The sequence below is a fragment of the Ferrimonas sediminum genome (assembly GCF_900100175.1).
GTDB lineage: Bacteria > Pseudomonadota > Gammaproteobacteria > Enterobacterales > Shewanellaceae > Ferrimonas > Ferrimonas sediminum.
On the sequence record NZ_FNEM01000008.1, the window covers coordinates 1 to 115,343 of the forward strand.

Below are 115,343 nucleotides of genomic sequence, written 5' to 3' on the forward strand. Positions count from 1 at the left end.
CTGCTGCAACGCAAGCGGTCAAAACCTACCATTCCGCCGCGTTCAAATGCCGGATACTGGGAAGATGGTCATCCCCGAAATGACGCTGTTCAAGCGCTGAAATATGGCGAGTTGAGCCAGTGGAAAAAGGACAACAACTATCACCAGCGTTCGTTGTCTGAGACGGCGATGTATCGTTACAAGCAACTCATTAGCCCTAAGCTCAGCCTGCGTGATTACGATGCTCAGGTTGGTGAAGCGTTGGCTGGCGTCAAAGCGATGAACAAAGTCATAAGACTAGGTATGCCTGTTCGTCAGGTGGTCAACTAAGTCCAGGAAAGCCCTTGGGAGCGGTCTTTCCAGAGAGTGAATTGATCAACAACGCCAGTGTGGCGGCGTTAAGAAACAACTTTGATTGATGACTCCAATCGCCACGAACCGGTGATCGGTAACGCCGCCTTGCGGAGGTCCAAGCCGCGCAGTGGCCGAGTGTGATGCGCATTGTTAGGCCGGGAACTATGATTTAACGCCAGATATCTCATATATCATGCCTCCATAGCGGGTATTAAATGTTGTATTAGAAAATAGGCTCTCGACTGCCTCCCAGGGTGAAACTTGAAAGTACTCCTCGGTATAGCCGTACTGCTTACCTATGGCCAATATGAATTTAAATATGATACCGGGCAAATTTTCTGGCTTTTTACCATCCAGAATAGCAATGTGGCCGCCAGATGATAGTGCGTCATAGGCATTTTCTATAACTCGCTCATATTCCGGTATATATCCAAAAACACCTGTGGATAATACCGCATCTACGCCTTCCGGAAACTTGAGCAGCGCCAAATCAGATTCAATAAGCTCAACATTATTCCAGTTATTCATGATGGCTTTACTTCGAGCAACATCAAGCATACCTTTGGCGATATCTACGCCGATGATCTTTCCTTGGGGGCCTACCTTTTCAAGAATGAGTGGAAAATTCAAACCTGTACCACACCCAAGCTCTAACACGGTATTTCCAGAACGCAAATCAAGGCAATCAATCACCTCAGATCGATATTTCTGCATTCTTAGTCCGGCCAGCCTGAATAGAATTGTTGTAAGGTCGTAGCTTCGAGCACCCTCGTCGTACAGGCGCTTAACTCTTTCCCTAGGTATAGCCATAGGCTCCCCTTGAATAGCCTCCACTCTCTTAGACACTCAATGACCGCTACTGGTGCCGCAGTAAGCATGGGGTGAAGTCGACGTTAGCGAGAGACGTTAGCAACCAGGTTTGCGGGCAGCGAACGCCACATAGCGGTCATTGAAGCTTTCAATTACTCTGAATTCTTAAACCTTACCGACGAAGCACCGCGATCCATCGTCCCAAGTTTAACAAACTGGTCAGTGAGGCAGCGACATAGGTCAGTGCCGCCGCCTTGAGAATTTTCTCCGCATGCTTCAGGTCACCGTCGTGCAGGTACTCGCCTTTCTTCAGGAGCGGCAGCGCCTTGCCATAACTGGCATCGAACTCAACTGGAAGGGTAATCAGGTGCACCAAGGTACTTAGTGCCATCGAAACAATGCCAATCGCTATCGTTAATGCTCCCGCTTGCGGAAGGCGGGTTAGTAGTAGGATAAGCGGAGCCGCCACTAGCATAATGCCAGCAAGGCGCTCGCCGACCATTGCAGCCTTAACGAGGTTCTGCCGCGCCAGGAACAACGACTCGCCCCGTGAATCCTGAATAGCATGCCCCACCTCATGGGCGGCAACAGTCACTGCGGTCAAGGAGTATCCTGAGTAGTTTTTCGGCGTCAGACGCACAGCCTTAGCGGCCGGATCATAATGATCACCGTCAGAGGTCTCCTCTACCTGGACGTCGTCTAGGCCGTAACTGTCGAGCAGGTGGCGCGCGAGTTCACCACCGCTTCCCTGCTTGCGGTAACGATCTGCCGGCTGTTCGTACTTTTCCATCACATGTTTGACCCACATACCCGGCAAGAAGACGCATAATGTGATGATGAGTAAGATGATTATCCAGACCATTTAAATCGCCATGTAATGAGTATTTGTGCGGCTACCGATTATTATACGCATAGAAATGAGCAGCAGATACTTGCCGACGACTGTCTGCTTCAGAATTTGGCGCAAATAGGAAACGACTTTAGCAGAGCCTAACTGGACACCCTCCTTTGCATCCGTGGGGTATCCATCTCGAGAAGCCCCAGCACTGTCCAACTGCTTGCTATCCGTCCCAGCTTTGCGGGGACGTCACAAGCAATGAGAACCAAAGCTCTTAGGGTGGGTGTCCAGTTAGCTCTGAGCCTCTTCTCGACATACTGGCTCTGGCAACAGAGTAATTGGGAGACCAATTGTAGCGGTCAAGTAAAACTGGCCACGGTTTTATGAGCAAACCAGAACTGTCGCTCTGATTCATTCGGAGTCAGCCCACCGTTGTATTGGTGGGGTCAGAGTGAATTGGAATAGCATTCAGGACAACGGTCGTTCCGCAGATTCAACCTCTCTATCCTCTTGAAGCTATCAATGACCGCTACTGGCGCCCTTCAGAGCGTTCGCGGGAGTTCGATACCAGTAAACGGCATCATCACCAGGTTACGGGCAGCGAGCGCCACGAAGCGACCATTCAGGCGGCTAACGGACTGTCTATGAAAGTGCGGTCTATTCATCGCCTTAAGTTGTGACCGAAAATAACTGACAACCTTGCAGTTTCAATTTCGCTTACATCTTGGCGTTGAACAAATGATTTTCACTGACTTTACTTAAATGCCGCACACTAGCGAGGATCCAAATCAGAAGGAGTTTGTTATGTCTGATAAGAGTGACATCCCGACACCCGTTAGTATTGAACTGCTTAATGACCTATTAGAAGCTGGTAATGAGGCTTTTAATGAGACCTTCTGCTCTGATGACGAGTCAGAAAATGACTTCGATGGATGGCTTGGATCAGACGATTAAGTTTCACATGCCTCTTCACTCAAGGCAGGATTCATCCTGCCTTTTCTATTTTCATGCTACTTCATTTACAAGCAGTTAATCAGTATGTATTCACGAGTAAATTAAAGCCATTGAATAGCCTCCACTCTCGTAGACACTCAATGACCGCTATTGGCGCCATTGCGGCCATGCTCCACAAGCTGCAGCATGACTCTTTATTACCCTCCTACAGGGGCCACCGAGGTCCTCATCTTAACGCCTCTCTGCCGACAGGTCGCCTGACCACTTAAATACAAGATCTACGCTCTACTGATAATCATCAGCCAATTGCTGGCAGTTCCGAGAAGAACCTTTTAAGACCCATTTCCTCGGGTTTCACTGAGATCTCCTCAACTCTCTGCATCAGATGCGATGACGCAGTGAACCACTCAGCTCCACGACTTCCGGGTTTAAACCGCTGGATGTCTCCAAACTCCAGATGCAGTTCCCGTTCAAAAATCTCTGCATCTCTGGTTGGGTATTCGCCTTCATTGAAGTAGCGCAGACCAATAAGCTCAATGCGTTCATGATTGGATGACTGTATCTGAGACAGCCGGCGCTGAACCACAGTTTGGAGTGAGTTTGTATGGGTTTGTGCAGCCATCCCAATCTTAATAGCAATGGCCGGGGAGCCGGCGGCAACAAAATAGACAATACCGGGACAACGCCACCATCTGCGGGTACTTTCTGTGGCAGCCTCCGGGGCCTTGGGTGGTTTCACGTAATTCCCCTTAACTTAGGGTCAACTTCTGACGGTTATGGATCTTTTACTTTGACAGCCACTCAGTGATCTCAAAGAACTCGGGTTTCACATTATGCTTTGGCCGATGCGCCTGAATCAGAAGGATCTCAAGCAAGAGACGTTGTGACTCCTGGCTTTGCTGAACGAACTTAAGCTCTGTCCATTCTGGCCACCATTCCTTTTTCTTGTGAGGGGAGGTTTGATCATGCTGACGGGCTTTAACCGTGCGGCCCGTCTGACCCACGTACAGACACAACCCCTGACTGTTGAAGTAAGCGTATACGGCACCAGTACCATCATCTTTCAGGCCACCTTTTTTCGCAAAGTCGTCCCGGGTCGCAGACGATGCGGCCTGCTCAAACCAGGCCCTGGTCTGCTCCACGGTGATCTGCGCTGACTGTTGAAGTGCTTCTAATTGTTCGGGCATAGCCAGGTTCCTCTTCATGTCACCGTTGGTGGCAACAGGTTTCAATCCATACTGGCATTAACTCATGGTTTAAACCATTAATACAGTGAGTTAGATCCCGATGTTTCGGCCGTATGCCTGTGCTACCTTGTTGAGAAACGAGCTGCAGCGATAGATGGAGAGATAAGCATGAGCCAGAAGCTGGTTATTACGCTGGATGAAAAATCCACTGAGGAGTATCTGCGCCAGGCATCAGTTTTGACCAAGGCCGAAGTGGACAATGATATCGAACCCTCCGGGATGTTGCTGACGGTAGAAGTTGCTCCCGCTCACTATGACTCTGTGGCATACATGAATGGCAAGGAGCTTGGGGAAGTCTCAGTGACGCTGGTCGCGGATTAAGATACTTAGCCTGGCCAGTAGTGTTGTCTGTGTCCACGGCTCCTGCAGGGAGGGCAGTATTCAGCCCTCCCTCCGCTGTAGTGGCCAGATTTACTATGCCACAACATGCCAGATTAACCGGTTGGGGTTACTGTCCGCTGAAATGCTCAAAGCCGGAGCTGTAGACTCGGCTGCCATCCTCATCCAGTACCCAGACGCCCTCCAGGTAGCTGAGCTTCTCGGCCAGGGCTTTTGCCCGATCCAGTGGCATCAGGAACAGGGTGGTGGAGAGCACATCGGCGTAGATGTGGTTGTTTGAGAGCACCACAGACGTGGCCACGCCGCCCTGCTTGGGGTAGAGGGTGGTGGGGTCGATGATGTGGTGGTACTCCTTGCCGCCCACTTCGAAGTACTTCAGATAGTTGCCGCTGGTGACCACGGTGAGGTTCTCGCCGCGCACCACTTCGGTGTAGCGCCGGTCTATCTGGTCACAGCCTGGTAGCTGGAAGTCATGTTTGCGGCACACCGGGTCCTCGATGGCGGTCGCGAACGGGCGGCCTTCGGGGTGACGGCCGTAGTGGCGGATGTTGCCGCCGGCGTTGATCACCACCGAGCGCATGCCACTTGCTTTGAGGTGGTCCAGCACCTTTTCCACCATCCATCCCTTGGCGATACCGCCAAGATCCAGACTCATTCCCTCGGCCATGGTGATGCTGTGGTTGGTGGCATCCAACTGAATATTGTTGATGCGGGTGTGTTCGGCGGCGGCGTGCAGTTCGGCATCGGTGGGCAGGCTGCACTCCCTCTCGTTGCTGGCACCTTTAGTGCAGCGAAAGCGGTGCTGGCGCCACAGCTGCACCACGGGGCCGATGGCGATGTTGAAGTAGCCTTCGGAGAGGCGGTGCCACTCCACTCCGGTCTGGATCAGCTCGAACAGTTCGGGGTCGATGCTGTGGCTGGCGGTGGGAGCCAGGTTGATGGATTTGACGTTCACCAATCCGGGATAGGTGTCGTAGTCCGAGGCCAGCTGGTGGTAGTGCTCGATCAGTTTGAGCGACTCGCACAGGGCCGTTTCGGCATCTTCGCCGCCGTCATCCAGTACCTCGACGCTGATGGAGGTGCCGAAGTAGTCCAGGGTATAGAGCACGCTGCGGCTCGGTTCTGACTGAATCAGTCCGTGCTGCTGGCAAAAACCGTTGCCGGGGGCGGCATCCGGTACATTGGCCCAGATGAAAGGCGCCAACAGCAGGTGGGCAAAGATAAACAGCTGGGCGAGGCGGTCGATAGGCGAATACATGGTGAGCCTCTCTGCAGAAAGAACAGCCGAAGCCCGGGAAGGGCTTCGGCCAGGGGGTTAGTTGTGGGTGCGCACCACCTGGTCAGCACGCATCTCCTTGTAGAGGAGGTCGGCCTGCTTCAGGTAGGTGTCCCAGGAAGCGGAACGCTTGGTGAAGCCGGTCTGGGCGTAGCTGCCGGTGTCGCCGGTGGCGGGCAGGTCGTTGATGTCGAAGATGGAGCCGCCGTTTTTCACATGCTCATCCAGGGCATCGAACATCACGTTGAAGCCGATGCGGGCGGGCTCGACGTAGTAAACCGAGTCGTACTTGGACTGGCGGTAGTGCTTCTTCAGCGAGGCGTCGCGGATCTCCTGCTTGGAGTCGGCGAAGATCTCGTCGTAGTAGACGTCGACAATCTCTTTGCTGTCGGTGTCCACCACGAAGCGCAGCAGGGAGGTGACGCCGGTCCAGCGGCCCTTGGCGTCGGTCAGGCGTTCGGCGTTCTGGTACATCTTCAGCTGGGTGCCTTCGCCCTGGATGCGGTCATGGATCTTGGCGGTCAGGGGCACCATCGACTGCTGAATGGAGTTGGAGGCGCCGGCTACGATGTCCAGCCCCTGGTACTTGAGGCGGTTGGGCTGCTTTAGTTTGTTGGCCAGCTTGGGATCGTAGTCCGGGTTGGCTTCGAAGGTCAGTTGGTCCTTCTCCACCATCAGTTTTTCCATGGTCAGGGCGGACTGTACCCAGGCGGTACCCTTCTTCTTGCCCATGGAGAAGTTGTACTCGGACATCCGCTTGGGCACGTCCTGGTAGATGCGGGTGTAGTAGTTGGGACGGCCACTCTCGTTGAACTCCGCCAGGATGACGTCGCTGTTGTTATTGCTGTCCAGCACGATGATCATGCTGCCCATGTGGCCCTGACGGAAGCGGGCTTCCTCGTAGTAGTAATCCCCCTTAAGCAGCCCCTGCTTGGGCTGAATCGACCACTTCAGCTTGAACTCTTCCCCTTTGCCCTCGGAGGAGCCTACGGGCTGGTATTCAGGCGTGGAGCCATCGGTGCGGGGCAGGGTGTTGATCGCCTGAAGAATGCCGTTGGAGGAGAAGGTGGAGCCGGAAACCGCATCGATGCCTTCGTGGCCATTGTTGCTGACAATCTTGGGGAACAACCGCTCGGCGTTGAGGTAGAGGGACTCGGTTTCTTTGTGGGACTGGGTGGTGATCTGCTGGATCTTGCCCTGATCAACCTGCACCTGCAGGGTGATGTTGCTCTTCTTGCCCTTACCGGAAACCTCATGGGTGCCGTCTACGTATTTGCCCTGTGGGCCCTGGCTGGCGCAGCCAGAAATGGCCAGGGCAACCAGGGTTGCGGCGGGAAGTGCGTAGCGGCGTGTCTTGTTATGTGCTGCCATCGATGGCTCCTAACTCGTTTGTAACTCGTTGACCGGGTCGGAGTTGACCTTTGACTAGCAGACTAATTAATTGCTTCTGGGGGCAATATAGTGGTTTTCCGTAGCGTCAGGAGAAGGGTGACCGGCTTCACATTGGAGTTGTAGCCGCTTCGTTTTCGTCTGCAGCCTGGCTTCGGGAAGTGCCCGGAGTCACTGGCACCGCAGGTGCGGCAGGGGTTGCCATTGCGGCGCCCGTGCAAGGGGGTTTTGCCCCAGAAACTGGCCTAATAGGTGGTAGAGCGGCGGGTAAGCCAGGTTCAGGGCGATGGGGTCGGTAAAAAACGCTTCTACGCAGACGGCGAAGAACTCCGCTTGGTTTTCGGCGCCGTAGGGGTCTATCCAGAGTCGGTCCCAGGCCAGGTTCGCCTCCGCCGAGCCCTCGGGTAGAGATAGGGCCAACTCAGCCTGACGACAATGATTAGCAAAGGCTTTAGGGAACACCTGAAGCCAGTCGGATTGCAAAGGTACGGGAAGGGCTGGCAGGCCATCGGCAATGCCGCCGTTGGCCATATCCAGTTTGTGGGCCAACTCGTGAATCACCAGGTTGTAACCATTCCAGTGGCGGCTGTCGGCCAGTTTTGACTGGGACAGCAACACCGGTCCTTGCTCCCAGGCTTCACCGGAGAGTTCTTCCCTGCTTTGATGCTCCACGCCATTGGCGTCCACAAACTGGAGGTCGGTGACGAACTCTTCCGGATAGATAAGCAGCTCGTAAAATACGCCATAGGCGTCCAGGCCCAGGTTCAGCACCGGCAGCGCGGCCATCAGGGCGATGTCGATGCAGTGATCATCGGTCAGTTCGGCGTCCATCACAGGGGTGAAGCGCTTACCGTGGAGAAAACACCAGCCCAGCTCCAGCAGCCTGATCTGTTCCTGTTGGCTGAGGCCATCGAGAATCGGCAAGGCATCCAGGTTTTGTTGCCAGCGAGCCCGGCGCTCGCTGTCGAAGCGGGTTAACAGTCGTTGCCGTCGCCAATTGGAGAAAAAGGTAAACATGACGCTAGCTTAGCGCGGTGGCCGGTAAATGGAAATGCGCTAGCCGCCCTGTTGCCGCTTAAGGCGGTGGGATGGCTGCGTGCTGGGGAAACTCCGGCGGGGAGGAGGCGATACTCGCGCTATCGAGGTAACGCGATGAAAAAAGGGCGGCCAATTGGCCGCCCTGTGAGGTTATTGCTGCTGTTTCCAGTACAGGCTTTCTGCCCAGGCGAGGAAGGGTCGTGACCAGGTCGGCTGGCCGTACTGACGAAGTACGTGGGTATTGATCTCCACCACCCGCGAGTCGAACTGCTGTAAATCAGACCAGTCGTAACCGGTGGCGACTTGATCCCAGCGGCTGCTGATGCCGTTGCCCTCGACGTCGTAGTGCAGCATGGCGGGTGCCATGAAGACCTTATCGGTCAGGGTTTTGGTCAGACATTGCACTTCGCTGTCGTTGCTGGTGTAACCCTCGTTGTGGGCGGTGACCACAAAGCCCACGTCCAGGTGACCGTGGTTAACGTCTTCCAGCTTGTTGTTGCCACTGGTGTTGTAGGCGTAGTCCCAGCTGCAGGTGCCGTCGTTGTTGTAGCGCAGGTTGTCGGTGAAGAAGCCCAGAATGTCGGTGACTTTCTGCGCCATGGCCGCATCGCCGCCCTGGGTCCATTTGTTCACGTAGATCATGGCGATGCCCATGGTCATATTGTGGTTGTAGGGCAGGGGGTTGGAGTACAGGCCCGAGTCGCCGAATTCGCTGTTACTGACATTGACGTAGAAGTAGGAGCCTTGAATGGCACCGTTCTTGGTCTGGCTGTAAGAGGATTCGTGGGTGGCAATAATCGTTCTCGCCAGAGCCAGGTATTGATCCGCTTTGGCCATGTAGGCGGTCTTGTTGGCAGACTTGATGTAATCCACGGTGCGCATGATGGCGTTGAGGATCTGGCCATCGGACAGCACCTCGATGCGCCAACCATCAAAGGGACGACGCCAGCCTTCAGCGGCCATGGAACGGTCGTTGAGGTACGCCTTGGGGGCCATGCTGTAAGGCTGGCTGCCCAGGTTCATCTCACCACGCTCAACCCGCTTGTCATCGGTGTAGTTGATCATGTGGTCAATCAATTCGATGGCGTAGTCGAGGTACTTATCGTCGTTATAGGTTTTGGCCATGGTGACGTAGGCCCGCAACCAGTAGTGACCTTCCCAGGCCAACTGGCTCTGGTCGTTGCCGTTGGTGGAGTCCAGCAACGGGTGAGCATTGCCGTAGCTGCCTTCGAAGGCGGCGTCCCACTCGGCTTGAGAGGCGATCAGCGCCTTGGGGGTAACCACGTTGGTGTCGATGGTCAGCCAGTCACTGCTGCCGACATTGTAGAGCTGGTTGTTGTCGCTGGGCTGAGCACCAGACTCGATGATCTGTTGCTGATCATTAAAGGTGTAGCCGCGAACCTGACTGTCGTTACCCAAATCGATCAGTGCCAGTGCCTGCAGGGTGGCGGCACTGAAGTCATTGCCGAAGCGCAGGGCCTGATCATAGCTGATGGCCGTGATGGCGCCATTGCTGATGCTGGCGCTGTTCTGACCATCGGAGGCGGTCAGGCGACCATTGGTGATGCTCACCTCGACGTAACCGGTCTGGTCGAACGCAAAGCGGTTTTCCAGACGTACTTCACTGCCATTAAAGCGGGCAATAACGGAACGGTGTGAGACGGCGATAAAGCTGCTCTGATTGCCGGTACTGGCCACATAGGTCAGTGCATCCGGGTTGCTGTCCAGAGATGAGAACCAGCCAATGATGCGATGCTCCGACTGCGCCTTCCAGGGGGAAAACGTCAGGTAAGCATTGCTGCCATTAAAGCGAACGGCACGGGCGTCATTGCCCAGCAACGGGCCTCCCTGTGGAGGGTCCACTGGATCAACCGGGTCGACAGGATCAACGGGGTCAACCGGATCGACGGGGTCAACCGGGTCGACAGGATCAACGGGGTCAACCGGATCGACGGGGTCAACCGGGTCGACAGGATCAACGGGGTCGACAGGGTCAACCGGATCAGAGCCAGAGCCGTAGACGGCCTCCCACAGCTCCTGAGGAAAATGCTCAGGATTCGGGTTGGTGATGGTGTGATTGGCTTGAACCCAATCGCCATCATCAATCTGGTGCAGTTGGTTGTAGCCGCTGTTTCCGCCCACTTCGACGATACCGAGCTGGGGATCAAAGGCGTAAGAGCGCGAGTTATTCGGGTTGCTGTAATCGATCAGGGTCAGTGCCTGCAAGGCGCCCTTGGAGTAGCCGCTGCCGCGGCGGTACAACCAGTCAAAGGTAATCAGTGTCGGGTCAATGCTGACACTGTTAACCGAGCTAGAGTTGGTGCCGTCGGAGGCGGTCAGTTTTCCGTTTTCAACGGTGACTTCCAGGTAATGGCTGGCCGCAAAATTAAACTTGCCCCAGATGCCGGGGTACTCACTGCCCCACTTTCCCTGCACGTTGTTGTGGGTAAAGCCGATGAAGTCTGAGGTTTGCGACGAGCTCATTAAGGTGGTTCGGTTACCGGCGTCCGCATCGACTTCGGCCAGCCAGGCGATGACTTTGAATTTCCCTTGTGGTTTCCACGGGGCAATCTGCGCGTAGCTGCCGTTGCCGTCAAAGCGCACGGCGGAGTTGTTGACCGGGTCGACGGGATCAACCGGATCAACCGGATCAACAGGATCAACCGGGTCGACAGGGTCAACTGGATCAACGGGGTCAACCGGATCGACAGGGTCAACTGGATCAACGGGGTCTACCGGATCGACGGGATCTACCGGGGCATCAGTACCAAAAACGGCATTCCAGTCTTCGTCGCTGAAGACGCTGTTATCCGGGTTGTCGATTACGTGGACACCCTGGCCATAATCGCCGCTGTCGATGCCGGTGAGCTTGGTTGGGCCACTGCTGTTGCCGACTTCCACCAGACCCAGAGTCGGGTTGGCGCCATAGGCGCGGGAGTTGCTGCTATTGGCCAGGTCCATCAGTACCAGGCCTTGCAGGCCGGCCTGAGAGAAATCGCTGCTGCCTCGGCGGAACAGCAGATCATAACGCACCGAGCCGGGATTAATGGCGCTGTTGTAGACCACCTGGGTAGTGCGCCCGTCACTGATGGTCATGCTGCCATAGTCAACGGTGATATCGACCAGACCACTGGCGTTGAAGTCGAACTTACCCCAAACCCCGGGGTACTGGTCGGCCCAATGGCCCTGCACCGCAGAATGGGTGAAGGAGAGAAACTCGGTGGTGTCAGACGCACTCATCAGGATGTTGCGTTGATCCGGGGTCGCGTCCATACCGGTCAGATAGGCGAGCACACGGAATTTTCCCTGTGGTTGCCAAGGTGTAATTTCGGCGTAGCTGTTGCTGCCGTTAAAATTGATGGCGTAGCTTTGTGCCGGGTCCACAGGGTCCACAGGGTCCACAGGGTCCACAGGGTCCACAGGGTCCACAGGATCTACCGGGTCGACAGGGTCTACGGGATCAACTGGGTCGACGGGATCAACAGGGTCAACCGGGTCTACGGGATCAACCGGGTCGACAGGATCCACCGGAGCATTGCCAAAGGCGGCATTCCACTGAGCGTCATCGAAGTGGTCAGGAGCCGGGTTTTCAATGGCGTGTGAACCGGTAAACCAGGCATTCTTTGACAGTTTTCGCAGAGGTGTATAGGAGGCGCTGCCGCCGACTTCGACCATACCCAGACTGCTGTCGAAGGCGTAAGCGCGCGAGTTTCCGGCGTTGCCGAGATCAATCAGGGCCAGGCCCTGAATGCCGCCTTCTGAGTAATCGGTTTTACCGCGACGAAACAGCCATTGGTAGCTCACTGATGTCGGATCGATAGCCCCGTTGGTTACTGAGCCGGTGACCAGACCATCGGTGGCGGTCAGTTGGCCCGGCTGGACTTCGATTTCGATATAGCGGGTGTCATTGAACTGAAACTGCCCCCAGATGCCTGGGTACTGAGACCCCCATTTACCCTGTACATTACGGTGGGTAAAAGAGAGAAAGTCTGTAGATTGGGGTGAACTCAGGAGAATTGTTCTGTTTTCCGAGTTGGTATCAATCTGCCCTAACCAGGCAATGACCTTGAAGTGTCCGCTGGGTTGCCAGGACTGTATTTCGGCGTAAGCATTTTTCCCGTTGAACGCAACGGCATTCGATGCATGGCCGCCAAAGCTGAATGAAATTAGAATAACTGATAGAAAGAGTCGGAATAATGATCGTCGTTCCTGTCTTCTACAAATCGATCCCAAAAAGTGATGCCGATGGTTCATGAAAAGCCTCATCAATCGGCAGACAATCTCGGTCCTGCTGTGGCGCTGTTTTATGGTGCACTATTAAACTCCCAATTATTTCAGAGAGTTAGTGCGAACAGTTCACCACCGACATGAGGTAATCCCGCTATCATTGGCCAAAGCCTTTAGACCGGAGATATTGCGTCCTTAACTTTCGTTAAGTTTGCCTTTGTCTGCTGCCGTAGTTCAAATTACATTGGTTAACACAACATTAACCATAGTGAGTTATGCTTAGCCCTGAATAAGCCGAGCCCGCGGCAAGAATGCCCAAGCATTGATCATAAAACAACCGGTCTTTTGTATATTCAGCGTACATTCGTCATTATCTCGATATTATGTGCTGCTAAAACAGCAACATCCTCAAAGGTTATTTTTTTGATGTTTTCTACGCAATTTGCGGGTTCTGTGAGCCATGTTCAATTGCGGTTGTTCGTTATTTAACCGATGACAATTTCTCTTAAAAAGCACTGTTATTTTTCTGTGGATCGTGTCAGGTCGCCTGTTCACCGCTCCCACGTGGCTAAGGAAAGCATGCCCCTCTACACTTACCTTTATTCAGGAGGTCGTAATCGGCCCGCAACTCATTGGATTGCAGGAACGAACCAGAATGGCGACGGACGGTACGAACAATAAGGTGCTGGGCTTGGATGAGTTCCGGGAAAAAAAGCGCAGCGGCGAGAGTTTTCACCATAGCCCGGAGCTGGCCTTGCAAAGGCTGGCTAAGCTTCCGGATTCAACGCCCTTGCTGGTGGATGTCGATGACACACTGTGGCTGCGCAACAGTACGGAAATGTTTCTGGCCTCGGTGGCGCCTAAACTGCTGATCTCGATTGTGTTGCAACTGCTGGATCTGCTTCGGCCCTGGCGCTGGATAGGGGGCAAGGATCACCGCCATTACCGCGATTTGATTCGCATCAGGGTGGTGTTGTTTTTGGCGCCCTGGGCCAAAATTCAGTGGCAGAAGCAGGCCGTCGAGCTTGGTGGTCGTTATCTCAATAGAGAGCTATACGATCTGCTGCTGAGTCGCGATAACCCTATCTATCTGGTGAGCTACGGATTCGATTTTATTCTGACTCCCTTGTTGGAAGCCATGGGCTGCGAGTGGCCTCTGGTGGTGTCGTCCGAGGTGGGGGCGGCAATTGAGTTACGCATCAAAGGAAAGGGGGCGATGACCGTTGAAGCCCTAGGTCGGGAAACTGTGCGGCGTAGTGTGTGTGTCACAGACAGTTTGCTGGATCGCGATTTGCTGGAGAGGTGTTCGATCGGCATCCTGGTGCAGTGGCCGGAATCGATTGCCCAGCGAGCGGGACTGGATCCTATGTTGCCTTTCGTCTACCTGAAAAAGGTGAAACGGCCAACAGAAAGTTATTTCACCCGGGCGATTCTGGGGCACGATTATCTTACTTTGTTGCTGGTGTTCGCCATCGCCAATCCCTACCCCTGGCAGGCAGCGGTGTCTCTTCTGGGGTTCGTTCTGGCCTATTTCAGTGCCTATGAAGTGGGGTATTTTGAGAATGATCGCCTGGGGCTGCAATACGAGGACAAGCCAAAGGTCAGTGACAGCTATCGTTTGCTGGCAGGCGGTTTTCGGCCTTGGTTCGCCTGGATGTGGGCACTGATACTGGCGCTGCTTCCCGCCTGGCTGGCGGCTCAGGGGAGCAGTTGGTTACCCGGGGCGTTTGCGGTGCAAGGAGTGCAGGCAACCCTGTTGGTGTGGGGCGTGTTTGTGAGCTTCCTGGTGGTGGTTCGATGCGTGTTTGCCTGGTTTAACCGCATCAAAGAGACGGGTAGGGTGGTGCCGATGCTGGTACTGCAGTTGGCTCGCACGGCAGGTTACCTGTTGCTGTTTTCCACCTCCATCGTCGGGGTGCTGTTCTGTGTGTCCCACGGGCTGTCGAAGTGGTTCCCCTACGTGGTGTACCGGTTTGGCGGATCCCGTAAGGGGATGCCCAATCACCTGTTTAACTTGTTGATTCTGATCCTGTTGCTGGGGGCCGTGGCGATCAGTGGCGGCCTGGGCTGGCAGCAGTTAACCCAGTGGCATGCGCTGGTGATTCTGACCTACGCCGGCTTGCGTGGCGCCAAGGATCTGGTTGGGTTCCGGGTTCATTTGAGTCGTCTTGGCTCCGGCGGCTGATACTGAGCCGGCTGGGAATCCGCGGCTTCGTTTGGGCGTGGTGTGAGTAACCGGAAGGTTTGGTTGTAGGCATCGATGTATTTTCCCCGCGAGAAGCGGGATTCGATGTGTCGGTGGTTGGCGATAAGCCATTGGCGAAAGCCGTGCTGGTTGCTGAGCAGCGAGTCCAGGGCGTGCCGAATCTCTTCTACGTCGAGCGGATCGGCCATCACCCTGGCGGGGATGTCATCGAGGAAACCATCGATACCGGTATTGGTGGAGTGCAGGATGGGAACACCACTGAGCAGCGCTTCGACATACACCATACCGAAGGTTTCATTCACGCTGGGCATCACCATACCGGCGTATTGGGGCAGTTGGCTCAGCAGGTCCGCATTGGACAGGCCGCCGACCAGAGTGACCCGAGACTGCAACTGCTGCTGCGCTATCAGCGCCTCTGCCGCGCGATGGGATTTGTCGGTGCCGGTACCGATAACGTCGAGTTTGAGGCCGGGGTAGTTGTCCTGCAACGATTTGATGGCCTGCAGCAGTTTATCCAGCCCCTTTTTCTGGTAAACGTTTAAATCGATGATGGTAACCAGATGATCTTCTTTAAAGTCCAGGCTGGTCTGCCACTGCTTTTTGGCAACAAAGTTCGGCAGCAGGGATTGTTTGGATGGATCCAATTGAAATCGACTGTTCAGCAAAGGCTTGAACCAGGCCGACACGTAGTAGATGTGGGCCGCATCCTGCAACTGACGCCGAAAGAAGGCGTCATAGTGGGGTTTAAATCGCAAAATTTTGGCCTCGGCTTCTCCCCGCACCGATAACGCCAGCGGACATTGTCGCCACCTGGCCAGCCACCAGCCAGCAATTCCTTCAAAACTGAATTTGTGGGCGTGGACCAGATCGATCTCAAGGTTCTCTTTGGCCAGCAAACGGCGAATGCGCCAGGCTACAAGCGTCATGCTGGCGAACAGACCGATTCCCATAGGCAGTCCCCAATAGCGCATGGAAGTGACTTTTTCATCTCCTTCGCCATCACCGGCCAGAGCATTGCATTTGAACGGGTTAGCGGTTCTGCGCAGGGCGATGACCCGGTAATCCACCCGAGGGTTGGCCTGAATGAAATGGCGTACCGCCGGAGTGTTGTCAGGCCGGTTGCGGGATGGGTACTCCACAGCCAAATGCAAAACACAGCGCTTGGATACGGGTTGAAGCCGTTGTTGATTCAGTTGCAACGGAACTTGGGTCACGATTGATCCCCCAGGGCGTTATACAGGAAGGTCAGATTGCCAAGTAGGTAGCGTTTCCACATTCGCCTCGGCTCATGCATAAGCCGGTAGAGCCACTCGCTGCGCAGTGCCCGAACCCAGTCAGGGGCTCGGGTGACCTTGCCGGCAGTGAAGTCAAACAGTGCGCCGACGCCAATGCCGATGCTGGCTCCGCACTGTGGTAGGTATTGATGCAACCAGCGCTCCTGAAGAGGGTTGCCCATGGCGACAATCACCACGTTGGCACCGCTGCGTTTAATCTGCTCGCATACTTGTGGATGATCCGTGTCCGAAAGAAAGCCATGGTGAAAGCCAACCCACTGATGTTGGGGAAAGCGTTGTTGCCATAGCTCGAAACAGCGGCTGACGCTGTCATCGGTGGCACCGAGCAGGAAGATCTTAAGCCTGTGGCGGCTGTCGGTGAAAAAGCGGGGCGTAAAGTCGGTGCCGTTGAGGTTTTCGGTAAACCCCCGACCATATTTAAGCTTACTGGCCAGATCCACGCCCAGTCCATCATTGACCACCAGGCATTGGTTGAGGATGTCGCGGTAGCCGTCATCTTTGTTCGCCAGATTGATGGTGTGGGCGTTGGCGTAGGCCATGGTCAGCCGCTGGTCGTCGTCAATGGCCTGATCCAGCTGCTGAACGATGGCATCGCCGCTACGACTGTCCATTTTAACTCCCTGAATGATCCGGTGATCCCCTCCAAGAATGCGGTTATAGGCGTCGATAAACTGAGCGGCGACCTGCGGCCACGCGTAGCGGCTGGCAGCGGTCATGGCCTGTTCTCTCAGATCGTCGTAACGGGCGGTGTTCCGGTTGAGAAACTCAAAGATTCGCTGTGCGGCCTCGCCGGGCGCGTCAAAGTTAACCAGCAGTCCCAATTGGGCCCGCTCCACGATTCGCTGGAAGCTGGGAATGGGGGAGGCGATGGGGATCAGGCCTGCCGCCATCCCCTCTATCAGGGTCATACCAAAGCCTTCGTAGTTTGAGGCACTGACGATGTAGCTGTGGCGATTGATCTGCTGCTTAATCTGGTGATTACTCAAGTTAGTGAGTATCTGAACGGAATCAGTCAGAGTCAGGTGTTCGATCTGTTGCCTGAGAATCGCTTCGTTGTCATCCCAGTCTTTACCGATAATGGTCAATCTGCTCTGTGGTTGCAGCCGTCGTAACTCAGCCTGGGTCTGCAGCAGCTTGTCTAGTTGCTTGTTGTCTGAAAACCTTCCGATAAACAGCAAGGCTGGGTGTGGCTGCTTGCAGCCGGCATCGGCAAACTTGGCGATGTCTACGCCATTTTCTATCAGGGTTAGATGGCGGGCACACAGTGGGCGGAACAGCTCAAAGTCGTGGTTGCTGCAGGCAAAAACTTGTTTGTAGCCTTTGACGGCCAAGCGGCTGACTGTGGCGAAATAGAGGCGTTTCAGCCTGGCGGCGAAGTCGGTGTGGAAGAAGCCGCCATGGGTGGACATGACCAGGGGTTTACGGTGTATCCAGCGGGTAAAGGAGAGAAAATCTGCAAAGAAATCGACACCGTGGACATGAACAAGGTCGTAGGAGGACAGGTACTTCAGTACCGAGGGGGCAACGGGGTATTTGTAGCTGCCAACATAGCCAATGCGATGCACCGGAATGCCGTCGACAGTCTCAGTGTCAGCCAGGCGAGGCTGGTGACTGTGAAACAGGCGATTTAACGTTAGCACTCTGGCATCGACTCCTTGGCGTCGCTGCTCTTTAACCAGTGACTGAACAAAATTTTCCAGACCGCCTACGGCGGGGTGAAACTGCCGGACAATGTGCAGCACTCTCATCGCGTCGGCTCCCTTATTTGTACAACTCCACAGGCGGAGTATTGAGGAAAAATCGGACTTTGCCCCAGTTGGACATCATTTTCATGACATAGCGAAAACTGTGCTTTTTGCCCATGGGTCTCAGCACTACGGCTCCGAGCGCCGCTATCAGCGTCTGGGCGCATGCCTTTAAGAGTTGTAATGACTTGCCGGTGGGAGACAGCGGCGTAAAAAAAATGCTGGCATAGGTTTCTCCAATACGGGTTGCCTTTTGAAGCAGGTACCGGCGATTGAGCCGCTGGGGCTCCACCAGTTCACTGACTACGGCTTCGCGGCAGGAGACGATGACGCCGCCTTGAGTGTGAATGTCATGGAACAGGGTGGTGTCCTCGCCGCCCTGGGTGCCACGATTAACATCAAATGGCGTCTTCGGGTGCGGTAATACCGACCGCTTTACCAGAGCATTGCAGGTTGAGCCTACGTCCAGTTTAGAACCGGTCGGGGGCAGCGATTTACTGAAATAGTTGCCGGCGGAAATCCACTCGGGCGTCTGCGCCGGGTAGCGGGTGTGCACCTGGCCCATGACCGCATCGGCATCGAATTGGCGGGCGCAGGCCAGCAGGGTTGCCAGCCAGGTCGGACTGGCTTTCTCGTCGTCGTCGATGAACGCCAGCCACTGGCTGTGGGCGTTGGCCACCGAGGTATTTCTGGCCATGGAGATGTTCTTTTGTGGCTGAACCGCATAGGACACTTCTAGGTTGGTGTGTTGCTTAAACTCCTCCACCAGGTCTCTGCCGGACTCCAGCAGGTCGTTGTCGGCGACGGAGATGGACAGGCGGACATCGTCCGGCAGTTGCTGTTGCTCAAGGCTTTTCAGGGTTTCGGCAAGGTGAGGGCGGCGATAAGTGCACAGGCAGACGGTGACTGAGGTGGTCATTGCAACCTCCGGTCGGCGCAGATGCGGGCCACCGAGGTGAGCACCAACAGTTGAATGATCCACATGGAGTGGCTGCCTCTCATTAAGCTGCTTTCGGTAATATTATGGAACAAGGTGATGACCAGCAGGATCCAAAACAGGAAAAAAAGCAGCGGGTGAGTGGATTGTATCTGCCCGGACTGGCGGGCAAACTGCACCAGCACCAACAGATAGATGGCCATTCCTATGACCCCCAGCTTGGCCAGCAGGTCCAGATAGCCATTGTGGCCCTGGTTCAGCAGGGTCAGATAACTTCTGCCGTACACCACATTGGGGGACTGCTGACCAATGCCCCAAAATGATCCATAGCCGTGGCCCAACAACCAGCGGGTATCGATGCGGTCAAGCATAAAGGCCCAGATGTAGTCTCGGCCGGTGAGCCCGGGGTCGGACATGAACTGGGCGAAAAACTCTTTGATGTGCCAGTTATAGAGGCTCAGAACAATAAAGATAGCCAGGGTCATCAGGGTGAAGGCCAATAGCATCAGTATGCCCACATTAAGCCGGGTGTTGGTGGCAACCACCTGCACACCAAATACCAGTGCCGGCACGACAAACAGCAGGGCAATGGAGGTTTTAGAGACCGAAATGACCAGAACCAGAAGCCACAGCATCAGGTAGGCACCGTTATAGAGGCGATTGATTTGGGTGGTGAACAGCTTGCGGGAGGCAATGCCAAACAGTATGGCCAGCAGGGCGATGGCCCCGAGCACATTTTTATTGCCATGAATGCCGTAGAAGAAACCGTCTTTGTCGAAGTTTCCCAGGGCCAGGGCCATCAGGTTGAAGGCCAGCGCCAGGGTGCAGATTCGATACAGAATCAGCAGTAACTGTTCCGGTCGGCGCAGGTAGCTGACGCCGGCAAACACCGAACCGATCACAAACACCAGCATCACCGAACGCCGAAAGGCGATGTTGGGAGCCAGTGCCCAGGTGACGCTGGCAAACGCCAGCAGGCAGATGACCACCAGTGGCCACTGTGCCACAACGATGCGTTTTGCCCGCTGGGGATCCCTGAGAATCGTGTAGCCAGCCAGGCCGATCATCGCCACCCAGAACAGTTGGTTGATCAGGTTGCCGGATGAGGTGCTGGCGGCGTGATCTTTCACCTCCATGTCCACCAGGTGAGTGGCCGCCTCCATATTGGGAGACAACACATCGAAACTGGAAGCGCACACCAGGGTGATGATGGCGATGGCCACCAGGTTATTGATGGTGTATTGCCCGGTGTCGTCCGCCACGAACCAGTTTAATAGCCGCCGTACCATCCTCATCGCTCCGGCAACCATCTGGGTTGAAGTTGTGGCGCAAACAGCACCAAAATGTAGCTAAAGGCGACAAGCTCGCCGAAGATGACCGTAAATATAACCCAGCTAGAGGCCTGGGCTAGCGCCAGGGCGGTCAGAATTCCCAGCGACAGTGATGCTCCCCAAATGGTCGCCATGGCCAACGGTTTGAAACGGTTTTGTGCCTGAATGGCGGCGCTGTAGGTGGATCGAAGGTGGAACAGCAAGGTGGCGATGGCCCATTGTGCGACCACAAAGCCGATGCCGGGATACTGGTCACCGAACAGTTGCGGTTGCAACCAGGGCCACAGCAGCCACAACAGCACGCCAAACACCAGATTGAACAGAAGAAATCCCAAGGCACCCTGATTGGTGAGAGTCTGGAACTGCTGTTTTTCTCCCTGGGCGTGCAGTTTGGCCAGGGTCGGTTTGGCAATGCGGGTCCAGGCCGAAGTGATGATGTTCAGTGGCCCGAAAAAGACCCGACCGGCCTGAATGAAGCCGACCACCGTAGGCCCAAAGGCCATGCCGACGATAAAGATGTAGCCACGGTTTTGCAGCTCGGTGGTGATAACCCCCACCAGTGACCAGCGGGATTGATCCCAGATAGGCGCATAGTGTCCGGGCAGCTTCGACCAGCGGGTCAGGGCGAACAGAGGAAACTCCTTTTTGAGCAGATAGACCATCCCCAGAAGCTGACTCAGGCTCAGAAACCACAACAGGTGTTCCAGAGAGAACTGACTCAATGGGTGTTGATATTGCCAGATCCCCACCAACGTCATGAAAACGATTACGAACAGCAGATCGGCGATCAGCACCGGCAGCAGTATCAGTTCGGAGGACCAGCGGCATCGCAGAAATTCGCGCAGCAACCGGGTGGCGAAAAAAGCGGTAATGGCGAGATTGCCGGAGTAGTCCTGGTGCAAAAACGGCAGCTGTAGCAGGCCGTAGCAAATCAGGGTCAGAGTGACGACAAACAGGCCGTTACCCAGGGACAGGGTGCTGCGCAGGTGATTGGGATTGTCGGAGGCCGGCACCAGCACCGAGTAGGGGGTGTTGATAAGGGCATTTTGCAGGCTGATGAGCACAAAGCTGAGCATAAAGATAATGGAGTAGACCCCGAACTCGGCCGGTTGCCACAGTTTTATCAGCGCCAGATTTAGGGCAAAGTTAAAGGCACTGAGTAACCCTTGATCAACAGTGGAAACGATCACCTGTGTTTTCAACTGCCGCCCCTCAACAACCCTTGTCAGGGTGATGCAACCCTGTGCAAACTCAAATGCCTGATTTTTTAGCTTAGACCCTGATGCTCTATCTTGCTCCGTAAAATGCCAAAGAGGCCTTCGAGTTTGCTATGTGCTGCTATTCTTTAGGTTTTGGATTGTTCAGGGCCGGGTGAAAGCCGAGCCCTGCAGGGCGGAATTTACTATGGTCAGTATTGTCCCGGTCATTCTTGCAGGCGGCTCAGGCACTCGCCTATGGCCTCTCTCCAGAACATTGTTCCCTAAGCAGTTTTTGCCTCTCGCCGGTGAGGACTCCATGTTGCAGGACACGGTAAATCGCCTGAGCGGCATCGACACCGCAGGGCCGATCGTGATCTGCAATGAAGACCACCGTTTTATTGTGGCCGAGCAGATGCGGGCCTTGCAGGTAGACGCACGGATTGTGTTGGAGCCGGTGGGGCGTAATACCGCTCCGGCCGCGGCGCTGGCGGCTTTACTCTGCCAGAGTGCCGATGACCCGCTGCTGCTGCTGCTGGCCGCCGACCATGTTATCGAAGACCCGGAGTCCTTTGTGAATGTGTTATCGGAGGCTGTGCCCCTGGCGGAATCGGGGAAACTGGTGACCTTCGGTGTGGTGCCCCACTGCCCCCATACCGGTTATGGCTACATTCGCCGGGGGGCGACCAGTGGCGCCGGCTTTGAGGTCAGTGAGTTTGTGGAAAAACCCAATGCCGATGCCGCGCAAAGGTACCTGGATTCAGGCCAATTCTACTGGAATAGCGGCATGTTTCTGTTTCGGGCCAGCCGATACCTGCAGGAGCTGGAGTGCCACCGGCCTGAGATGGTCAGGGCCTGCCGTCAGGCGGTGTCGGACGTCCATGAGGATCTGGATTTTATTCGGGTGGATGAACAGGCGTTTACCGCCTGTCCGGAGGAGTCCATTGACTATGCGGTGATGGAGCACACCGACGATGCGGTGGTAATGGCCCTGGATGCCGGCTGGGATGACATTGGCTCCTGGTCGGCGCTGTGGCAGGTGGGGGACAAGGACCACAACGGCAACGCGATTCGAGCCGATGCCGTGACTCATGATACCCACAACTGCTTGATTCAGGGTGAAGACAGGCTAATTGCCACCGTGGGCCTGGACGATATGGTGATCGTGGATACCCAGGACGTGGTGCTGGTCGCCGAGCGAGGCCGGGCTCAGGAGGTCAAGCACATTGTCGAGAAACTGAAAGGGGATGAGCGTTCTGAGATTCAGGTGCACCGTAAGGTGTATCGCCCCTGGGGCTATTACGATTCCATCGACTTCGGTCAGCGCTATCAGGTCAAACACATTACGGTTAAGCCTGGTGCCAAGCTCAGTGTCCAGATGCATCATCACCGCGCCGAGCATTGGGTAGTGGTGTCGGGAACTGCCAGGGTGACGAATGGGGAACGCACGTTTTTCGTTACCGAAAACGAGTCCACCTATATTCCTATTGGGGTGGTTCATGCCCTGGAAAACCCCGGAATGGTGCCGCTGGAGCTGATTGAAGTGCAGTCGGGTACCTACCTGGAGGAGGACGATATCGTTCGCTTCGATGATAAGTATGGACGGGCTTGATGATGGAAAGATTAACCTGTTTTAAATCTTACGACATTCGCGGCCAGTTGGGCACCGAACTCAATGAAGCGGTGGCCTATCGCATTGGTCGTGCTTATGCCGAGTTTTTGAAGCCGACCTGTGTGGTGGTGGGCGCCGACGTTCGGCCCACATCAGAGGGGCTGAAGCAGGCGCTCGCCAGAGGGTTGATGGACAGCGGTGTCGATGTGGTCGATATCGGCATGGTGGGTACCGAGGAGATCTATTTTGCCACCCGCTACCTGCAGGTCGATGGGGGTATCGAAGTGACCGCCTCTCATAACCCCATCGATTTTAACGGCATGAAATTGGTGAGGGAGGAGAGCAAGCCGATCTCCGGTGACTCAGGCCTCAACGCCATCCGTGAGTTGGCGGAGTGCAACCAGTTTGCGCCACCCTCGGCGGAGACCCAGGGCGAGTATCATTATCGGAACCTGTTGCCGGAGTATGTCCAGCACCTGATGACCTATATCAATCCGGCTAACCTGCCGCCACTGAAGTTGGTGGTAAACGCCGGCAACGGCGCTGCCGGCCATGTGATCGATGCCATCGAACAGGTGTTGGGCAGGCAGGGGGTTCCGGTGGAGTTTATTAAGATCCACCACCAGCCCGATGGCAGCTTTCCCCACGGCATTCCCAATCCGTTGCTGCCCGAGTGCCGGGCCGATACCCGTCAGGCCGTGATTGAGCACCAGGCCGACATGGGTATCGCCTGGGATGGCGATTTTGACCGCTGTTTCCTGTTCGATGAGCGTGGGGAGTTTATCGAAGGCTATTACATCGTTGGCCTGCTGGCCCAGGCGTTTCTGGATAAGCATCCCGGGGCCAAGGTTATCCATGACCCCCGGCTTATCTGGAATACCCTGCAGATTGTCCAGGGGGCGCAGGGGCAGCCTGTGATGTCAAAGACCGGTCATGCGTTCATTAAAGAGCGGATGCGCAAAGAGGATGCCATCTATGGTGGCGAGATGAGTGCCCATCACTATTTTCGCGATTTTGGTTACTGTGACAGCGGCATGATCCCCTGGTTGCTGGTGGCCGAGTTGATGGGGATGGCGCGTCAGCCATTGTCGCAGATGGTGGCGGAGCGCATCGCGGCGTTTCCCTCCTCCGGCGAGATCAACTTCCGTTTGTCGTCTCCAGGAGAGGCCATTGAGCGGGTTGTCACCGAACTGACCCCCTTTGCCAGCAAGGTGGATCATACCGATGGCATCAGCATGGACTTCAGTGATGGTGACGGTGAGTGGCGATTCAACCTGCGCTCCTCCAACACCGAGCCGGTGGTGCGTCTGAATGTGGAAGCCCGGGGAGACCAGGCGTTGATGCGGCGTCAGACCCAGGTATTGGTGCGGCTGTTGCAGGTGTCGTGACCCAATAAAGTGGGCAGTGGCATCAACCTCACCCCAGTGATGTTTGGGAGAGATAACCCAGAAAATTGGAATTTAATGGTTGGAGCTGTCGAAATTTAAGGGGGAGACCTTTTCAATGTCGCTGTTTCATATCCGTTATTTGTTGACTTGATTTTCGAATCTTGAACTACGCTTTAGAAAACCGAAGCGTACGAATTAGGGACAGCAATCATAACAGGTCGGTACTGAGGCAGGGATGAGCCTCAAAGCTGGGCGATGAGCGATCAGCGAAAGAGGCGTTATGTCGCGGACATCACAGGAGCAGCAAGGATTCATCCATTCCCGCTTCCACGGTTTTGCCGTGTTGTTTCGGCTGGCGGATATCGCCATTGTCCAGGTCTCCATGCAGGTGGCGCTGTGGTTCAGTGGTAAGGATCTGGGCAGTAACGAGATGTTGGTCGCGATCCTGGCAACCCTCGGCTTTATGTTTTTTGCCGAGTCCATGGCCCTGTATCGCTCCTGGCGGTCGACCCGACTGGCGGAGTTGTTGTTGACCAACTGGCTCAGTTGGGTTCTGGCTTCGATGTTTTTGCTGATCTGTGCCTACTTTATGCCCAACAAAGTGGTCATTGATCGGCAGACCATGTTGATTTGGGGCGTGCTGGGCATTGTGATGTTTGGCCTGTTCCGGCTGGTATGCCGCCATCTGATCTTTTCGTTACGGCGGCGTGGGTTTAACACCCAGACCGCCGCGATTCTGGGGATCACCGAGTCTGGAATGGCGCTGGCCCGCAACCTGGAAGAGAACCCCCAACTGGGGATCCGGTTGATTGGTTTTTTTGATGACCGGGCGCCGGAACGGATTGAGATGGAAGAGGATCACGGGCCGGCGCTGCTGGGGTGTGTCGACCAGGCCATTAAACTGGCGCGCAGCAACGCGGTCGACATTTTGTACATCGCCATGCCGATGCGGGCCGAAGAGCGTATTACCGAGATTCTGATGTTGTGCGCAGACAGTACGGCGGCGGTGCACATCATTCCTGATTTCTTTGTATATAACCTGCTGCATGCCCGTTGGCATGAGGTGGGTGACATCCAGTCCTTGAGTGTGTATGACTCGCCGTTGGACGGCTTGGCAAGCTGGGTTAAACGGGTGGAAGACATTGTGTTGTCCTGCGTGATTTTGGCTCTGGTGTCTATTCCTATGCTGTTGATATCAATGGTTATTAAATTGACCTCTGCCGGGCCTGTGCTGTTCAAACAACACCGTTATGGCCTGGATGGCCGCAAGATTATGGTGTGGAAATTTCGCACCATGAGCACCATGGAAAATGGCGGTAAGGTGGTTCAGGTTACAAAGAATGACCCTAGGGTAACCTGGTTTGGCGGCTTTTTAAGGCGCACCTCTCTGGATGAGTTGCCCCAGTTTTTCAATGTGTTGCAGGGACAGATGTCGGTGGTGGGGCCCCGGCCCCATGCGGTGGCTCATAACGAACAATACCGGTCTTTGATTAGCGGTTACATGTTGCGGCACCACATGAAGCCAGGAATTACTGGCTGGGCCCAAATCAATGGCTGGCGCGGTGAAACCGATACGCTTGAAAAGATGGAAAAGCGATTGGAGTTTGATCTTGCTTACATTCGCAATTGGTCTGTGTGGTTTGACATAAAAATTGTCTTCAAGACTGTTTTTCAGGGCTTTACTGGTTCGAACGCTTACTAGGGCTTTACTGGTTCGAACGATTACTAAGGAAGGGGAAGGGAATGAAAACGCTACTGTCCATGTTGATCGCGGGCGCTTCCTGCGTGTCGCTGTCTGCCGCCGCCAATGACTACCAACCCGCCAATGTAGAGCTGGGCAAAGGCTGGAAGTTTACACCTCAGCTCAGTGCCGGTGTGGGTTACGACGATAACACCGCCTACTCATCGGACGACGGCATCGATAGCTGGTTCTGGGAGCTGACGCCGGAGTTTCTGGTGCATGCGGGCGACGAGGTCAGTGGCTATAAGATTGGTTACCTTCTGACCGATGGCAACTACTTCTCCAGCGCTGAAGACGACTATACTGACCATCGCTTTAAGGTGGATGTGAACCATCAGTTTACCCGCCGCCATCGCATCGATTTCAATTACACCTATTTCCGCACTCATGAAGCCCGGGGCACCGGTATTACCGAGGGACGTGGTGAAAGCGTCGATTCGGTGGCCAAATTCAACCTCCATGACGCCTCAATCATCTATGGCTTCGGCGTACCCAGTGCCACCATCAATGCTGATTTTGAGCTGGGCATCTACGACAAGGATTACACCAACCTGGAGACCATCTCCCAGTTCAGAGACTACGATTCCATCCGGGCCAGAACCACCCTGTTCTGGCGCCTGGGGACCCGATCCTCGCTGCTTCTGGAGTGGAATGGCGAAGACAAGAGTTACGATCGTAACGCTGTCGGAGAAACTTCCAGGGACAGCACCGATCAGCAGTTGTTGGCGGGCTTTAAGTGGGACGCCACCAGTAAAACCTCGGGGGAGGTGAAGATCGGTTATGAAGATCGTGACTTTGAAGATGGCAGCCGGGAGGATTTCAGCGGAATGGCCTGGCAGGTAGCCATTGACTGGCTGCCCAGAACCTATTCCAAATTCACTTTAGAAAGCGGTGCCCGGGCCAAAGATCCGGATACCTTCGGTGATTATGTGGAGGAACAAACCTACGGGATTAATTGGCAGCATCAGTGGCGCCAGCGTTTCTCTACCAGCGCCCGCATTCGTTATGTAGATGAAAGCTATACTGGAATTGACCGCGATGATGAGTTACTGGAAGCGTCTGTAGGGGCAACGCAGGTGTGGCGGCGGTGGCTGTCAACGGAAATTGAGTACCGTTATGCAGAGCGGGACTCTAACATTCAACTGGTGACCTATGACAAAAACGTGTTCCTGGTATCGATGCGCGTCTCTTTGTAGAGGCTTGTTGCTGGCCATCGGCCTGGTGTGGGCTACGCAGGCGTTGGCCGCCAGTACCGATTACCGGCTCAGTTCCGGAGATATGATCTCCATCCACGTTTATGGAGAGGAAGATCTGACACTGGAGACCCGCCTGGGGGAGTCCGGGGTGATCAACTATCCCTACCTGGGCATGATTCGGGTCAAGGGGCTGAGTGTGGCTGAGCTGGAGCGCAAGCTGGTTACCGGTTTAAAGGGCGACTATCTCATCAACCCCAGTGTACATGTCAGCATCCTTGAGTACCGGCCTTTTTATATCTATGGCGAGGTCAACAAGCCGGGGGGATACCCCTACCAGCCGGGACTGACGGTCGAGCGGGCCGTGGCCCTGGCCGGCGGCCTGACGGAGCGGGCCTCCAAGAGTGGTATGACCATCAATCGAAATGAATCGACGCTAAAGGTAACCATGTCCACAACGGTCTACCCGGACGACTCGATCCTGATTAAAGACAGCTTCTTTTGAGTGGTGACCGAATGTCCAACATGGCGATTCAGATGGAAAAGAACGCTTTTTCTCAAGAGAAGGATATTGATCTGGCCCAGTACGTTCATGTGCTGTGGCGATACAAATGGCGAATCTTGCTGTTCTCGGGGTTTGTGACCTCGGTGGTGGTGGCCATTTTGTTGAATGTGTCACCGTCCTACCTGGCGGGAGCCAGGTTGTTGATTGAATCCGAGCAGGCCAAAGCGGTTTCCATCGAGGACGTCTATGGGTTGGATTCCTCCAAGGATGAGTACCTCCAGACCCAATTTGAGATCATTAAATCCCGTAAACTGGCGGAGCGGGCGATAGAGCGGATGGATCTGGTTCGTCACCCTGAATTTGTGGTGCATGAGCGTCCCCCCTGGCTGCAGAAACTGCTCTCCTATGTACCCACGGCGCCGGCCCAGGATCCCATGGAGGTAGTCACAGACTGGCTCCACTGGCTGCCGGTGGATCTCAGCCCGAAGCCGGTGGATGAAGCTCAACAACTGGCCACGCAACGGATACTGCTGCTCAATGAGTTTCGTAAGCGGCTGGTCGTGGCGCCGGTAGCCAATACACAGCTGGTGGACATCGGTTTCTATGCCCATGACCCCAACCTGGCGGCCCAGGTGGCCAACACCATGGGCGAGATCTACATCGAAAACCACCTGGACGCCAAGCTGGCCGTGACCCGAAAGGCGTCGGAGTGGCTCAGTGCCCGGCTCGATGAACTGTTGGTGGGGTTGCGGCTGTCCGAGGAGCGATTGCAGAGCTTTAGGGAGCGGGAGGGGTTGCTCGACATCGATGGCACCGTCGGCCTGGTCAGTAAAGAGATGACGGAGTTGTCGGAGCAGCTGTCGCTGGCCCGTCAGCGCCGGGATGAGGCCAAATCGTTGCTGGATCTGGTGCGTCGTAAGGGCAGCAGCAACTTCGACAGCTTAGATGGTTTGGCGGAGATCAGTGGTCATCGCATGATACAGGAGGTGCGTAAGTCGGAGGTGGTTGCCGCGGCCAACGTGGCCGAGTTGTCCAAGCGCTATGGCCCCAAGCACAGCAAGATGATTGCCGCCAAAGCCCAGCTGGCAGACGTTCGCGCCAGCATGCGCGGACAGGTAAAGAAGCTGGTGAATGGTATTGAACAGGAGTATCAGACCGTTGCTGCCAATGCTGAGGCGTTGGAAAAACAGATGGCAGCGGTCAAGGACAAGTATCAGGAGCAGAGCCGGGTTGAGGTGGAGTATCGGGAGATGCAACGGGAGGTGGAATCCAACCGTCGTATCTACGAAACCTTCCTTAACCGAATGAAGGAAACCGGAGCGGTGGCGGACTTTAATGCCGCCCACGCCCGCTTTACCGACTACGCCACCCCGCCCCTTTATCCTTCCAAACCCAATAAGAAAGCGATTGCCGTAGGGGCACTGGTGATGTCGCTGATCATCGCCTGCCTGGTGTCGCTGGTTCATAACGTCATCACCGATACCATTACGGCGGGTGACCAGGTTGAAAGCAAACTGTCCAGCAAACTGCTTGGGGTGATTCCGTTGCAAAAGCACCGTGGCCGTCTGGATCCGGAGCACTTCTTTACCAAGGAGGCCAGCAGCTTTGCCGAAGCCTGGCGCACGGTCCGAACGGGGTATCTGTTGTCCCATCTGGAAGATGGAGCCCATACCCTGTGCATCACCTCGACGGTACCGGGGGAGGGGAAAACCACCTCGTCATACAACTTTTCTTTGGCTTTGTCCCAGTTGGAAAAGGTGCTGTTGATCGAGGCGGATCTGCGTAAGCCGGTGATGGGCGGCATGCTTAACCTGCCCAACTACCAACCGGGGTTGTCGAATCTGATCACCGGTACCCATAAGTTGTCGGATTGTCTGTTCCAGGTACCGGATACCCAGCTGTACGTGATGGTGGCCGGTACTCCGGTCTCCAATCCGCTGGAGCTGATTGCATCGCAGGCGTTCAAGCAGATGCTGGAGAAACTCAAGCCTCAATTTGACCGTATCATCGTCGATACCGCGCCGGTGGATGTGGTCAGTGATGCCCTGGTGATTTCACGCCGGGTCGACTCCACCCTGTACGTGGTGAAGTGCGGTAAGGCTCGACGCGATCTGATTAATCGTTCACTGGCCCGGTTGTTTACCGCCCAGGCCAGGGTCGACGGGGTGGTTCTCAATGCGGTGCCCAAAGACCTGGCCACCTATAAACGCTATCAAAGCTATTACGGCACCGGGAGTGATAACGGATGATTGATCTTCACTGCCACATGTTGCCAGGTGTGGATGACGGTGCCCGGGATATGGATGAGGCACTGAAGATGGCGCAAATGGCCTGGGAGGAGGGCATTACCCATGTGGTGATGACGCCCCACATTCATCTGCGTCGCTACCCGAACAGTCTGGACAGTCTGAAAGAGCCGTTTCAGGCTTTGCAGCTGGCGTTGCGGGCCAACGACTGCCCGCTGCAAATCGCCCTGGCGTCCGAGGTGAGAATGGCGCCGGAGTTGTTGCTCAACGACGCCTGGAAATCTCTGCCCAGCCTGGGAACCTGTTCCCGCGGGCGTCGTGTGTTGCTGTTGGAGATGCCTTACAGTCACGTGCCGGCCGGCACCGAACAGCTGCTGCGGTGGCTGCTGGGGCAGGGGGTGCTGCCGGTGATTGCCCATCCGGAGCGCAATCGGGAGATCATGGCCCATCCTCCGCTGGCCCTGAGCCTGAAAGCGACCGGGGCCTATTTGCAGGGGACGGTCGGCGCCTTTGTGGGGGAGTTTGGGGATACCGTGAAGCGGGTCGCCTGGGAGGTGTTGGATAAGGGCGGCTATTGGTATCTGGCCACTGACAGTCATCGCATCGATAAACGGCCGCCAAGAGTGACTGAAGCCCTGGAGCGCCTGCGACAAAACTGCGGTGAGGCGCTGGTGACCGAGATGACCCATACCCGGCCCTGGAGCCTGGTCCAGAACCGGTTCAGTCAGTAACCGGTCATCTCGATAAACCCCACTCCCTGCAGACTGCCGTCGGCCTGTACCGGGCCTTCCCAATAGGGAATGCTCAGTCGGTTGCGCTGGTCTGCCAACCGGGTTTCAATGCGGCCGCTGAGTTGGTGTTCTGGCAGGCTTAGCTGCCAGCCCACCGGGTAGCGAACGCCGTCCAGTGTCGACCAGGTATCGGCTTTCCAGCGAATCTGCTCCCCTTTTAACGGCGTCACCGCCCCCTGGGCATCGATTAGGCTGCCGGAAAAGTAATCCCCCAACTGCGGACTTCTCATGCGAAACACCATCAGGGCCCGGCCATCCTCCAGATGCAGTGACAGCCAGTCCCAACCCTGATAGTCACTGGCCATCAATTGACTGGACCACTCCCTGTCCATCCAGGCCTGGCCACTGAGCGTCAGTGCCGATGTCTGGCCTTCGGGCACAAATTGTCCCCGGGCAGACAGGTGCGGCAGGCTGTAGTAGTGAGAGGCGTGGTCGGGGTTGGGGGTTTTCTGGCTGAAGCCGTCACGGCCATGCAGCACCAGTGGGCTGTCAGACAGGGTCAGGGTCAGTTCACCCAGGGTGCTGTCGGCGGTTAGCTGCAACGGCAGAAAATCGGTGCCGGTTGAGGCCAGTTGCCAGTGATCCAGCCAGGCAGAGAAGGGCGTGGCCCGGACTCCGGCCTGGCCACTGCCGCCTCTGGCCCAGCGCTCGATGGCCTGGTGGCGGCCCTGATACTCGATAGCCAGGTGGCTGAACCACAGCTGGCCGTCATTCCAGTCGGTGTCGGTGGCTGTTGAGACCTTACTGCGGAACAGGGTCCACTGCAGCCCCAAAGGTTGCCCCTGAGCGTCCTGTAGATTGGCGGTCAGGTACCACCACTCCAGACCGTATTCGGGGTGGGCGCCGTGATCCTTCGGAAAGGTCAGTCGGTAATTCGGTTTCACTTGCTGCAGTTGTGGGTGCAGCGACTGGTGCCAGGTAAGGCCCTGACTTGGCGGCGGGGCGTCGGGCTGGCACGCGGTCAGCATCAGGGCCAGCATTGTCAGTAGGTAGCGTGTCATCAGGTGACCCCCCTCAGCAGCTTGGAGATTGGGCTGTTGGACAGACGCCATAGTGGCCACAGGGCGGCCAAGATCAGCGCCAGCAACAGGCTGGCCAGCAGCCCGGGCCAATCACCCATCAGCCAGTGGACCGGCATGGTCCAGCCAAAGGCCACCCGATTAACCAGTTGCAGCAGCAGGTAACCAAGGCCAACGCCCAGGGGCAGGGCAACCACCAGAGCAAATACGGCGATCAGCAGCAACTGGGCAAGTTGTGCCAGCAGTAACTGGCTGCGGCCGACACCCAATGCCATCAGGGTAGCCAGTTGGTTGAGGCGATGGTGTTCTACCGATGACAGCGACGCAAATAACCCCACTGCGGCCACCATCAGGGTCAGTACGTTCAGTGCCGTGGTCACGGCAAAGGTCTGGTGGAACATGGTGGTGGCGATGGCGCGAATGTTCTTGCGCTGAATCACCTGTGACGGCGACAGCCAATGTAACAATCGCTGGTACACCGCATCGGTCTGTCCCGGCTGCACGATCAGGCTGTAGCCAGCAAAGGGGACGTCGCCGAGTTGGCGTTGCATCATGGTTGGACTGATGAAGCTCTGCGCATTGAGGTTGCCATAGTCGTAGAACACTCCGACCACCCGGCACTCGAACGCAGGGTGGCCGCTGTCGTCTATGGTGATGGCCTGGCCCAGCGTCAGCCCGGCCATCAGTTCGCTGCGCTCATTGATCAGGCAACCTTCCTGAAACAACTGAGCCTGCCATTGAGGCAGCGCCGCTTTTAGCGGCAGGTGACCGTAGTGATCGCCGCTGCCGCCCAGGCTGGCAATGCTGCCGGGCACGCTGGCAATGCGCGCCCGCTGGTGCTGAAACGGCGTAATTCGGGTGATCTCCGGCATCTGATTCAGGCGCTGCAGCCACAGCGGATGCTGGCCTGGTGGTGGCCGGATATAGAGGTCGGCGCTGAGCCTCTGGTTCAGATAGCCGGTCAGTGCCAGTTCAAAGCTACCGACTACCATGCGCATCCCCACGGCGGCCGCAAGCGCCAGCATGATGGCTATCATGGCCACCCGGGTGGTGCGCTGCTGCTCATCAAGGTCGGCCATGATCCAGCGACCCATGACTCCGGGCAGTGGCACGGAGGCGACGGCGCGACAGCAATTCTGCAACCAGTACGGGGTAATGGCGGCTCCGGCGAACAGCAACACTCCGCACAAGGACAGGGCGGTGGCGGTGGTGGTGACCCGGGGAGCCAGTACCAGCAGGGCCAGCAGCAGCGCCAGCCCCAGTCCCAGCAGCCATCGGCCCTGCTGCTGTTGACGGAGTTGACGGCTTCGTATGCCGAGACTCAGCGCAACTTTGGGATCGAAATAGAGCGATACCAGCACCAGGGTTACGGCGCCGAAGGTCACTAATGCAGACAGCTGCATTGGCAGCCACAAGCTTTGGACGCTGAGCTGGTCCTCAAAGCCGTACAGGGAAGCCAGAGTCATCTGCACCTGAGGGATCCAGGCGCTGGCGAAATAACTGCCCAATACGGCACTGATGGGTACCGCCAGCACACCGACCAGCATCAGCTCAATGATCACGGCGGTCATGATGGCTCGTTGACTCACCCCCAGGCTTCTAAGCTGGGCGATGAGTGGCGCCCGTTGACTCAAGCTGAAGCGCAGGGCGTTGAACGCGAGAAACAGGGACACCGCCAGGGCCATCAGTGCCAAAGCGGTCAGGTTCAGGTGAAACGACTGAGACAGCTGGCCAAATTGGGTGGCTTCGCCTTGTGCCTTTAGAACCGCATTGGCCGGTAACTGCTGGCTAAGCGTGGTTCGGGTCGTGGCCGTCAGGGTCGGCAGAGTCAGGTAGCTGACGCGATCCCGGCTGCCGGTCAGGCTGGCGACGTCGGCGATGTCCATCAGTATCCAGGGGCCGAGATCGGCAATCAGGGCGATGGGGCCGATCTTGTCACCGCTGTCGAGAAGAATGTGTGCCCCCGGCTTCCAGCCCCTGCTGCTGGCAAACTGGCGGTCAATCCAGGCCCGAGGTTGTGCCTTTTTCGGAGCGTCGGTGGCTTCCAGCCTGGCCAGAAACGCCAGTGGGTCGACGCCGCGAATCAGCAGCGGTCGCTGTTGCTCATCGATGAGTTTGGCGTTCAGAATCGGATTGGCGTCGATGCCCTGTCGTCGCAGTGATACCCACAGGGACTGTGGTAAGTAGCCTTCCCGCTGTCTCGGTTCAATTTGCCAGCCGGCGCCGGCCCGGGCCTGTTGCTCGCTGAGGGCGTAACGGGCTTTGGCCTCCTGGTTAATGGTTTCCACCCCGACCATCAGGCTGGCACCCAACACCAGGCCCAGCAGCAGAAACACCAACTGCCAGGGGTGGCGGCGATAGTGGCAGCTCAGGGTGATCTGGGCCCAGCGCCATTCAATCATGCAACCGGCCTTCGCGCAGGTGCAGGGTTCGCTCCAGAGTTGCCGCAACCCGGCGTGAGTGGGTGACCATCACCAGCGTTAGTCCCAGTTGGCGGGTTAACTGGGCAAACAGCGCCATGACCTCGTCGCCGGTATGCTCATCGAGATTGCCGGTGGGCTCGTCCGCCAGAATCAGTTTAGGGTGATGGGCCAGGGCGCGGGCGATGGCGACCCGTTGCTGTTCACCGCCGGATAACTGGTCTGGATACAGCTCCCATAGGGGTATCAGCCCCAGAGGCCCGGCTATGGTGTCGATTACGCCCTGTTCGTCATTGAGGTGATTGAGGCGGTGCTGAAACAGCACGTTGTCGGCGACGGTCAGTGTGGGTAACAGGTTGAACTGCTGGAATACCAGCCCGATGCGCTTGCGGTATTGGCACAGCTGGGCGGCCGTGCGGCCCTCCAGGGTGTCTCCGTTTACTTCTATGTGACCGCTGTCCGGACGCTCCAGTCCGGCGATAAGGTGCAGTAGGGTCGACTTTCCTGCACCACTCTCACCCATGATGGCCACCCGTTCGCCACGGCTCACCTTCAGGTCGCAGTGATCTAAAATCTGCCGCTGGCTGCGCCCCTGGGTACGAAACAGGTTGACCTGGTGTACCTTGATCATTGCGAACCTCCTTGGCCTAGGTTACCCATAATATAGATAAAAAAACTGTTTAATTCATGAAGTTAATACGTATCCCCCTGGAATTGGATTGTTCGGATATAACGTTTTTCAAAAGGCCATTCCTCGGTTTTACGGCCGGTATGGGCGGGTGGGGCAGGTTAAAGTTTGACCAGTGGCAGGGAGGCAAGCCAGTCGTAGTGGGGGATTAGCCCATTTCAACAGATGATGCCAACCGATTCGAGTCACCCGTGAGTGCGTTAAGAGTTGCTGGAATTATTGCGGACGCTTTAACACAATGTAACCGGTTTTAATGGACGATGGACGTCGAACCCGGAGTAAAGGTCGAATGAATCCACACAGTATTAAGATGGGTATCACGCCGGGGACGGGAGTGCACAGAGAGCGTGCCTTGGAGGCGAGGGATGAGTGAGTTTAATAATACTTACAATCGGGCAGTCTGGTTTGATATACCGGTGGCCGATCTGGATAGGGCGGCGGCGTTTTATTCGCGGGTAATGAACGTCGGCGTCAGCTTTGAGGAGCAGGACGGGTTTCGGTTTGCGGTGCTGGCCCATGAGTTCGGTAACGGCGGTTGCCTGGTGGTGGACGAGGTTCGCATCAGCAGCCAACAGGGGCCGTTGGTGTATCTTAATGTGGATGGCCGCCTCGGTGAGGCACTGGATGAGGTGACGGCCATGGGGGGAACCGTACTGGAGGGCGCCCATCAGATCGGGCCCCACGGGTACCGGGCCTTGATTCTGGACAGTGAGGGCAACCGGCTGGCACTGCACTCGGGACGTACGGATATGTAGAGGCGTTGGTGCAGTGGTGTTGTATAGGGCAATAATTGTATACAATTATTGCCCTTTCTGTTTTGGAGTCATGGATGATGCACGATACCGCTGTTGCTGGCCTGATAACCCGAGAGCACCGCTTTCAATTGCCAGTGGATTATGACCAGCCCCAGGACGAGACCCTGGAGGTGTTTGCGCGGGAACTGTGTGATCCCGTGCGGGTAAATGACGAACTGCCTTATTTGGTATTTTTCCAGGGCGGCCCCGGCTTTGGCGCGATGCGACCGCTTGCCCGGGGCGGCTGGATCGATCGGGCGCTGCAGGAGTACCGGGTGCTGCTGCTGGATCAGCGCGGCACCGGTCTGTCTACGCCCATCCATGCCGGGTCCCTGGCGACCATGAGCCTGTCTCAGCAGGTGGCCTACCTCAGTCAGCACCGGGCCGACAACATTGTCCGGGATGCAGAAGCGATTCGGTGCCATCTGATTGGCGATGCCCCCTGGACGATTCTGGGGCAGAGTTTCGGTGGTTTCTGTGTACTGCGTTACCTCTCCTATGCGCCGCAGTCCCTCACCGAGGCCTACATTACCGGTGGCATTCCGTCGTTACAGCGTAGTGCCGATGAGGTATATCAGGCCACGTTTCAGCGGGTGGCGGATAAAAACCGGGCGTTCTTCCTTCGTTTCCCCAAGGCCCGGGGGATGGCGGATCGCATAGCCGCTTACCTCGATCAGCACCGGGTCTGCCTGCCCGACGGCGAGCGGTTAACGGTGGAGCGGTTTCAGTTGCTGGGGCTTCACCTCGGAGTGGAGGAGGGACCTGAGACGCTGTATTACCTGCTAGAGCAGGCACTGCTGCCTTCGGCGGCTGGCGAGGTCATCAATCCGGTATTCCTGCACGGCGTGATGCAGATGTTGGATTACGATACCAACCCGCTGTTTTCGTTGCTGCATGAACCTATCTATAACCAGCAGCAAGCCTCGGACTGGGCCGCGCACCGGGTTCGGCAGGGGTTACCGCAATTTTGCTATCAACCCGGGCAGCCGCTGTGCTTTACCGGTGAGATGATCTTTCCCTGGATGTTTGAACAGTTTGCCCAGTTGCGCCCTCTGCAGTCCCTGGCCCATGCCCTGGCCTGTAAGGCCGATTGGCCGTCGTTGTACGATCCCGGTGTGCTGGCGGTGAATCCGGTACCCGTGGCGGCGGCGGTCTACACCGACGACATGTTTGTGGAATACGCCTACAGTGAAGAGACGCTGGCCCAGGTTGCCAATCTGAAAGCCTGGCGTACGTCGGAGTATGAGCACAATGGGATTCGCATGGACGGCTATCGAATCCTGGATCGGTTGATCAAGCTGAACCGGGGACAGCGTTTACGATAGCGCAAGCGTGCTCGACGGACCGTTTCTGCTGGTAGCGGGTGGCGATGAGCTTTGTCAGTGCTACCGGTGGATTAAAATAGTACCCCTGAAATGAGTGGCAGCCTCGCTGGGCCAGGTAGTTAAGCTGCTCCTGGGTTTCCACCCCTTCTGCGGTGACCGGAATGCCGTAGATTTCCGCCACTCTCAGGATCACATCCACCAGGGAGCGGGTGTGGGCCTGGCCACTGATGCTCAGTTCATTGACGAAGCTGCGGTCAATCTTGAGACGATCGATGGGGTAGTGCTGCAGCTGGTTAAAGGCGGTGTAGCCGGTGCCAAAGTCGTCCAAAATAATGCGAATGCCGTGTTGCCGCAGTTCGGTTAACATCTTTAACCCGCTGGGCTTGTGGCTGACCAGTCCGGTTTCGGTCAGTTCCAGATCCAGGGTGTTGAGATCGATGTCATGGCGGTTGGCCAGCATGATGATCTGGGCGGGCAGTTTCGGGTTGTTCAGTTCCAGCGAGGAGATGTTGATGGCCACTCGCAGGTCCCGAATGTCTTCGCGAAACTCCTGCTTCAATGCGCCGATCTCTCGAAAGCAGAACTCGATCACCCACAGGTCGAGTTCGTAGATCATGCCGTATTTTTCCGCCACCGGTATGAACAGATCCGGCCCGACGCCTTCCAGATCGGGGTGGGTGCATCGAATCAGGGCTTCGGCACTGGTGCACCAGGGTTTATCTCTCTGGTGGATAGGCATGAACTTGAGCTCGAATGCCCCTTCGTCCATTGCCTTGCGGAGCCCTTGCTGAATGTGGGCTTCACGCTTCATCTCGATGGCCATCTCTTCGCTGAAACAGTAGGTATGGCCGGGCAACGCTCGTTTGCCCAGGGTGATCGCGGTGGAGGCCTGCACCAGCTTTTCCGAGGCGGACTCGTTGCCGCGGCGGGAGTACCCCAGGGTCACCGAGATGGCCAGGGAGTGTTCCTGAATGTGGTAGATGCCGACCACTTGTTGGCGAATCACATCGGCGAGAGTGTCGTTGCGGACCTTGGGAGCCAGATACAGGCCGATGACAAATTCGTCGCCGGCGCTGCGGGAGATGAGGCTGGGGCCGTCACCAATGTAGCCCTCCTGTCTGAGTATCGAGGGCAGTCGCTTAAGTCGCCTGGCCATCTCGGTCAGGGCGTGATCGGCGAGGGTGCGCCCGTAGCGTTGGTTGATGCCTTTGAATTGGTCGATGTTCAGTTGCAGCACACACAGCAGCGGTGCCGAGGGAGGTTGTTTCTGTAACCACTGCTCCATGGCCCGGCGGTTATCCAGCCCGGTCAGGGGGTCGGTAAGGTGAGAGCGCTGCAGGTTGTGGTAACTCAGGATCTGGCTATGGACGAAAAACCAGATGAAACTGTAGGTGAAGACCACCGAGATACTGAATCTGATCAGCGATTCGACGTCAACGCTGTGAGTCGCGGCCAAAAAGCAGACGAAGGAGTACAGAACCCCCAAGGCTCCGGCTATCTTGAACGGCATGATGCAGAACAGGCCGGCGGCCACCGGGAACACAAAGAACAGCCCACGCAGGCCGTGGGCGTAGGTGAACGTGGAGATGGCCACCATCATTAACACTGAGTACCCCACCAGTAGGATCCGGGACTCCTTGCCGCGCCGGTAACATTGCCACAACGAGGTGGCGATCAGGGGGGCGGCCATCAGTTCAACAACCCCGATAGCGGGTAGGCTGCTATTGACCAGATGGTGAATGGCAAAACCGACGGTAGAGATTAGGGTCAGCCAGTGCAGACCAATGATGGCTGGCAGAGGCATGTGGCGGGATGAGAGCATCGTTTTGATTTCTGGAGCTTATTTTTGTTCAACATGGTAACAGCCCAACAAACAGATGTCAGGCTGGTTAACCTTTGTTTGGAGTAAAAGTTCAGACAAAAAAAGGCCGCCGGGGCGGCCTTGTTGCTGTGCTTGGGTTTAGCTGTGTTGATCCTGGTAAGGACGACCGTAGTAGCTGTCCAGCAGCAGCTGTTTGAGTTCCTTAATCAATGGGTAGCGCGGGTTGGCGCCGGTACACTGATCGTCGAAGGCCTCTTCGGCTACCTCATCCAGCTTAGCCAGGAACGCCGCTTCGTTGACGCCCGCAGCCTGAATGGAAGCGGGGATCTCCAGCACGCGTTTCAGCTCGTCAACCTTGGCGATCAGACGCTCCAGTTTCTCCTCGTCGCTCTTGCCACCCAGACGCAGGTGATCGGCTATGGCGGCGTAGCGGCACAGCGCCTGAGGACGATCATACTGGCTGAATGCGGTTTGCTTGGTGGGCAGGTCGGTACCGTTGAAGCGCATCACGTTGGTGATCAGCAGGGCGTTGGCCAGGCCGTGAGGCAGGTGGAACTCGGCGCCGATCTTGTGGGCCATGGAGTGACAGATCCCCAGGAAGGCGTTGGCAAAGGCGATGCCGGCAATGGTTGCCGCATTGTGAACCTTCTCTTTCGCCTTGGGGGCTTCGGCACCGCCCAGGTAGCTGTCCGGCAGGTGTTTGAACAACAGATCCAGTGCCTGCAGCGCCTGACCGTCGGAGTACTCGTTGGCCATCACAGACACAAAGGCTTCCAGGGCGTGCGTGACCGCGTCGATGCCACCAAAGGCGGTCAGCGACTTAGGCATGTTCATCACCAGGTTGGCGTCGACGATGGCCATATTGGGGGTCAGCTCGTAGTCGGCAATGGGGTACTTGGTGCCGGTTTTCTCATCGGTCACTACCGCGAACGGGGTCACTTCGGAGCCGGTACCCGAGGTGGTAGGAATGGCAATCAACTCCGCCTTGGTGCCCATTTTCGGGAACCGATAGATGCGTTTGCGGATGTCCATAAATCGCAGGGCCAGATCGGCAAAGTCCACCTCGGGGTGCTCGTACATCACCCACATGATCTTGGCGGCGTCCATGGGCGAACCGCCCCCCAGAGCCAGAATGACGTCCGGTTTAAAGCTCTGCAGCATCTGTGCGCCACGCTTGACCACGTCCAGCGTCGGATCCGCTTCCACCTCGTAGAACACCTCGACTTCCAGGCCCTGGGCCTTGAGGATACGAATGGTTTCGTCACAATAGCCGTTATTAAACAGGAACTTGTCGGTCACGATGCAGGCACGTTTGCGATCGGACAGCTCTTCCAGTGCCACCGACAGGGCGCCGCGGCGGAAATAGATCGATTTAGGCAGTTTGTGCCACAACATATTTTCGGCTCGCTTGGCTACGGTTTTCTTGTTGATCAGGTGCTGAGGACCGACGTTCTCCGAGATGGAGTTGCCGCCCCAGGAGCCACAGCCCAGGGTCAGTGACGGCGCCAGCTTAAAGTTGTACAGATCGCCAATGCCCCCCTGTGAAGCCGGAGTGTTGATCAGAATGCGGGCGGTTTTCATGCGTTGGCCAAACAGGCGGATGCGGTCGGTCTGTAGATCCTGGTCGGTATAGAGAGCGGAGGTATGGCCGATGCCTCCCAGGGCCACCAGTGCTTCCGCTTTCTGTACGGCATCTTCAAAATTTTCGGCCCGGTACATCGCCAGGGTCGGCGACAGCTTCTCATGGGCAAAGGCCTCGTCAACCGTGGTTTTGCTGACTTCGCCAATTAGCACCTTGGTCCATGAAGGCACCTTGATGCCAGCCATCTCGGCAATTTTGGCCGCAGGCTGCCCTACGATGTCGGCGTTGAGGTTGCCGTTGACCAGCAGTACTTTACGAACTTTGCCGGTCTCGGTTTTATTCAGCAGGTAGCCGCCGTGGCTGGCGAAGCGCTCGCGCATCTCTTCGTAGATACTGTCGACCACGATGACCGATTGCTCCGATGCGCACACCACGCCGTTATCGAAGGTTTTCGATAGCAGGATGGAGCTGACGGCCCGTTTGATGTCGGCGGTTTCGTCCACCACCACCGGGGTGTTGCCGGCGCCGACGCCGATGGCGGGCTTACCGGAGCTATAGGCGGCTTTGACCATACCGGGACCACCGGTGGCCAGAATGAGGTTGATGTCGTTGTGGGTCATCAGGTGGTTAGACAGCGCTACCGATGGAGTGTCGATCCAACCGATGATCTCCTTGGGGGCGCCCGCTGCGACGGCAGCATCCAATACCAGCTTGGCGGCGGCATTGGTGGCGGTTTTAGCCCGAGGGTGGGGCGAAAAGATGATGCCGTTTCGGGTCTTGAGGCTGATCAGCGCCTTAAAAATGGCGGTCGAGGTCGGGTTGGTGGTGGGGACAATGCCGCAGATGATGCCCACAGGCTCGGCAATGGTGATGGTGCCACCGGTTTCATCCTCTTCGAGAATGCCGCAGGTCAGTTCATCCTTGTACTTGTTGTAGATGTACTCGGAAGCGAAGTGGTTTTTGATTACTTTGTCTTCCAGCACCCCCATGCCGGTCTCTTCAACCGCCTGACGGGCCAAAGGGATGCGGGCATTGGCTGCCGCCAGTGCCGCAGCCCGGAATATGGTGTCAACCTGTTCCTGACTAAAGCTGGCAAATTCTTGCTGCGCCTTTTTTACTCGAGCCACCAGGGCATCGAGTTCGGCAATATGCTTATCAGCCATCTAAACTATCCTCAAATTTTAAAAACACTTTCCTCTGAATGCGGTTTCAGTATAGGAGTCAAAGCCGGAGTCAGGAAAAGTGTTCTCTGCATGTGTAATAAAATTACATTTTACGCCGTCACATACTGTTAACTGCCTCACGTTTGAGGTAAGAGAAACGTAGTTTAATGACAGGTCGGATTAGCAAAACTAATTGAAACATCGATACCAGAGTGGAAAATTTCACTTTTCCGAGAGGGCCAATTTCACTACAGTATGCACCTAAATAATTACCCTCCTGTTAGAGGCTTAGGACCAGAGTGGATTTCTACTTACTGCTGCAATTTTTTCTGGGGTTGGTGGCCATCATTAACCCCATTGGCCTGTTGCCCGTATTCGTATCTTTGACCAGTCATCAAAGCGAACAGGAGCGCCTGGCGACCGCTAAGGTGGCCAATCTGTCGGTGGTGATCATTCTGCTTATTACCCTGGTGGCCGGGCAGCTGATTCTGAATCTGTTCAGTATCTCTATTCCGGCTTTTAGAATTGCCGGCGGGGTTTTGATCACCTTTATTGCCATGTCGATGCTGCAGGGTAAGCTGGGTGAGGTCAAACACAACAAAGAGGAAGACCGGGAAGCGGCCGCCAAAGAGTCGGTTGCCGTGGTGCCACTGGCATTGCCATTGATGGCTGGGCCCGGTGCCATCAGCTCGGTGATTGTGTTTGCTTCACAACACCGGGATATGCAGTCGATGATAGGCATGGCGGTGTGCATCCTGGCGTTTGGCGTTCTCAGCTGGCTGGTGTTCAGGACGGCGCCGGTGATATTCCGGGTACTGGGTAAAACCGGCATTAACGTGATTACCCGTATTATGGGTCTGTTGATGATGTCCATTGGCATCGAGGTGATCGCGGCGGGAATGAAGACGTTGTTTCCGGCACTGAATTAACAAAGGGGTGGCCATGATTGTCATTACAGGCGCCAGCAGCGGACTGGGTGCCGCACTGGCGCAACACTACTCGGCAGCCGGCGACGAGGTGTGTCTGGTGGGACGCGATTCACAGCGATTGACGCAGTTGAGCGAGTCCTTGCCCGGCAAGGCGCAGTGGCACAGTGTGGATCTGACCTGCGAGTCGCAGGTGGCCGCCCTGTTTGATTCATTGCCCACGACACCGACTACCCTGTTGCATTGTGCCGGCAGCGGCCTGTTTGGTGCCTTTGAGCAGCATAGCGAAGCGCAGATTCGCCAGTTGCTGGACAACAATGTGCTGACGGCGGCGCTGCTGCTGAAGCAGGTGGTGAGCCGCTACCGTGATACGTCGATGCAGGTGGGGGTGGTGATGTCGACCGCGGCCCTGAAAGCCAAGGCCAATGAAGTGGCCTACTGCGGTGCCAAGTGGGCAGTTCGTGGCATGGTTGAATCGCTACGGGCCGAGTTGAAAGCCAGCCCGCTGCGACTGGTGGGCATCTATCCCGGTGGCATGGATACCGGCTTCTGGCAACACGACGACAGTCGTGACTACCTGGATGCCAGTGTGTTTATGTCTGCCGACGACGCCGCCGCCATGGTGGTTCAGGGGTTGGCAGCCTGCGACAGGGGCTTTATTTCTGACATTACCATCAGTCGCGGTTAGCCCGACAGCAATGCCTGTCTGGCTAACGGGGCCAGCAACATGATCAGCAGGATTGCCACGGTTGAGAACTGCAGCCAGTGATCCTGAAGATTTTCCAGTTCACTGATCCGTTGCCGGCCGTCGATGTTTTTATTGTGCTGGGTCTGGTAGTACCGAAAAGCCCAGTAGCCATTGCCAATCATCAGCACCGCCAAGGCGGTCAATACACGCCACTCCATTTGCGCCTCCTGCCAGCTTAAGCCTCAGAGTCAGTTATACCCGATTTCATCAGTAAAGGAAGTAGCTCATCCCCTGATGAGATGTTATCAATTGTGATTGCATGTTACGCATTATGATCGATCCCCCTGATTGTTCTAGGGGTATTTGCATGGATTTTGTTCATCAATGATCAAAACAGTGAATCTGATCACGTCTGATCTGAGAGTGATGGTCTATTTTTCCACCATTGAGAATGACCACCCGATTCCGCTGCTGAGATAAGGAGATCTGGCCGGACCCAGAAGCGAGGTTCAGATGCGACAGACAGAAATGGCACAATTTGGCTTATTTGCCCGCCAGTTGATCAAGCAGGCCGCCGCGGTAGTCATGACACTGCCGAAAGACAATCACCCCCTGAAGCGGCACTCTCAATTGCAGGCGTGTCTGGATGAATGTGAAAACCGAGCCATGGAATTGGTGATGACGAAAAGCACCAGCCAGCTGAACCAGCTGAGCAGTGCCATCAGCGGCAGCGTGGAGTTAATCGGTAACTGCTGTGACCATCCTGGCTTGTCCGATGCCGACCAACACGGCTTGGACATGGCCCTGGCCAACATCGCCCTGATTCATACTCGCTGTAAAAGGCTGATTCAACAAGCGGACAACGTGGTGCCTTTCCCGCGGGCAGTCAACGCCTAGACGACAGCCCGACGATAACCAAAAAGGCCCGGCATTGCCGGGCCTTTTTTCTAGCTCATCGCCGCTGCGGCTACAGCCAGGGGCGGTGATCGCCCCGTACCTGATTCAGCCCCTGCTGCATGATGGCTTCCGCTTGCTGTTGATCCAGACAGGGCAGTAGGTGGCGGCCACTGGCCAGGGACAGCCTCAGGGTCATCAACTGCCTCGACTTCATGGCCGGGGTCTGTACGCTGGCAATGCTTTGCCATTTTGACCAGGGCAGCAGCGTCAGGCTGTGGCCAAACAGCCCTTGACGAATCCACAATCCGCAGGCGTCGGCGGCAAAGCCCCACTGGCGCCAGCGAAGCCACCAAGCCACGACGAATACGGGCCAGATTACCAGCAGCAATGCGGCGCTGTGCAGGCCATTGAGTTCGGTGACGGTGGCAACCACAGCGGTGGACGTCAGCACTGCCAGGCTGCTCCAGCCGATGCGTCGCCACAGCCAGAAGCGGTGGATGGTCGTCCAGCGGGTTGGCAGTCGAAAGCGGGGATCGATGCGATCCAGGTTAGTCTGAGTCTCAGTCCCGCTGAGGGCCGGCAGGTGCATGGCGTTGCCCTGGTTGGCATCGTGGCCGGATCCCTGCACCTGTTTGAGGGTCAGCAGCCACAACCCGGCCATCCTGGCCAGGGCTGACTGGCGCAGTTGCAGAGATTGAATGCGGTGGGTTTGCATCAGATCCTGCTGTTTGGTGATCACGCCACCGGTGCGCTGCAGGCGGGCGTTGCCGAAACTGAGCCGATAGGGGTGGTACTTGAGCAGGCAGGCAAGTCCGGAGGTCAGCGACAGCAACAGATAGCACAGCAATAATAACAGCGTCACCACCAGCACCATGGCATGGGGTGTGTCCGGCATCAGGGCCGAGGCTCCGGTGGCCAGGTGCGGGTGCTGTGCCAGCCACTGTTCATCAACAAACCAATCTGACTGGCTCAGCAGCGGGCCAAGCACCACCGCCAGCCAGGTCAGGTTATTGAAACAGATGCCGTGAACAAACAGCTGGGCCGGGGTACGCCTCAGACTGTCGGAAGCCGGCGCCGGGCCACTGGCCGATGGCGGAACCGTCGCGGGTACCAGTTGCTGCTTGAGTTGTTGGGCCTCGGGCACAGCGATTGCGAACAGGGTGGCTTCGCTGCCACGACTGCCGGCGGTCTCGATGATCAGGTTAACCTTGCCGATGGCCCGCATCGGCAACGGCTGGTCGATTCGAACATTTTGAATTCGGTCTAAGGGAATCCGCTGCTCGGTTTTAAACAATGCACCGGTGCGCAGCTCAAACTGCTGCTGAGATTGGTCCAGGGCATAGTGAAAGCGCCACCACCGCAGCCAGGATAGGAGAGCGGTGTGTGCCAGCAGCAGGGCCAGTGCCGCCAGCCACCACCCCGGGGGAAGGTCATCCATGGCGCCGGTAAAGGCTACCGGTATCACGTAGATGCCGAATTTCAGCTTGTCGACGAGTCCAGCCGTCGCGAATAGGGCGATGGCCCAGGGGGAGAGGCGCTGCCAGTACAGGGAATCAGTGTTCATTATTTCGTGCGCCCGCCTGATCCATCAGTTGCTGCCGAAGTTGTTCGGCCTGCGCCTGCTCCAATCCTGGTAATACAATCTCGGCTTGCGGCGAACCGGCGCTGTAGCCGCTCAGGGTGGCCAGTTTCAGCCGTCGTTCCAGAGGCCCCTGGGTGACGCTGACATGCTGTAGGCGACTGAGCGGCAGGCTGATGCGTTGTTGCCAGATGAGGCCACTTTGCACCACCACATCGTCAGGTCTCAGGGCATAGCCGAGGCGCCGGGCTTTGAGGCGGCCGATCACCACCATGGTCAGCATCACGGCCATAGACAGCACTCCGGCAGCGCCTACCCAGAGCAGTGTTGCCTGCTGCCGGATGATCAGCATCGCCAGCAATGCCGCACTGGGCAGTAAAATGCTGGCCACTGCCACCAGGGTGACCTGGGTGAGGTAGGCCGGAGAGACCGGCTGATAGTCAATCTGTCGCAGGGGGCGCCACGCTGGTGGGGGGATGGGGGTATCGGCTTCCATGCGTTTCCTTGATCGGGATCTTAGCCAGAGACGTTAAGCCAATGTGCTCCCGGGTACAAGGGGAAACCATCACCCATGGGGTCAGGAAGTGGTTGTTTTGTTCTGATATTTTCACTGCTACCTGCTTTTTTGGATATTGATGAATTTTATGCACGCTCTGTCCGTTTTTTATACTGGTTAAAGAAATCGGCTAAATGACTTTCTGCTCAATTGCTTAGGTTAGAACCCTCTGCTAGCTTCAATAGGGCTGGACGAAAAGTGACCAGATGGTGCCGCCATACTGAACAGGGATCCGTTGCCAATGCAAACAATGAACTTTATGGACTCGATGTTCTTTTTCATCGAGTCTGCGCAAACCCCCATGCACGTAACTCCGTTACTGGTGTTGAAGCCGGATCCTGAGCATCGGGAGGGGTTTGGGGTCAGCCTGTACCGTAAGCTACAAAGCAAAACCACTGTGGTGGCCCCCTTTAACTGGCGGCCCCGTTTCAGCCTCACCGGTAAGCATCGCTGGCAGGAGGTGGCGGTGGATCTGGGCTATCACCTCCGATTTGCGGCGGTGCCTGCTCCCGGGCGTCAGGCGCAGCTCAACGAGCTGATCTGTCGCATTCAGTCCCAGCCACTGGATCGTACCCGACCGCTGTGGGAGCTGTATGTCATCGACGGCATGAGTGATGGCACCGTGGTGCTGTACATGAAGCTGCATCATGCCCTGTTCGACGGTACCCGCATTAATGGCTACGCCCGCAAGATGCTGACGCAATCACCGGTTCACAACGATTGGGTGCCGATCTGGCAGCATGAGGTGTATGCGCCACAACCGGAAGCGCCGTCAAGCGGTCGCCTAAGAACCTCACTGGAAGCGCTGGGCAACACTCTGACCCAGGCGCGGATGCTGCCCCAGGCGATGCGACTCGGAGCCAGGGTGTTTGGCGGTGCCCTGGGGATGCTCCCTAAACGCAGCAAGACGCCGCTGACGGCGCCCAGAAGTGTGCTGAACACCACGCCGGCCCGGGGCCGCAGTTTTGCTTCGCAGCAGTGGTCACTGGAACGGGTCAGGGCCATCGGCAAGCTGACCGGCGCCAGTTTCAATGACATTATTCTCACCTGTGGTGACATGGCGCTGCAGCGTTACCTGAGCCGCAACCACAGGCTGCCGGACAAGCCCTTGGTGGTGCTGATGCCAATGAACGTCCGTCAGCCCGGCGACATGACCAGCAACAACCAGTTTGTACCCGGCCTGGTGGAGCTGCAGCCACCGGAGTTGTTACCGCTGCCGCGCCTGAAGCGGATACAGGCGGCCGCCACCGACACCAAAAATGAGATTCGCGAATTTTCGCCGGCGCTGTACGAAAAGTACGGCGTACTGATGCAGGCGGTGTCGATGATTGCCGGTAAATACGGTCTGGAGTCGAAACTGCCGGCATCCTCCAACCTGGTGATCTCCACCGTTCCCGGCCTGGCGGAAGTCCGTTACCTGATGGGAGCCGAGGTGGTTCAGGTTGCACCGATGTCGGCTCTGCCGCCGGGCCAGTGCCTTAACATCTCCGCTTACACCTACAACGGTAAGGTGTGCCTGGGGTTTCTTGGCTGTCGTAAAGTGTTGCCGGACATCGGACTGCTGGCCAATGACATGGATCGCGCCCTGGATGAGCTGGAGTTGGCGGCCCTGACTCAGCCTAAGACCAGCTTGTTCGACAGATACTTACCCCACCTTGCAAACAAAAGAGTCAGTTTACACTCGAATCCAGAAGGCGTTATTCTGAAGCAAAGGCAATCCACCGGAGTACGTTAATGAGTCAGGATGATTTCGCCCACAGTGTGGTTAATGCCCAGCCAAGCTGGCAAAGCCGGGTGTTTAACCGGGTGCTAAAACATGGGTTTAAACGTCGCATGCAGGGCGATGTCGATGTGTACCGAATCCGCGAGGTTGCCGCCGGTTTTGACAATATCGGCCTCATGGCGCCGATGCCGTCCGGGATAAAGCAGCAGGCCTACCTGGTGAAGGGCCTCAGCTGCAATTGGCTTACTCCAGAAGGGGCACGGGAAGACCGGGCCATCCTCTATTTTCATGGCGGCGGATTTTGCATCAAGACACCGAACATGCACACCGCCATGTTGGCGAAACTGTGCAAACAGGCCAAGGTCCGCGGCGTGATGGTGGATTACCGCCTGGCACCGGAACACCCGCTGCCAACCGCCCACGACGACTGCTTTGCCGCCTATGAACGGGTGTTGGACTCGGGCATTGATGCCGACAAGGTAGTGATTGCCGGTGATTCCGCCGGCGGCAACCTGGCGCTGTCGACCCTGATGCGCATTCGTGACAGTGAGTTGCCCAACCCCGCCGGTGGCATTCTGTTCTCGCCAAGCACCAACCTGGCGTTGTCAGCGGAAGCGGTACTGGCGAACCTGGACAGGGATCCGATGTTGTCGGCCACGTTTTTAATGGTGATGAAGGAGTGCGCCCTGACGCGGCCTGAGCTGGCCCTTGATCCGTTAACGTCGCCCTACCATGGTGATCATCATGATCTGCCGCCGATGATGGTGGTGGTGGGAACCGAAGAGGTGCTGCTGGAGGATGCCCGCCAGATCACCGCCAAGATGCAGGCGGCGGGGGTTCGGGTGAACTTCGATATCTGGCGGGGCATGCCCCATGTCTTTCCGTTACTGCATCGGTTGCCGGAAGGGGAGCAGGCGCTGGCCCAGAGCGCGCGCTTTATTCGCCAGTGTCTGGATTGAACCACTGCTGCACAAAATCCAGAAACAGCCTCAGTTTGTGGGTCATTAGCTGGCGGTCGGTATAGACGCCGTAGAGATCCATAGAGCCAAAGTCATGGTCGTCCATTACTCGAACCAGGGTGCCGGCGGCCAGATCCTCGCGTACGTCCACCTCGGCAACCCGGGCGATCCCCAGTCCCTCCAGAATAAACTGCCTTCGAGCCAGAGAGTTATCGGTGATTACGTCGCCATCCACGGTCACTTCGACCAGTTTGCCGTCGATGCCGACGTTGATGCGATTGGGGTGGCGGGCCAGTTGATGGATGATCCAGTTGTGCTGCGACAGCTCCTCGATGGTGACTGGCGGCCGGTGGCGCTCGAAATACTCCGGGCTGGCGCACAACAGGTAGGGGCAGTGAAGCACCCGGCGTGCCACCAGTTGGCTGGCGGGCAGCGGCCCCAGGCGGAAGGCGACATCGATGTTTTCGGCCACCAGCTCGTGCATCTGATCGTTCATCATCACTTCGATGCCAATGCTGGGGTAGCGCCGCTTAAAGGCGATGATTGCCGGCACGATGTGACGACTGCCGAAGTTGGCGGAGCAGGTGACCTTGAGGGTGCCGGTGGCCTGTCCCTGTAACTCGGCCAGGCGCTCTTCGGCAGCCTGAATCTCTGCCTGAACCCGAATGCAGCTGTGAAAGTAGTCCTGCCCGGCCTCGGTGAGGCTCAGCTTTCGGGTGCTGCGATTCATCAGCTTGACCCCCAGCCGCGATTCCAGCTGCTTGAGCTGCTGGCTGACGGCGGCTTTGGATAACTTCAGCTTTTTGGCGGCGGCGGTGAAGCTGCCTTCGGTAACCACGGTGGCGAAGATGCGCATGTTGTCCGAGGTGGTTTTCATCATTCCTAGCATTGTTCAGTTTTGCTTTACAGTGTTATAGCAAAAACGATGATTTACACACAATAGGCAGAGGCTACAATGCCTGTGTTCTCTGATCATCCCGGTGACAAAAACAAGGAGTCTGCCGTGAACAATTTTGATTATCACAACCCCACCCGCATCCTGTTCGGTGAAGGCGAAATCGCCAACATCGGCAACTACATTCCAGCCGGAAGTAAGGTGATGGTGCTGTACGGCGGGGGCAGCATCAAGGCCAATGGTGTCTACCAGCAGGTCAGCGATGCTCTGGCAGAGTTTGACTGGGTTGAGCATGGCGGTATCTCCCCCAACCCCAAGTACGATGAGCTGATGGCAGCAGTGAAGACGGTGAAAGAGCAGCAGGTGGACTTTTTGCTGGCGGTGGGCGGCGGCTCGGTGGCCGATGGCACCAAGTTTGTGGCTGCGGCCGCACACTTCGAGGGCCAGGACCCCTGGGACATCCTGGCCAAGCAGGTGCCGGTAACCCGGGCGTTGCCATTGGCCACCATTTTGACTCTGCCCGCCACCGGTTCGGAAGCCAACGGCAACTCGGTGGTGACCCGGGGCGAAGACAAGCTGGCGTTCAACTCACCGCTGGTGTTCCCGCAGTTCTCGGTACTGGATCCTACCACCACCTATACCCTGCCGGCCCGACAGGTGGCCAACGGGGTGGTGGATGCCTTTGTGCACACCATCGAGCAGTATCTGACCTACCCGGTCAATTCGCCGATTCAGGATCGCTTTGCCGAATCCCTGTTGCTGACCCTGATTGAAGAGGGCCCCAAGGCGATGGCGGACGTGGGTAAACCGGCAGAGCAGCAAAATTACGACGTGCGGGCCAACATCATGTGGGCGGCGACCCTGGCCCTCAACACCCTGATTGGCAAAGGCGTGCCCCAGGATTGGGCCACCCATATGATTGGTCATGAACTGACTGCGGTGCTGGGGCTGGATCATGCCCAGACCCTGGCGGTGGTGCTGCCGAATCTGATGCAGGCCCAGCGCCAGCCCAAGCGCGAGAAACTGCTGCAGTACGCCGAGCGGATCTGGGGCCTGAACGAGGGGGACGAAGAGACCCGCATCGACGTGGCCATTGCCAACACCCGCGCCTTCTTTGAAACCATGAAGGTGAAGACCCGCATCAGTGAATATGGTCATGGCGCCGAAGTGGTCGACACCCTGATGGCGCAGCTGGAGCGCCACGGCATGGTCAAGCTGGGTGAACGTGGCGACATCGATCTGGGTCGCAGCCGCGAGATCCTTGAGGCGGCATTGTAGTGTGAATGGTAGGCGCCTCTATTGGGATTAGGGGCGCCATCCCTTTGTATCGCTTAATCGAGCAGTGAGCGTTTCAACAGTTCGATGTTGTGAGCCGCCAGCCTCTGCAAAAACTCTGGTGTCATCTCAAAGTTATTGAACGTCATCATTCCCTCCGATGCCAGAAAGGGGAAGTACATCAGGCTGAAAAAGCTCAGCCGGAGTAAGTCGGTATCCATCGACGGGCGATCGGTATTGATGTTATTGAAAAACAGTGAACTTCCTGAAACATAGACGGCGTCGATGATCTTCTCGGAGCGCAGCTTTTGGGTCACCGAATCGCTGCCGGTGAGTACCCGGTAAAGGAGCCTGGCATAGTCCGGATGTTGAATCATGGTCTGATAAAACGTCCTCAACACGCTTGCCAGAGAATCAAAATCCTCTTTGTTTCTTGCCGTTCGCATCTTCAATGATATTGGCTGAAATGTTTCTACTATCATTGTCTCAAACAGACCAAACTTGTTATCGAAGTAGTACTTGATCAGTGCTGAGCTAACGCCACTCCTGTCCGCGATGAGACGAATGGAGACTTTTTCATAAGGCATTCTAGAGAAGAGGTCCCTGGCGGCCAAAATAAGAGATTCTCTGGCCTGGATTCTATTTGAGGGGCGACCGACTTTATTATTCATTTATTTGAAGTGAATTTTAAACAAGCTGTTGGAGAGGATGGGTAAGATATTAACAGTAGATGAGGCTAGCATTGTTTATTCATTAATACAAGGCCAACTCTCAATGAAAGTTGGCCTTGTGATACGTTTCTAACTTAATTTACTTACTGTTATCAAGAAAGCGTTGATACCTTTCTTGTCCCTTCAATAATTTATTTCGTTCAATATCATCAAATTTCCCTGGTGCAGGAAACTCATCTTTGTGGCAAGAGGAGCAGGCATTAGGCATGACATCAAAATCGGTACACTCCTTGGTGTTTGGCGGATACTTCCAACTGTCATAGCAGGTGCCTTTATTAATCACTTTTTCCCATGATTGGGTGAGCTTGTTTTCTGGGTCAGCATCATCTTTGGTGAACTGATTGATGTAGTCATACTGGGCCAGTGATTGCTGAGGTTGAATTACCTCGAAGTGGTGCGCCCGAATGTCGTAGCGTCTTGAGCGGTCGCGACTGCGATGACTCCACGTCATATGGCAGTCAACGCAGTTGGCGCCCACTACATCATGGATCATCATCTTATGGTTCGCGCTGGCCTTATCGCTGTGACAAGCGGTGCACTGGGCGTCACCCTTATGTTTCAGTTTCTGGCTGTGAGCGTCGTGACATGAGGTGCAGGTCATGCCGCTCTGTCCATGCTTGGAGCCGGCCAGTTCCATCGGGTGGGTTTTTGACTGCTTGAAGTAATCGGTTCCCGGCCATTTGTCCCTGATGTTGAACTCATAGAAGTCGAACAGGTTGTCCCCGACGTTGAAGTGCTGGCCCTTGGAGAGCGAATCCTCTGCATTGAACTTGTAGGGAATTTCTGCAAATAGCTTGTTTTCATAGCCCGCAGGGTGGCCGGACTGGTGACAGTGGGAGCATTCAGTGCCCTTGTTGTCGCCTTCAAGGTCTTTGGGGTTGACGATATCCTCTTTGCTCATCGACTGGGTATGGCTGGCTCCAGGCCCATGGCAGTTTTCACAGCCGGTGGCGAACTCGGTTTCCCAGATGTTGGATTTGTCGACGACCATGCCGGCAAATTCGTTTTCCTTAAAGGACTCGATCTCAAAGCCGGTGAGGTGGCATTCGGCGCAAACATTCTCGTAAGATCCGAATTCGATGTGTGCGTTCAACTCATCTTCAGGAAACAGGTTACCTTCGTCGTCATACCAGAGCCATTCGACCCAGTTGGTCCACTGCTCGTAATCTTCGTCGGTCCAATAGACGAAGGGAAGCAGTATCAGCGAGTTGCTCTCTTGGTCATAGGTGAAGAAGTTGGTTTGGGTGCGGTAGCCAACCACATCCACCCGAGTGGTGATGTCCTTGCTGCTGTCTTTGGGGTCGTGGATGGTGACCCAGTACTCCTCCCCCTTCATAAAGGAGGTGTATTTATGGCCATTGGCATAGAAGACCTTGGGTTCGGTTTCGGTGCCCCAGGGAGCGTCTATGCCGTGGTTATCTTCGGTGTAGAGCTTGCGCATTACGGTGGCGTGGCGAGTATCCTTCCACTCGTCGTAGATGCCCCGGTGACAGGTTGAGCAGGCCTCGGAGCCGGCGTAATCACCGCGGTTGGAGGGGAGGTTACCGGAGTCGGGTTTGGAGGTGAGGGTAATGGTTACGCTGGAGCTTGCGTCCAGTTTGCCATCGGAGATGGTGTAGACCAGGATCTTCTCCCCCGGAAGCTGGTCGCTGCCGGCTTGATAGATAAGCTGATCGCCATCAATGGTGAAGCCATCGGCTTTGGTGATGGAGAGGTCATCACCGTCCGGGTCTGAGTCATTATTCAGCACATCAATACGGACCTCTTCGCCGATATTAACCGAGGCGGTATCCGGGACGGCTATCGGAGCCCGGTTTTCCGGTTTGATTACTGTGTTGTTGTCATCACTATTACAGCCAAGCAATGTGGTGACGACGATGGATATTATCGCTGTTCGTTTCATCATAAAACACTCTGTTCTTATCTAAAACAATATGTGTGTAGCCATAACGGCATCATTAATACTGTGAAGTTATTTTGTTTAGATCAATTGCATTTTTTCTCTATAGTGTAAATCGTGACCTTGGGATTTAAAAAATTAACTTTCACTGAAGGGAGGGGTAATCTATTTTTCAAGTCAAGGTAGTAAATTTATCAAAAACAAATAACTGATAAATATATGTGTGATTTATAATGGTAACTCTTGAGTCAAAATAAGTGTCATCGCAAATTTTTTTTGCTAAAAACGCATTGCTTAACGCTATATAGCGGTAGTGTTCAGGTATCCAACATAGGGGTTTTGGAGGCCTGAAATGTCGTAGTTGTCGGGCGCATATCGTCCGTGGTCGAGGTGTCAGTTGAGGAGCTGAGGAGCTGAGGAGACTGAGGGCCGGCATATTCGTTGCTGTATTCGAAAGGGAGTTATGGTTTCATCAGCACAGTCAGGGGGCGAAGTCAGCCCGATCTCTTGGGCAGTTTTTAGGGCGCAGGGCTACGGGTGCCCGCATCGGTATTAGAGAGGTAAGGTCGCTTGATATCTGGAAATACCTCGAACAGACCCAGAATGTTTCTAATAGCGATATCTTAGGAGATAGCCTAGAGCAAATGAGCCAGTTGCCGCTGTGGGGAAAAAAAGCGCTTCCTAAAGGAAGCGCTTTTTCGTTAGGTCATAGGGGTCAGCTTTCCGCTTGCTGCAGTTCGGCGGCGACCTCGGGCTCGCTGCCCTCCAGCATCTTCTTAATCAGCTGGGAGGCGCTGAAGGCCACGGCCACCAGCACTACCGCCATGATGGTCAGCATGCCGAAGTAGTCGCCGTACACGGTCTGAGCAATCTCCTGGGTGATCGCCTGGCCCTTCTCCAGGGCGATGGAGGTGGAGAACACCGCGCCGACGATGCCGGAGAGGGCGATGGCCACCGAGAACAGGCTGACTGAGAACGCCTCAATATGCTTGGGTGCCACCGATAGAATGAAGGCCACCACCATCGAGCCGACGATCACTTCGGCCAGGGCCTGGAAGAAGTGAATGGCCAGGAACACCTCGGGGCGGATGATCACGTTCTCGCCGATGGTCATCACCGCCAGGGTCAGAATGCCGAAGGCGATGGCGGTCAGGATGAAGGCAAAGCCTACCTTGGTGGCGGTGGTGAAGTGGATGTCGCGCTTCTCCAGGCTGGAAAATACCAGGGCCACCAGGGGGCCGCCGACCATACACCACAAGGGGTTCATCGCCATGGCGGCTTCGGGGGCCAACGGAATAAAGCCGAACAGATCACCGCGCATGGTATTGATGGTCACCAGGGTCATGGAGGTCATCATCTGGCCGTAGTAGACGAAGAAGGCAATAGCCAGTACCACCATGATCAGGATGGTGCCCATCTTCAGCGAATCGCGCTTGTCCGCTTTGATCATCAGCGAGATGAAGTAGCCGATGGCACCCAGGCCGATGGCGTAAACGATGTTCTGGCCAATCTCCATGTTGTTAAACATAAAGAACACCAGTCCGATCATCGCGACAGAGATTACGGTAAACAGGGCCCAGTTGCGGGCGCTGACCGGCCGGTTGTCGATCTCGGGGCTCACTTTCAGTAGCGGCTTACGGGTGACCACCAGCAGTACCATGGCCAGTATTGCCATGGAAGCGGAGAGCATGAAGCTGCCGTTGAAGCCAATCACCAGTACGATCAGCGGAAACAGGTATTGACCGATAAAGGCACCGACGTTGTTGACGGAGTAGTTGACCGCATAGCCACTCTCAAACTCCTCCTCGGAGGCGAAGGTGCGCTTAAACATCGGCGGATAGGAGGGGGACATCAACCCGCGGGCGTAGCTGGCCAGGGCAATGCCGGCCAGGCTCATCGGCACATTGGTCATGGAGGCGCCCAGCACCAGCATGCCGTAGCCGGCGCCAAAACAGCTGAAGGCCAGCGTCAGCGAGCGATAGGCGCCGAGGAATTTGTCGGTAATAAAACCGCCGGCGATGGCGAACAGGGGGCCGATGGCGGAAAAGGCGCCGACCACCATCATGGTATCGGCTTCGGAGTAACCCAGATCCTCGAGGAAGAACCGGGTCAGGACAATCATCACGCCATAAAAGGACAGGCCAAACACCATTTGGCAGACCATCATCGACTTATTCAGTCTGTTCCACATAACTACTTCTCTTTGTTGGAACTTTTCCGCCCTCGGCGAAAAAAGAAACAATATTAATGTTTACAATAAGTTACGGATAATACCACGGCTTGGCTAAAGGGTTGTAACATCGGTGTCGCAAACCGATAAATTCTCAAGCGCACCGAAGCGCCGATACTGGCAACTTTGCTTTACGGAATGGCGCCGCTGGGGGGAGGGAGTCGGGGGTTGCGTCGTGCTGGCGGTTGCTGATGGCGTTAGCAACGGTTGGTCGATGGCGACTTTTTGCGGCAGCCTTAGCATTCCTGTGGTCGCAACATTGAATCAACACCCTCTTGTGATAATGTCCTGACTCTTTGATTTATCTGCATTTATTTTTCTGTAGAACGGGCGGTGGTAGCGGCCGCGACAGAGGAGGGTCTGTAATGAGATGGGCGATATTGATGGTTCTGTTGCTCGCTAGCACCGCGCAGGCGGCGGAACGACTGCTGCTGAATTGCCACCATTGCCAGATCGAACAGATTAAAAATCTGGTGCGTCCCTTGTGTCCCGAGCCACCGACCCAGTTTGCGGTACTGGATGCCGCCGGGGCAAACCTGATTTTACTGGACTGCCAGGCCGGTGAGCCGGCCGAGGTGACGGTGCTGGAGTCCGCGGTCTCGCAGCAGCAGAGTTTTGAGGATTATGTGTCCCTGTCCCGGCAGGTTGCCTGGAGGTTAGGGGACAGTTTTACCGTAGACGCCGATTTTGCCTATCGCGGCCTGGAGGAGATTGAGCGGTTTCCAGACTCTTTTGAGTCCAACCTGACCAATTCGCTGATGCGTCACTCGCAGATTGGTGCCCTGATGGCCGAGTTGGCGGACCAGGCCCAGCTGGTGTGTGATGATTTCGAGCTTGCGCCCCTGACCCGAAGGTTGTCGGTGGTGCCGGCATGGGAGCTGCAGGTGCGGCTGCCCAGTCGCAGTTCGGTGATCATGCGGGTGGAGGTGGTGACTTACGGGCGCTTCAGTATGATAGAAGCCCAACTGACCGGCGAGGCCTACGGCCCTGTGCCAGGCGGGGTCGGTTTTGCCACCCGGCGTTTGCACCTGTCCCGGACCAAGTCGTAAGACCGTCGCGGAAACCGGTGCAGTGCCGGTGAGCGGTTAAGGCAGGTATTTCAGCAAATGTGCCTTTACTTCATCGCTGGCAAAGGCGTTGTCGACGCTGACCCGATAGATCTCGAAGTACTCATCTTCGCTCAGGTTAAACTCCTCCATCACTTTGCGTACTTCATCGGTCATGGTGGTATCGGACACCGTACGGTTGTCGGTATTGATGGTGATCAGCACGCCGTCTTTGTGGAAGGCTTTGACCGGATGGCTGGCCAGATCGTCGACGGCCTTGGTTTGAATGTTACTGCTGGGGCAGGTTTCCAGTGCCACCGACTGCGCTTTCACCAACTGATACGCCTGAGGGTGGCCTTTGATGTGAATGCCGTGGCCGATGCGTTCGGCACCCAGCAGGCTGACCGCATCAAACACGTTTTGGCCGCTGCCCTGTTCACCGGCGTGAATGGTGACCCGGTAGCCCAGCTGACGGGCGTAGTCGGCATAGGCGATAAACTCCTGGCTGAAGCCCGGCAGTTCGCTGCCGGCCAGATCAAAGGCGACCACGCCCTGATTCAGGTAGCGGGCACCGGCATCGATGACCTCATCGATGCGGTCCTTCGGCATGGTACGCAGAATCGACAGGATGTAGTTGCCACGAATGTCGTACTGTTGCTCCGCCTCTTTCATGCCGGCGACGGCACTGCCAATGACCTGATCCAGGGTCAGGCCCTGTTGCAGGTGGAGCAGGGGACCGAAGCGCACCTCGAGGTATTTGACGTTTTCCAGGGCGGCGTCTTCAAACAGCTCAAAGGAGATGCGTTTAATGGCGGCCTCGGTCTGCATCACCGACAACGGCAGCTCAAACCGCTTCAGGTATTCATCCAGGTTGGGACAGGTCGGCGGGGCGACCATCAAGGCGCGAATGTCGTCGACATTATCACTGGGCAGTGACACTTCCTGCTGGTGGGCAAGCTCGATAATGGTGCGGGGACGAACGCTGCCGTCCAGGTGGCAATGAAGATCGATCTTGGGCAGGTTAAAATGATTCATGAGTCTCTACCTTTACTATTACGCACATAAAGCTACAGACTTCATAATCAAGAATATTAAGGCTCTTGGTAGAAACTCCCAAACCGTATCATTGGGATTATATGAAGCAATTTTCGGCAGAGTCTAACATAAGCGTAACCTGGGGTGCAAAGCTGAAATTCACCATCGATTCTGACAGTGTGAGCCGCCACAAACTTCCTTGAATCCGCCAAATCAGAAAGAAAAGCCCGCCAATTGTGACGTTTAGTTTCGTCATTCCGGCGCCGTGAGCCGGTTGCAGACGGGGAGAACCGGGTTATAAAACCGGCGAAGATGTAACGCGCAGGCAACGATGCTGTCATCCAGGTTCTCTGTGAATGTAAAAATAGGGTAGACTCACCGGCACAAGCGGCAGAGTGCCAGTCGCCGGGCTTAAGGCCCGGGCCGGTGTCACTGTGACTCTTCAACCATTCCTGTAGCTGGAAATAATTATAATGAATTCAAATTCATCTTCTTCTTTCTTCGGCGGCTTTCCGAAGAACTTCTGGGTAGCCAACGGCGTTGAGCTGTTGGAACGGGCGGCCTATTACGGCGTGTTCATTGTTATCACCCTGTATCTGTCCCGAATCCTGGGTTTCAGCGACGTGGAAGCGGCCTGGATCTCTGGCATGTTTTCCGCTGGCCTCTACTTTCTGCCCACTTTCAGTGGCGCCATCGCCGATAAGATCGGTTTTAGAAACTCACTGATGCTGGCCTTCGGCTTGCTGACCATAGGTTACGCCAGCCTGGCGCTGCTGCCGGCGGTGATGGAGTCTCAGGGGTTGGTGGAGTACGGTCGCCAGGTGGTGTTTACCGGTCTGATGGAGTCGGACCAACGCTGGGCCATTGTGCCGGTAATGGTGGTCATCATGATTGGTGGCTCCTTCATCAAGGCGGTGATCACTGCCACCGTGGCCAAGTCCACTACCGCCGAGACTCGAGCCAAGGGCTTCTCCATCTTCTATATGATGGTGAACATCGGTGCCTTTTCAGGCAAAACCGTGGTCAAGCCGCTGCGTGAGTCCATGGGTGATTTGGGGCTTATCAACCTCAACTACTTCGCCGCGACCATGACAGCGGTGGCGTTTTTTGCCATCTTCATGTTCTTCAAAACCGCTGAAGATACCACCGAGAAGCGTTCCTTGTCCCAGACCTGGGCAGCCCTGGTGAAGGTGGTCGGCAACGCTCGCCTGATCACCCTTACCTTCATCATCTCCGGCTTCTGGATGGTACAACACCAGCTGTACGCCACCATGCCTAAGTACGTGCTGCGGATGGCCGGTGAAGGCGCCTCTCCCAGCTGGTACGCCAACGTTAACCCCTTTGTGGTGGTGATGACCGTCGGTGTGGTGACCGCACTGATGCGCAAGCGCAGTGCCCTGTTCTCCATGACCGTGGGCATGTTTATTATGCCGGTGTCGGCGTTGGCCATGGCGTCGGGCAACATGCTTAACGGTAATGTGGATCTGGGTTTCATTCAGGTCCACCCCATCGCCCTGATGATGATCGTCGGTATCGTCCTGCAAGGGCTGGCGGAATCCTTTATCTCGCCCCGCTTCCTGGAGTACTTCTCCCTGCAGGCGCCCAAGGGCGAGGAGGGGTTGTACCTGGGCTTTTCGCACCTGCACTCCTTCATCAGTTCGCTGCTGGGTTTCGGCCTGTCCGGCTATCTTCTGGAAGCCTATTGCCCGGATCCGCGCCTGTTTGACAGCCATGACGCCTGGGCAGCGGCGGCCAGCAATGCCCACTACATCTGGTACGTATTTGCTGGCATTGCATCGTTGTCGGCGGTGTCACTGATCATCTATGGTGCGGTCATCAAGCGTCTGGATGCCGGGAATGTGGATGCCGAAGTGGCGACTGCGTAATCGAACCGAAGAGAAAAAAAGGCCCGTTACGGGCCTTTTTTCGTCAGGGGGTTAGAGACGGTCGTCGATGACGCTGCCCGGGGGAAACGCCTGCTGGTAGGCGCCGCCTTTGACGATCTGATTCTGCAGGCGCGACCGGGCCTGGTCGTTGCCGTTGCCTTCGATGTCCAGTTTAGAGGCCGGCTGAGTACTGGCGCCCGTGGCCGGGCTGCTTTCAGTGGCTTTCTCGATTGAGGGAGCGGCGGTCTTCGAGCTGTTGTCGGCTTCCTGCTCCGCCCGCTGCAACTCCTGCAACATCTCGGTGCGGGCTTCACTCATGATCACCGCCGCCTGTGCGGCGACCTTACGATCCTGGTTGGAAGGCTGGGTTGGGGCGTTGGCGGCCTGGATCACCGTTTGCATCTTATCGATGGTGGCCCGGGGATCCCCCTCAATCTTGCCGGTGTCGATGCTGACCTCGCCATCACTGGCGTACATGCGACCGTCGGAGCCCCGGGTGAACTCATAGTTTGGTCGTCCCGCATGCTGGCCGCCGGCATTGGCGTGGGCCTGCTCATGGGTTTTGACCTCCTGATCCCGGGATTGTAGCTGCTGCAGTTGCTGCTCAACCAGTCGGGCTTCGGTGCGGGTTTGGGCGGAGGAACCCGACTGGGATGCGTCGGCATCGGTATCGCTTTTCTGTCCGGTCTGGGCGGCTGTCACGGCATCCGGCTGAACCGGCTCCGACTGTTTCGGGTTTGCTGGCGGCGGCTCGGCCTGGCCGGTATGGACCGGCGTAAGTGGCGCAACGGCGTTGGTCGGAGGCAGGGAGGACAGGCTCATGGTCTCTTCCGAAGCTGGAGATGATGGCGGACTGGTACTGACCGGCCCTTGGAACAGCCAGTATCGCGTTTTCCGGGACCAAGGTGAAGAGAATGCGGTGAATTTAAAGCGCTTTACCTCGTGAACAACCATGGCGCAGCATCGGTGAGTGATGCTGCCCAGGGGCGTTAATTTGGCTTTGTTATACCATTTGAGGGATGCCGCCGCGTTTTGGCGGTGGCGGCGGTTGCGTAGAGTCAACCCTAGTCGGCCGATGAGGGGGATAACCCGGAGATTGGCGCCAATCAAGGGGGGATCTATTCGATGGTGATCATCATCAGTGACTCACCGTGGGTGTGGCCTGTTCGCGCACAAAGTACCGTTCCTGAGGTGCTTTTTTTAGATGTAGCAGGTCGTTTGGCGTACCATGGCCCTCCCATTGCCACCTGCTGTGGCGCCATTAGGGTTTCGAGTAACGACATGAACGACAGTGCACTGCAGGCGGCCATCTCCGGGTTTACCCTGGGGCTTTCGCTGATTTTTGCCATCGGTGCGCAAAACACCTTTGTGCTGCGTCAGGGGATCATGCGTCAGCATGTGTTGCTGGTGGTCAGCATCTGTGCGGCGTCCGATGCTCTGCTGATCAGCGCCGGGGTGTTCGGGTTTGGCAGTGTGCTCAGTCTGTCCGATGATGTGGCTCAGTGGGGCCGCTGGGCGGGGGCCGGTTTTTTGTGTCTTTACGGCATACTGAGTCTGCGTTCGGCGCTGACGTCGCGTCATGCCATGAGCGGGGAGGGGATGGCGCTGGTCCGCTGGCAACCGGCGGCGCTGGCCTGTCTGGCGTTTACCTGGCTCAACCCCAGTGTTTATCTGGATACCGTGGTGTTACTCGGATCGGTGTCGACCCAGTACAGCGCTAAAGGCGCGTTTGCCCTGGGGGCGGTGTCGGCGTCGTTTGTGTTCTTTTTCAGCCTGGGCTTTGGTGCCCGCCTGCTGGCGCCGCTGTTCAGCCGGGCCCGCGCCTGGCAGTGGTTTGAAGCGGCGGTCGGGGTGATGATGTTTGCCATCGCCTGGGCGTTGATTCGTCATTAGTTGCGCGCCGCCGCTCGGCGGCGCGCGCTAAAATCCTGGCCCCGGCGTTGACGATCAGTCCGTCAGTTTCTGGCAGCTGTCGGCATCATTCAGTTCACAGCCCAGGCTGTACCAATGCTGTTTTTGTTGCTGGTCTTTGGCCAGGCGACCGGCAAAACGGCAGGCAGACGGGTCGCCCAGTTCACAGCCGCGGCCGTAATAGAGGGCGGCACCCAGGGTGTCTCCGCTGCGCTCGACGCCGCGCCAGGCAAAATTGAAGCAGGCGTGGGCGTCGTTGTCGTTACAACAGGCGTGATGATCCCTGGCCAATCCGGACAGGTAGCGCGACTCGTCGGCACTGCAGACCGAAGTCAGCTTCTGAGGCGGGGTTGCCGCGGTGTCGACCACATAGTGACGCTTCGCCAACGACTGGCCGTCGTAGTCCACGCTCAGGTACCAACTGCCGGGAACCAGCATCCGTTCCGACTCGAATATCCACACGCTGTGGTTGACCTTTCCCAACTCCATCACACTGTCCCATTGAGTGATGCGAGTTACGCTGCCGTCGGCCTGGGTGATAGGCGGGTGGGTGAGTGTGATGGTGACGGGAAAGGTGGTTTGATCACTGCTTTCATTCTCAGCCAGGCTGGGGCGGTAACTGAAACCAAAACCCTGTCCCAGCTGGGCAATGACCGTGCCCCGTCGTTTATATTTTACTCTTTGCACACCGGCGTTGGCCGGCAACTCGCTGGCCTGGCCCGAGATCTGAATCTTGGCGTTGATGGCCGGCAAACCGCTGTGCTCGGAGGGGGGATTGACCGAGGCACAACCGACCAGCAAAAAGACCAGGAAAAACATCAGTCCAGTTGGAATATCTAGGCGCCGGTTCATGAGTCATACTCGAGTGGTTAAAGGAGGCGGAATTATACGGACAAAGGCAACCATTCTCAATGAAATAGGTATTAAATTGTCCGTTTTTGTAGACCAGTTAGAAATATGGTCCGCTTCGAATCAAAGGCTGGTCAAAATACTGTTATTCAACCTCTTTTTCGCATGAAAGTTTCATTTATTGCGAATATTAAGTTAGGTTTTTGTAGCATTACGTCTGGCTTTGTTCCAATAAAACAGTGATTTATGGCGATCAATCTCGAACCGTTGTCCTGGATCGGGCTGAATGAGGGATGGTTGAGCAGTTGAATGCACTTAATTAATGGGGGATAAAACTCAGTGATTCTTCACATTGAAAATGGCAATGGTCAAGGGCAACCGATGCCAATATTAGTTTTGGTATGCAGTTATTCTAATATGTAGAGAGGCCGCTGCCAGGGCAGCGGCCCGGGTGTTTAGCTGGCCAGGAAGTGGGTCAGGAATTGCGAGATGGCCACCATGTCATCAATGGCGATCTGCTCTTCGGTGGTGTGAACCTTAGCCATTCCAGTGGACAGGTTGACCGTAGTCAGACCTTTCTCGTTGAAGATATTGGCGTCACTGCCGCCGCCCGTGGCCCGGGTCTTGGGCTCGACGCCCATGGCGCAGAAGGCGGTGCGGATCTGCTCCACCAGCGGGTGGTTATCCTCGATGCGATAGGCGTTGTAGGCCCGTTGGCTGTCGATGTTCAATCCGGCGCCGTGGTGGGTGGCGGCCTGTTTAAAGGTGTCGACCATATGGTGAACCTGAGCCGCCAGCTTGTGGTCATCCAGGGAGCGGGCTTCCGCTTCCAGATACAATGACGGCATGACGATGTTGGTGGCATTGCCGCCACGCACGATACCGATGTTGGCGGTGGTTTCGTTGTCGATTCGTGACAGCGTCATCTTACTGATGGCTTCGGCTGCCACCGTCAGGGCATTGATTCCCTGCTCCGGTGCCAGTCCTGCGTGGGCCGGTTTGCCCTCCAGAGTGATCTTGAGGTTCTGCTGCCCCGGTGCGGTGGTGATGATGGTGCCGATATCGCCACCGGAGTCCAGTACGATGGCCTGCCCGGACTCGATCAGCGACATGTCGAACTGCTTGGAGCCGTGCAGTCCGCCCTCTTCATACACCGTAAATGCCAACTCCACGGTCTGATGGGGCCGGTTCTGATGCTGCAGTACTCGAATCGCTTCCATAATGGCGGCAATGCCGGATTTGTCGTCGCCGCCGAGGATGGTGGTGCCGTCTGAGCGAATGATGCCGTTTTCTATAATGGGGGTAATGCCGTTGCCCGGGCTGACGGTATCCATATGGCAGCTCAGCAAGGTGCTGCCCGGCAAGGAACCCGGTAGCCGTGCATACAGATTGAAGCCGTTGGAGAGCGCGTCATCGACCGGCAGGCGCTGTACCCGGAATCCCAGTTGGCCCAGCTGCTCCGCCAGGGTTTCGGCAATCGCTTTTTCGTTGCCGGACTCACTGTCAATCTTCACCAGTTCAATGAAGTGGTCCACCAGCCGTTGTTGATTTATGCCTGTCATCTTGTGCCCTGATTGCGTGTCAAAAGGAGCCACTGTATCGAATTTGGCGTGCGTTTGGCGTGAGCCAGCTCATTGATGGGGCGAATGGCACCACGGTGAAAAATAACGCCGGCTCGTCAGCCCAGGTCTACAGTGTATAGGTGAGAGTGAACTGCTTGGTTTCTCTCTTTGTTTTTATCTTAAAGACAATGGATACGGAAGGGCATGACACAGCAGCAGGAGAGGGCGCCCTCAGGCGCCGAAGAGGCGCGCGTCAATGGTGACGCTCAACCCGGGGCCAGCAATAAAATTCGCAAGGCCACCAATGCGATCCTGGCTCTGGTGGTGGTGTTGTTTCTGTTTCATCTGGTGGCGGACAGGTTGATACCCAGTACCGACCTGGGAAGGATCAGGGGCTACGTGGTCCCCATCAGCCCGCAGGTCTCCGGAAAGGTCGAGGAGATACGGGTTGAACCCAACACCTTGATACGTCAGGGGCAGGTTCTGGCGGCCATCGAACAGACCGATTACCGGCTTGCCCTGCAGCAGGCTGAGCAGGCGCTCAAGCAGGCGGGACAGAACATGGGGGCACAAACCGCCAATGTCACTGCGGCCCAGGCAAAGGTTACCAATGCCCTTGCCAATCTGAAAAATGCCCAGGTTCAGTCCCGGCGGATCTTTGCCATGGTGGACAAAGGGGTAATGTCCGAAGCCGAGGCCGACAACGCCCGCGCCGCCTTGACCAAGGCCGAAGCCGGTGTCGCCAGTGCCCGGGCCGATCTGGCCAAGGCGGAAGAGCGGTTGGGGACAGAGGGCGCCAATAACACCCAGATGAAACAGGCGTTGCTGAGCCTGCAACAAGCGCAGCTGAACCTGGAGCGAACCCGGATTCGGGCGCCGACGGACGGCGTTGCCTCCAATTTCCGCCTCAAGGAGGGGGTGTACGCCAATACCGGCCAGCCGATCATGACGTTTATCTCTGTCGATGATGTGTGGATAGAAGCCTATTTCCGGGAAAACAGCCTCGGTAACATCGATGCCGGCGACAGAGTCGAATTTGCCTTGGATTACGCCCCTGGCCGGGTGTTTTCAGGGCGGGTAAGCAGCATCGACTACGGCATCGACTGGGGCCAGAATGAACAAACCGGCAAGCTGGCCCAGGTCGCCGGCAACACCGGCTGGTTGCGACAGGCTCAGCGCTTTCCGGTGACCATAGTGATGGCGGCCGATGAGGCTCAGGGGTTCCGGCGGGTCGGCGGGCAAGTGGATGTGATCGTATACAGCCAGGAGGGTGCGTTCATTAACCTGTTCGGTAAGCTGTGGATTCGGGTCGTCAGCTGGTTGTCCTATGTCCGGTAGTGAGCGTGGCCCTGACCCGGTCGGTCGTCGGGTGTGGCGATTTACCCTCGGCATCGGCCTGAGTGTGGCCCTCTCGGCACTATGGGCCTGGCCACTGGCCTTTATCGTGCCGGTTTTTCTGGCCAAGTTTCTGGTAGACCGACAGGCTCCGACGCTGCACACAGTCTATGAGTTAGTGATCTCCATGAGCGTAACCGTGGCCATCGCCTGGCTGGTGAGTTTTGGCCCCACCGAGTACCCGCTGCTGCTGCTGCCCTTGCTGGCGCTGCTGATGCTGTGGGCCTATTACCTGTTCACCGATCCCAGATGGAACTTTTTTGCCACCATGCTGATCATCTCGGTGCTGCTGTTGCCCTACCTGGGGATGATGCAGCCGGGTTTGGCCCTGCAGGTCGGGCTGGGGCTGAGTTTTTCCGGTCTGGTGGCCGTGGCCCTGTTTGCCCTGATGCACCTGTGGTTGCCGGAACGTTCGGGCCCTGACGAGCCCTCTCAGCCTGCGTCCATGGCGGCCCCCGGCGAGAACGAACGGGCGTTTGAGGCGTTTCGAGCTGTGATACTGGCGTTCCCGGTGATTGTTTTTTTCTACCTGATGGAGGTGTCGGGGGCACTGCTGACCATGATCTTCATCGCCATCCTGTCGCTGCAGAGCACCGGGGCCAAGAGCGTCAAGGTGAGCCTGTTTCTGTTGCTGACCAACGGCATCGGCGGTGGCTTGGCGGTGCTGTTCTATAACTTGTTGGTGATTGTCCCGGAGCTGCCATTTTTCATCGCATTATCCATGCTGGCGGCGGTGATTTTTGGCCAAAAGATTTACGCCGACCCGGCCAAGGCGCCCATTTATGCCGGCATCTTCTCGGCATTGCTGGTAGTGGTGGGATCCACCACCTCCTCCGTGGACAAAGAGGTGGATGTGAATTTTTATTTGAGGATGGTGCAACTGCTGCTGGTGGGGCTGTACATGGTGGTGGCGTCTTTCTTTCTTGAGAGCAGAAACTGGGCCTGGTTGTCCCCCCGTCATCACTAGCCGGTGCGGGGCCAGTCACAGGGTTGCCTTCTTATGTTTAGGACTGAGTCAATATGAAAAGTATGCAGAGCGTCGAGCCCGAATCATTTTCCTCCGCTGCCGTGGATGCGGCAATCAAGATCGGTATGATTGCGCTGATGGTCTCATGGTGTTTCCAGATCGTCCGGCCCTTCATCCTGCCTATCGTCTGGGGCGGGATCATCGCCATTGCCCTGTATCCTTTGGTTCAGTCTGGCGCGTTACGAACCGGGATCGCTCAGGCCAGGGTCAGCATTTTGGTGACCCTGCTGGTGCTGGCGCTGCTGTTGGTGCCGACTGTCCTGTTCTCCGGGGCATTGTTTTCCGAAACTCAGCAGCTGATCGGCGATGTTCAGCAGGGCACCCTGGAGATTCCGCCGCCGAAGGCGTCGGTGGCCGACTGGCCGCTGATAGGCGATAAGCTGTATCAGTTCTGGTCCCGCTCCTCGACCAACCTGGCCGGGGTGCTGAATACCTACGCCCCGGAGATCAAGGCGTTTGCGTCGTCGGCGGCCATGGTCGCCGGCGGAGTGGGGGCCACGGTGCTGCAGTTTGTCATCTCCATCATCATTGCCGGTGTGTTTATGGCCAATGCCAAGGGCGCCAATGTGGTGTTTCACCAAGTGGCGGTTCGTCTGGCCGGTGGGCACGGAGAGAGTTTTGCCTCCCTGGCGGTGGCCACCGTACGCAGCGTGGTCCAGGGGGTGATCGGGGTGGCCCTCATTCAGGCCCTGCTGGCAGGGGTCGGCATGGCGATGGCCGGGGTGCCAGCCACAGGCCTGTGGATGTTGATGGTGCTGATTCTGGCCATCGTGCAGCTGCCGCCGATACTGGTTCTGGCGCCGGTGATGGCCTATGTATTCTCGGTGGAGTCGACCACCGTGGCGGTGGTCTTTATGATCTGGGGGATTTTGGTGAGCGCCAGTGATGCCGTGCTGAAGCCGTTGTTAATGGGGCGCGGGGTGGATATCCCGATGCTGGTGATCTTGATAGGAGCCCTGGGGGGGATGATGATGTCCGGCATCGTTGGTCTGTTTGTCGGCGCCGTGGTGCTGGCGCTGGGGTATAAACTGTTGGTTGCCTGGGTGGCGGCGGAGTCCGGGTCGGATGCCGAGGGGGCGGTTGAGGGAGAACCGGCCGGAGAGCGATCCCGGCAGCCTAAGGGGTAGCCTCCTTAGGCCGGTGAAGCCGGGGGAACTCTTCCAGGCTTAGTATTTCTGTTTGCCAACTGAGGGGGCCCTATGAGCACGGAACCCAGTCAACAAATGGAATGGATTCTGCTTCCTTTGCTCTCGGATACCCTGCCGTATATTTTTGATAATGTTATCGCTTTTAACGGCTTCCAGGCTCAGTATGGCCACTGTGCCTCGGCCATCCACCAGCAGCAGTTTCCAAAGGCAGGTGGTTTCCGGGGCGATCGGCGCGGCTTCTCAGGACAAGAACCTCGAGATGTAGTGCCCCGGTGAACGCACCGGGGAAAATGTTGTTCACCGGTGAATTTTCTGAGCCTGATTGGCGTTTGTGGCTGCCTTTGACTGTTCATTAGCCCTGTCGCTTTCTAGAATGGCGCGATTTTTGATTTTGGCGAAGGAGCCGGTACGACGATGGGATTGATGGAGTGGGCTGGGGTGATCTTGGGGCTGGCGTTGTTGGCGGCGGTGTTTCAGGCCTGGAGCCGTTCGTCCAGCAAGAAGCAGATGCGTCAGAGCATTGAGGCACTGGCGGAGTTTACGCCCTCGCAGCAACTGATGGCGAACGACGGCAATACCGGTATCGCCCTGGACGAATCGAGCCAGAAGCTGTGTGTGATACGACAGGGAACATTGGAGCCGGAGTTGGCGCTGCTTGAGTATCGAGATTTGCTGTCGGTCGAGATGTTTGAGGATGGCCTGACGGTGACCCGCACTGCCCGGGGCAGTCAAATCGGTGGTGCCCTGCTCGGTGGTCTGGCTCTGGGGGGCGTGGGGGCCATTGTCGGCGGCTTGTCTGGGAAAAAGGTTGCCAGCGACAAGATTCAGCGCATCGATCTGCGGCTGTTGGTGAACTGCACCGAACGGCCGGTGCTCGACATTAACCTGATGGATGTCGAGGCAAAGAAAGGGGGGGGTGTTTATAACGCTGCCATGGAACAGGCCCGCCACTGGCACGGCTTGCTGGAGGTGTTGATCCAGCGCGCCGACCGCGACGATGAGCGCCAGGCCCCTGAGGCGGTTCAACCGGAACCACAGCCAGTGTCCGCCATTTCCGTGGCCGATGAACTGCAGAAACTGGCGGAACTGCATCGTCAGGGGGTGTTGACCGACACCGAATTTGTGGCCCAGAAGATGAAACTGCTGGACTAGGTTTGAATGGCGCCTGGGCCTCAGGCGTCCCGGTGTTGCAGTCGTCTGGGTTGCTGCAGCCGGGCGCGCAGGCGCCGGGCGATCGCGTCGACCAGCAGGTTCAGCAGGGCGGTGACCACAATCAGCACCAGGGCGCGGTCGAAACGAAACTCTTCAAACGCCGAGTCGATATAAAACCCCAGAGTGGTGATGCCCAGTACCCCTAAAATGGCGGTTTCCCGCTGAATGATCTCCCAGCGATACAGCAGCCAGGTGACAAACTGCGGATAAACGCGGGGCAGAATCTGGTACAGATAGAGACTGGTGCGGCTCAGCCCTTTGGGGGTATCGTCGGCCCGTAAGCTCAGGGTCTGGCTGTATCCGCCAATCAGGTGGGCGATGATGGCTCCGTTGTGAATGCCCAGCGCCAGCAGCGCCGGCAGCAGGCTGGGGCCAAACATCAACAGGCCGACGAAGGCCAGCACAAACTCCGGGGTGGAACGGGTGACGATCAAAAACAGCTGACCCAGTGCCCGCAACGACTTCGGCAGCAACCAGCGGCTGCGCAGGGGAAACCACACCAGCGCCAGCAGTGCGGTCAGCAGCAGCGCCATCTGACTGAGCAGCAGGGTGTCGGTGAGCCCGGGCAGAATCTGCTCCTGCCACAGCATCATCAACCAGGGCTGCAGATCCGCCGACCACTGCCAGTGCTCGGCCCGCAGGGGCGCCGGCACCATGTCCTGGCTGACAAACTGGATGACCAGATCCCAGTTGATGCTGGCGATCGGGGGCAGAAACCACAGTGACGCCAGCAGATACAGTGGCAACAGCGCTCCCCGGCACCACCACTTCATGGTGGCGATCAGCAGGTAAAACAGGTACAGCAGTGCCGAGGCCTGGGCATAGTGGCCCTGGCGGAAGGCGGTTTCCAGGTGGTATCCCAGGGTCGGCAGCCCCACAAACCCCAGTACCACCGAGGAGCGCATGCCACACTCGAGCCGGTAACGGGCGTAGTGTTTGAAGTGCGGCCATGCCAGCGGCAGCCGGCTGTACAGCAACAGGCCGATCTCCTGGCTCAGGGTGGTGGCCTTGGGCAGGGACGCTTCCGGCTGGCGATCCACCTCTTCCAGAATTTCACCGAACACCTTGGTGAAGATGCCGGTGTAGGGCAGCCACAGGGCCAGGACGCCGGTCAGTGCCGAGAGGCCAAAGAGCTGCAGAAACAGCAGCGCCCAGAACAGTTCGTGAACCGACCGCAGCAGGGCCGCAAGGATGCGCACGCCGCGCAGTTGATACAGCAGTGACAGCCCAAAGCCACTCAGCGCCGCCAGGGTGATGCCCTGCAGGGCAAAGGCCAGGGTGGTGAACACGGCGTCGACCAGGTATTCGGTGGCCAGAAAGTCCGGAGTGGCCATGCCCACCAGCAGCCGGCCCAACTCGGTGGCTGGCGACAGTTGGTAGACGGTCAGATCCGCAAACGGCAGGCATGCCAGTGCGGCCAGAGCCAGCCAAAAACTGATGCGACGGAACTCGGCGGCGCGGTTGACCTTGGGGCGTACCCAGGCTCGTTTTAAAGCGTTAACCATGGGGCTGTTCGGGGTAGAGGGCCAGCAGGGTGGCACTGTCCAGGTCGGCACTGGCGCGATCCAGGACCACCTGGCCGTCGCTTAAGCCGACGATGCGATCGCAGCAGGCCAGAGCCAGTTCCACATCATGCAGGGCCAGAACCGAGGTGCGATGATGAGACTTGATTCGCTCAATCACCCGCCGCGACTGCACCTCGTCCAGGGCCGAGACCGGCTCGTCGCCCAGAAACACCGGCCGCTGCTGAAACAGCGCCCGGGCGATGCTGATGCGCTGCTGTTCGCCGCCGGAGAAGCGTTCGGCCGACTGCAGCATGCGTTGACGCTGCGTCTGGGCATCGTCCTGGCCCAGTAGCCCCAACTCCCGGGCCAGGTCGTGGACCTGCTGCCAGTGAGTGGCGCAGGGAAAAAACAGGTTTTTCAGGTTGCGCCACAGCGATTTCTGATGGAGCTGGCCCATGTACACATTCAGGTACAGGCTCAGCATCGGCACCAGCCCCGGCGCCTGGGGGCACCAGGCGACCCGGTCGCTGTGCTGTTGGCGCAGCAGCTCCAGCAGCGACGATTTACCGGCACCGGAGGCGCCCACCAACGCCACGGTTTCCCCGCAGCGGATGGTGAGGCTGATGTTGCGCAGTATGGCAACGCCGTCGTGCTCCAGAGAGGCCTGGTCCAGCCTCAGGGGGGCAGACATCAGTCCATCAGTCCGATGGACTTGGCAGTGTCCAGGATCGGCTGGTAGTCACCGTTGTCTGCCGGCACGAAATGGCTGCGGGGAAAGGCGTTCAGCAGGGCGGGTTGTTTCATCTCCAGCAGGGCCTGAGTCACCTTGGTGGTGAAGTCGGCGCCCCAGGTGGCGTCGACGTCGCCGCGAATGGTCCAGTGGTAGTCCGGGTAGGTGGGGGTTTCCCAGATGACCGCCACCTTGCTGGTGTCGATGTGGCCGGCGGCCAGTTCCGATTCCCATACCTTATAGTTAACGGCGCCCACCTGATAGCTGCCGGCCTGAACCAGCGCGATGGTGCGGCTGTGGTCGCCGCTGAAGCCAACCTTGCTGAAGGTCTGTTTGGGCGCCTGTTGGAACGCCTGGCGCAGGTAGAATTCCGGCATTAACCGGCCGGAGGTGGAGCCTTTCGAACCAAAGGTAAAGGTTTTGCCGTTCAGCGCGTCGGGCAGGCTGTCGGCGGCGTTAAGTCCGGTACTGGCGTGGGCGATGAAATAGGATTTAAAAAACTGATCTTCGTAACCCTGGGCGATGGCTTGTGAGCCAGGAACCCGGGCCCGGGCCTGAACCCCGGACAGGCCGCCAAACCAGGCAAGTTGCACCTGGTTGTTACGAAAGGCGGTAATGGCGGCGGCATAGGATTTCACCGGCACGTATTTCACCTCGACACCCAGCTCGGTGGAGAGGTAGTCGGCCACCTGATCAAACCGGCTTCTCAAGCGGGTTTCATCCTGATCCGGAATGGCGGTAAAGGTGAAGGTCTGGGCGGCTACCACAGGGGCTAGCATCAATGCCATCAGGGCGAGTAAGCGGCGCATATCGGGTCCTTGAATCAACAAAAAGGCCGCTCGCAGCGGCCGGTGAATGTTATTTTACGCCAGTGTACGCGTCCCGGCGGCATTTTTTAAGTCGTGATCGCATCAGTTGGCCAAACAATAACAGGGTCATCGGGTTGGTAGGGTGGGTATTTGGCCATGATTCGGGCAAAAGCGGGGCTGGCCTTGAGGTGCTCCAGCCAGCGTCTCAGATGCGGGTAGGGGGCGGCGGCGAACCAATCGGGATCCACATGGGCAAATTGACGCACAAAGGGCATCAGGGCCATGTCAGACAGATCCGGTTGCTGGCCGCCCAGCCAGGTGGCCTGGCTCAGTTGGCGATCCAGTTGCCGCAACCACTGTTCGCCCTGAAGCCGGTAATAGCGCTGAGAGTGTTCGGGAAAGCGATCGGCGTACTTGTATCGATCCAGCCAATACTTAAAGCGGCCGTCGTTGTACTGGATTCGGGCCAGGGCCTGAACCTGGGCCTGAGGCTCAGTGGGCCACCACCGCTGCGGGTCGTTGCGGGACAGGGCCCACAGCATGATATCCAGGCTTTGATCCAGCAGCCAGTGGTCGCTCAGTTGCAGCACCGGCACCGTGGCCTTGGGGGAGATCCGTCTGAGGTGCGCCGGCTTGTGTTTGAGCACCACCTCTCGTAGTTCCAGCTCGATGTGGGCGTAATCCAGGGCCAGACGGGCCCGCATGGCGTAGGGGCAGCGACGAAAAGAGTACAGAATGGGCCGCATCATAACGGTATCCTTCGGGACAGACGGCGCCAGCGTCTCACCAGGCTTTGCTTCAGACTGTGCACTGCCAGTGCGCAACCGCTCAGGGCGAACAGCAGGGCGGTGATGGAAAACAGTATCAGTAGCGGGTTGTTAAAGTCTTCACCGTCATCGTAGTCCATCACGTGCAACCGCCACAGGGCGTCGAACCACACCCAGGCCTGGTTGCGGCTGGTCAGGTAGTGGCCGTATTGGCCGTCAAAATAGAGCCGGGTCTGAACCGGGTCATTGGCAACCACCATCCAGACCGGCCCCGCGTGTTTGAGCTCCTGCACCAGCCCGCCGAGTTGATCCGGCACGCTTTGCAGCCGATGTGGCGGTGCCAGTTGGCCGGTGCCGATATAGAGCCGCTCGGCAAAGCGGGCCACCTGGTTCGCGCTGACCTGGGTGGCGGGCTGGCCCTGGCCCAGGTTGAACCACTGTGGCCCGGACGGGGCATCGATCCGCAGCAGCGGCCCCTGGGCCGAGTCCAGCAGCCGCAGTTGACTGACGTCGGTGTTCGATGACGTGCCCTTGAGGGCGTCGGAGAGTTGCGTCATCGACGTCAGCGGCGCCGGCTTGCGAACCTGGTCACCGCCTTTCACCACCGATTGAAATGGCATCAGGGCAAAATAGGCGCCGCCGAGCAGCCACAGGGTGACCTGAACGAAGACAAAGTAGCTTAAGATTTTGTGGGTTTTGCGCAGGGGTTTGAGTAGCGTCATTGCTCGACCGATTCTGTTGCGTCCGTGTTCGGGGTTAAGCTACCGGAATTGACCGGTAAATGCGACGCGGTGGCGGCTATTTCGTCGCTTGTGCCCCGGCGGTGGACAGTTCGTAGAGACCTGAACAAAAACTCGTTATGATTAGCTCACTTAGCTAATAACGGAAGCCACCATGTCCGCGCCCATAGTTCCAGGCCTGTCGATCATCCATGCCAACCAGATGGAGCCCCTTCGCACCTTGCTGGTGGAGTGGATCCGGGCCCACCCCCTGGGGCCATTGGAAAACGAGATCTTTTTGGTGCAGAGCAACGGCATGGCCCAGTGGCTCAAGCTGGCCCTGGCGTCGGAGCAGGGACTGGGGATCGCCGCGGCCCTGGAGATGCAGCTGCCGTCGCGGTTCCTGTGGCAGAGTTACCGGGCGGTGCTGGGTGAACAGGCGGTACCGAAAGACTCGCCCTACGACAAACCGCAGCTGCGCTGGCGGTTGATGAAGCTGTTGCCACAGCTGCTGACTCAGCCGGTGTTTGCACCGCTGAAACAGTTTCTGCATGATGACGGCGATTGCCGCAAGCTGGACCAGTTGGCGGAGCAGTTGGCGGATCTGTTTGACCAGTATCAGGTGTACCGGGCCGATTGGCTCGATGCCTGGGCCCGTGGAGACGACACCCTGTTGTCGGCCGGCGGTGAGCCAACCGACATCGATGGGGCTCAGGCCTGGCAACCGGCGCTGTGGCGGGCGGTGGTCAATGATATGACCCCTCAATGGCGTGACAGCAGCCGGGCCAGGTTGCACCAGAGCTTTATCGATGCCCTGGAACAGGCCCCGCAACGGCCGCCGGCGCTGCCGCGACGGGTACTGGTGTTTGGCATCAGTGCCTTGCCTCAGCAGGCGGTGGAATCGCTGAAGGCACTGGCGAAGCACTGCCAGATTCTGTTGTGCGTGCAAAATCCCTGTCAGCATTTCTGGGCCGACATTGTCGAAGATCGCGAACTGTTGCGACGGGAACTGGCCCGGGCCCGCCACAGCCGCAAGCCCGGCGCGCCGGCGGTGATCGATCTGGAATCGATGCATCAGCATGCCAATCCGTTGCTGGCGTCCTGGGGCAAGCAGGGGCGCGATTACATCGGCCTGTTGTACGGCATCGACGAGCCGGATCAGTACCGGGACTATTTCCGTACCATCGACCTGTGGCAAAGTCCGTTGCCGGAGTCGTCGGTGCCGAGCCTGCTTAACCGGATTCAGCAGGGAATCTTCGACCTCGAACCGATGCCGGCGTCGCCGCAGCCGCTGGACGTCGAGGATCGCTCGGTGGTGTTTCACCTGGCCCACAGTCGACAGCGCGAGGTCGAGGTGCTGCACGATCAGCTGTTGCGCCGTTTCAATGAACAAGCGGATTTAAGTCCCTCCGACGTCATCGTGATGATGCCGGACGTGGATCTGTACGCTCCCCACATCGAGGCGGTGTTTGGCCACCTGGAGCGGGACGACAGCCGCTATATCCCCTTTACCATTGCCGATCGTCCCGAACGCGGCCACCAGGTGGTGGTGCTGGCGCTGGAGAAGCTGCTGCACCTGTCGCAATCGCGGTTCACGGTGTCGGAGCTGCTGGAGTTGCTGGCGGTACCGGCGTTGCGAGCCCGTTTCGACATCGATGAGTCGCAGCTGCCACTGCTGGCGCGTTGGGTGGAGCAGGCCGGAGTGCGCTGGGGCCTGGACGGGCAGCAGCGGCAGAGTTTTCAGCTGCCGGAGCAACTGGAGCAGAACACCTGGCGCTTTGGTCTGAAGCGAATGCTACTGGGCTACGCCGTGGGCCAGGGCGAGAACTGGCACGGCATCGAGCCTCTGGACGAAGTGGGGGGGCTGGATGCGGCGCTGGTGGGCAAAGTCTGCGAGCTGATCGATGCGCTGGCGCAGTTGTGGCAGCAGCTGGGCCAGAGTCACACCCCGTCACAATGGAATCAGCTGCTGCGGTCGGCGGTGGCGGCACTGTTCCTGCCTCAGGATGAACAGGAGACCCTGCTGCTGGAGCGGATGCAGGATGCACTGGCCCAGTGGCTCGCCGCCTGCGACGACGCCGGGCTGGATCAGGAACTGCCCATCACCGTGGTTCGGGAGGTGGCGCTGGCTCCCTTTGGTGACGAGGGGGTGTCACAGCGGTTTCTGGCCGGAAAGGTGAACTTCTGTACCCTGATGCCGATGCGGGCCATACCGTTTCAGCAGGTGTGCCTGCTGGGCATGAACGACGGCGATTACCCCAGAAGCCGGCCGCCGCTGGACTTCGATATGATGGCCCGTGCGGGTCAGTACCGGCCCGGGGACCGTTCCCGGCGGGAAGACGATCGCTACCTGTTTCTGGAAGCGTTGCTGGCCGCCCGGGAGCAGTTGTACATCAGTTACATCGGCCGCAATGTCCGCGACAACAGCGAGCGCACGCCGTCGGTGCTGGTGGGCCAGCTGCAGGATTACCTGTGCAGCGCCTTTACCCTTGCCGGCCAGAATTTACTGGACAGCTTGACCACGGTCCACCCGTTGCAACCGTTTGCCCCCGCCTATTTCGACGGTCAGCATCCGGCGCTGTTCTCCTACGCCAGCGAATGGCAGCAGGTGCACCATCAGCCGTCATTGCCCCAGGCCGAAGCGGATGCGCGGCTGCCGGCGCTCAGCCGCGACGAGCCGCTGATGCTGTCCGAGCTGCAGGGGTTACTGGCGGATCCGGTGCGCAGTTTTATGAATCAGCGTCTGGGGGTGTGGTTCGTCCAGGAGATGTCGGTCAGCGATGATCTCGAACCCTTTGCGCTGGACGGCCTGCAGCGCTATCTGCTCAGGGACGAGCTGCTGCAGCAGCTTTACCTGTCGGAGCCACAGCAGGCCAGAGACGCGCTGGAGGTCACCGTCAGCAAACTGGTCCGTCGTGGCCAGCTGCCGATGAAGGGGTTTGCCGCCCTGGCCAGCCAGGATCTGGCCGAACCCGCCTGGCAGGCTTACCAACACTATCAGCATTGCCTGCAGGGGCTGACCCTGACCGAGGCGTCGCTGGAGCTTAGGCACAGTCATGGGGATCTGGTGCTGGAGGACTGGCTCAGCCGTCTGTATCAGGACTCGCAGGGGCATTGGGTCCAGCTGCAGGTACGACCCGGTAACCTCGGTGGCAAGGCCGGCCTGAAAAACCCGCTGCATATGAATGCGCTCTATTGTGGCCATCTGGCTGCCTGCGCCTGCGATCATTCCATCACCAGCATGCTGATCGGCAGTGACGGCGTCTGGCAACTGGCGCTAATGGCACCGCAACAGGCCAGGGAGCGGTTGCAGATGCTGATGACCCTCTATGCCGATGCCATGCGACAGCCGCTGCCGGTGGCACCGCGAGCGGCCTTTGCCTACCTGGCCGCCGACGGCAACCATGACGACCGCCTGCAGTCGGCGCAATCGGCCTATGAGCCGGGTTTCTTTGGCGGCGGCGATCTCGGCTACAGCCCCTATCTGGCACGACAATACCCCGATTTTTCCCGTCTCGACGGCGACCGTTTTGCGGCGCTGGCCGAGGCGCTGTATCAACCCTTGCTCGATCTTGTCGAGCAGGTGGAGGTTTAGATGACCACGACGCTGCAACCCCTGAGCTTTCCCCTGTCCGGCACCCGGCTTATTGAAGCCAGTGCCGGCACCGGCAAAACCTACACCATTGCCGCCCTGTATCTGAGGTTGGTATTGGGCCACGGCGGTGAGTACGGCCACCCCAACGGCGGGTTGATGCCGCCGGAGATTCTGGTGGTGACCTTTACCAACGCCGCCACCGAAGAGCTGAGGGACCGGATTCGTAAACGGCTGGTGGAGGGCGCACGCTGCTTTCGCGGCCAGTTGGCCGAGCCGGATCCCTTTCTGGTCGGGTTGCGGGCCAGCTACCCGGTAGAGGCCCACCCGGGCTGCGCCCTGAAGCTGGAGCTGGCAGCGCAGATGATGGATCTGTCCGCCATTCATACCATCCACAGCTGGTGCCAGCGGATGCTGCGCGAGCACGCGTTCGACTCCGGCTCCCTGTTCAGCCTGGAGCTGCAGACCGACCTCAGTGGCCTGAGGCAGGAAGCGGTGCGCGACTACTGGCGGGGGCACTTCTACCCCCTGAGCAGTCAGGCGCTGCAGCCGATCTACGATCTGTATTCGACTCCGGCGGCGCTGGAAAAGGCGCTGATGCCGCTATTGGGGCGTGGCCTTAAAGGGCGTTCGCCGGCCGAGGTGGTGGCGGAGCAGTGCCAGGCGGTGGCGCACGCCAAGGCGGTCTGGCAGCGGGAGTTTGAGGCGGTCAGCGAGCAGATACAGGCGGCGTTGGCCGCCAAACTGGTGTCCAAAGCCAAGATCAAACCGGTGTTGCTGGAGGAGGTGCGCCGCTGGCTGGACGACGACCGTCTCAGCCTGCCGGAGACGGCTGCCGGCAAGCCGTCCAAGGCCTGTGAGCACTTCAGTTCCCAAGGGATTCAGGCGGCCTGCAACAAGGGCAAGAGCCTGGAGCCCAATCCGGCGTTTGAGGCGATGCAGGGGCTGGTGGATACCCTGGCATCGCTGGATCTTAAGCGCAACCTGCTGAGCCACGCCGCCGCCTGGGTCAGCGATCGGCTCGAGGCGGAGAAGCAGCGCCAGGCGGTGCTGGGGTTCGATGATTTGATGCGTCACCTCGATGCTGCCCTGAGCGGCGACAATGGCCAGGCGTTGGCCCAGCTGATTCGCCAGCAGTTTCCTGCCGCGCTGATCGATGAGTTTCAGGACACCGACCCGGTTCAGTACCGGCTGTTTCAAACCCTGTACCTGGATCAGCCCCAGTGTGCCCTGATGATGATTGGCGATCCCAAACAGGCCATCTACGCCTTTCGCGGGGCCGACATTCACACCTACCTGCAGGCCCGCCGGGATACCGCCGGGCGTCATTACACCCTGGGCACCAACTACCGTTCCACTCGGGGGATGGTCGCGGCGGCCAACTCGGTGTTTGAGCTGGCCCAGGGGTATCGGCAAGGCCCGTTTCTGTTTGCCGACGAGATCCCCTTTATCAGTGTCGACGCCAACGGCAAGCCGGATCGGCTGCTGATAGACGGGGAAGAGGTCAACGGCCTGAACCTGTGGCTGGACCCGGACAGTGAGCCGGTGAACAAGGGGCGCTACCTCGAGCGCCAGGCCGAGGCGGCCGCCAGCGAGATGTGTCGTTACCTCACCCTGTCCAGTCAGGGCCGGGCTGGTTTTGAGCGCGAGGGTGAACTGACACCGTTGAACGCTGCCGACATGGCGATTCTGGTGCGGGACTTTACCGAGGCCAAGGCGATTCGCGCCGCCCTGGACCGCCGCGGCATCCGCAGTGTCTATCTGTCCGATAAGGACTCGGTCTACGCCAGTGCCGAGGCCCAGGATCTGTTGCTGATTCTGCAGGCGGTGGTGGCCCCGGAGCAGGAGCGGCGGATTCGCGCCGCCCTAGCCTGCCAGACCCTGGGCATGGACTGGACCACCCTGGACAGTCTCAATGGCGATGAACACCAGTGGGATAGGGTTGTGGAGCAGTTTCGAGGCTATCAGCAGCACTGGCAGAGCAAAGGGGTGCTGTCGATGGTACGCAGGCTGATGGCCGACTACGGCATCGCCAACCGGCTGATGCATGAGGGCGGGGGCGAGCGCAGTCTGACCAACTTGATGCACCTGGCCGAGCTGATGCAGGCGGCGTCGGCCACCGTGGATGGTGAATTGGCGCTGCTGAGGTTATTGGCCGAGCAGATCGAATCCGGCCAGGGGGACGATGATCAGATCCTGCGGCTGGAGAGTGATGCCGAACTGGTGCAGGTGGTGACCATTCACAAATCCAAGGGGCTGGAATACCCGCTGGTGCTGTTGCCGTTTGTGTTTGGTTTTCGCCAGGCGGCGGCTCGGGACGGACTGCTGACCTACCGTGACCATGATGGCCACAACGCGGTGGCGTTCAACCCGGATCAGCAGGCCGTCGAACAGGCGGAGCACGAGCGGTTGGCGGAAGACCTTCGGCTGCTGTATGTGGCGTTGACCCGGCCGGTGTACGCCTGCTTTCTGGGGTTGGCACCGGTGAAACTGGGCCGGACCGGCAAACGGGACAGCAGCGATCTGCACCACAGTGCCCTGGGGTATCTGCTGGGGCAAGGCGAGCCCATGGATTCCCATGATCTGGCAAGCCGGCTGCAGGACCTGGTTGAGCCGGGGCAAGCGCTGCTGACGCCGTTACCCGAGGCGACCGAGGCTGTGTGGCAGGAGGCCAGAGTGGACGCCAGCGCCCTGAGCGCCACCCTCCCTGAGCGGCGCGTGCCGGCCGGTTGGCGGGTGGGCTCCTACTCGGCACTGTTGCATGGCATGAGCCATCACCGAGATGGCTCCGATACCAGTGCCGGCGGCGCCCAGAGCCGCATCGGCGAACTGATGGCCGAGCAGGACCTGCCACTGCCACAGGAGCCGGATCCGGACTCCATCCACGGTTTCCCCCGGGGCGCCGGTCCCGGCACCTTCCTGCACGACTGGCTGGAGTGGATCGCCAATCAGGGCTTCGATCGCTACTGCGCCGACGCCCTGGCACAGGAGCTGCTGCAACGGTGTGAGCACAAGGGCTACGAGTCGTGGCCAACGGTACTGCAGCCCTGGGTGACGGCGGCACTGGCCCAGCCGATGCCGCTGCCCGCCAATGACGACCAACCGCAGCAGGTGGCTTTGTGCCAGCTCGGCAGTGTGGTGGCCGAGATGGAGTTCTGGTTTGCCGTTAATGAACTGGATGTGGCCCGGCTGGACAGCCTGGTGCGCGCCCACCTGTGGCCTGGCCTGCCCAGGCCCAACCTCAAGCCCCAGCAGTTACACGGCATGCTCAAGGGTTTTATCGATCTGACCTTTGAGCATCAGGGCCGCTTTTACGTGGCCGACTACAAATCCAACTACCTGGGGCCGGACGACAGTGCCTATCGCTTTGAGGCGATGCAGGAGGCGATGTTGTCTCATCGCTACGATCTGCAGCTGGCCCTGTACACCCTGGCATTGCACCGGCTGCTGAAAACCCGCCTGCCGGATTACGACTATCAGCGTCATCTCGGCGGCGGGGTGTACCTGTTCCTTCGCGGCATGGGGGCGGCACAGGCCGACTCCGGTAACGGCGTGATCGCCCTGAAGCCTGACCAGGCTCTGGTGGACGCCATGGATGCCCTGTTTCACGGAGAACCCGCATGACCCCGGAATCACTGTTTGATGCGTTGAGCGACTATCTGGACGAGGGCTGGCTGCGGCCGCTGGATCTGGCCCTGGCGCGGCTGTTGCTGGAGCAGGAGCCGGACACGCCGGCCCAGGTGCTGCTGGCGGCGGTGTGGGCCAGCCACCAACTGGGGCGAGGCCATCTGTGCCTGGACATCGAGCAACTGCTGAACCTGCCCCAGCAGGTGCTGGCGTTGCCCCCTGAGGGGCGAAAGCCGGCGCAACTGCCGCTGCCGTCGTCGTTGATGGCGCAGTGGTCACCGGAGTCCTGGCTGCCAGCCCTGGCCCGGGCCGCCGTGGTGTCGGTGGACGGTCAGGACCAGGATCACAGCCGGCCGCTGGTGCTGAGTCAGGGGCGACTCTATCTGCGCCGCTACTTTCGCTATGAATGTCAGGTCGCCGAAGGGCTGGCCGCCCGATTGATGCCGCTGGCGGTGGACGCCAAGGCGCTGCGGTGTCAGCTGGAGTCCCTGTTTGCGCCGTTGAAATCGGAAACGGAGCAGCAGGGCAGTGAGGTGCACTGGCAAAGCGTGGCGGCGGCGCTGGCATGTCGCAGCCGGTTTACGGTGATCTCCGGAGGGCCGGGTACCGGTAAGACCACCACTGTGGTGCGGCTGTTGGCGGCGCTGCAGCAGTTGGCGATGGACAGCGGTGCGGCGCTGAGAATTAAGCTGGCAGCTCCCACGGGCAAGGCGGCGGCGAGGCTGTCGGAATCTCTGTCCGGTGCCCTGAGCCAGTTGCCTGAACCACTGGCCGCAGCCATTCCTACCCAGGTCAGTACCCTGCACCGGCTGCTGGGATCCCGCCCGGACAGCCGCCAGTTTAAACACCATCAGGGCAACCCCATGCACCTGGATCTGCTGGTGGTGGATGAGGCCTCCATGGTGGATCTGGAGATGATGGCGGCGCTGTTGGCGGCGCTGCCGCCCCAGGCCAGGCTGATTCTGCTGGGGGACAAAGACCAGCTGGCGTCGGTGGAGGCGGGCGCGGTGCTGGGGGATCTGTGTGAGCAGGCTGCCAAGCCCCGCTACTGGCCGGCCACCACCGACTACCTGCACAGTCACAGCGGCTATCAACTCCAGGCCTGGCAGGGGCCGGGCACTGCGTTGGAGCAGCAGATTGCCTTACTGAGAAAAAGCCACCGTTTCGACGCCAACAGCGGCATCGGCCATCTGGCCCAGGCGGTCAACGAAGGCCAGCCGGAGCAGGCGAATGCGCTCTGGCATCGAGGCTGGCGGGATCTGCAGCAGCGGCGTCTGACCGGTGCCGAAGACACCTACCTGGAGCGGCTGTGCATTGAGGGGGAAGGGGAGACGGGTGAGGCGCACCGGCGCGTCCTGGAGGAGGGGCGTTCCCCGCAGGGGTACGGTCACTACCTCAGCCTGATGCACCAGGGCGGCGACGCACTGAATCAGCGGGCGCAACAGTGCCAGGCTCCGGAACAGTGGCAGATGCTGTTTACTTCGCAAGAGCAGTGGATTAAGGAGTTGTTGAAGGCGTTTGGAGAGTTTCAGTTGCTGTGCGCGGTGCGGGACGGCGACTATGGCGTCAGCGGCCTCAACCGGCGCATCGCCTCGGCCCTGTGCCGCCGTGGATTGATCAGTCAGGACAGCGGTTGGTATGCCGGCCGGCCGGTGATCCTCAGTCGCAACGATTACAGCCTTAAGCTGATGAACGGCGATGTGGGCCTGTGTCTGCCGGTGTGGGACGAGCAGGGCCAGCGACGGCTGAGGGTGGCGTTCCTGACCCCCGAGGGGGGGATAAAAACGGTGATGCCGAGCCGGCTGTCCAGTGTGGAGACCGTGTACGCAATGACGGTGCACAAATCACAGGGATCGGAGTTCGCGCATACCGCCATGGTGCTGCCGGCCAGCGACAGCCCGATTCTGACCCGGGAGCTGGTGTACACCGGCATTACCCGGGCCCGTCACTGGTTTACGTTGCTGACACCGACACCACGATTGTTTGCCGCCGCCATCGGCCGACGCACGGTGCGGGCCTCGGGTCTGTCGCAGCGACTGGCGTCACTGACCCCGCCGTAGCGCCGGTGCAGGCCGATGACTCTCCGGTGAGTTTGTCGGTCGGGGCGGACCGCGGCCAGCCGGAGTGATGGGCGTCAAAGGCGGCGCGCCGTTTTGCCATTGTCAGCGGCGGGGCCGGGCCGCTGGTGCTCAGGAACTAATTAACGAATACAAACTCTTACTATTTACGCTCGCCGTGGGGGTATCAACCGGTTGGCGATGTTGGCGAGAGCTGATAATTTTCCATCTCCGACTTATTCGAATGGTGGCCAAGGATGGCCGCCAGGAACGCAAACATGATCAAAATCTCCGGTCTGTCCAAGCGCTATGCCATGGGCGACAGCACAGTGGATGCCCTTACCGACGTCAATCTCAGCATCGATGAGGGTGAATTTGTTGCCATCATGGGGCCATCAGGCTCCGGAAAATCCACCCTGATGAACCTCATTGGCTGCCTGGATCAGCCCAGTGCCGGCCGTTATCTGCTGGCCGGTCAGCCGGTGAACCAACAGGACGACGCCGCCCTGTCCCGCATCCGCAATGAGCACATCGGTTTTGTGTTTCAGAGCTTCCATTTGTTGCCGCGCATGACTGCCCTGGATAACGTGATGCTGCCACTGCGTTATCGGTGCAGCGGCGGTGATGCCGGGGCCGACACCGAGCGGGCCCGGCAGTTGTTAGCCCGGGTTGGCCTGGGCGATCGGCTGCACCACCGGCCTAACCAGCTGTCCGGCGGACAGCGCCAGCGCGTGGCCATTGCCCGGGCGCTGATCAACCGGCCGGCCATCCTGCTGGCCGATGAGCCCACCGGCGCCCTGGACAGCCGCACCTCCGACGACATCATGGCCCTGTTTAAAGAGCTTCATGCCCGTGGGCAGACCGTGGTGCTGGTTACCCACGAGGAGGAGGTGGCCCGCCATGCCAAGCGGATTGTATGGATGCGCGACGGCCGCATCGAGAAACTGGAGGGGTGTGCCAATGATGCGGCTTAGTGCATTACTGTTGGCGTTAATGGCCGCTCCGGCGCCGCTGCAGGCTCAGGCCCAGACGCTGCTGCTAACCGGCGAGGTCAGCTCCTCTCAGGCCCAGAGCCTGACGGTCCCCAGGGCCGGTCGGGCCTGGCGCTATCAGATTCAGTGGATGGCTGCGGAGGGAGAGATGGTTCGCGCCGGCGATCCCGTGGTGGTGTTTGATAAAAGCGGCGTCTCGGGACAGATCGATCAGTTCCAGGCGGCGCTGATTCGCGTGGAGGCGGCGGTGCAGGCCAAGCAGGTGGAGCTGAAACAGCAGCGGCTGCAGGCCGAGTTTGAGGTCACAGAGAAGCAGTTGCTGATGGAGAAGGCGCAGTTGGATGCCGAAGTGCCGGCGGATTTCCAAAGCCCAAAGGAGTACGCCGACAAGCAGTTTGAACTGATGAAGGCGGGTGCCGAACTGGCGAAATCGAAGCGGGCTCTGGCGGAGGTCGAACGGGCGTCAGTCGAGGAGATGCGTAAGCTGACCATCGATCGGGACAAGGCGCAGCTGGAGCTCGGTAATGCCGAGCGGTTGATGAATAACCTCGAACTGACCGCCCGTCACGATGGGCCGATGATCTACGCCCGTCGATCCTCTGACGGGGTCAAGACCGAGGTGGGGGATACGGTGCAGGTCGGGGCCCAGGTGGCCACCATTCCCGGGGTGGATGGCCTGCAGGTCCAGGCCTGGGCCAACGAGGTGGACATCGATCGGGTTCAGGTCGGTATGCCGGTGCGCCTGACCCTGGATGCGCAGCCGGATCGGCCGCTGAGCGGGTCGGTAACCAAGGTTGCCCTCAAAGCCGAGCGCCGCCATGGCTGGGGGGAGAGCAACTGGTTTTTGGTGAACGTGTCACTGGACAATGGCGAAGCGGTGGCACTGGTGCCCGGGATGAGCGTGCTGGTGGCTCTGGAGGTGGGCTTATGAGAGCAGCATTGATGGCGGCAGGGCTGCTGGTGCTGTGCGCCTGTCAGCCTCAGCCTGAGGCGGGGGCGGGGGCGCCTGCGACGGCGGCCGTTGACTCCTCGATTCTGGTTAGCGGTGAGCTGGTGTCGGTGGACTCACTGGGGGTGTCGCCGCCTCCGGTTCGCCGCCAGTGGCAGTATCAGATTAAGTATTTGGCGACGGAGGGTAAGCCCATTGCCAAAGGAGAGTTACTGGTGGTTCTGGACGCCTCGGACCTGGAGCAGAGGCTGCAGTTGCGCCAGGCGGATCTGGACGAGGTGGAGCAGGACATAGAGACCTCCACCATGCGTAACGAGAAGCAGCTGCAGGAGCTGAAGCTGCAACTGGCCGAGGCCAGGATGAACCAGGAGAAAGCGCTGAGAAAGTACCAGATTCAGGACGACAGCGTCGCGGCGCTGGAGCGGGAGAAGTACCGCCGTGATGCCGACATCGCCGCGGCCCGGGTGGCGCTGATTGAGCAAAAGCTGGTATTGGAGCGCCAGGGTGTCCGGCAGCGGCTGGCGATGCTGGAGGGCGATCGCCAACGCTGGCAGGCCCGGGTGAACCAGCTCAGCGCCGATATTCGTCGCATGACCATCGTGGCCCCGAGGGCGGGCATGGTGGTGGTCGGCACCTCCATGGAGGGGGCAAAGCTCAAGCCCGGCGCCTCGGTGTACGCCGGTGATGACATCGTGCGGCTGCCGGATCTGTCAAAAATGGCGGTGCAGTTGGCGATTCCCGAGGTCGATGCCCGTCGGGTTAGCAAAGGCCAGAGAGTGAAAATTAAACTCGATGCCAGTCCGGAGCGACCGTTCTATGGTCAGCTGACCGACATCAGTCCGGTATTCCGGCGCAAGAACCAGGAGGTGCCGGTGGTGGTGTTTGATGCCCTGGCCACCATCGATGCGCCGGATCCCCAGCTGATGCGCCCGGGCATGACTGCCAAAGTGGAGGTACTGCCATGAGGGTTGCAGTAATTGCGGTGTTGGCCCTGGGGGTATTGGCGGGCTGTGGTCAATCGCAGCGGGACGGGGTGTTGACCGTGACCCTGAACCCCGGGGATTTTGAACATAAAATCGATGCCCGTGGCCAGCTGGAGCCGGCCAATGCGGTGTCGGTATCGGTGCCGTCGTCCCTTCGAGGCCCTCAGAGCCTGTCCTGGGTGGCCGATAACTTTACCCCGGTGAAGCAGGGGCAGGTGGTGGCCAGACTCGATGCCAGCCGTCAGCAACTGGACGCCAGAATGGCGCAGTTTGAAATCGACAAGCTGGTGATCGATGGCGTGCTGCAACGGGGTAAGGACGGCAACCTGCTGGATGAGATTCACACCGGCCAGACCGTGACCCGCCAGGAGCGGGAGTTGGCGGAGCGCTTTTTCAGTGACGATCCCAGGGTCTACTCACGCATCGAAGTGATCGACAACATGCGTAACAAGGGCTACCTGGATGCCAAATTGGGGTATCTGGACTGGGACCTGGGGGAGCAGAGCCACCGCTCGGATGCGGAGCAGCAGCTGATTGAGCTGAAGCAGCGGGGCCATAAAGCCAAGGTGGACCGGGCTCAGGGCAACCTGCAAAAGATGGAGGTGGTGGCCCCTGCCGACGGACTGTTTGTGCTCAGCAGCGGCTTCAGGGGCCAGCCTGTGGTCAGCGGTGATACCGTCTGGTCTGGAATGACCATCGGCCAGATCCCGGATCTGTCGGTGATGGAAGCCCGGCTGTATGTGCTGGAGTCGGAAGCGGCGGGCCTGGCGGTGGGGCAACCGGTGACGCTGTATCTGGACGCCTACCCGCAGCAGGCGATTGCCGGCACTGTGACACAGGTGGACACCCTGGCCAAGCCCAGGCAAGACAATTCACCGGTGAACTACTTTGGTTTCACCGTGACTCTGGCCTACACCGATACCGGGGTGATGTTTCCCGGACGTGAGTTGACCGGCCAGGTGGAGGTGGATCGCCAGCAAGGGGTGATCAGTGTGCCGAATCAGTCTTTGTATCAGAAAGATGGCCGCCGCTGGGTGTATTTGAAACAGGGTGACCAGTTTGTTGAGCGTACGATCATGGCCGGAGCCCGCAGCCTTAATCGCACGGTGATTCTCGACGGGCTTAGCGACGGCGACACCATTGCACTGGTGAAACCCGGGGAGATCCGTCGATGATGGGGTGGAGTGAAATCAGTCAGGCCCTCGGCCAGATGGTGCACCACAAACTGCGCACCGGGCTGACGCTACTGGGGATGATCTTCGGCGTCGGGGCGGTGATCGCCATGCTCAGCATCGGCGAGGGTGCCGAACGGGAAGCGTTGTCGATGATCGAGTCCATGGGGCTGCGTAACGTGGTGGTGGAGAGCCGGCCCGCAGAGGGTGAGGCGTTGAAGTCGGTGCGCGAACACAGCGTCGGCCTGTCTCTGGGAGACGTTGACAGCGCCCTGAATACTCTGGCTTTCATCGATGCCTGGAGTGCGGAAAAACAGGTCAGGGTGTTTACCCTGTTCAGCCGTCATGGTCGCAGTGACGCCCGGGTCAGCGGCGTGTCACCGAGCCACTTCGGGTTGGCCAGCATGAGCCTGGCCCAGGGGCGTTTCTTTACGGAAACGGAAGGCCGCCATTATCGCCAGCTGGCGGTGTTGGGGCCGGAAGCGGCCCAGGGGTTGTTTCCCGGTGGCGAGGCCATCGGCCAGCGCATCAAGATCAACCATCAGTGGTTCGAAGTGGTGGGCGTGCTGGCGGATAAGGGCCTGCAGAAGTCGAAAATTGACGGGGTGAAGCTCGGCGGTGAGCGCAACCAGGTGTTTATTCCACTGCACACCGCATTGAAAAAACTGGCGTTTAAGCCTCTTGATGATCAACTGGACGCGGTAAAGTTGCAACTGAGACCCGGTGTGGACGCGCCGTTGGCGGCGGCCAGCATCGACCATCTGTTGTCACGGCGCCACGGCGGTGAGTTCGATTATCAGGTGGTGGTGCCGGCGGATTTGCTGGCGCAATACCAGCAGACTCAGCGCATCTTCAACATCGTGATGGCCTGCGTGGCCGGGATATCCCTGCTGGTGGGCGGCATCGGTATCATGAACATTATGTTGGCTACGGTGATGGAGCGAACCACCGAGATCGGCCTGTTGCGCGCCCTCGGGGCCACCAGGGCCGATATCGCCCGCCAGTTCATCATCGAGTCTCTGGTGATTGCCGCTTCCGGCGGCCTGATTGGCATCGTTGCCGGCATACTGCTGTCGCTGGTGATCGGTGCCTACGCCGACTGGCAGGTGGCCTGGTCGTCCTACTCGCTGCTGTTATCGGTGGGAGTCTGTATGGCGATCGGCGTGCTGTTTGGTTGGTACCCGGCCAAAAAGGCCGCCGGACTGGATCCCATCGTAGCCCTGCAGCGAGATTAAGCCACGAAAGCATATGGAAAAAAGTCGGTTTGATGATTCTGACCGCCATCGCTGGCGAGACGGCGGAATCGGTCTAAGCTAACGGGATGCCCAAATGGATTTGGTGTCCCTTATGAAGGATTGGTTCGACGCACTTTCTGTGCATTCCAAGTTGAGAATGCTGTATCTGCTGCCGCTGTTGGCGTTGCTGGCCTGGGTGCTGCTCGGGGCCTGGAGCCGCACCGACACCCTGTTACGACACTGGCAACTTCCTGAGGCGGCGCAACTGCTGCAACAGGGCATGACTCTGTCATCGTTGCTGCAACAGGAACGGCGACAGTTCAGTGCGCGCCCCGCCATCAGCAATCCCATCGAAGTGATGACCATGGTGTTACGCACCGACCTGGCGATTCGGGAGTTCGATGAGGCACAGCAGCACTGGCTCGACGCTACCGAGGCGTTCTGGCCCAGCCAGACTGTGCTCAACCAATCCCTGATGCAACTGCCGCGGATGCGTGATGGCCATCGGCGCGACCAGGTCACCAACGCCCAGTTGCATGGGCTCTACACTCAGATTCAGAGGCAGTTGCATGCCTTTTTGTCGCGCCTGCTGGCTTCCGGTCAGGAGGCCGAGGTGGTGCACCGAGGGGGCGCCTTGATGGCGGCGGTGCAGGCATCGGAGCGGCTGGCATTGCTGCCGTTGGCGGTGGATCCGGTTCAGACTCGGCGATTGCAGTTGGAGTTCAATCTTTACCTGGCCCAGTACCTTAGCCGATTGAATCCAAAGTCTTCCGGGTTGGGGGCGCTGCCGGCAGGGTTGGCGCCGCTGACGCCAGCGGACACCATTGATTCACAGGCACTGAATCAACGCCGGCAGCGCCTGGTGTGGCATGTGGCCATAGAGCATCAATTGACGCGTGACAGCCTGTTGGCCGCCTGGCAACGCACCCTGTCTGGCTGGGTAACCTACCTGCTGGTGGCTGCCGCTTTGCTGGTGGCGCTAGGCTATGGCTGCAGCCGCGTTGCTACTCAGTTGTACCGTCGCATCGGTAGACTGTGTCTGGCCTTGAGGGCGGTGGATCAGCAGCAAAACTACCAGGTGCGGGTGATGGCGGACAGTCCGGACGAATTGGGTGCCATCAGCGCCAGCCTCGATGGCCTGCTGAGCGAGGCCGACACCGTCCGCCGCGAGTTGGCGTTGGCCAAACGCCATCTGCGGGCACAGCAGCGGGCGATCGAGGCGCTGGCCCGGCAGAATCCCAAGGTCACGCCGTTGCACGATCCCCTGTCGCTCCTGTCCGGATCCTGAAAGATGCGGGCTATTTAGCCAGAGTGTTGCCGGACTTTACCCGACTTTACATTGCTTTACGCTACTGAGCCGATGGCTTCTTTACAATAGCCCCAGATACAGGTTGAGGGCAGGTAATGAAAAAAGTAGTTGTGGCAGTGTGCGCATTGTTGATTCTGGGGGGCTGCAACCGTGACGGCAGCGCGGCAGGAGCCCCACCAAAGGGCAAGCCGAAACGAGTGGTAGCGGTGAGTAGCACCCTGGTATCGTCGCAATCCATTGCCGAGTCCATCGAGTTGGTGGGTAGCTTGCAGGCCGAGCAGTCGGTGTTTGTAGCGGCCGAAGTCGCCGGGCGGATTGCCAACATCGAGGTGGCGCCGAACCAGGCTGTCTCCGCCGGACAGGTGCTGCTGACTCTTGACGACAGCCTTTCCAAAGCCACCCTGGCCGAGGCCAATGCCTATCTGGCCGATGAATCCCGCAAGTTGCAGGAGTACCAGCGGCTGGTTGCCAATGCGGCCATTACCCAGACTGAAATCGATGGTCAGCAGGCCAGCGTCGACATCGCCCGGGCGCGCCTGGCCGCAGCCAAAGCCCAGTTTGATTACCACACCGTCAAGGCACCGTTTTCCGGTACCCTGGGGCTGGTGGATATCAATTTGGGCCAGCGAGTCGGCTCCGGCGATGGCCTGATCTCTCTGGACGATCTGTCCAGTATGCGCCTGGACCTCAATGTGCCGGAGCACCTGCTGTCGCGGGTGTTTGTCGGCATGCCGATCCAGGCCAGGGTCTCCGCCTGGCCATCGCAGGCGTTTCGTGGTGAGGTGGTGGCCATCGATTCCCGGGTGCAGCAGCGCAGCCTCAACCTGCGGATGCAGGTGCGATTCGATAACCCACAACAGTTGTTGAAACCCGGCATGCTGGCCCAGGTGACGCTGGCGTTCTCCCCCTTGGAACAGCCGGTGATTCCGGTGCAGGCCTTGGAGTACTCCGGAACCCGGCGCTATGTGTATCTGATTGATGACCAGCAACGGGTTCGCCGTAGTGAGGTGCACCTGGGTACCCGGGTCGACAACCGGGTGTTGATCGAGCAGGGACTGGCCGTCGGCGATCGGATTGTGGTGCAGGGGTTGGTGAACATGAAAGACGGCATTCGGGTTAAGGATCTGAGCCTGGCGACCGCATCAACAGGAGCACGCGCTGATGTGGCTCTCTGATACCGCAGTGAAACGGCCGGTGGTGGCCATGGTGCTCAGCGCGCTGCTGTGCGTGTTCGGACTGGTGTCGGTGTCCAAACTGGCGGTGCGCGAGATGCCGGATGTGGAAAACCCGGTGGTGACCATCATGACCCGCTATGACGGGGCGTCGGCATCGATCATGGAGAGCCAGGTCACCTCCAATCTGGAGGACCAGTTGTCCGGGATCAGCGGCGTCAAAGAGATCACTTCGGTGACTCGCAACGGCAACTCCCGCATCACCATTGAGTTCGAGTTGGGCTGGAATCTGACCGAAGGGGTCAGTGATGTCCGTGATGCGGTCGCCAGAGCCCAGCGCTCTCTGCCCGATGAGGCCGACGAGCCCGTAGTGTCCAAGGACAACGGCACCGGCGAACCCTCGGTGTACGTGAACCTGAGCTCGACCCTGATGGATCGTACCGAGTTGACCGATTACGCCCAACGGGTGGTGGAGGATCGACTCAATCTGGTCAGTGGCGTCAGTTCGGTGCAGTTGGCCGGCGGTTTGTACAAGGTGATGTACGTCAAGCTGGATCCGATGCGCATGGCCGGGCGCCAGATCACCAGCAGCGACATTGTGGCGGCGCTGAGGGCGGAAAACCTGGAGAGTCCCGGGGGGGAAGTGCGTAACGATGCTTTGGTGATGCCGGTGCGCACCCAACGGTTGTACGCCCAGTCCCGGGATTTTGAGTACCTGGAGGTGGGGCGCAGTGACGACGACAGCCCCATCTACCTGAAAGATGTCGCCGATGTGGCTATCGGCGCCGAAAATGAAAGCTCCAGCTACAAAAGCAACGGCATTGCCAACGTCAGTCTCGGGGTGGTGCCGCAGTCTGACGCCAATCCACTGAAAGTGGCTCAGGATGTGCGCCTGGAGGTGGAACGGATGCAGGCGTTCCTGCCGGATGAAACCCAATTGCAGGTTGATTATGACTCCACGGTGTTCATCAGCGAGTCCATCTCCGAGGTATACGCTACCCTGATGATCACCGGGGGGCTGGTGGTGCTGGTGCTGTACCTGTTCATCGGCCAGGCCCGGGCGACGCTGATTCCTGCGGTGACCGTTCCGGTATCGCTGATTGCGGCTTTTATCGGCGCCTACGTTTTTGGCTACTCCATCAACCTGCTGACCCTGATGGCGCTGATTCTGGCCATCGGTTTGGTGGTGGACGACGCCATTGTGGTGGTGGAGAACATCTATCACCACATCGAAAAGGGCACACCGCCGTTGCTGGCGGCGTACCGGGGTACCAAGGAGGTCGGGTTTGCGGTGCTGGCCACCACCTTGGTGCTGGTGATGGTGTTCCTGCCGATCTCCTTTATGGACGGCATGGTCGGGCTGCTGTTTACCGAGTTTTCGGTGATGCTGTCACTGTCGGTGATCTTCTCGACCCTGATCGCCCTGACGCTGACGCCGGTACTGGGCACCCGCCTGCTGCGGCCGAACCCCAAGCCCAATGCGCTGACACGTGGGGTCGACGGGCTGTTTACCGCTTTGGAGCGAGGCTACCGCAGGCTGCTGGCCTACTGCCTGAAGTGGCGGTTGGCGGCACCTGCGGTGATTGTGGCCTGCGTACTCGGCAGTGGCTGGCTGATGCAACAGGTGCCGGCTCAGCTGGCGCCGCAGGAGGACCGGGGGGTGCTGTTTGCCTTTGTTAAGGGGGCAGAAGGCACCAGCTTTAACCGCATGTCTGCCAACATGGATCAGATTGAGCAGCGGCTGCTGCCGTTGCTGGGGCAGGGGGTATTGAAGTCATTCAGTACCGAGACGCCGGCCTTTGGCGGACGTACCAGTGATCAGATCGGGTTTGTGATCATGCAGCTGGAGGACTGGCAGGATCGTGACATCAGTGCCCAGCAGGCACTGGGGTTGATCAGCCGGACATTGAGCGATCTGCCCGATGTGATGGTGCGGCCGATGATGCCCGGTTTCCGGGGGCGATCCAGTGAGCCGGTTCAGTTCGTGCTTGGAGGTACCGACTATCAGGAGTTGTTTGTCTGGGCCCAGCAGTTGCTGCACCTGGCCGAGGACAGCCCCTTTATGAATGGTGTGGAACTCGATTACGCCGAAACCACCCCGGAACTGGTGGTGGAGGTCGACAGGAAGCGGGCGGCAGAGCTGGGGATCTCGGTGGCCGAGGTGTCCGACACCCTGGAGATCATGCTCGGCGGACGCAGCGAAACCACCTTTGTCGACCGTGGTGAAGAGTACGATGTGTACCTGCGCGGCGACGAAAATGCCTTCAACGCCAGCAGTGATCTCAGCCGCATCTACCTGCGGGCCGCCAACGGCGAGTTGGTCACGCTCAATACCCTGGCCAGCTTGACCGAGGTGGCGTCGGCGCAGCGGCTTGGGCATACCGATAAGCGAAAATCCATTGTCCTCAAGGCCAATCTCAGCGACGGTTATACACTGGGACAGGCGCTGGATTACCTGGAGCAGCTGGCCATCGATAAGTTGCCCAAGGAGATCACCGTCGGTTACACCGGTGAGTCTAAGGACTTCAAGGAGAATCAGTCCAGTACCGTGATGGTATTCGGTCTGGCGCTGCTGGTGGCTTATCTGGTGCTGGCGGCCCAGTTTGAGAGCTTTATCAATCCGCTGGTGGTGATGCTGACGGTGCCTATGGGGATCTTCGGTGCCCTGGCCGGGTTGTACCTCACCGGCCAGGGACTGAACCTCTACAGCCAGATTGGCATGATCATGCTCATCGGTATGGTGACCAAAAACGGCATTCTGATTGTCGAGTTTGCCAACCAGTTGCGGGATCGGGGCATGGCATTTGAACAGGCGATAACCGATGCCGCCTGTCGCCGACTGCGCCCCATCATGATGACCGCCCTGACCACTCTGGCCGGTGCCATTCCGCTGATTCTCTCCAGTGGCGCCGGGGCCGAGAGCCGCATTGCGGTAGGAACCGTGGTGTTTTTTGGCATGGCGTTTGCCTCGGTAGTGACACTGATGGTGATTCCGGCCATGTACCGGTTGATTGCCGCATCGACCCGCTCACCTGGGTTTGTAGCACAGCGGCTGGCTGCGCAGCAGACGGCGGAGCAAGGGGACTGAGCCTGAACGACTGGACAGTGACAATCAAGAGCGGCCTGGCCGCTCTTTTTTTTGCCTGGTTGGTGCGCTTTGTCGCGCTGAAGACTATTCTTTTAATTTTTAGCTATTTAGTTGTGATTAGGCGCAGATTTGGCCGATAAATGTGGTACAAAAATAGACGGTGCACTCCCAGGTTGAGGCCGGAGTCACATTGAAGTTTGTGGTTAAGAAATAACCTTGCTATATGGGTGGTTAGCTCGGAAATACCGATATGTAAGAGCTGGAGAAACGATTTTTCTGAATCATTAGCGGTATTTAAACTGTATTTACGATTTATTGGAGCCATTACATGAAGACCGCCATTAAGAACTTTCTCAATCAGCAATCCTCCGGAGGCATCATTCTGATGCTGATGGTGGCGCTGGCCATGATCATGGCCAATTCACCACTGGATGTGGTGTACGACGCCTTTTTAAATACTCCGGTTCAGATTCGGGTTGGTGCCCTCGACCTGGATAAACCCATGTTGCTGTGGATCAACGATCTGTTGATGGCGTTTTTCTTCCTGTTGATCGGTCTGGAAGTGAAACGGGAGTTACTGCAAGGCACCCTCTCCAGCGTCAGCCAGGCGGCGTTGCCGACCATTGCGGCCATCGGTGGCATGGTGATTCCTGCGCTGGTGTTCCTGGCGTTCAATGCCAGCGATGCGACCGCTGCCAATGGTTGGGCCATCCCTGCCGCCACCGACATCGCCTTTGCTTTGGGGGTGTTGGCGCTGCTCGGCAGTCGGGTACCGGTAGCACTTAAGGTGTTCCTGCTGGCGTTGGCGATCATCGATGACCTGCTGGCTATTATGATTATCGCCCTGTTCTACAGTGGCTCTCTGTCTACCATCAATCTGGTGATCGCTGCCCTGGCTGTGGTGGGGCTGTTTATTCTTAACCGCAGTGGTGTTCGCAGCCTGGTGCCTTACATGCTGGTGGGAACCATATTGTGGATAGCGGTGTTGAAGTCAGGCGTGCACGCCACCCTGGCCGGTGTGGTGTTGGCGTTCACCATTCCCCTGAGTAAGGATGAGGACGGCGACTGCCCCAGCGAGTTTTTGGAGCACAAGCTGCACCCCTGGAGCACCTTTATGATTCTGCCGATCTTCGCTTTCGCTAACGCCGGTGTCAGCTTTGACGGCTTGTCGATGAGCGATCTGGTGGCGCCGCTGCCTCTGGGCATTGCCCTGGGCCTGGTGTTGGGTAAGCCGCTGGGAATATTGGGTTTCTCTTTTATCGCGGTCAAACTGAAGCTGGCCAAGGTTCCCGATGGCATCAGTTGGACTCAGTTGTTCGGTGTGTCGCTGTTGTGCGGAATCGGGTTCACCATGGCGATGTTTGTGGCGTCGCTGGCCTTCGAGGCAGGGGTCATGAATTACGGTGACCTGTCTCGACTGGGGATCCTGCTGGGATCGGCACTGTCGGCCATTGGCGGCTATATGGTGTTGAAGTCCACGATTAAATAGGGAATTAGGGAATACAGAGGTAACTATGAAAAAAGTAACAGCGGTATTGGCAGCGATTTTGATCAGTTCACCGGCCCTGGCCAACGACATCAACCTGGTTCAATGCCAGGAGGATCCCCGCGGTGATGAGTGCCTGAACTACCTGCAGGGAGCGGTCGATGGAGCATTGGCACTTCAAAGTCTGCAAAAGACGGAGAGCCTGGCCACCGGCAGCATCAGTGAGCGGGCCCTGAAGTATCGCAGCGGCAAGCGTTTTAAGCAGGCTAACGATGCCATTTGTGAGCGTCAGTCGCCACAGCGGGATCAGATGGTATTGGCGCTGGATGATCTGGCCAGCCAGGGATTGATCACCTCTCAGGAGGAGTTGTCCCAGGCTCTGGCGGAGCTGATGTCCTGCCGCGACTAATCGCGTTAACGTGATAAATAAAACGCCGCTCACTGAGCGGCGTTTTTGATGGCCGGGGTTAGGTGCGGGTGCACTCCTCCACCAGGTAGGCCAGGTGGCGATAGGAGATGCCACTTTGGCGGGTCAGGCCCATTTCACACATCCGGTTGGCGTAGTAGCCCTCACTGATCTGTGACGGCAGTTTGGCCTTGAGGTGGCGCAGGGCACTCTTGTTGATCTCCGGCTTATACAGCCCCTTCTCACCGGCAAAACCGCAACAATAGATGCCATCGGGGCGAACAATCTCATCGCTGTAGCGGTTGACGATGGTCTCCATCTTGGTGCCGGCGCCCATGTGGGTGGCGGTACAGCCTACATGCAGGGCCACGCTGGTCTTTTTCTTCACCGGCGGCAGTTTGTCCATGATGTGGTCGTGGATAAAGTCCACCGCATCCAGCAGGGTAAAGTCGATGTCACTGTCGGCCAGAGTCCGTTTGGTGCAGGAGAGGGCATCGATGATTACCGGGTGGCGACCGTTGTCGGTCATCTCCTTGAGGGCGGTGAGCATCTCGGTGCGCTTGGCATCGGCATTCTTGTAGTCGCCTTTGGACTCCCACATCTGGCCGCAACACAGGGAGCGGGTGTTGTTGGGAATGATCACCTGGTAGCCGGCCCGTTCCAGCAGGATGGTCATCACATCCGGCAGGGTGGTGCTGTCCGGATCTTCCGGTGTGGCGCCAAAGGTGCGCCCGCCACAGGCCGCGAAATAGACTACGGTGGGCTTGTCGCTGCCGTCCGCCGGGGTTGGCTTTGGCAGGTTGCTGCCACGGGGAAAGCTGGGATCCCAGTAGGGCACTTCCGAGCTGATCTTGCGGCCCAGATCCATGATCTTGCCGGTGACGGTGCTGCCGGTCAGTTTGTGGATGCCGTGCAGTACCTCGAAGCCGGTGGACAGTACCTGGTTGACGGCGCCGAAATGCTTGGCCTGGAAATCCAGTACTTTCTGCGCGGTATTGTCGATTTGCGGACCGCGTAACTCTCTCACCAGCATGCCCATGTTGTTGTCCACCGGGCAGGCGATGGTACATAACTGACAGGCGGTACAGGTATCGATGACGTCATATTGGGCCTGGGCGCGCATGGTTTCAGCCCCCTGGTGATCGCCGCTCTGTTCCAAACGGTGAATCTCCCGCAGGGTGGTGATGCGGTGCCGAGGCGACATATTCAGTTCCGAGGTGGGGCAGGTTTTTTCGCAGAAACCACACTCGATGCAGCGGTCCACCCAGTCATCGACGACCGCCGCCTGCTTGATCGCCTTGACGTGAATCTCCGCATCCTCATTGAGGATTACGCCCGGGTTCAGCAGCCCGGTGGGGTCGAAGGCGGCCTTGAGCTTTTTCATCAGGTCGTAGGCGGCCACACCCCACTCCATCTCGACAAAGGGGGCCACCGCCCGGCCGGTACCGTGCTCCGCCTTCATCGAGCCGTCGTATTTATCGATGACCAGTTTGGCGACGTCCTGCATGAAGCGGTCAAACTGGTCGATGTCTTCCTGGCGCTTGAAGTGGGGGGTGATGATGAAGTGGAAGTTGCCATCCAGAGCGTGGCCGTAGATCACCCCTTCCGGGTAGTTGTGTTTGTCGAACAGGTCGCTGAGATCCGCCGCCGCCGCCGCCAGATCTTCCACCTGGAAAGCCACGTCTTCGATGATCACCGAACTGCCACGGGGGCGCTCGCCGCCGATGATGGGGAACAGACCGGAGCGCATGGCCCAGTATCTGCCGTAGACGCTGGGATCGGTACTGAACTCGATGGGTCGTTCGGTATCGATGTGCTTAATGGCATCGATGGCTTGCTGGGTATAGGCGTTGAGGGTGTCCGGATCGTTGGCACGGCTTTCAATCAGCAAAATGGCCGCGCCTTCGGGAAGATCCGACAGCCACTCGGGCATACCCGGTTTACCGGTAACCGCTTTGATGGAGGCCCAATCCAGTAACTCGGCGGCGGCAACGGCGTCGGTCTTCAGTGGCGGAATCGCCGAGGCGGCGTCCACCATGTTGTAGAACACCGCCAGGGCCGAGGCCTTGAACCTGGCCTCTACCACGGTGTGGTAGGTTACCTCCTCCACGAAGGCAAAGGTGCCCTCGGAGCCAACGATCAGGTGGTTGATGATGTCAAAGGGATCACTGAAATCCACCAGGGCGTTGAGGCTGTAGCCGGTGGTGTTCTTAATGGCGAATTTGTGGCGAATGCGGTTGGACAGTACCTCATTGGCTTTGGTCTGTTCCGCCATCTCGGTCAGGGTCTGGATCAACTGGGGACACTGTTTCAGAAATGCCGCTTTGGAGGCCTCGTCGCCGGTATCCAGGTAGGTGCCGTCGGCGAACATCAGTTTGGCGCTGGCAATGGTTTTGTAGCTGTTTTCAGTGGTACCGCAGCACATGCCAGAGGCGTTATTGGCGACGATGCCGCCGACCATGCATGAGGCCAGGGTGGCGGGATCCGGGCCGATCTTCTTATCAAAGGGTTTGAGCCGGGCATTGGCATCGGCGCCGATGACCGCAGCACCCAGGGTGACGGTGTTGCGGTCATCACTGATGTGGATGTCGCGAAAGCCGTCGTAACCCAGGCGCAGCAGGATCCCCTCTCCAACCGCCTGACCGGAGAGACTGGTTCCGGCGGCCCGGAAGGTGATCGGCGCCTGGTGCCGGCGGGCCACCGTCAGGGTGTGCTCCACATCCTGAATGCTGTTGGCAGTGACCACCAACTGCGGCACGATGCGAAAGTAACTGCCGTCGGTGGACCAGGCAAACCGGCGTACCGGGTCGTCGGTGACCGCTTTCTCCCCCAGTTGACGCTGAAGTTCATGCTTGATGGTTTGATAGTCGATGCTCATTGCTTAGCCTCCGGTGAACAGCCCTGAACGGGCTGTATCGGTTGTTATTCCCAGCGTTTAAGACTTGGTTTTTAAGCTTAGTCGCTTATTTTCAAAGCTAATGACATTGTGCAGCGCGAAAGGATAACAAGGGCTTAATTCGCTTTGGAAAAGTGACTTAGATCGCTGTATTTGTGCTCGCAATGTGCTGGGTGGCAGGGTGACTACGCTAGGGGGTTAACGGTGATCAGTTTGGTTGAATGATCACCTTGATGTCTTGCGGCGCGGCGTAATAGGGCGCCGAGGTGATGAACAGGTTGATGCCGGTCTTGGCGTAGTCAGCAACATTGTCCCGGTTAATTCCTCCGGCCACGGACAGGGCACTGGTGCTGCGGGCCTGCCGCAGCAGATGCTGGGCCTGGCACACCTCATCGACGCTGAATTTGTCCAACTGGATGATGTCGGGGTTGGCAGGCAGCAGTGCCTTTAGGTCATCCAGGTCATCCGCTTCCACGGCAATCTTGTTTTCCGGGGCCTGGCGTTTCAGTTGTGCCACCATCCCGTTGACGTCATCGCCCAGCAGGTTGCGGTGATTACTGAACACCAGCACCGATTCACTCAGACCGGCCCGGTGAATGTGGCCGCCGCCGGCCAGCACCGCGGCGGTGGCCAGCTTTCGGGTGCCGGGAATGCTCTTACGGGTACAGGCTACCACCGCCTGTGGGTTGTGCCGCTGCACTGCTGCTACCATGTCGGCGGTGTATTGAGCGACGCCGCAACTCCACTCCAGCACCACCTGTACCGATTTCCAGCCGATGTGCAGCAGGTTGGCCGGACCTTGTACCTCGATCAGCGGCGTCATGGCGTCGACGTCGTCACCGTCACCGGTCCGGGCTACCGGCGACAGCCCAAGCTTGGTGAGCATTGCCATGGCCACATCGATTCCGGCCACTCTGCCGGGGGATTTGCGGCTAAAGCGCATCCGGGCCGGCTGCCGGGTCAGGTTCAGGGTTCGGCTGGTGAGGTCGCCTCTGGGGGCATCTTCGAGCAACAGGGCGTCAAGCTCCTGATCGGAAAAATAGATCATGGTAGGACTCCGGGCGGAATGGGGCGGCGCACCCAGGAGGGTGGGCCGAAGACGGACTCAGGCGCGGCTGCCAGCCTCGCTATCTGCCGGGCTGGCATAGGATAAGTCCAATTCTGTCAATGTTTTAGGTGTGAGATTCTAGGGGGTTGGCGTTTATGTCGCAACGGCGTGGATCTCAATTTTTTGACGGACTGGCATACAGGGCTGGCCAGTGAAGCTGCACCACGCTGGCATTGCCCTGCAATTTTGTGGCGTCTGACCAGGGAGGCTGGCCCGCCAGGGCGTTGCCCACCACTCTCAGCCACTCGCCGTGGGTGACCACTGCCACACAGGCTTGCGGGTGGCGTTGATGCAGTTGCTCCAGAGTCGCCATCGCTCGCTTGGACAGGCTGTCTGCCGGTTCAAATCCAGGGACATCGATGCAGTTTTTCTGGAACCTCAGTGCCATGGCCTGCCATAGCTCTGATCGCTCATCCCGGGAACAACCCTCAAGATCGCCAAAACTGCGTTCGCTCAGGCCCGGATGGGTGGACAGCGGCAGTTGTTGATGCTGATTGATTATCTCGGCGGTGCGCCGTGCCCGAAGCAGCGGGCTGGCATACAGGGCATCGAATCTGTGCTGGCTTAGATCCTGGGCCAGGGAGTGTGCCTGGGCCAGGCCGGTTTCAGTAAGGGGGCTGTCCTGACTACCCTGCAGTCGCCCTTGTTGGTTCCACTGGGTTTCGCCATGTCGAATGAGAAAAAACTGGGTCACGATGAATCGGTCTTGACGTTTTGGGGGCGTCAGTATATCAACAGCGAAAAGCAGTTGTCGAAAGCCTGATTCTTAAAGCGTGAGATTATTTTGAGTTCAGCTTCGAGAGATCCGTTGAGGCACTGTCGCAGTGCTGGCGGTCGATATAACTCTGAAACTGCTTCATGTAGCGACTGGTGGTGTAGCGAAACAGCAGAGGGAAGAAAAAACCAACCAACTTCATGATGCCGTTAAACCGGAATTCACTGACCAATACCCAGCGGGTTCGATGCTCGTCGAGGCGAACAAAGTGGCTCTTTTTCTGGTTCCAGATATTGTGGATCTGATAGGTGGCGACGAACGTTTTTGGCGGGTGGTTGGTGACGATGGTCTTTAACACCAGAAACTGAAACAGCCCCAGTCGGTACTCCATAAAGCAGGTGGATCCCTGTTCGCCGGGAACGCCGATAAGCGGCGTGACCTCGTGCAGTTCGGGTTGCCATTGCTTCAGGCTTTGGTGTTCGCTGAACAGCCGGCAGACGGTTTGGATGTCTGCATTCAGCGACACTTTATGCTGATACTTCATCATCAGCGTGTCTCCCAATGACGGAGCGATGGTGGTTTCCCCCATCGCTCCTCAACGTTCAACTATAGACTAATCCTAGTTTGAACCCGGGTCTTCGGCCACCGAAGCCGATGGCGGGGGCCGGGTATGACGCTGCAACCCGGCGCCGATTTTGATAACAACCATGGAAATTCTTACTAGAGTTTCAATAGTTGCCGCTGATGGGAGGGGGCGTCGGCGGCTGACGGGTAACCAGGAGTAGGGATGGGCAGCAAAGGTTCGGCCAGTGACTTTCAGAACCCTTCCGCCAGCGGCGGCATCTTACTGCTGGCCATGGTGGCGCTGGCGATGCTGTTGGCTAACTCATCGCTGAGTCACCTGTACCATGCGTTTCTGGGTACGCCGGTGTCGGTGCAGGTAGGGGAACTCAAACTGCACAAGCCGATGTTACTGTGGATTAATGATCTGTTGATGGCGTTTTTCTTCAGCCTGGTGGGGCTGGAGGTAAAGCGGGCACTGCTGCAGGGAACCCTGTCCAAGGGCCGCAGGGCAGTGCTGCCGGTGATCGCCGCCATAGGTGGCATGGTGGTTCCGGCATTGTTGTTTTTGGCTTTCAACGCCAACAACCCTCTGGCCGCGACGGGTTGGGCCATACCTTCTGTGACAGACATCGCCTTTGCCCTGGGGGTATTGACCTTGCTTGGCCGTCGGGTGCCATTGTCGCTGCGGGTATTCTTGCTGGCGCTGGCGATCATCGACGACCTGCTGGCGATACTGATCATTGCCCTGTTCTACAGTGAGCCGTTATCGGCCGCAAACCTGGCCTTGGCGGCGTTTGCTTTCTTGTCGCTAGTGATTCTTAATCGCTGTGGTGTCATGAAGCTGGTGCCTTACATGTTGTTGGGAATGGTGTTGTGGGTGGCGGTACTTAACTCCGGTGTTCATGCGACCCTGGCTGGGGTGGTGCTGGCCTTTACCATTCCCCTGGGCAAGGATCGTCATGGGGTATCGCCGAGCCAATTTTTGGAGCGAGAACTGCATAACTGGAGCACCTATCTGATTCTGCCGATCTTTGCTTTTGCCAATGGAGGGGTGGATTTTACCAACCTGTCATTGCCCGAGGTATTCAGCCCTCTGACCCTGGGCATTGCCCTGGGGCTGTGTCTGGGTAAACCCTTGGGGGTACTGAGTTTCAGCGTGGTAGCGGTGCGCCTGGGACTGGCAACCTTGCCTAAAGGGGTGGGCTGGTTGCCCCTGACGGGAGTGGCCATGCTCTGTGGCATCGGCTTTACCATGGCGATGTTTTTTGCGTCACTGGCGTTTGAGGTGGGGGCGATGAACTACAGCGAGATCTCCCGCATTGGCATACTGCTGGGCTCGGGAATATCGGCCGTAGGCGGCTATCTGCTGCTACGCTGGGCGTACCGCCCGGCCTCTGGAGCCGGGCCAACAAAAAAAGGGCGCAGTCCGCAGACTGCGCCAATAAAGGGAGGTTATGAAAACGTCGATAACTCGGGGGGTTAGAAGCGGTAGTCGAATGAGACGTACAGTTGCTGGGTGTCGTCCAGGGCAAAGGTGCCGTTGACGCTCTTGCCCATCTCCTCGTAGTCCTGATCCAGGTAGCGGTAGCCGATTTCGCTGCTCCAGTGCTGGGTGAAGCGGTATTCGGCGCCGACCTGGCCACCCCAGACGAAGTTAGTATGGGCGTTGCCCGCCAGTTTGTTGTCTGCCAGTCCGGCAGAGACCCCGGCAAACAGGTTCATCTTTTCAGATGCACCAACTGGAATCAGGTAGTCGTAGGACGCCAGAAACATATTTTGCTCCTGTTTGAAACGCTCGTCGCCGACATTGAATGTGTCTTCTTTATAGCTGTAACTGCCGCTGAAACGGTGGTGGTCATTAAGGACCATACCGCCCCGGAACTGCCAGGTTACGTCATCGCTGTCTTTGCTGGCATCACCGGAGATGCTGTCTTGCTGCCAGCCGGCACCGGCGCCGACAAACCAGTCGATGTTGGCCGCCATGGCCGGAGTGGACAGTAGAGCGGCGGTAATCAATGACAGGGTCAGTTTCTTCATCGTTATTCTCCAATGTTGGAATAGGTTGTTGGCTGTAACAATACGCCATCTGGCTTAACCGATTCTGAACAATGGTAAGCGCCGGCTGAACCTAAACTTAACTCATCCTGCAATTGATTTTCATGGTGGTTATACACTTTGTAATTCAATGGCTTAATGAGCTTGGTTGACTCTATTGAAGAATGAGAAACTGGCTTGTGGAAATTGAAAGAATTCACCAGTGTGCCGCTGTGATACTGTTACTGTCTTGTGGGTAATGGGGCGAGGCGCCCCATTACCCTAGTATCAGCGATTGATTCGGGACAGCGCTTGGTACAGGGGCTGCAGCCGCGAGTACAGTTTTAAATACACCTGCTGATACAGGGCCTGGTAGCGCTGATGGTTCAGTGGGTCCGGTTCAAAGCGCTGTCCGACGCGAACCATGCTCGCCTGCGCCTGATTCAGATCCGGATACCAGTCCAGGTAGCGAGCCGCACACAGCGCGGCTCCCAACCCGGAGGTCTCGGTGGTATGAACCCGCTCCACCGGCAGCCCGAACAGATCCGCCGTTAGCTGTAAGATGGCGTCACTTTGGGCGCCGCCACCGGAAACCCGCAGTAAGCGGGTAGATTGACCGGAGCGTTTTTGAATCCGTTCCAGTCCCTCTTTCAAGCCGTACCCCAGCCCCTCAATCATGGCGCGGTACAGATGGGCGCGGGTGTGTTGATCGCCAAAGCCGATGATGGCACCACGGGCTTCCGGACCGGGCTGGCGAACGCCTGCCCCCCAATAGGGTTGCAACACCAGCCCATCGCTGCCGGGCTCGACGGCGGTGATCAGGTCGTCCAGCAGGGCTTCGGCGACGGTATTCTGCTCTTCGGCCAGCAACTGCTCCAACTGGCCGAACTGCTCTTTGAACCAACTGACCATCCAGAACCCACGAAACAGCATCACCTCCAGCAGATATTGATCCGCCACCGCTGCCGGGTAGGCCGGCATCAGCGAGATCACTTCGCGGTAGCGATGACTGGCGATGTTGACCGTGGCGGTGGTGCCGAAACTGAGACAGGCCACCCCCTCCTGATGACCGCCGCTGCCGAGAATTTCACAGGCCTTGTCGCCACCGGCAGCGACCACGGGCAGATCGTTCGGCAGGCCGGTTGCCAGGGCGATGTCGTTGCTGATCTTCCCCAGCGGCAGGCCCGGGGCCACCAGCTCTGGCATCTGCTCAGGGGTCAGACTTAGTGCCCGCCAGCGCCAGCTCAGGGCAGAGGCCCAGCGCTGGCGCTTGTAGTCAAATGGCAGGTAGCCCACCTGGCCGGCGATGCTGTCGCGATAGTGACCGGTGAGCCGGTAACTGAGGTAACCGCCTATCTGAACCACTTTGTGGCACTGCTGCCACAACTCGGGTTCATAGCGGGCCAGCATGTTGCTGAAGGCCCGCTGCCGAAACCCCTGTATCGCTTTGCCGATCACCGGTAGCCAGGTCAGTGGACGCTGGTGCCAGGGCAGGGGAGGCAGATCCTGGCATTGGCGTTGATCCGTCCATAACACCGCAGGCCGAAGCGGTACGCCCTGCTTGTTAAGGAACACCAGTGATGTGCGTTGGGCGGTGACCGTCAGGGCCTTGACCTGACTGAGACAGGCTCCCTGCTGCTTGAGTTGGGCAATGGCATCCAGCAGTGCCTGCCAGTACCGTTCGGCGTCCATCTCGGCGGCGCCGGCTTGTGGAGTATGGTAGGCAGGTGAAAAGTGAATCTGGGCTTTGTGCAGCACCTGGCCCTGGCGGTCAAACAGCAGAGCCCGCAAACTCTGGGTGCCGTTGTCGATGGCGAGTAGGGTGTCGCTCATGATGCCGGGCTCCGAAAGGGATGCGGGCTGTAAAACGAGTGCCAGATCTCCCAGAAGCGCTGCCATTGGGCGTGGCAGTGTTCGGCACTCCAGCCCAGGTGGTGCTGACACAACTCCAGAATCGGCTCCTGATAGCGCAGCAGATCCCGGCCCAGGGTCAATCCCAGCCGGGTACGCCTCAGTAACAGATCATCCAGGTGACGGATTCCCTGCTGCTCGGCCGCGTGGGCCAGTTGCGACCAGCTGTAGGTGGAGTTGCCGATGGGCCAGTCGCGTTGAACCGGCGCCGATATCGGCGGCAACTCGGCGCTACGCAGGGGCCGCTTTAATTGGTTGGCCGCTTGGCTCAGCACCTCCTGGGCGGTATCGAGGAAGGTGGTCAGCTTGCCGCCGGTCAGGTTGACCAGGCCGGACTCGCTCCACACCAGGTGTTCACGACTGGCGTCCGAGGGGGCGTTGTGGTTGTCTTTGGGCACGATTACCGGGCGCACGCCGGACCAACTGCTGATGATGTCCTGCTGCTGCGCCTTGGGATCCAGTGTCAGCATCGCCCGCCACAGGTAGTCAAACTCCTCCTCGGTCATGGCGATATCACGGCGAAGCGCCGAGGTATGATCCAGGTCCGTGGTGCCCAGTACCGAACACCCCAGCCAGGGGTAGAGATAGACCGGGCGGCCATCATCCGGGTGCTCAAAGGTCAGCGCCGCCGGAGAAGGATAGCGCCAGGCGGGCAGCACCAGATGGCTGCCGCGCAGGGGCCGAATCACCTGTTCGTCTGGCAGGGCGGTCAGCTCCGAGCACCAGGCTCCGGCACAGTTGACCACCACGCCTGCGGTAACCGGGTGTGGCTCACCATTGAGAGTGATGCACACGCCGCTGATGCCGTGTTCGTTGTGGGTCAGCGTTTCCACCGGCGTGTAGTGGCACAGATCCAACCCTTTCTCCACTGCCGCTTCCAGTAGCCAGGTGATTAAGGCACAGTCATCGCTGATGGCATCAAAGTAGCGACTGGCGCCGAGGCTGTCTTCGAGCTGGTATTGCGGCGTGGCGCACAGCAGTTGCCGGGGCGTCATCCTTCCTGGTTGGCAGCCTTTGGCAAACTGGCGGTAGACCTTTAGGGCGATCTGCATCTGCCAGGGCTTGGGGTTTCCCTGAGGCTGGTGCAGGAACCAGAATGGCAACGGCTGCACCAATTCAGGGTGATGGGCCATCAGTTGATCCCGTGCCTGGGCTGCCTGACGGGTCAGGCGCCAGTCCCCTTTGGCCAGGTAGCGCAGACCGCCGTGAATCAACTTGGAGGAGCGACTGGAGGTGCCGCTGGAAAAATCGCCCGCTTCCAGCAGCAGGGTGGAAAACCCGTTCAGGCAAGACAGCCAGGCAACGGCGGCGCCATTGATGCCGCCGCCGACGATCACCACATCGTAGTCGGTTTTGCCGGCCGTCAGGGCACGTAGACTGGATTGTATTCGCTGGGCCAGATTGCTCATAGGCGCTCCATCAGGGTGCCGGGATTCATGATGCCTTGAGGATCGTAGCGATCAAACACCGCCTGAATGCCGGCCTGGGTCAGTGGATCTTTCTCATGGTGCAGGTAGGGGCTGTGATCCTTGCCTACGCCGTGTTGGTGGCTGATGGTGCCGCCGCCTTCGACCACCGCGGTGCTGGCGGCGGCCTTGAGTTTCTGCCAGGTGGCGAGGCTGGCCTGAAAGTCCGCCTGCGCCGGGAACACATAGGTGGTGTAGAGGCTGCATCCCTGTTTATAGACGTGACTGAGGTGGGTGTAGCACAGCAGTGGCGTGTCGCCGGCGGCCCGTTTCAGTGCCGCTTCCATCTGCACCTGCAGAGCCGGCACCTTGTCCCAGTTGGCGGCGGTCTCAAAGGTGTCCACCAGGTAGCCGTGTTGCCACAGGCTTTGGCGCAGGTAGGGGGCAGAGTAGCGGTTTTTACGCCAGTGGTCTCCCAGCCCCTTGAGGGCCAGCCGGCCCCGATATCGGCGGGCGATGGCTTTGATGGCGCGTCGCGATTGGCGCACTTGTCGACCGCTGCCGCTGACGCCCCAGGTCATCATGGCGGGCTCATCGCCCAGCCCCAGCAGCCGGAACAGTCGCTGCAGTCGCCCCAGCTTAGGTTGGGGCAGCGCCAATTGCAGATGGGTGCTGGTTTCGGTGGGGTGGCTCAGGCGCATCATGCTGGCGCTGACGTTGCGTTGGGCAATCTCGCGAATGGCGGCCAGCCCCGCCCGCCAGCTGGGGAAGAAGGTGACGTAAAAACGCTCCTGCTCCGGCAGGGGCTGAACCCGAACCTCGGCTTCGGACAGAATCCCCAGTCGCCCTTCGGATCCCAGAACCATCTCGCGCCAGTCTGGGCCGGCAGAGCTGGCGGGAAAGCTGGGCAGGGACAGAGGCCCTTGTGGGGTATGGACCACGCCACTGGAGAACAGCTGTTCGATGCGGCCATAATGCAGAGACTGTTGGCCGGAGCTGCGGCTGGCAATCCAGCCACCGAGGGTGGACCACTCAAACGACTGAGGGAAATGGCCCAGAGTATAGCCGCGGGCGTTGAGCTGGGCTTCGAGGTCGGGGCCGCGCACGCCGGCTTCGAACCAGGCAAGCTGGCTGGTGGTGTCCAGGGACAGCAGCCGATTCATCCGCTCCATGGAGACGGTAATGACAGCCTGATCACCGGCGCAGGGATTGATGTGGCCGACGACGCTGGTGCCGCCGCCATAGGGGATCAGAATGGCGTTATGTTTGCCGGCAAAGGCCAGCAGCTGCTCCAGCTGATCCCGGTTTTGCGGAAAGGCCACTGCATCCGGGGCGACGCCCACTTCGCCGGCTTTGAAAGCCAGCCAGTCAGGCAGACTCTGACCGCGGGCATAGCGGACCCGGGTTTCGGCGTCGATGTGGTACAACTCATGCTCCGGCAGTCTTGACGGCGGCAGGCGCGAGGCGGCCTGCTCCAGACTGGCTTCCGGCAGAGGGGTGGCGCTGCCGAGCAGCTGGGTCAATACCTGATGTGCGATGGCGGGCAGGGGCTTCTGTTTGTGGGCTTCGCCCCAACCATTCCAAACCTTTTCCATGTCAATTCTCGTCCGTGTTGTTAATTTTTTGTTTATAACCCTATGAGATAACGGATTTTTGAGATTTATACAAGTGTTTGAAAAACAGAAGTCGGGTTCAGGGCGGCAAGGCGGCTGTCCGGCTGCGGGGCTGAGGGCGTCACAACAAGGAAAAAAAGAGCCGGTGGGCCAGCCACCGGCCTAAATGCGGTTGTTGCCCGCGTTTCCAAGCGGAGTGGCGGCACCGGTAGGGAACAAACAGGCAACGTCAGTCACTCTACCAAGCTAGCCAGCACGGGGAATCATCAATATTGCGGATTTTTTCATCATCACCATGACCGGGCCTGGTTGCACCTCTTTCGGACAGGCGTCGAAAAATACGCCGTCCCTGAGCGTGGCCCCTTGTCTAATTTCCAGTTCGTGGTACTTTCTGCTCAACGTACATTGTAGGAAGCTCTAATCATGCCAAAGGCAAGTGAAATTAAAAAATCCGCCGCGATTGAACATAACGGTAAGGTGTATCTGGTCAAGGACATCAGTAAGTTGACCCCCAGTGGCCGAGCGGGCGCCAGCCTGTACCGCATGCGGATGTACGATGTGGTCAGCGGTGCCAAGGCGGATGAGAGCTTTAAGGCCGATGAGATGATCACCCTGGCGGATCTGACCCGTCATGACGCGTCGTTCTCTTACATCGATGGCGACGAATACGTGTTTATGGATGACGTGGACTACACCCCATACAACTTCAACAAGGACGCCATTGCCGAAGAGCTGCCGTTCATCACCGAAGACACCAAGGGGATTCAGGTATTGGCAGTCGACGGTGTGCCGGTGGCCATTGAGCTGCCAAGCCACGTGGACCTGGTGATTGTGGAAACCGATCCGTCCATTAAAGGCGCGTCGGCCAGTGCCCGCACTAAACCGGCAATTTTGTCTACCGGGCTGACGGTTCAGGTGCCGGAATACATCGCCAGCGGCGAGAAGATTCGGGTGAACACCGCCGAGTCCAAGTTTATGAGCCGCGCCGACAGCAAGTAATACCGACGCCATCGCGACACACAAAGGCCAGTCCGAGTCAGGACTGGCCTTTTTGTTGTTGGCGTGGCCCAGGCTCAGTGGCCCGGCGGTGGACTGATTCGGTGCAGGTATTGTTCCGCCAGTTGCGGCAGCCGGGCGAGGATTTCAGCCTTCAGGGCGATGTCGCTGCTCCGTAACTGGGTGGCCAGCGCTGACATCGACAACCGCGCCAGTGCCGGCTGGCTGACCGGAGCAAAACTCAGGTGCCAGGGCTCGGGCTGGACGCCGCCCAGATCCTCCCGGTAGGGGAAGAAGAAGCCAAACTCATCGGCCTGATCGCAGAGCCAGTGGTGCAGTGGTGCATTGGGGCCATCGCCCTGGTACTCCCAGGGCTCCAGTTTCAGGTTGCGGCCATCGATGGCATTGCCATCGTACAGATCCAGATCCGTCCCCCAGTGATGGCGGGAGGCTCCGGGAAGGGCCGACCAGAACAGTATGGCGTTCAGGCACTCATCATCGTCGAGGTCGGCGGCGCACAGGGGCTGGTTGAGTTTGTCCAGCAGCGGCCGCTGGCCACGGGCTTTGCCGTTGAAGATCGCCAGTTGGCGCTCGAAACTGCGCCAGCCGGAGGCGATTTGAACATCGAAACCGGCACTGTGGGCGGCCTCCTGCAACTGTCGCAAGGCAACGGCGGTGCGACTCTCCAGTCGCTGCCCATCCAGGGCCACCAGGTGGCCCTGATCCAAGCCGAGCAGCTGTTGCTGGCTTAGCACAACAGTCGCTCCATGATCCCCTCGTAACACAGGGCCAGCTGCTCCAAATCCTCGATACTGACACACTCATTCACCTTGTGGATGGTGGCGTTCAGTGGTCCCAGCTCGACGACCTGCGCTCCGGTGGGGGCGATAAAGCGGCCGTCGGAGGTGCCGCCGCTGGTTTGTGGATCGGTTTGGCGGCCGGTCACCGCATGGATGGCGTCACAGGTGGCGGTGAGCAATTCACCGTGGTCGGTGAGAAAGGGCGAGCCGTTATGAACCCAGTCGATGCGGTAATCCAGTCCGTACTTGTCGAACAGGTTGTGAACCCGATCTTTCAGATCGGCGGCGTGGGTTTCGGTGCAGTAGCGGAAGTTGAACTGCACATGCAGTTCGCCGGGCACGACATTGGGGGCGCCGGTGCCGGCATTGATGTTGGCGATCTGAAAACTGGTGGGGGGGAAAAACTCGTTGCCGTTGTCCCATTTCATGGCACTGAGCTCAGCCAGTGCCGGTGCTGCCCGGTGAATGGGGTTGTCGGCCAGGTGCGGGTAGGCCACGTGGCCCTGTACACCCTGTACCCACAGATCCCCGGTGAGGCTGCCGCGACGGCCGTTTTTGATCACGTCGCCGAGTTTGGCGCTGCTGGACGGTTCGCCGACGATGCACCAGGTGATCTTCTCCTGCCGGGCTTCCAGGGTGTCGATCACCCGGGTTGTGCCGTTAATAAACGGCCCCTCCTCGTCGGAGGTGATCAGGTAGGCGATGCTGCCGCGGTGCTGCGGATGCTTGCTGACAAAGCGCTTGGTGGCCACCAGCATGGCGGCCAGGCTGCCTTTCATATCGGCCGCGCCGCGACCGTGCAGCACTCCGTCGATGATGGTGGGCTCAAACGGCGGCGTATGCCAGTCGCTGAGCTTCCCGGCGGGAACCACGTCGGTATGGCCGGCAAAGCAGAACAGCGGGCCCGCGTCGCCCTTGCGGGCCCACAGGTTGGTGGTGTCTTCAAACACCATGGATTCAATCTCGAAGCCGAGTTCGGCCAGGTACTCGGCCATCATCGGTTGGCAGCCGGCATCCTCTGGGGTGACCGATTGACGGCCAATCAGATCCATGGCCAGGCTCAACACCTCGGAGCGGGCATCAGTCATGGCTGGCCACCAGCGCGTCGTACTCGGCGGCCTTAAAGCCGACGGTCACGGTTTGGCCACTGACCAGTACCGGTCGTTTCACCAGGGTGGGGTTGGCCAGCATCAGTGTCACTGCTTTGGCTTGATTGATGTCGGCCTTGTCGTCGTCACTCAGTTGGCGCCAGCTGGTGGAGCGGGTATTGAGCAACTGTTTCCACTCAACCTTCTCCAGCCACTGTTCGAGTGTCTCGGCGCTCAGACCCAGCTCTCGAAAGTCGTGGAAGTCGAACGCAGTGTTGTGGGATTCGAGATGCTTACGCGCTTTCTTGACGGTGTCGCAGTTTTTTATGCCAAACAGGATCATCCCTGGCTCTCCGGTACAGATAGGGTCAATCATTGTGACATTGGCCACATAGGGGAGCAAGCCGAAGTTGTTATGCGGGTTAACGGGTAATAGTGATGGCCTTAATCCAGGCGGGCCAGCGCCTGATCGGCCGTTGGCGCCGAAGAAAGCTAAGACGGGGTCATAATCGAATTTCAGTCGATTTTCCTGTGGCGAAGGCTATTATAGGAAGTTGTTAACATCTGTTACTCTCTGATCGAAAAAGAAAAAAATGGTATTTGGCGGCAGCTCGTTGCTGACAGGCCAATACAACCACTTCATTGGAACGCCCTATGGAAATTGATAATACCCTTGAGTCCATGCAGCAGGCGCTGCTGGATGTCCGCCGGGCACAGCGATTACTGGTGGCGTACCATCAGCGTCTACTGCCAATTATCGGCCACGTGGCCGAGGCGCTGCATTGCCGCTTCCTGTCCTGGGAGCCGACCTATCATGCTCGTCCAGGGGCGCAGAATCCTAACCCCTTCGAATGCTGGAGCTGGGAGCACTCGCCGCTGAATGATGCCCGGTTCCTGTTTTTGAGTGACACGGTACGGGATGTTGAACGCGCCACGCCCGAGGACTGGATGTTGTCGGTGCGACTGGTAACCGACTCTGGTCTGGAAGCCTCGATGCTCAAGCAGCATAAAAACTGGGATGCCACCGAGATTCAGCCTGATCCCGATGACAGCCACTCCCGGCTGACGTTCGTGGCTTACCACCCTTTGAGCGAGTTGCGCCAGGCCGGTGTATGGCCATCCCTGGCGGCAGACAACCCCACCCCCCCGGCCGATGGGCGTCCGGTGCCCTTGACCCAGGATGGTGAGATGTTTGCCATGGAGGTGGAGCTGGCCCGGCTTGCCGAGGACAATGGCATCACCGAGCTCATCGATCAGCTGCGCTGCCGGCTGTTGGCCAACGGTTACCCTGGCTGTGGATTGTCGACCTTCTGACCGGCGCCTTTTTGCGAGTTGTTTCTCCCCTGCATACACTTGAATGAGAGCCTTAGGTAGCCAATGTCGCAGCTGACGCGGGGTGTCAGAGGCGGCTAGGGGGGAGAGATGATCTACAGACATACTCAACATGGGGTGGCGGTGCTGCTGATTGTGGCGGCCGCGGCCTTGCTGTTGTCAATGGCCGCCAGTGCACAGGCGGGGCAGATGATGTGGTTGGCTTTTCTGATTCTGGCGGTGGTGGCGGTGCTGTTTTCCTCTTTGACCATCGAAGTCAACCGCATGCGCATCTGCTGGTTTTTCGGTCCCTGGTTCTGGAAGCGCACCCTGCCGGTATCCGAAGTACAGTCCGTGCGGGTGGTGCATAACCAATGGTACCAAGGTCTGGGGATTCGGTGGATCCCCAAGGGCTGGCTGTATAACGTATCGGGCACCGAAGCGGTGGAGCTGACCTGCAAGGACGGCAAAGTGGTGAGGCTGGGCACCAATGACCCGGGCAATCTGCTCAGAACCATCAAGGCACAGCTGGAAGAGCTGGACTCCTCGCCATCCCCACACTCAAAAACCTGAACCGATTAGAGCGCGCCAGATCATCGCCATGATGATCTGGCCTCTTTTTGTGACTCAGAAAACAAAAGAATGCACAAAGCCCTTGGGTTTTCATTCGTAAACCCTAATTATAACCGTCAGGTGAACAACGAATTTTTTGATTGCTGTGGTTCAACGCTCTCAGCAGCAGCAGCGATCATGGCCATGCCCATTTGGTAGGCCCCGGCCAAGGAGTGATAGAGCCCGATGCTAAAATTTTATACCCAATTCTCAGTGGATAATTGCCACGATTTGGATGCGATTCTGGCGGTGGCCAAGACCTGGCTCAATGGCAGCCCCCACTCCAGCTTCAATGCCGATAACCTGGAGCCGCTGACGCTGCAGACCCCGGGACCGCTGTTACAGGGCAGTGAGAAGATTCAGATAGCGCACTGTTACGAGTCCGATTATCAGGGGCTGGGAGTCCGTCACGAAAATCTGGACAACAAGCAGGTGCGTTGGGTGACCGAGATTGTCGGCGCCAAGATTGGTGGTCGTTTCTGGATTTCAGTACTGCTCTCCTGCGATTCCGATACGCCGTTGACCCACTCGCCCCAGGCGAAGAAACCCTATATTGTCCGCCTGATCCTGGAACATTTCGGTGGCGGCCAGGACGCCAACCTGACCATTACCGATGAACCGACCCGGTTGCAGGACAACGAGGCGGATTTCGCCGCCATCAGTCGCATCATCAACGGCGAGTCGGACAACATGTTGCCGGTGGTGTATTGCAGCGCCGACGAATACAACCGCTGCAGCGTCGATCCGGACGACCTGGCCAAGTGGCTGTCTGGCATGGCCCACGTGCTGGTTGAGCCACACCGGCGTTTCTCCTTTGATCTTAAGGAGGCCACCGAGGGCAAGAATGTGTACCTGGGGGCGGTGGGGATCTACTGGCCTAACGGCGGTTTAACCCGGGTGCTGCCCGGTGACCGTTTTGCCACTGGCAATGATCTGGCTGTGGAGGTGGCGCGAACCATTCGTGATTCACTGGTGACCCAGCGCAGCATCAAAGGCTGCAGCTGGTCGCAATTGCGGGAGCGGGTATCGCGCTCGAAAATTCAGGCCCTCAAGCAGCAGGATTCCGCCGAACTGGAGCAGTTTGTGGCCGCCTTTGATGATGAACTCAAGGCCAAAGAGGAGCAATTGGCGGCGGCGGAGCTGACCATCAATTCACTGCGCTCTGAACTGATGAACCTTCGGGCCATCAAGGGTCACTCCGGCAGCAGTCTGCTGAATGAGGGACAGGAGCAGGATCTGTATCCGGGCGAGCGCAAGGATCTGGTTCAGGAGGTGATGCAGACGGCGCTGAAAAACGCCCAGCCCAATACCCGCATGTTCGATCTCATCGATGACCTGGTCCAGGCCAATACCCCGGTGGGGGAGCGCTCCCGCTTACTGGCGGCGGTCAAGCATACCCTGAGTCAGTATCAGAGTATGGATAAGAAGACCCGCTCGGATATCGAGAAGATGGGCTTTAGCTTCGAAGAGGAAAATCGCCATTACAAGCTGATGTTTAAGGGGGATCCCCGCTATAAGATCAACTTGGCCAAAACCAGCAGTGATCACCGCTCCGGAAAAAACCTGGTGTCCCAGATTCGCAAAGAGTTTTTCTAAGGGCGGAATCGTCCAGGGGCAGATGCTGTGCCCCTGATCCGGCTGTTTGGTCGGTACGGCCCTAAATCGAAGCGGGCGCTATGCCATCATGCCGCGCAGGAACTGCTGCAGCTGGCCCTGTGAATCGAAGTAGCCGGGAACCGGGTAGGGACTGCGGTAGGTCTCACTGATGATGTTGTCACTCATGCTTTCCAGATCCGCTTCCTTGAGCATGGTTAGCTCAGGGGTGATGGCCAGCGTCTGGCACAGTTCAGTGACCGCGTTCACCAGGGCCTCGGCTTTGTGCTGGTCGCTGTCGCCTTCAATGCCGATGGCATCGGCCATCTGTGCCATGCGGGCGCTGGCGAAGGGCAGATAGAACGCCAGTACATGGGGCAGCACCATGGCGTTAGCCAGTCCGTGGGGCACACCGTATCGGGCACCCAGTTGGTGGGCAATGGCGTGAACCCAGCCGACGCTGGTCCGGGTAAAGGTGACACCAGCCTGGTGAGACGCCAGTGCCATCTCCTGACGGGCTTCCACGTCGTGTTGTCCCTGTGAGAACGCCCGTGGCAGGTAGGTAAAGATTCGCTTAATGCTGGCCAGGTTCATGGCGTCGGTCTCGGCAGTGGCAAACCGGCTCAGGTAGGACTCCATGGCATGGGTTAACGCATCCATGCCGGTGGCGGCGGTGATCGCCGGCGGTAATCCCATCATCAGAGACGCGTCCAGCACCGCCAGATCCGGCACCACACTCAGACTCACCACCACTTTCTTCTGATGGCTCTGTTCGTCGGTGATCACTGCCGCTGCCGTGGCTTCCGAGCCGGTGCCGGCGGTGGTGGGGATCGCCACAAAGAAGGCGCCTTTTTTTCTTAACTTCAACAGGCCGACGATTTTGCGGGGGTTGATCTGGTTGTGGGCACAGCCATTGATCACCTTGGTGGCGTCGATGGAGGAGCCGCCGCCGATGGCGATGACGCTGTCGAACTGGTGCTGCCGGCAGTGACTGATGCCAGCCTCAATCAGAGTGAAGTCTGGATCCGGCACGATATCGCTGAACACCGAGTAGGTTAACTGATACCGTTCCAGTGCGTCGATCAGGCGACCGAACACCGGCAGGGTGACAAACACGTTATCGGTGATCACCACCGGACGCCGGTAGCCGGACTCGGCCAGCCGGGCAATGGCGCTGTCCAGAGACTGATCACCGCTGAGTACCTCGGGCGTGGCGAT

At 58.2% G+C, this 115,343-nt stretch carries 88 protein-coding genes, 2 pseudogenes and 2 riboswitches (1 of these 92 running past the window's edge); of the genes and pseudogenes, 44 read left to right on the forward strand and 46 right to left on the reverse strand.

What is annotated here, in order from left to right; all coding sequences use genetic code 11:
* Window positions 1–309: pseudogene (locus tag BLT77_RS10605) on the forward strand (IS5/IS1182 family transposase); the annotation flags it as partial.
* A gap of 186 nt (window positions 310–495) precedes the next feature.
* Here the strand turns inward: BLT77_RS10605 and BLT77_RS10610 are convergent.
* Together BLT77_RS10610 and BLT77_RS10615 are read right to left on the reverse strand one after the other, a co-directional pair.
* A complete protein-coding gene (locus BLT77_RS10610; protein WP_143026611.1) occupies window positions 496–1,143 on the reverse strand; it encodes a class I SAM-dependent methyltransferase in 648 nt (215 codons plus the stop codon).
* A 172-nt stretch (window positions 1,144–1,315) separates the two neighbouring features.
* Complete coding sequence (locus BLT77_RS10615; RefSeq protein ID WP_090365247.1) at window positions 1,316–2,005, reverse strand: zinc metallopeptidase; 690 nt, start codon at window positions 2,003–2,005, stop codon at window positions 1,316–1,318.
* A gap of 780 nt (window positions 2,006–2,785) precedes the next feature.
* Between BLT77_RS10615 and BLT77_RS20285 the strand changes: the two genes are divergently transcribed.
* Window positions 2,786–2,935 carry a hypothetical protein gene (locus tag BLT77_RS20285; RefSeq protein ID WP_176819279.1) on the forward strand — a complete coding sequence of 50 codons (150 nt, stop codon included), beginning with the start codon at window positions 2,786–2,788 and terminating at the stop codon, window positions 2,933–2,935.
* Between the two features lie 298 nt (window positions 2,936–3,233).
* Here BLT77_RS20285 and BLT77_RS10625 read toward each other — a convergent pair whose 3' ends face one another.
* Together BLT77_RS10625 and BLT77_RS10630 are read right to left on the reverse strand one after the other, a co-directional pair.
* Window positions 3,234–3,674, reverse strand: coding sequence for a GIY-YIG nuclease family protein (locus BLT77_RS10625; protein ID WP_090365249.1), 441 nt, complete (start codon window positions 3,672–3,674; stop codon window positions 3,234–3,236).
* Window positions 3,675–3,720: 46 nt separating this feature from the next.
* Complete coding sequence (locus BLT77_RS10630) at window positions 3,721–4,122, reverse strand: GIY-YIG nuclease family protein (RefSeq protein WP_143026612.1); 402 nt, start codon at window positions 4,120–4,122, stop codon at window positions 3,721–3,723.
* A 168-nt stretch (window positions 4,123–4,290) separates the two neighbouring features.
* On the opposite strand from BLT77_RS10630, the gene BLT77_RS10635 reads away from it, so the two are divergent.
* Window positions 4,291–4,503: a hypothetical protein gene (locus tag BLT77_RS10635; protein WP_090365251.1), complete on the forward strand. Its 213-nt coding sequence runs from the start codon at window positions 4,291–4,293 to the stop codon at window positions 4,501–4,503.
* 127 nt (window positions 4,504–4,630) lie between these two features.
* Here BLT77_RS10635 and BLT77_RS10640 read toward each other — a convergent pair whose 3' ends face one another.
* From BLT77_RS10640 to BLT77_RS20390, 4 genes are all read right to left on the reverse strand, one after another.
* Entirely contained in the window at window positions 4,631–5,779 is a 1,149-nt protein-coding gene (locus BLT77_RS10640) for an FAD:protein FMN transferase (protein ID WP_090365252.1), read from the reverse strand.
* A 57-nt stretch (window positions 5,780–5,836) separates the two neighbouring features.
* On the reverse strand, window positions 5,837–7,168 hold the full coding sequence (locus BLT77_RS10645; RefSeq protein ID WP_090365253.1) for an FMN-binding protein: 1,332 nt from the start codon (window positions 7,166–7,168) through the stop codon (window positions 5,837–5,839).
* Between the two features lie 189 nt (window positions 7,169–7,357).
* Entirely contained in the window at window positions 7,358–8,203 is an 846-nt protein-coding gene (locus BLT77_RS10650; protein ID WP_090365254.1) for a M90 family metallopeptidase, read from the reverse strand.
* Between the two features lie 171 nt (window positions 8,204–8,374).
* Complete coding sequence (locus BLT77_RS20390) at window positions 8,375–12,028, reverse strand: hypothetical protein (protein WP_218126930.1); 3,654 nt, start codon at window positions 12,026–12,028, stop codon at window positions 8,375–8,377.
* A 564-nt stretch (window positions 12,029–12,592) separates the two neighbouring features.
* A riboswitch (cyclic di-GMP riboswitch) is annotated at window positions 12,593–12,677 on the reverse strand.
* Window positions 12,678–13,106: 429 nt separating this feature from the next.
* Between BLT77_RS20390 and BLT77_RS10680 the strand changes: the two genes are divergently transcribed.
* Window positions 13,107–14,636, forward strand: coding sequence for an HAD family hydrolase (locus BLT77_RS10680; RefSeq protein ID WP_090365258.1), 1,530 nt, complete (start codon window positions 13,107–13,109; stop codon window positions 14,634–14,636).
* Here BLT77_RS10680 and BLT77_RS10685 read toward each other — a convergent pair.
* The 5 genes from BLT77_RS10685 to BLT77_RS10705 are packed head-to-tail and all read right to left on the reverse strand — an operon-like array spanning window position 14,606 to window position 21,167.
* Window positions 14,606–15,871: a glycosyltransferase gene (locus tag BLT77_RS10685; protein WP_090365259.1), complete on the reverse strand. Its 1,266-nt coding sequence runs from the start codon at window positions 15,869–15,871 to the stop codon at window positions 14,606–14,608. The genes BLT77_RS10680 and BLT77_RS10685 overlap by 31 nt on opposite strands.
* On the reverse strand, window positions 15,868–17,700 hold the full coding sequence (locus BLT77_RS10690) for a WecB/TagA/CpsF family glycosyltransferase (RefSeq protein ID WP_090365260.1): 1,833 nt from the start codon (window positions 17,698–17,700) through the stop codon (window positions 15,868–15,870). The genes BLT77_RS10685 and BLT77_RS10690 overlap by 4 nt, the downstream gene beginning before the upstream one ends.
* Window positions 17,701–17,713: 13 nt before the next feature.
* Window positions 17,714–18,616 (reverse strand): glycosyltransferase family 2 protein, encoded by a 903-nt coding sequence (locus BLT77_RS10695; RefSeq protein ID WP_090365261.1) that lies wholly within the window; start codon window positions 18,614–18,616, stop codon window positions 17,714–17,716.
* Complete coding sequence (locus BLT77_RS10700; RefSeq protein ID WP_176819280.1) at window positions 18,613–19,929, reverse strand: O-antigen ligase family protein; 1,317 nt, start codon at window positions 19,927–19,929, stop codon at window positions 18,613–18,615. The genes BLT77_RS10695 and BLT77_RS10700 overlap by 4 nt, the downstream gene beginning before the upstream one ends.
* Window positions 19,926–21,167, reverse strand: coding sequence for a lipopolysaccharide biosynthesis protein (locus BLT77_RS10705; protein WP_090365263.1), 1,242 nt, complete (start codon window positions 21,165–21,167; stop codon window positions 19,926–19,928). Before BLT77_RS10705 ends, BLT77_RS10700 begins: the two co-directional genes overlap by 4 nt.
* Window positions 21,168–21,369: 202 nt before the next feature.
* Here BLT77_RS10705 and BLT77_RS10710 point away from each other — a divergent pair, with 202 nt between their 5' ends.
* The 7 genes from BLT77_RS10710 to BLT77_RS10740 all read left to right on the forward strand — a co-directional run bounded on the left by BLT77_RS10710 (window position 21,370) and on the right by BLT77_RS10740 (window position 30,577).
* Window positions 21,370–22,773, forward strand: a complete 1,404-nt coding sequence (locus tag BLT77_RS10710) for a mannose-1-phosphate guanylyltransferase/mannose-6-phosphate isomerase (protein ID WP_090365264.1) — start codon at window positions 21,370–21,372, stop codon at window positions 22,771–22,773.
* A gap of 2 nt (window positions 22,774–22,775) precedes the next feature.
* On the forward strand, window positions 22,776–24,161 hold the full coding sequence (locus BLT77_RS10715; RefSeq protein WP_090365382.1) for a phosphohexomutase domain-containing protein: 1,386 nt from the start codon (window positions 22,776–22,778) through the stop codon (window positions 24,159–24,161).
* 280 nt (window positions 24,162–24,441) lie between these two features.
* A complete protein-coding gene (locus tag BLT77_RS10720) occupies window positions 24,442–25,863 on the forward strand; it encodes an undecaprenyl-phosphate glucose phosphotransferase (RefSeq protein WP_090365265.1) in 1,422 nt (473 codons plus the stop codon).
* A 41-nt stretch (window positions 25,864–25,904) separates the two neighbouring features.
* On the forward strand, window positions 25,905–27,098 hold the full coding sequence (locus BLT77_RS10725; protein ID WP_090365266.1) for an outer membrane beta-barrel protein: 1,194 nt from the start codon (window positions 25,905–25,907) through the stop codon (window positions 27,096–27,098).
* Entirely contained in the window at window positions 27,055–27,600 is a 546-nt protein-coding gene (locus BLT77_RS10730; protein ID WP_090365267.1) for a polysaccharide biosynthesis/export family protein, read from the forward strand. The genes BLT77_RS10725 and BLT77_RS10730 overlap by 44 nt, the downstream gene beginning before the upstream one ends.
* Before the next feature lie 32 nt (window positions 27,601–27,632).
* Window positions 27,633–29,849, forward strand: a complete 2,217-nt coding sequence (locus BLT77_RS10735; protein ID WP_176819281.1) for a GumC family protein — start codon at window positions 27,633–27,635, stop codon at window positions 29,847–29,849.
* Window positions 29,846–30,577, forward strand: a complete 732-nt coding sequence (locus tag BLT77_RS10740) for a tyrosine-protein phosphatase (protein ID WP_090365269.1) — start codon at window positions 29,846–29,848, stop codon at window positions 30,575–30,577. The genes BLT77_RS10735 and BLT77_RS10740 overlap by 4 nt, the downstream gene beginning before the upstream one ends.
* Here BLT77_RS10740 and BLT77_RS10745 read toward each other — a convergent pair.
* The 3 genes from BLT77_RS10745 to BLT77_RS10755 are packed head-to-tail and all read right to left on the reverse strand — an operon-like array spanning window position 30,571 to window position 34,707.
* A complete protein-coding gene (locus tag BLT77_RS10745) occupies window positions 30,571–31,638 on the reverse strand; it encodes a lipocalin-like domain-containing protein (protein WP_176819282.1) in 1,068 nt (355 codons plus the stop codon). The two genes, BLT77_RS10740 and BLT77_RS10745, sit on opposite strands and share 7 nt — an antisense overlap.
* Window positions 31,638–34,058, reverse strand: a complete 2,421-nt coding sequence (locus tag BLT77_RS10750) for an FtsX-like permease family protein (protein ID WP_090365271.1) — start codon at window positions 34,056–34,058, stop codon at window positions 31,638–31,640. Before BLT77_RS10750 ends, BLT77_RS10745 begins: the two co-directional genes overlap by 1 nt.
* A complete protein-coding gene (locus tag BLT77_RS10755) occupies window positions 34,051–34,707 on the reverse strand; it encodes an ABC transporter ATP-binding protein (protein ID WP_090365272.1) in 657 nt (218 codons plus the stop codon). Before BLT77_RS10755 ends, BLT77_RS10750 begins: the two co-directional genes overlap by 8 nt.
* A gap of 422 nt (window positions 34,708–35,129) precedes the next feature.
* Between BLT77_RS10755 and BLT77_RS10760 the strand changes: the two genes are divergently transcribed.
* Window positions 35,130–35,519 (forward strand): VOC family protein, encoded by a 390-nt coding sequence (locus BLT77_RS10760; RefSeq protein ID WP_090365273.1) that lies wholly within the window; start codon window positions 35,130–35,132, stop codon window positions 35,517–35,519.
* A 74-nt stretch (window positions 35,520–35,593) separates the two neighbouring features.
* Window positions 35,594–36,883 carry an alpha/beta fold hydrolase gene (locus tag BLT77_RS10765; protein WP_090365274.1) on the forward strand — a complete coding sequence of 430 codons (1,290 nt, stop codon included), beginning with the start codon at window positions 35,594–35,596 and terminating at the stop codon, window positions 36,881–36,883.
* Here the strand turns inward: BLT77_RS10765 and BLT77_RS10770 are convergent.
* Together BLT77_RS10770 and adhE are read right to left on the reverse strand one after the other, a co-directional pair.
* On the reverse strand, window positions 36,852–38,705 hold the full coding sequence (locus BLT77_RS10770) for a putative bifunctional diguanylate cyclase/phosphodiesterase (RefSeq protein WP_090365275.1): 1,854 nt from the start codon (window positions 38,703–38,705) through the stop codon (window positions 36,852–36,854). The genes BLT77_RS10765 and BLT77_RS10770 overlap by 32 nt on opposite strands.
* A gap of 138 nt (window positions 38,706–38,843) precedes the next feature.
* Window positions 38,844–41,450, reverse strand: coding sequence for a bifunctional acetaldehyde-CoA/alcohol dehydrogenase (gene adhE / locus BLT77_RS10775; RefSeq protein ID WP_090365276.1), 2,607 nt, complete (start codon window positions 41,448–41,450; stop codon window positions 38,844–38,846).
* A gap of 299 nt (window positions 41,451–41,749) precedes the next feature.
* Between adhE and BLT77_RS10780 the strand changes: the two genes are divergently transcribed.
* Together BLT77_RS10780 and BLT77_RS10785 are read left to right on the forward strand one after the other, a co-directional pair.
* The gene (locus tag BLT77_RS10780; protein ID WP_090365277.1) at window positions 41,750–42,379 is read left to right on the forward strand and encodes a YchE family NAAT transporter; all 630 of its coding nucleotides are present in this window, start codon (window positions 41,750–41,752) and stop codon (window positions 42,377–42,379) included.
* Window positions 42,380–42,392: 13 nt separating this feature from the next.
* Window positions 42,393–43,064: an SDR family NAD(P)-dependent oxidoreductase gene (locus tag BLT77_RS10785; RefSeq protein ID WP_090365278.1), complete on the forward strand. Its 672-nt coding sequence runs from the start codon at window positions 42,393–42,395 to the stop codon at window positions 43,062–43,064.
* On the opposite strand, the gene BLT77_RS10790 is transcribed toward BLT77_RS10785, so the two are convergent.
* Window positions 43,061–43,282 carry a hypothetical protein gene (locus BLT77_RS10790; RefSeq protein WP_028111749.1) on the reverse strand — a complete coding sequence of 74 codons (222 nt, stop codon included), beginning with the start codon at window positions 43,280–43,282 and terminating at the stop codon, window positions 43,061–43,063. The two genes, BLT77_RS10785 and BLT77_RS10790, sit on opposite strands and share 4 nt — an antisense overlap.
* Window positions 43,283–43,577: 295 nt before the next feature.
* Here BLT77_RS10790 and BLT77_RS10795 point away from each other — a divergent pair, with 295 nt between their 5' ends.
* Window positions 43,578–43,961: a hypothetical protein gene (locus BLT77_RS10795; RefSeq protein WP_090365279.1), complete on the forward strand. Its 384-nt coding sequence runs from the start codon at window positions 43,578–43,580 to the stop codon at window positions 43,959–43,961.
* 70 nt (window positions 43,962–44,031) lie between these two features.
* Here BLT77_RS10795 and BLT77_RS10800 read toward each other — a convergent pair whose 3' ends face one another.
* Window positions 44,032–45,525 (reverse strand): PH domain-containing protein, encoded by a 1,494-nt coding sequence (locus BLT77_RS10800; RefSeq protein ID WP_090365280.1) that lies wholly within the window; start codon window positions 45,523–45,525, stop codon window positions 44,032–44,034.
* Window positions 45,515–46,036: a PH domain-containing protein gene (locus BLT77_RS10805; RefSeq protein ID WP_090365281.1), complete on the reverse strand. Its 522-nt coding sequence runs from the start codon at window positions 46,034–46,036 to the stop codon at window positions 45,515–45,517. The genes BLT77_RS10800 and BLT77_RS10805 overlap by 11 nt, the downstream gene beginning before the upstream one ends.
* A gap of 301 nt (window positions 46,037–46,337) precedes the next feature.
* Between BLT77_RS10805 and BLT77_RS10810 the strand changes: the two genes are divergently transcribed.
* Both BLT77_RS10810 and BLT77_RS10815 read left to right on the forward strand, forming a co-directional pair.
* On the forward strand, window positions 46,338–47,831 hold the full coding sequence (locus tag BLT77_RS10810; protein ID WP_090365282.1) for a wax ester/triacylglycerol synthase family O-acyltransferase: 1,494 nt from the start codon (window positions 46,338–46,340) through the stop codon (window positions 47,829–47,831).
* Entirely contained in the window at window positions 47,831–48,778 is a 948-nt protein-coding gene (locus BLT77_RS10815; RefSeq protein WP_090365283.1) for an alpha/beta hydrolase, read from the forward strand. The genes BLT77_RS10810 and BLT77_RS10815 overlap by 1 nt, the downstream gene beginning before the upstream one ends.
* Here the strand turns inward: BLT77_RS10815 and BLT77_RS10820 are convergent.
* Window positions 48,756–49,658, reverse strand: coding sequence for a LysR family transcriptional regulator (locus BLT77_RS10820; protein ID WP_176819283.1), 903 nt, complete (start codon window positions 49,656–49,658; stop codon window positions 48,756–48,758). The two genes, BLT77_RS10815 and BLT77_RS10820, sit on opposite strands and share 23 nt — an antisense overlap.
* Window positions 49,659–49,781: 123 nt before the next feature.
* Here BLT77_RS10820 and BLT77_RS10825 point away from each other — a divergent pair, with 123 nt between their 5' ends.
* Window positions 49,782–50,951, forward strand: a complete 1,170-nt coding sequence (locus BLT77_RS10825; protein ID WP_090365285.1) for an iron-containing alcohol dehydrogenase — start codon at window positions 49,782–49,784, stop codon at window positions 50,949–50,951.
* 53 nt (window positions 50,952–51,004) lie between these two features.
* Here BLT77_RS10825 and BLT77_RS10830 read toward each other — a convergent pair whose 3' ends face one another.
* The 3 genes from BLT77_RS10830 to BLT77_RS10840 form a co-directional block, all read right to left on the reverse strand.
* A complete protein-coding gene (locus BLT77_RS10830) occupies window positions 51,005–51,619 on the reverse strand; it encodes a TetR/AcrR family transcriptional regulator (protein WP_090365286.1) in 615 nt (204 codons plus the stop codon).
* Window positions 51,620–51,758: 139 nt separating this feature from the next.
* Window positions 51,759–53,585 (reverse strand): Ig-like domain-containing protein, encoded by a 1,827-nt coding sequence (locus tag BLT77_RS10835; RefSeq protein ID WP_090365287.1) that lies wholly within the window; start codon window positions 53,583–53,585, stop codon window positions 51,759–51,761.
* A 709-nt stretch (window positions 53,586–54,294) separates the two neighbouring features.
* Window positions 54,295–55,770 (reverse strand): MFS transporter, encoded by a 1,476-nt coding sequence (locus tag BLT77_RS10840; RefSeq protein WP_090365288.1) that lies wholly within the window; start codon window positions 55,768–55,770, stop codon window positions 54,295–54,297.
* 404 nt (window positions 55,771–56,174) lie between these two features.
* Between BLT77_RS10840 and BLT77_RS10845 the strand changes: the two genes are divergently transcribed.
* Window positions 56,175–56,858: a hypothetical protein gene (locus tag BLT77_RS10845; RefSeq protein ID WP_143026613.1), complete on the forward strand. Its 684-nt coding sequence runs from the start codon at window positions 56,175–56,177 to the stop codon at window positions 56,856–56,858.
* Window positions 56,859–56,894: 36 nt separating this feature from the next.
* Here the strand turns inward: BLT77_RS10845 and add are convergent, their stop codons facing one another.
* Window positions 56,895–57,890, reverse strand: a complete 996-nt coding sequence (gene add, locus BLT77_RS10850; protein ID WP_090365290.1) for an adenosine deaminase — start codon at window positions 57,888–57,890, stop codon at window positions 56,895–56,897.
* 24 nt (window positions 57,891–57,914) lie between these two features.
* Window positions 57,915–58,015: riboswitch (purine riboswitch) on the reverse strand.
* Between the two features lie 348 nt (window positions 58,016–58,363).
* On the opposite strand from add, the gene BLT77_RS10855 reads away from it, so the two are divergent.
* Window positions 58,364–59,776 carry an MFS transporter gene (locus BLT77_RS10855; RefSeq protein WP_090365291.1) on the forward strand — a complete coding sequence of 471 codons (1,413 nt, stop codon included), beginning with the start codon at window positions 58,364–58,366 and terminating at the stop codon, window positions 59,774–59,776.
* A 51-nt stretch (window positions 59,777–59,827) separates the two neighbouring features.
* On the opposite strand, the gene BLT77_RS10860 is transcribed toward BLT77_RS10855, so the two are convergent.
* A complete protein-coding gene (locus BLT77_RS10860) occupies window positions 59,828–60,598 on the reverse strand; it encodes a putative metalloprotease CJM1_0395 family protein (protein WP_176819284.1) in 771 nt (256 codons plus the stop codon).
* A 459-nt stretch (window positions 60,599–61,057) separates the two neighbouring features.
* Here BLT77_RS10860 and BLT77_RS10865 point away from each other — a divergent pair, with 459 nt between their 5' ends.
* Window positions 61,058–61,669: a LysE/ArgO family amino acid transporter gene (locus BLT77_RS10865; RefSeq protein ID WP_090365293.1), complete on the forward strand. Its 612-nt coding sequence runs from the start codon at window positions 61,058–61,060 to the stop codon at window positions 61,667–61,669.
* Window positions 61,670–61,723: 54 nt separating this feature from the next.
* On the opposite strand, the gene BLT77_RS10870 is transcribed toward BLT77_RS10865, so the two are convergent.
* Together BLT77_RS10870 and BLT77_RS10875 are read right to left on the reverse strand one after the other, a co-directional pair.
* Window positions 61,724–62,506 (reverse strand): DUF3859 domain-containing protein, encoded by a 783-nt coding sequence (locus BLT77_RS10870; protein ID WP_176819285.1) that lies wholly within the window; start codon window positions 62,504–62,506, stop codon window positions 61,724–61,726.
* 485 nt (window positions 62,507–62,991) lie between these two features.
* Window positions 62,992–64,098, reverse strand: a complete 1,107-nt coding sequence (locus BLT77_RS10875) for a M20/M25/M40 family metallo-hydrolase (protein WP_090365295.1) — start codon at window positions 64,096–64,098, stop codon at window positions 62,992–62,994.
* Between the two features lie 204 nt (window positions 64,099–64,302).
* Between BLT77_RS10875 and BLT77_RS10880 the strand changes: the two genes are divergently transcribed.
* From BLT77_RS10880 to BLT77_RS10900, 4 genes are all read left to right on the forward strand, one after another.
* Window positions 64,303–65,436 carry an HlyD family secretion protein gene (locus tag BLT77_RS10880; protein WP_090365296.1) on the forward strand — a complete coding sequence of 378 codons (1,134 nt, stop codon included), beginning with the start codon at window positions 64,303–64,305 and terminating at the stop codon, window positions 65,434–65,436.
* The gene (locus tag BLT77_RS10885; protein ID WP_090365297.1) at window positions 65,426–66,460 is read left to right on the forward strand and encodes a DUF2955 domain-containing protein; all 1,035 of its coding nucleotides are present in this window, start codon (window positions 65,426–65,428) and stop codon (window positions 66,458–66,460) included. The genes BLT77_RS10880 and BLT77_RS10885 overlap by 11 nt, the downstream gene beginning before the upstream one ends.
* 53 nt (window positions 66,461–66,513) lie before the next feature.
* Entirely contained in the window at window positions 66,514–67,647 is a 1,134-nt protein-coding gene (locus tag BLT77_RS10890; RefSeq protein ID WP_245709924.1) for an AI-2E family transporter, read from the forward strand.
* A gap of 435 nt (window positions 67,648–68,082) precedes the next feature.
* On the forward strand, window positions 68,083–68,820 hold the full coding sequence (locus tag BLT77_RS10900) for an SHOCT domain-containing protein (protein ID WP_090365299.1): 738 nt from the start codon (window positions 68,083–68,085) through the stop codon (window positions 68,818–68,820).
* Window positions 68,821–68,840: 20 nt separating this feature from the next.
* Here the strand turns inward: BLT77_RS10900 and BLT77_RS10905 are convergent, their stop codons facing one another.
* The 5 genes from BLT77_RS10905 to BLT77_RS10925 all read right to left on the reverse strand — a co-directional run bounded on the left by BLT77_RS10905 (window position 68,841) and on the right by BLT77_RS10925 (window position 73,413).
* Window positions 68,841–70,385, reverse strand: coding sequence for a PhnE/PtxC family ABC transporter permease (locus BLT77_RS10905; protein WP_090365300.1), 1,545 nt, complete (start codon window positions 70,383–70,385; stop codon window positions 68,841–68,843).
* Window positions 70,378–71,076, reverse strand: coding sequence for an ATP-binding cassette domain-containing protein (locus BLT77_RS10910; protein WP_090365301.1), 699 nt, complete (start codon window positions 71,074–71,076; stop codon window positions 70,378–70,380). Before BLT77_RS10910 ends, BLT77_RS10905 begins: the two co-directional genes overlap by 8 nt.
* Window positions 71,076–71,924 carry a putative selenate ABC transporter substrate-binding protein gene (locus BLT77_RS10915; RefSeq protein WP_090365302.1) on the reverse strand — a complete coding sequence of 283 codons (849 nt, stop codon included), beginning with the start codon at window positions 71,922–71,924 and terminating at the stop codon, window positions 71,076–71,078. The genes BLT77_RS10910 and BLT77_RS10915 overlap by 1 nt, the downstream gene beginning before the upstream one ends.
* A gap of 86 nt (window positions 71,925–72,010) precedes the next feature.
* Window positions 72,011–72,673, reverse strand: a complete 663-nt coding sequence (locus BLT77_RS10920; protein WP_090365303.1) for a glutathione S-transferase — start codon at window positions 72,671–72,673, stop codon at window positions 72,011–72,013.
* Window positions 72,670–73,413 carry a hypothetical protein gene (locus BLT77_RS10925; RefSeq protein ID WP_090365304.1) on the reverse strand — a complete coding sequence of 248 codons (744 nt, stop codon included), beginning with the start codon at window positions 73,411–73,413 and terminating at the stop codon, window positions 72,670–72,672. Before BLT77_RS10925 ends, BLT77_RS10920 begins: the two co-directional genes overlap by 4 nt.
* A gap of 172 nt (window positions 73,414–73,585) precedes the next feature.
* On the opposite strand from BLT77_RS10925, the gene recC reads away from it, so the two are divergent.
* The 13 genes from recC to BLT77_RS10990 all read left to right on the forward strand — a co-directional run bounded on the left by recC (window position 73,586) and on the right by BLT77_RS10990 (window position 95,481).
* On the forward strand, window positions 73,586–77,005 hold the full coding sequence (gene recC, locus BLT77_RS10930; RefSeq protein WP_090365305.1) for an exodeoxyribonuclease V subunit gamma: 3,420 nt from the start codon (window positions 73,586–73,588) through the stop codon (window positions 77,003–77,005).
* On the forward strand, window positions 77,006–80,626 hold the full coding sequence (gene recB / locus BLT77_RS10935) for an exodeoxyribonuclease V subunit beta (RefSeq protein ID WP_090365306.1): 3,621 nt from the start codon (window positions 77,006–77,008) through the stop codon (window positions 80,624–80,626).
* Window positions 80,623–82,689 carry an exodeoxyribonuclease V subunit alpha gene (gene recD, locus BLT77_RS10940; protein WP_090365307.1) on the forward strand — a complete coding sequence of 689 codons (2,067 nt, stop codon included), beginning with the start codon at window positions 80,623–80,625 and terminating at the stop codon, window positions 82,687–82,689. The genes recB and recD overlap by 4 nt, the downstream gene beginning before the upstream one ends.
* Window positions 82,690–82,964: 275 nt before the next feature.
* Window positions 82,965–83,660 (forward strand): ABC transporter ATP-binding protein, encoded by a 696-nt coding sequence (locus BLT77_RS10945; protein ID WP_090365308.1) that lies wholly within the window; start codon window positions 82,965–82,967, stop codon window positions 83,658–83,660.
* Complete coding sequence (locus tag BLT77_RS10950) at window positions 83,647–84,609, forward strand: HlyD family secretion protein (protein ID WP_143026614.1); 963 nt, start codon at window positions 83,647–83,649, stop codon at window positions 84,607–84,609. Before BLT77_RS10945 ends, BLT77_RS10950 begins: the two co-directional genes overlap by 14 nt.
* Window positions 84,606–85,592, forward strand: coding sequence for an HlyD family secretion protein (locus BLT77_RS10955; protein ID WP_090365310.1), 987 nt, complete (start codon window positions 84,606–84,608; stop codon window positions 85,590–85,592). Before BLT77_RS10950 ends, BLT77_RS10955 begins: the two co-directional genes overlap by 4 nt.
* Window positions 85,589–86,785: an efflux RND transporter periplasmic adaptor subunit gene (locus BLT77_RS10960; RefSeq protein WP_090365311.1), complete on the forward strand. Its 1,197-nt coding sequence runs from the start codon at window positions 85,589–85,591 to the stop codon at window positions 86,783–86,785. Before BLT77_RS10955 ends, BLT77_RS10960 begins: the two co-directional genes overlap by 4 nt.
* The gene (locus tag BLT77_RS10965; protein ID WP_090365312.1) at window positions 86,782–88,017 is read left to right on the forward strand and encodes an ABC transporter permease; all 1,236 of its coding nucleotides are present in this window, start codon (window positions 86,782–86,784) and stop codon (window positions 88,015–88,017) included. The genes BLT77_RS10960 and BLT77_RS10965 overlap by 4 nt, the downstream gene beginning before the upstream one ends.
* A 112-nt stretch (window positions 88,018–88,129) precedes the next feature.
* Entirely contained in the window at window positions 88,130–89,305 is a 1,176-nt protein-coding gene (locus BLT77_RS10970; RefSeq protein WP_176819286.1) for a nitrate- and nitrite sensing domain-containing protein, read from the forward strand.
* Window positions 89,306–89,421: 116 nt separating this feature from the next.
* Window positions 89,422–90,501: an efflux RND transporter periplasmic adaptor subunit gene (locus BLT77_RS10975; protein ID WP_090365314.1), complete on the forward strand. Its 1,080-nt coding sequence runs from the start codon at window positions 89,422–89,424 to the stop codon at window positions 90,499–90,501.
* The gene (locus tag BLT77_RS10980; protein WP_090365315.1) at window positions 90,488–93,586 is read left to right on the forward strand and encodes a multidrug efflux RND transporter permease subunit; all 3,099 of its coding nucleotides are present in this window, start codon (window positions 90,488–90,490) and stop codon (window positions 93,584–93,586) included. Before BLT77_RS10975 ends, BLT77_RS10980 begins: the two co-directional genes overlap by 14 nt.
* 328 nt (window positions 93,587–93,914) lie before the next feature.
* The gene (gene nhaA / locus BLT77_RS10985; protein WP_090365316.1) at window positions 93,915–95,075 is read left to right on the forward strand and encodes a Na+/H+ antiporter NhaA; all 1,161 of its coding nucleotides are present in this window, start codon (window positions 93,915–93,917) and stop codon (window positions 95,073–95,075) included.
* A gap of 25 nt (window positions 95,076–95,100) precedes the next feature.
* Entirely contained in the window at window positions 95,101–95,481 is a 381-nt protein-coding gene (locus tag BLT77_RS10990) for a hypothetical protein (protein WP_090365317.1), read from the forward strand.
* A gap of 58 nt (window positions 95,482–95,539) precedes the next feature.
* On the opposite strand, the gene BLT77_RS10995 is transcribed toward BLT77_RS10990, so the two are convergent.
* The 4 genes from BLT77_RS10995 to BLT77_RS11010 all read right to left on the reverse strand — a co-directional run bounded on the left by BLT77_RS10995 (window position 95,540) and on the right by BLT77_RS11010 (window position 100,744).
* Window positions 95,540–98,356, reverse strand: a complete 2,817-nt coding sequence (locus BLT77_RS10995; RefSeq protein WP_090365318.1) for an FAD-binding and (Fe-S)-binding domain-containing protein — start codon at window positions 98,354–98,356, stop codon at window positions 95,540–95,542.
* A gap of 226 nt (window positions 98,357–98,582) precedes the next feature.
* Window positions 98,583–99,422: a ModD protein gene (gene modD / locus BLT77_RS11000; protein WP_090365319.1), complete on the reverse strand. Its 840-nt coding sequence runs from the start codon at window positions 99,420–99,422 to the stop codon at window positions 98,583–98,585.
* A 175-nt stretch (window positions 99,423–99,597) separates the two neighbouring features.
* On the reverse strand, window positions 99,598–100,176 hold the full coding sequence (locus tag BLT77_RS11005) for a histidine phosphatase family protein (RefSeq protein WP_176819287.1): 579 nt from the start codon (window positions 100,174–100,176) through the stop codon (window positions 99,598–99,600).
* 85 nt (window positions 100,177–100,261) lie between these two features.
* Window positions 100,262–100,744: an SRPBCC family protein gene (locus BLT77_RS11010; protein WP_143026616.1), complete on the reverse strand. Its 483-nt coding sequence runs from the start codon at window positions 100,742–100,744 to the stop codon at window positions 100,262–100,264.
* Between the two features lie 240 nt (window positions 100,745–100,984).
* On the opposite strand from BLT77_RS11010, the pseudogene nhaA (BLT77_RS11015) reads away from it, so the two are divergent.
* A pseudogene (nhaA, locus tag BLT77_RS11015) lies at window positions 100,985–102,136 on the forward strand (Na+/H+ antiporter NhaA); the annotation flags it as partial.
* A 104-nt stretch (window positions 102,137–102,240) separates the two neighbouring features.
* Here nhaA (BLT77_RS11015) and BLT77_RS11020 read toward each other — a convergent pair.
* The 4 genes from BLT77_RS11020 to BLT77_RS11035 all read right to left on the reverse strand — a co-directional run bounded on the left by BLT77_RS11020 (window position 102,241) and on the right by BLT77_RS11035 (window position 107,707).
* Window positions 102,241–102,798 carry a porin family protein gene (locus BLT77_RS11020; protein ID WP_090365323.1) on the reverse strand — a complete coding sequence of 186 codons (558 nt, stop codon included), beginning with the start codon at window positions 102,796–102,798 and terminating at the stop codon, window positions 102,241–102,243.
* Window positions 102,799–103,083: 285 nt separating this feature from the next.
* Window positions 103,084–104,628: an FGGY-family carbohydrate kinase gene (locus tag BLT77_RS11025; RefSeq protein ID WP_090365324.1), complete on the reverse strand. Its 1,545-nt coding sequence runs from the start codon at window positions 104,626–104,628 to the stop codon at window positions 103,084–103,086.
* Window positions 104,625–106,115: an FAD-dependent oxidoreductase gene (locus tag BLT77_RS11030; RefSeq protein ID WP_090365325.1), complete on the reverse strand. Its 1,491-nt coding sequence runs from the start codon at window positions 106,113–106,115 to the stop codon at window positions 104,625–104,627. Before BLT77_RS11030 ends, BLT77_RS11025 begins: the two co-directional genes overlap by 4 nt.
* On the reverse strand, window positions 106,112–107,707 hold the full coding sequence (locus BLT77_RS11035; RefSeq protein WP_090365326.1) for an FAD-binding oxidoreductase: 1,596 nt from the start codon (window positions 107,705–107,707) through the stop codon (window positions 106,112–106,114). The genes BLT77_RS11030 and BLT77_RS11035 overlap by 4 nt, the downstream gene beginning before the upstream one ends.
* A gap of 441 nt (window positions 107,708–108,148) precedes the next feature.
* Between BLT77_RS11035 and efpL the strand changes: the two genes are divergently transcribed.
* Window positions 108,149–108,724, forward strand: a complete 576-nt coding sequence (efpL, locus tag BLT77_RS11040) for an elongation factor P-like protein EfpL (RefSeq protein ID WP_090365327.1) — start codon at window positions 108,149–108,151, stop codon at window positions 108,722–108,724.
* A gap of 74 nt (window positions 108,725–108,798) precedes the next feature.
* Here efpL and BLT77_RS11045 read toward each other — a convergent pair whose 3' ends face one another.
* The 3 genes from BLT77_RS11045 to BLT77_RS11055 are packed head-to-tail and all read right to left on the reverse strand — an operon-like array spanning window position 108,799 to window position 110,952.
* Window positions 108,799–109,476, reverse strand: coding sequence for a M15 family metallopeptidase (locus BLT77_RS11045; protein WP_090365328.1), 678 nt, complete (start codon window positions 109,474–109,476; stop codon window positions 108,799–108,801).
* Entirely contained in the window at window positions 109,470–110,609 is a 1,140-nt protein-coding gene (gene dapE / locus BLT77_RS11050) for a succinyl-diaminopimelate desuccinylase (RefSeq protein WP_090365329.1), read from the reverse strand. The genes BLT77_RS11045 and dapE overlap by 7 nt, the downstream gene beginning before the upstream one ends.
* Window positions 110,602–110,952 (reverse strand): ArsC family reductase, encoded by a 351-nt coding sequence (locus BLT77_RS11055; RefSeq protein WP_090365330.1) that lies wholly within the window; start codon window positions 110,950–110,952, stop codon window positions 110,602–110,604. Before BLT77_RS11055 ends, dapE begins: the two co-directional genes overlap by 8 nt.
* 311 nt (window positions 110,953–111,263) lie before the next feature.
* Here BLT77_RS11055 and BLT77_RS11060 point away from each other — a divergent pair, with 311 nt between their 5' ends.
* From BLT77_RS11060 to BLT77_RS11070, 3 genes are all read left to right on the forward strand, one after another.
* Window positions 111,264–111,923, forward strand: coding sequence for a hypothetical protein (locus BLT77_RS11060; protein ID WP_090365331.1), 660 nt, complete (start codon window positions 111,264–111,266; stop codon window positions 111,921–111,923).
* 108 nt (window positions 111,924–112,031) lie between these two features.
* Window positions 112,032–112,493 carry a hypothetical protein gene (locus BLT77_RS11065; RefSeq protein WP_176819288.1) on the forward strand — a complete coding sequence of 154 codons (462 nt, stop codon included), beginning with the start codon at window positions 112,032–112,034 and terminating at the stop codon, window positions 112,491–112,493.
* Window positions 112,494–112,718: 225 nt separating this feature from the next.
* Window positions 112,719–114,128, forward strand: coding sequence for a hypothetical protein (locus tag BLT77_RS11070; RefSeq protein WP_090365332.1), 1,410 nt, complete (start codon window positions 112,719–112,721; stop codon window positions 114,126–114,128).
* A gap of 78 nt (window positions 114,129–114,206) precedes the next feature.
* On the opposite strand, the gene BLT77_RS11075 is transcribed toward BLT77_RS11070, so the two are convergent.
* Window positions 114,207–115,343: the 3' portion of an iron-containing alcohol dehydrogenase gene (locus tag BLT77_RS11075; protein ID WP_090365333.1), read on the reverse strand. 102 nt of this gene lie beyond the right edge of the window; the window shows 1,137 of its 1,239 coding nt (coding positions 103–1,239); its start codon lies off the right edge, out of view; its stop codon occupies window positions 114,207–114,209.

Excerpts from the sequence above, each read along its gene's own strand:
- BLT77_RS10610 (WP_143026611.1), bottom strand. The coding sequence starts at position 1,143 with ATGGCTATACCTAGGGAAAGAGTTAAGCGCCTGTACGACGAGGGTGCT.
- BLT77_RS10615 (WP_090365247.1), bottom strand. The coding sequence starts at position 2,005 with ATGGTCTGGATAATCATCTTACTCATCATCACATTATGCGTCTTCTTG.
- BLT77_RS20285 (WP_176819279.1), top strand. The coding sequence starts at position 2,786 with ATGTCTGATAAGAGTGACATCCCGACACCCGTTAGTATTGAACTGCTT.
- BLT77_RS10630 (WP_143026612.1), bottom strand. The coding sequence starts at position 4,122 with ATGCCCGAACAATTAGAAGCACTTCAACAGTCAGCGCAGATCACCGTG.
- BLT77_RS10635 (WP_090365251.1), top strand. The coding sequence starts at position 4,291 with ATGAGCCAGAAGCTGGTTATTACGCTGGATGAAAAATCCACTGAGGAG.
- BLT77_RS10640 (WP_090365252.1), bottom strand. The coding sequence starts at position 5,779 with ATGTATTCGCCTATCGACCGCCTCGCCCAGCTGTTTATCTTTGCCCAC.
- BLT77_RS10645 (WP_090365253.1), bottom strand. The coding sequence starts at position 7,168 with ATGGCAGCACATAACAAGACACGCCGCTACGCACTTCCCGCCGCAACC.
- BLT77_RS10650 (WP_090365254.1), bottom strand. The coding sequence starts at position 8,203 with ATGTTTACCTTTTTCTCCAATTGGCGACGGCAACGACTGTTAACCCGC.
- BLT77_RS10680 (WP_090365258.1), top strand. The coding sequence starts at position 13,107 with ATGGCGACGGACGGTACGAACAATAAGGTGCTGGGCTTGGATGAGTTC.
- BLT77_RS10690 (WP_090365260.1), bottom strand. The coding sequence starts at position 17,700 with ATGAGAGTGCTGCACATTGTCCGGCAGTTTCACCCCGCCGTAGGCGGT.
- BLT77_RS10695 (WP_090365261.1), bottom strand. The coding sequence starts at position 18,616 with ATGACCACCTCAGTCACCGTCTGCCTGTGCACTTATCGCCGCCCTCAC.
- BLT77_RS10700 (WP_176819280.1), bottom strand. The coding sequence starts at position 19,929 with ATGAGGATGGTACGGCGGCTATTAAACTGGTTCGTGGCGGACGACACC.
- BLT77_RS10710 (WP_090365264.1), top strand. The coding sequence starts at position 21,370 with ATGGTCAGTATTGTCCCGGTCATTCTTGCAGGCGGCTCAGGCACTCGC.
- BLT77_RS10715 (WP_090365382.1), top strand. The coding sequence starts at position 22,776 with ATGGAAAGATTAACCTGTTTTAAATCTTACGACATTCGCGGCCAGTTG.
- BLT77_RS10720 (WP_090365265.1), top strand. The coding sequence starts at position 24,442 with ATGTCGCGGACATCACAGGAGCAGCAAGGATTCATCCATTCCCGCTTC.
- BLT77_RS10725 (WP_090365266.1), top strand. The coding sequence starts at position 25,905 with ATGAAAACGCTACTGTCCATGTTGATCGCGGGCGCTTCCTGCGTGTCG.
- BLT77_RS10730 (WP_090365267.1), top strand. The coding sequence starts at position 27,055 with ATGACAAAAACGTGTTCCTGGTATCGATGCGCGTCTCTTTGTAGAGGC.
- BLT77_RS10735 (WP_176819281.1), top strand. The coding sequence starts at position 27,633 with ATGGAAAAGAACGCTTTTTCTCAAGAGAAGGATATTGATCTGGCCCAG.
- BLT77_RS10740 (WP_090365269.1), top strand. The coding sequence starts at position 29,846 with ATGATTGATCTTCACTGCCACATGTTGCCAGGTGTGGATGACGGTGCC.
- BLT77_RS10745 (WP_176819282.1), bottom strand. The coding sequence starts at position 31,638 with ATGACACGCTACCTACTGACAATGCTGGCCCTGATGCTGACCGCGTGC.
- BLT77_RS10750 (WP_090365271.1), bottom strand. The coding sequence starts at position 34,058 with ATGATTGAATGGCGCTGGGCCCAGATCACCCTGAGCTGCCACTATCGC.
- BLT77_RS10755 (WP_090365272.1), bottom strand. The coding sequence starts at position 34,707 with ATGATCAAGGTACACCAGGTCAACCTGTTTCGTACCCAGGGGCGCAGC.
- BLT77_RS10760 (WP_090365273.1), top strand. The coding sequence starts at position 35,130 with ATGAGTGAGTTTAATAATACTTACAATCGGGCAGTCTGGTTTGATATA.
- BLT77_RS10765 (WP_090365274.1), top strand. The coding sequence starts at position 35,594 with ATGATGCACGATACCGCTGTTGCTGGCCTGATAACCCGAGAGCACCGC.
- BLT77_RS10770 (WP_090365275.1), bottom strand. The coding sequence starts at position 38,705 with ATGCTCTCATCCCGCCACATGCCTCTGCCAGCCATCATTGGTCTGCAC.
- adhE (WP_090365276.1), bottom strand. The coding sequence starts at position 41,450 with ATGGCTGATAAGCATATTGCCGAACTCGATGCCCTGGTGGCTCGAGTA.
- BLT77_RS10785 (WP_090365278.1), top strand. The coding sequence starts at position 42,393 with ATGATTGTCATTACAGGCGCCAGCAGCGGACTGGGTGCCGCACTGGCG.
- BLT77_RS10790 (WP_028111749.1), bottom strand. The coding sequence starts at position 43,282 with ATGGAGTGGCGTGTATTGACCGCCTTGGCGGTGCTGATGATTGGCAAT.
- BLT77_RS10795 (WP_090365279.1), top strand. The coding sequence starts at position 43,578 with ATGCGACAGACAGAAATGGCACAATTTGGCTTATTTGCCCGCCAGTTG.
- BLT77_RS10800 (WP_090365280.1), bottom strand. The coding sequence starts at position 45,525 with ATGAACACTGATTCCCTGTACTGGCAGCGCCTCTCCCCCTGGGCCATC.
- BLT77_RS10805 (WP_090365281.1), bottom strand. The coding sequence starts at position 46,036 with ATGGAAGCCGATACCCCCATCCCCCCACCAGCGTGGCGCCCCCTGCGA.
- BLT77_RS10810 (WP_090365282.1), top strand. The coding sequence starts at position 46,338 with ATGCAAACAATGAACTTTATGGACTCGATGTTCTTTTTCATCGAGTCT.
- BLT77_RS10815 (WP_090365283.1), top strand. The coding sequence starts at position 47,831 with ATGAGTCAGGATGATTTCGCCCACAGTGTGGTTAATGCCCAGCCAAGC.
- BLT77_RS10820 (WP_176819283.1), bottom strand. The coding sequence starts at position 49,658 with ATGATGAAAACCACCTCGGACAACATGCGCATCTTCGCCACCGTGGTT.
- BLT77_RS10830 (WP_090365286.1), bottom strand. The coding sequence starts at position 51,619 with ATGAATAATAAAGTCGGTCGCCCCTCAAATAGAATCCAGGCCAGAGAA.
- BLT77_RS10835 (WP_090365287.1), bottom strand. The coding sequence starts at position 53,585 with ATGATGAAACGAACAGCGATAATATCCATCGTCGTCACCACATTGCTT.
- BLT77_RS10840 (WP_090365288.1), bottom strand. The coding sequence starts at position 55,770 with ATGTGGAACAGACTGAATAAGTCGATGATGGTCTGCCAAATGGTGTTT.
- BLT77_RS10845 (WP_143026613.1), top strand. The coding sequence starts at position 56,175 with ATGAGATGGGCGATATTGATGGTTCTGTTGCTCGCTAGCACCGCGCAG.
- add (WP_090365290.1), bottom strand. The coding sequence starts at position 57,890 with ATGAATCATTTTAACCTGCCCAAGATCGATCTTCATTGCCACCTGGAC.
- BLT77_RS10855 (WP_090365291.1), top strand. The coding sequence starts at position 58,364 with ATGAATTCAAATTCATCTTCTTCTTTCTTCGGCGGCTTTCCGAAGAAC.
- BLT77_RS10860 (WP_176819284.1), bottom strand. The coding sequence starts at position 60,598 with ATGAGCCTGTCCTCCCTGCCTCCGACCAACGCCGTTGCGCCACTTACG.
- BLT77_RS10865 (WP_090365293.1), top strand. The coding sequence starts at position 61,058 with ATGAACGACAGTGCACTGCAGGCGGCCATCTCCGGGTTTACCCTGGGG.
- BLT77_RS10870 (WP_176819285.1), bottom strand. The coding sequence starts at position 62,506 with ATGTTTTTCCTGGTCTTTTTGCTGGTCGGTTGTGCCTCGGTCAATCCC.
- BLT77_RS10875 (WP_090365295.1), bottom strand. The coding sequence starts at position 64,098 with ATGACAGGCATAAATCAACAACGGCTGGTGGACCACTTCATTGAACTG.
- BLT77_RS10880 (WP_090365296.1), top strand. The coding sequence starts at position 64,303 with ATGACACAGCAGCAGGAGAGGGCGCCCTCAGGCGCCGAAGAGGCGCGC.
- BLT77_RS10885 (WP_090365297.1), top strand. The coding sequence starts at position 65,426 with ATGTCCGGTAGTGAGCGTGGCCCTGACCCGGTCGGTCGTCGGGTGTGG.
- BLT77_RS10890 (WP_245709924.1), top strand. The coding sequence starts at position 66,514 with ATGAAAAGTATGCAGAGCGTCGAGCCCGAATCATTTTCCTCCGCTGCC.
- BLT77_RS10900 (WP_090365299.1), top strand. The coding sequence starts at position 68,083 with ATGGGATTGATGGAGTGGGCTGGGGTGATCTTGGGGCTGGCGTTGTTG.
- BLT77_RS10905 (WP_090365300.1), bottom strand. The coding sequence starts at position 70,385 with ATGGTTAACGCTTTAAAACGAGCCTGGGTACGCCCCAAGGTCAACCGC.
- BLT77_RS10910 (WP_090365301.1), bottom strand. The coding sequence starts at position 71,076 with ATGTCTGCCCCCCTGAGGCTGGACCAGGCCTCTCTGGAGCACGACGGC.
- BLT77_RS10915 (WP_090365302.1), bottom strand. The coding sequence starts at position 71,924 with ATGCGCCGCTTACTCGCCCTGATGGCATTGATGCTAGCCCCTGTGGTA.
- BLT77_RS10920 (WP_090365303.1), bottom strand. The coding sequence starts at position 72,673 with ATGATGCGGCCCATTCTGTACTCTTTTCGTCGCTGCCCCTACGCCATG.
- BLT77_RS10925 (WP_090365304.1), bottom strand. The coding sequence starts at position 73,413 with ATGACGCTACTCAAACCCCTGCGCAAAACCCACAAAATCTTAAGCTAC.
- recC (WP_090365305.1), top strand. The coding sequence starts at position 73,586 with ATGTCCGCGCCCATAGTTCCAGGCCTGTCGATCATCCATGCCAACCAG.
- recB (WP_090365306.1), top strand. The coding sequence starts at position 77,006 with ATGACCACGACGCTGCAACCCCTGAGCTTTCCCCTGTCCGGCACCCGG.
- recD (WP_090365307.1), top strand. The coding sequence starts at position 80,623 with ATGACCCCGGAATCACTGTTTGATGCGTTGAGCGACTATCTGGACGAG.
- BLT77_RS10945 (WP_090365308.1), top strand. The coding sequence starts at position 82,965 with ATGATCAAAATCTCCGGTCTGTCCAAGCGCTATGCCATGGGCGACAGC.
- BLT77_RS10950 (WP_143026614.1), top strand. The coding sequence starts at position 83,647 with ATGATGCGGCTTAGTGCATTACTGTTGGCGTTAATGGCCGCTCCGGCG.
- BLT77_RS10955 (WP_090365310.1), top strand. The coding sequence starts at position 84,606 with ATGAGAGCAGCATTGATGGCGGCAGGGCTGCTGGTGCTGTGCGCCTGT.
- BLT77_RS10960 (WP_090365311.1), top strand. The coding sequence starts at position 85,589 with ATGAGGGTTGCAGTAATTGCGGTGTTGGCCCTGGGGGTATTGGCGGGC.
- BLT77_RS10965 (WP_090365312.1), top strand. The coding sequence starts at position 86,782 with ATGATGGGGTGGAGTGAAATCAGTCAGGCCCTCGGCCAGATGGTGCAC.
- BLT77_RS10970 (WP_176819286.1), top strand. The coding sequence starts at position 88,130 with ATGAAGGATTGGTTCGACGCACTTTCTGTGCATTCCAAGTTGAGAATG.
- BLT77_RS10975 (WP_090365314.1), top strand. The coding sequence starts at position 89,422 with ATGAAAAAAGTAGTTGTGGCAGTGTGCGCATTGTTGATTCTGGGGGGC.
- BLT77_RS10980 (WP_090365315.1), top strand. The coding sequence starts at position 90,488 with ATGTGGCTCTCTGATACCGCAGTGAAACGGCCGGTGGTGGCCATGGTG.
- nhaA (WP_090365316.1), top strand. The coding sequence starts at position 93,915 with ATGAAGACCGCCATTAAGAACTTTCTCAATCAGCAATCCTCCGGAGGC.
- BLT77_RS10990 (WP_090365317.1), top strand. The coding sequence starts at position 95,101 with ATGAAAAAAGTAACAGCGGTATTGGCAGCGATTTTGATCAGTTCACCG.
- BLT77_RS10995 (WP_090365318.1), bottom strand. The coding sequence starts at position 98,356 with ATGAGCATCGACTATCAAACCATCAAGCATGAACTTCAGCGTCAACTG.
- modD (WP_090365319.1), bottom strand. The coding sequence starts at position 99,422 with ATGATCTATTTTTCCGATCAGGAGCTTGACGCCCTGTTGCTCGAAGAT.
- BLT77_RS11010 (WP_143026616.1), bottom strand. The coding sequence starts at position 100,744 with ATGATGAAGTATCAGCATAAAGTGTCGCTGAATGCAGACATCCAAACC.
- BLT77_RS11020 (WP_090365323.1), bottom strand. The coding sequence starts at position 102,798 with ATGAAGAAACTGACCCTGTCATTGATTACCGCCGCTCTACTGTCCACT.
- BLT77_RS11025 (WP_090365324.1), bottom strand. The coding sequence starts at position 104,628 with ATGAGCGACACCCTACTCGCCATCGACAACGGCACCCAGAGTTTGCGG.
- BLT77_RS11030 (WP_090365325.1), bottom strand. The coding sequence starts at position 106,115 with ATGAGCAATCTGGCCCAGCGAATACAATCCAGTCTACGTGCCCTGACG.
- BLT77_RS11035 (WP_090365326.1), bottom strand. The coding sequence starts at position 107,707 with ATGGAAAAGGTTTGGAATGGTTGGGGCGAAGCCCACAAACAGAAGCCC.
- efpL (WP_090365327.1), top strand. The coding sequence starts at position 108,149 with ATGCCAAAGGCAAGTGAAATTAAAAAATCCGCCGCGATTGAACATAAC.
- dapE (WP_090365329.1), bottom strand. The coding sequence starts at position 110,609 with ATGACTGATGCCCGCTCCGAGGTGTTGAGCCTGGCCATGGATCTGATT.
- BLT77_RS11055 (WP_090365330.1), bottom strand. The coding sequence starts at position 110,952 with ATGATCCTGTTTGGCATAAAAAACTGCGACACCGTCAAGAAAGCGCGT.
- BLT77_RS11060 (WP_090365331.1), top strand. The coding sequence starts at position 111,264 with ATGGAAATTGATAATACCCTTGAGTCCATGCAGCAGGCGCTGCTGGAT.
- BLT77_RS11065 (WP_176819288.1), top strand. The coding sequence starts at position 112,032 with ATGATCTACAGACATACTCAACATGGGGTGGCGGTGCTGCTGATTGTG.
- BLT77_RS11070 (WP_090365332.1), top strand. The coding sequence starts at position 112,719 with ATGCTAAAATTTTATACCCAATTCTCAGTGGATAATTGCCACGATTTG.